The organism is Streptomyces sp. NPDC048191 (assembly GCF_040652655.1).
Classification (GTDB): Bacteria; Actinomycetota; Actinomycetes; order Streptomycetales; family Streptomycetaceae; genus Streptomyces.
In genome coordinates this window covers 1-114991 of record NZ_JBEZMO010000015.1, presented here as the reverse complement: position 1 = coordinate 114991, position 114991 = coordinate 1, and the positions used below count along the sequence as shown (strand labels likewise).

Below are 114991 nucleotides of genomic sequence, written 5' to 3'. Positions count from 1 at the left end.
CATCTGCCGCTCGATGGGCGCCGAGTCGATCATCGACCGCAACGCCGAGGGCTACAAGTTCTGGAAGGACGAGAACACCCAGGACCCGAAGGAGTGGAAGCGCTTCGGCAAGCGCATCCGCGAACTCACCGGCGGCGAGGACATCGACATCGTCTTCGAGCACCCGGGCCGCGAGACCTTCGGCGCGAGTGTCTACGTCACCCGCAAGGGCGGCACCATCACCACCTGCGCCTCCACCTCGGGCTACATGCACGAGTACGACAACCGCTACCTGTGGATGTCGCTGAAGCGGATCATCGGCTCCCACTTCGCCAACTACCGCGAGGCCTGGGAGGCCAACCGCCTCATCGCCAAGGGCAAGATCCACCCGACCCTGTCGAAGGTGTACTCGCTCCAGGACACCGGGCAGGCCGCCTACGACGTCCACCGCAACCTGCACCAGGGCAAGGTCGGCGTGCTGTGCCTCGCCCCCGAGGAAGGCCTGGGCGTGCGCGACGAGGAGATGCGCGCCAAGCACATCGACGCCATCAACCGCTTCCGTAACGTCTGAGAGCCATAGATGACAGAGCGTCAGAAGGACCGTCCGTGGCTCATGCGGACGTACGCCGGCCACTCGACGGCGGAGGCGTCCAACGAGCTGTACCGGCGCAACCTCGCCAAGGGGCAGACCGGTCTGTCGGTGGCGTTCGACCTGCCGACGCAGACCGGTTACGACTCCGACCACATCCTCGCCCGCGGCGAGGTGGGCCGGGTGGGCGTGCCCGTGGCCCATCTCGGTGACATGCGCAGGCTGTTCCAGGACATCCCCCTGGAGCAGATGAACACCTCGATGACGATCAACGCCACCGCGATGTGGCTGCTGGCGCTCTACCAGGTCGTCGCCGAGGAGCAGGGCGCGGACATCACCAAGCTCCAGGGCACGACCCAGAACGACATCGTCAAGGAGTACCTGTCCCGGGGCACCCATGTGTTCCCGCCGGGACCGTCGCTCCGCCTGACGACGGACATGATCGCGTACACGGTTTCCCACATCCCGAAGTGGAACCCGATCAACATCTGCAGCTACCACCTGCAGGAGGCCGGGGCCACGCCGGTGCAGGAGATCGCGTACGCGATGTCCACCGCCATCGCCGTTCTCGACGCCGTGCGCGACTCCGGCCAGGTGCCGCAGGAGCGCATGGGTGACGTGGTCGCCCGCATCTCCTTCTTCGTGAACGCGGGTGTCCGCTTCATCGAGGAGATGTGCAAGATGCGGGCGTTCGGCCGCATCTGGGACAAGGTCACCCGTGAGCGGTACGGCATCGAGAACCCCAAGCACCGGCGGTTCCGGTACGGCGTCCAGGTCAACTCGCTCGGTCTGACCGAGGCGCAGCCGGAGAACAACGTCCAGCGGATCGTGCTGGAGATGCTCGCCGTGACGCTGTCGAAGGACGCACGCGCGCGTGCCGTGCAGCTGCCGGCCTGGAACGAGGCGCTGGGCCTCCCCCGGCCCTGGGACCAGCAGTGGAGCCTGCGCATCCAGCAGGTGCTGGCGTACGAGAGCGACCTGCTGGAGTACGACGACATCTTCGAGGGCTCGAAGGTGATCGAGGCGAAGGTGGAGCAACTGGTCGCCGACTCCCTCGCGGAGATCGACCGCATCCAGGAGATGGGCGGCGCCATGGCCGCCGTGGAGTCCGGCTACCTGAAGTCCCAGCTGGTCTCCTCGCACGCCGAGCGCCGGGCCCGGATCGAGTCCGGCGAGGAGAAGATCATCGGTGTCAACGCCTTCGAGGGCACCGAGCCGAACCCGCTGACGGCCGACCTGGACACCGCGATCATGACGGTGGACCCGGCGGTCGAGGCCCGGGTCATCGCCGGGCTGCAGAACTGGCGCGACACCCGCTACCAGCCGCCCTTCAACCACCCTCGGCCCTGCAAGGCGCTGGAGCGGCTGAAGGAGGCCGCCAAGGGCACCGACAACCTGATGGAGGCCACGCTGGAGTGCGCCCGCGCCGGGGTCACGACCGGCGAGTGGGCGGGCGCGCTGCGCGAGGTGTTCGGCGAGTTCCGGGCGCCCACCGGGGTCTCGTCCGCACCGGTGGCCGTCGCCGCCGAGCCGGGCTCCGCCCTCGCCGAGGTGCGCGGCAAGGTCGACGCCACCGCCCGCGACCTCGGTGTCGGCAAGCTGCGCTTCCTGGTCGGCAAGCCGGGCCTGGACGGGCACTCCAACGGCGCCGAACAGATCGCCGTACGCGCGCGTGACGCCGGCTTCGAGGTGGTCTACCAGGGCATCCGGCTGACGCCGGAGCAGATCGTGGACGCCGCCCTCGCCGAGGACGTGCACGCGGTCGGCCTGTCGATCCTGTCCGGCTCGCACGCCCAGCTGGTGCCGGACGTGCTCCAACGCCTCCGTGTGGCCGGTGCCACAGATATACCGGTGATCGCCGGTGGCATCATCCCGAATGGTGACGCCGCGCAGCTGAAGGAAGCCGGAGTGGCCGCCGTCTTCACCCCGAAGGACTTCGACATCACCGGAATCATCGGCCGAATCGTCGACGAGATCCGGAAAGCGAACAAGCTCGACCCCCTGGAGGTCCCCGCATGACGACCGTCAACCGCCTTCGCCCGCGGCGCTCCTGCCTGGCCGTGCCGGGCTCGAACCCGCGCTTCCTGGAGAAGGCGCAGGGCCTCCCGGCGGACCAGGTCTTCCTGGACCTGGAGGACGCCTGCGCGCCGCTCGCCAAGCCCGAGGCGCGGCACACCATCGTCAAGTTCCTCAACGAGGGCGACTGGACGGGCAAGACGCGCGTCGTGCGTGTCAACGACTGGACGACCGAGTGGACGTACCGTGACGTCGTGACCGTCGTCGAGGGCGCCGGCCAGAACCTCGACTGCATCATGCTGCCGAAGGTGCAGACGGCCGAGCAGGTCGTCGCGCTCGACCTCCTGCTCACCCAGATCGAGAAGACCATGGGCTTCGAGGTCGGCAAGATCGGCATCGAGGCGCAGATCGAGAACGCGCAGGGCCTGAACAACGTCAACGCGATCGCGCAGGCCTCCCCGCGCGTCGAGACGATCATCTTCGGCCCGGCCGACTTCATGGCCTCCATCAACATGAAGTCGCTGGTCGTGGGCGAGCAGCCGCCCGGCTACCCGGCGGACGCCTACCACTACATCCTGATGAAGATCCTGATGGCCGCCCGCGCCAACAACCTCCAGGCGATCGACGGCCCCTACCTGCAGATCCGCAACATCGACGGCTACCGCGCGGTCGCCCAGCGCGCCGCCGCGCTCGGCTTCGACGGCAAGTGGGTGCTGCACCCGGGCCAGGTCGAGGCGTCCAACGAGATCTTCTCGCCCTCGCAGGAGGACTACGACCACGCCGAGCTGATCCTGGACGCGTACGACTACTACACGTCCGAGGCGGGCGGCAAGAAGGGCTCCGCGATGCTCGGCGACGAGATGATCGACGAGGCCAGCCGCAAGATGGCCCTGGTCATCTCCGGCAAGGGCCGGGCCGCCGGCATGCAGCGCACGTCGAAGTTCGAGATCCCGGAGGCCTGAGCGCGATGCAGTTCGGACGCACCTACGAGGAGTTCGAGGTCGGGGCGACGTACAAGCACTGGCCGGGCAAGACGGTCACGGAGTACGACGACCACCTGTTCTGTCTCCTCACCATGAACCACCACCCGCTCCACATGGACACGAACTATGCGGAGAAGACGACGGACTTCGGCAAGAACGTCGTCGTCGGCAACTACATCTACTCCCTGCTGCTCGGCATGAGCGTGCCGGACATCTCCGGCAAGGCGATCGCCAACCTGGAGATCGAGTCGCTCAAGCACGTGGCGCCGACCTTCCACGGCGACACGATCTACGGCGAGACGACGGTGCTGGACAAGTGGCCGTCGAAGTCGAAGAACGACCGCGGGATCGTCTACGTCGAGACCAAGGGCTACAAGCAGGACGGCACCCTGGTCTGCGTGTTCCGCCGCAAGGTCATGGTGCCGACCGAGACGTACATCAAGGAGCGCGGCGGCGAGCAGCCCGGCCGCCCGGAACTGAAGCAGCAGGAGAAGTAGGCCATGGCCCGTCTCGCCCAGACCGCCGGTCTGACCGACGTCCAGCAGGAGATCCTCTCCACCGTCCGGGACTTTGTCGACAAGGAGATCATTCCTGTCGCGACCGAGCTGGAGCACCGCGACGAGTACCCGCAGCAGATCGTGGACGGCCTGAAGGAACTCGGCCTGTTCGGTCTGATGATCCCCGAGGAGTACGGGGGCCTGGGCGAGTCACTGCTCACCTACGCGCTGTGCGTGGAGGAGATCGCCCGCGGCTGGATGTCGGTGTCCGGCATCATCAACACGCACTTCATCGTCGCGTACATGCTCAAGCAGCACGGCACGCAGGAGCAGAAGGACCACTTCCTGCCGAGGATGGCGGCCGGTGACATCCGGGGCGCCTTCTCGATGTCGGAGCCGGCCCTGGGCTCGGACGTGTCGGCGATCACCTCGAAGGCGGTCAAGGACGGCGACGAGTACGTCCTGAACGGCCAGAAGATGTGGCTGACGAACGGCGGCACCTCGTCCCTGGTGGCGGTTCTCGTCCGGAGTGACGAGGGTCACCCCGAGGGCACGGCGCCCCACAAGTCGATGACGACCTTCCTGATCGAGAAGGAGCCGGGCTTCGGCGAGGTCCGCCCGGGCCTCACCATCCCCGGCAAGATCGAGAAGATGGGCTACAAGGGCGTCGACACCACCGAGCTGATCATGGACGGCCTGCGCCTTCCGGCCGATCGGGTGCTCGGCGGCGTCACCGGCCGAGGTTTTTACCAAATGATGGACGGGGTCGAGGTCGGCCGGGTCAACGTAGCGGCCCGTGGCTGTGGCGTCGCCCAGCGCGCCTTCGAGCTCGGCGTCCAGTACGCCCAGCAGCGGCACACGTTCGGCAAGCCGATCGCCCAGCACCAGGCCATCCAGTTCAAGCTGGCGGAGATGGGCACCAAGGTCGAGGCCGCGCATGCGATGATGGTCAACGCGGCACGTAAGAAGGACTCCGGCGAGCGAAACGACCTCGAGGCCGGGATGGCGAAGTACCTCGCCTCCGAGTACTGCAAGGAGGTCGTGGAGGACGCCTTCCGGATCCACGGCGGCTACGGCTTCTCCAAGGAGTACGAGATCGAGCGCCTCTACCGCGAGGCCCCGATGCTGCTCATCGGTGAAGGTACCGCCGAGATCCAGAAAATGATCATCGGGCGCAGACTGCTCGAAGAGTATCGGTTCCAGGGCTGATTGTCCGGATACGGGGTGTTTTCTTCGAGAAGAAGATCACACCCCGTAGACGCTCTTCGGCCGCCGACTCGGCTGCCTGGCTTGCCCAGTTGCAGCCCGCGACCGGTACGATCCCGGAAAGCCGCCGTCCCCCGTCTTGCGCGGCATCATCCGCTACGAAGGTCATCCATGCCCCACAGCCAAACCTCTGCACCTCGCGACAGCCGAGCCGGCGTACGCCTCGCGCGCGGAGCATCGCCGTGGCTTCTCCCGACCGTCGCCACCGCAGCCCTCAGCCTGGCCCGCGCCCGCCGCTCCGGCGCGGCGAAGGCCGTGGCCGTGCCCGCCACCGCGCTCGCCGCGGGCATGCTGTGGTTCTTCCGCGACCCCGAGCGCGAGATCGGCTCCGGCCGGGTGATCTCGCCCGCCGACGGCGTGGTGCAGAGCATCATGCCGTGGAAGGACGGTCGCACCCGCGTCGCGATCTTCATGAGCCCGCTGAACGTCCACGTCAACCGCGCGCCCCTCGCGGGCACGGTGACGTCCGTCGAGCACATCCCCGGCGGCTTTGTTCCGGCTTTCAACAAGGAGAGCGAGAACAACGAGCGCGTAGTCTGGCATTTCGACACCGAACTCGGCGACATCGAGATGATCCAGATCGCCGGCGCGGTGGCCCGCCGCATCGTGCCCTACATCCCTGAGGGCACGAAGGTCGAGCAGGGCGACCGTATCGGTCTGATCCGCTTCGGCTCGCGTGTCGACCTCTACCTGCCCGAGGGCGTGGAGGTCGCGGTCGAGGTCGGACAGAAGACCGTGGCTGGGGTGACTCGCATTGACCGTGATTGATCCGGAGACCCAGGCCGGCTGGGTGCCCGAGGCCGACGAAGTGGACGACGAGGAGGAGATGCCCCTCTCTCTCCGCCTGTCGATAGCGGACACCCTCACCCTGGGCAATGCCACGTGCGGCTTCATGGCGGTGTACTTCACCACCACCGGCATCCTGATCCCGCACCTGACAGGGAACGACGAGTCCACGGGCATGGCGCGGCACAGCGCCGCCACGGCCGTCATCCTGATGCTCTGCGCGGCCGTCTTCGACCTGTTCGACGGACTGGTGGCGCGCAAGCTGCGCTCCTCGCCCATGGGTGCGGAGCTGGACAACCTGTCCGACCTGATCAGCTTCGGGCTCGCACCGGCGTACTTCGTGCTCGTCTACGGCATGGTCGCGGACGACGCGCACCAGAGAATGGCGGCGCTGGGGGCAATCGTGGTGCTCCTCGCGGTCGTCCTCCGGCTGGCGCGCTTCTCCTGCGTGACGATGAAGGACGGCATGTTCCAGGGCATGCCCTCGCCGTTCGGCGCGCTGACGGTGGTCTCCATCGTCCTGCTGGAGCTGCCCTTCGTGGCGACGCTGCTGGCCATTCTCGGTACGGCGTGGCTGATGGTGAGCCGGGTCGAGTACCCGAAGCCCAGGGGGCGGCTGGCCGGCGCGATGCTGTCCTGGATCGTCCTGTCCATGGGTCTGCTGGCGGCGTGGGCCTTCGACGCCCCGAGCGGCCAGCTGCTCCTGCAGACGGGCTGTGCGCTCCAGCTGGTCATGGGCGCGGTGATCCCGTTGTTCGCCACGGCTCGGAGGGTGAACAACTTCCGCGACAACCGGCGGGAGTCGCGGGCGGCGCAACTGCCGTAGCGGCGCTTGTACGAGGGGCCCCGGACCAGGCAATGGTCCGGGGCCCCTCGCTCGTGCGGCCCACCTGGAGGCTCCGCCCCCAGGGACCTCAGCCCGCGTAGTCCTCGCCCAGGTAGTCCTCGGCGATGCGCACGGCGACCCGCTCCAGGATCGGCCCCGCGTCCGCGATGCACTTGGCCACGTCGGGCTCGACGGACGTCAGCGGGTACGCCCGCTCGATTCCCGCCCGCCCCAACGCCTCCGGCGACAGAGCCAGCCGTCCGCACACCGCCACCACCGTCCTTCCCGCGGAGCGGGCCGCGGCGGCCACCCCCGCCGGCGCCTTCCCGTGCAGCGTCTGCTCGTCCAGCGACCCCTCACCGGTGATCACCAGAGTGGCCCGTCCCAGCGCGGGCGCGAAGCCGAGGACGTCCAGCATGACCTCGATGCCGGGGCGGAAGCGGGCGCCCAGGAGGAGGGCGCCGTAGCCGATGCCGCCCGCGGCCCCCGCGCCCGGGGACGCCGCGTACTCCGCCGCCCGCGGCCCGGCCTCGGCCTCCAGCACCTTGGCGAAGTGGGCCAGCGCCGCGTCCAGGGTCTCCACGTCGTCCGGGGAGGCGCCCTTCTGCGGGCCGTACACCGCCGGCGCGCCCTTCGGCCCGGTCAGCGGGTTGTCGACGTCGCTGGCCAGCACCAGCTCCACCGAGGACAGCCGCGGGTCCAGGCCGGACAGGTCGGCGCGGGCGAGGTCCGCCAGCCCACCGCCGCCCGGCGTCACCGGCTCGCCGCCCTCGGTCAGGAAGCGCGCGCCCAGCGCGGACAGCATGCCCGCGCCGCCGTCCGTCGTGGCGCTGCCGCCGACGCCGAACACGATCGTCCGGGCGCCCGCGTCCAGCGCGGCCCGCAGCAGCTCGCCGGAGCCGTACGTGGAGGCCGTCAGGGGCGCGAAGACGCCGGCCGGGAGACGCTGCAGGCCGCTCGCCTCGGCCATCTCCACGACCGCGGTGTCGCCGCGCAGCGCGAACGCGGCGGTCACCTCCTGGCCCAGCGGCCCGGCGACCCGGACCTCCCGCCGTTCGAAACCGGCCGCGACCGCCGCGTCCACGGTCCCGTCGCCGCCGTCGGCCACGGGCAGCGCCTCGACCGTCAGATCCGGCACGACCCGGCGCAGCCCGGCCGTCACCCGCTCGGCGACCTGCACGGCCGTCAGCGAGCCCTTGAACTTGTCCGCGGCGATGAGCACCCGACGGGTCTCGTTCACTGCAGCGTCCGCCACCTTGCTTTCCCCTTGCTCTCCGGGCCCCGCGCACGTCAGGGCCAGTCGCGCCGCTGCGACCTTAACCGGAGGAGAGCCCCCTCGTCATGCCATGACCGAAGGCTGGGAAGCCGCTGAGAACACCCTGGGAAAAACGGGTAGACCCCAGCCATGACCCGAACCGGAGCGGCTCTCGCCGACCGCGTCCACGGCGGCTGGCTCGGCCGGATCGCGGGCAACATGCTCGGCAAGCCCGTCGAGCAGGGCGAGGTGTGGACGCGCGAGCGCATCGACCGCTATCTGCGCAAGGCCGAGGCGCTGCCGCTCACCGACTATCTGCCCGGACCCGCCGACCCGGCCGACGGCGCCGTACTGCGCCCGGAGTGGCGGGCCTGTGTGCGCGGCCGGATCCACGGCAGCGTGCGCGACGACGACGTCGACTACGCGATCCTCGGGCTGCACCTGCTGGAGACGTACGGCTTCGGGTTCAGCACCGAGCAGGTCGGCGAGCTGTGGCTGCTGCGGCTGCCGTACCTGCAGACCTTCACCGCGGAACGGGCGGCGTACCGCAATCTCGCGAACGGGCTGAAGCCGCCGCTGACGGCGACGTACGACAACCCGTACCAGGAGTGGATCGGCGCCCTCATCCGCGCCGACGTGCACGGCTGGACCCGCCCCGGCGACCCGGTGGGCGCCGCCGGCCTCGCCCGCCGGGACGCGGTGCTCTCGCACACCGGGAACGGCGTGTACGGCGCGATGTGGGCGGCGGCGCTGATCTCGGCGGCGTTCACCGCGCCGACCGTGCGGGACGCGCTGGAGAGCGCGCTCGGCGTGATCCCGGCGAGTAGCCGACTGGCCCGTGCGGTACGGCGGGTCATCAGCCTGTACGAGACGCGGCTGCCCTGGGAGGAGACCCTGGCGACACTGGCCGCGGAGACCGCCGGGCTCGGCTGGATCCACACCGTCCCGAACGCCGCCGTCCTCACGGCGGGGCTGCTGTACGGCGAGGGCGACTTCACCCGGACCATCGCCCTGACCGTGCGCGGCGGCCTGGACACCGACTCCAACGGGGCCACGGCCGGCTCCGTGGTCGGCGTACTCACCGGCGCGGACGCGATTCCCGCCCAGTGGAAGGACCCGCTTCAGGACACGGTACGGAGCGCGGTGTTCGGCTTCGACGGCGTACGGATCAGTGCGCTGGCGGAACGCACCCTGCGCCTGGCGACCACCGGGCCGTAGCCGGTGCGCGCCTGGTTACCCTTCACCAATGACCACGACTGGTGACTTCGCCGCGTACATCGCGAGCCTGCCCCGTGTCCTCGCCGGTGCGGCCGCGCTCTTCCGGGACGCCGAGGGGCGGGTGCTGCTGGTCGAGCCCAACTACCGCGAGGGCTGGGCGCTTCCGGGCGGCACGATCGAGTCGGACGACGGGGAGACCCCGCGCCAGGGGGCCCGCCGGGAGACGCTGGAGGAGATCGGGCTCGACCGGGAGCTCGGGCGGCTGCTCGCCGTCGACTGGGTGCACGGCGCCGGCCGGCCGCCGCTGGTGGCGTACCTCTACGACGGCGGAGTAGTCACGGACGCCGACCTGAAGGCGATCCGGCTGCAGGAGGAGGAACTGCTGTCCTGGCGCCTGGTCCCGCGCGAGGAGATCACCACCCGTCTGCCCGGCGCCCTCGGCCGCCGCGTCCTGACCGCGCTGGACGTCCTCGCGGACGGCTCCGGCACCGCGGAACTGGAGAACGGCCACCGGGTGGCATGACCGGCCCCGCCGGCAACTGACCGCGCCCGCGCCGGCCCTGCTCACCCTCGTTACCGGTCACTGCCGCCGGCCGACGGGCCGACACCCCGGCCCCCGAGCCCACGCCGCGCACCTCGGCGCGGTCCGGGACCGGACCTGGACAGAACCCGGGCCAGGCCCGGCCTGATCTCGGGACGGATGTGGACGGGGCCGGCTCAGGCCCGGGGAGGTTCTCGCCGGTCTGGGCGGATGCGAGACAAGTCGGGTGATGCCGGCTCCGCTCAGCACTGCGCGGTCCTGCTCGCGGCAGCGCACGTGTCGGGGTGCGCTCGGGTTTGGGGACCGGGGCGATATCCGTTCGCGGGGGCGCGGCCGCCCCGCCTACCCTCGACGACATGACCAAGCCCCTCGTCGCCGTGCTGAGCGGCGCAGGCATCTCGACCGACTCCGGCATCCCGGACTACCGCGGGCCGAACGGGCTGTGGCGGCGGGACCCCGAGGCCGAGAAGCTCGTGACGTACGAGTACTACATGAGCGACCCGGAGATCCGGCGGCGGTCCTGGCAGATGCGGCGGAAGAACCGCACGCTCGACGCGGAGCCGAACGCCGCGCACCGGGCCGTCGCCGAACTGGAGAAGTCCGGCGTCCCGGTGCGGGTCATCACCCAGAACGTGGACGGACTGCACCAGCTCGCCGGCATGCCCGCCCGCAAGGTCCTCGAACTGCACGGCAGCGCACGCGGGGTCGTGTGCACCCGGTGCCATGCGCGCGGGCCGATGGAGGACGCCCTCGCCCGCGTCGAGGCCGGCGAGGACGACCCCGCGTGCCTGGAATGCGGAGGCATCCTGAAGTCGGCGACCGTCATGTTCGGCGAGCGACTCGACCCGGTCGTCCTCGGCGAGGCGGTGTCCATCAGCAAGGCCTGCACCGTCTTCCTCGCCGTAGGCAGCAGCCTGCAAGTCCAGCCCGCCGCCGGGCTCGTCGGGATCGCCGCCGACCACGGCGCCCGCCTGATCATCATCAACGCCGAACCGACGCCGTACGACGAACTCGCCGACGAGGTCGTACGCGAGCCGATCGGCACCGCACTGCCCGCATTCTTGCGCACGTTGCGTACCGGGGCTGATCGCTAGCGAGACGCGCACCACGAGGTCGGGTGGAGTGATGCGACGCCTCACTTCACCAAGAGATGGTTCGGCTTCCGTAAAGCACTCCCCAACGAGATGATCGACTGACTGTTCGAAGCAGTGCTCAAGGCGGAGAGCGAGTTCGCCGATGTGCCGGCCGAGGAAATGACGCCGGCCCAGTACCGGGAGCTCGCCTCGCGTTACAACGGCGGCCCGTACTGGCAGAGCGGCGACGCCCAGGCCTACGGGCGTGGCTTCATGAACAACCTGAACGACGCGAGGGGTGCGCTGCGCTGATGACCGATCCTGCCCGTGTGGACGACGACCGGGGCTGCCTCCTCCTGGTGCTCGCCGTGCCTCTGGCCCTTCTCACCCTCATCGCCGGGTACTTCTGCTGGACGGCTCTCACGATCCGCCCTTCCGGTCCGTGGGACGACGACGCCTCTGCGGGCATCGTCCTGTCGTGCGTCCTGACCATCGGGGCGGCCGCGGCAGCGGTGGCCGTGTGGGCACTGCCGCCGGTGCGTCGGGTCATGCGCTGGTGGTGGGTGGGACCGGCTCTGCTGCTCGGCGTGGTCGCCTCGGTGCGCTGGGCGACGGGCGGCTGAGCCGGCCGCGCCACCCGTCCCGCACTTGCGCCGACGACTGTTTCAGCGCTGGTCCCGACTGGTTCCGGCGCGGTGGTCGCGGTGTGCGCGGACGGCGTTCAGCCAGTCGTCGGCCCCCGTCCCCGGGGGGCTCAGCTCGGTACCGCTCACCTGGGTGCCCCAGACGTCGGGGTGGAACACGCCGTCCTCGACGTCCGTCTCGGGCGCGACGAGCAGCGGCAGCCCCAGGGCCACTGCCATCCCGGCCTCGATGTGCAGCCAGGGAGTGGTCCACCAACCCGCCGAGGCGTCTTCCTCCTTGGTGTCCGGCCGCCAGACGGCGTTACGGGCGTCGAGCTGCCGGAACCCGAGCAGCACGACACCGTCGACCTCCCGCAACAGCCGGGTCAGCGCGCGCCAGGGATCCTCGCCGTAGGCGTCCCGGCTCAGCCGGACGACCTCGCTCCCCTGCTGTTCGATCCAGGCCACCCAGCGTTCCAGTTCCGGCTCCTGTTCCGCGGTGAGCACCGACGGTGCTCCGAGGAAGACCCGGCAGGGTGCGGCTGTGCTCATGTTCATACGGGTTCTTCGCTGACTACTCTGCCGTCGGAATCCAACAGGGCCATTATGTTCGCGGGAACGTCGAGGGCCCCGGAGAACTGTGCTCCCCCGAGCCGCGCCCCCGCGAAATGGGCACCGGTCAGCCGAGCTTCCCGGAAGTCCGCGCCGGACAGCACCGCGCCGGACAGAACGGCGCCCTCGAGCTTCGCCCGGTAGAAGACGGCTCCCGGGGCGACGACTTCCTTCAAGGACGCGCCCGTGAGATCGGCCTCGAAGAGATCGGCCTGGGTGAGATCGACGGTCCTCCGGTCGCCCTCCTTGCGGCCGAGGTAGGCGCGCGTCAGGTTGCAGCCCTGCAGGTCTGCCCGGGCGAGGGAGGGGGCGTACCGGAGCCCGTCGGCGAGGACCTTCTGTATGGGGCCCGTCCCGGCTTCCCGTAGCAGTCCGGTGATCACGGCGACCGCCTCGTTGGCGTACGGTGTGCGGCCCGCCCCCTGTTCCGCGTTGGTGTCGAAGAACCGGCGCATGAGGATCGCGGCGGCCATCTGCTGGGTCGAGTTGTCCGAGGCCAGCGCCTCCATGACGTCCCTGAACGCCGTTCCGACCGCCGCTGACCTGTCGCGTCTGCGCTGGAAGTTGAGGACTCCCAGCACGCTGACGCCGACGGTGGCGAAGGTTCCGACGATGCCCGTCCAGACCTGAACGTCGCTGGCTGCCATCTCACCCCTGACGCCGAGAGCCCGCCCCCCACCCGACGCGACCATACAAGACGGCGAACGGAAGTGGCGTACGCCGAGGGCGGGTTCAGAAGAGCGCGCCGGCTCGCTCGAAGTCCAGCAGCCGCCGCTTGCGGTCCAGTCCGCCGCCGTAGCCGGTGAGGCCGCCGCCCGCGCCGATGACGCGGTGGCAGGGGACGATGATGCCGACGGGGTTCCTGCCGTTGGCGAGGCCGACCGCGCGCGAGGCCCGGGGATTGCCGAGGGAGTCGGCGAGTTGGCCGTAGGTGCGGGTCTCGCCGTAGGGGATGCGGGTGAGCTCGTGCCAGACGCTGCGCTGGAAGGGGGTTCCGCGCAGGGTGAGTTCGAGGGTGAACTGCTTCAACTCGCCCGCGAAGTAGGCCGCCAGCTGCTCCCTCGCCGCGGCGAAGCAGGGCAGGTCGTCGTCGCGCTGGCCGAAGTCCTCCTCGGGCGGGCGGTGCCGCTGGCCGGTCATGTACAGGCCGCACAGGGCGCCGTCGTGGGCGACCAGGGTCAGCGGGCCGTACGGGCTGTCGATCTCGGTGTGGAACGTCACGGGGAATCCTTCTTACACAATCCTTCTTACACGGGCAGGAAGTTGATCGGGTGACCGTCGGTCGCCCACAGGTACTGCACGGCGTACGCCCGCCACGGCCGCCACGCCTCCGCGCGGGCGGTCAGCGCGGCCGGGGTGGCGGGCAGGCCCAGCTCTCCCGCCGCGCGCCGGATGCCGAGGTCGGTGGGGAGGAAGGCGTCCGGATCGCCGAGGGCGCGCATGGCGATGACGTCGACCGTCCAGGGGCCGAAGCCGGGCAGGGAGAGGAGCCGGGCGCGGGCTTCGGGCCAGTCGGATTCGACGCCCAAGTGAAGTGTTCCTTCGGCGAGTTGGCGGACCAGCGTGGTGAAGGTGGTACGCCGGGTGCGGGGCATCGCCAGGTGCTCGGGGTCGGTCTCCGCCAGCGCTTCGGGGGACGGGAAGAGATGGGTGAGCCCCCCTTCGGGGTCGTCCAGCGGCTTGCCGTGCGCCCTGACCAGCCGGGCCGCGTGGGTACGGGCGGCGGCCGTGGACACCTGCTGCCCGAGCACGGCGCGGACGGCGAACTCGGCCTCGTCGACCGTGCGCGGCACCCGGCGGCCGGGAGCCCGGTCGACCAGCGGGGCGAGCAGTGGGTCGGCGCGCAGCCGGTCGTCGACGGCGACGGGGTCGGCGTCCAGGTCGAGCAGGCGGCGGCAGCGGCTGATCGCCACGGTCAGGTCGCGCAGGTCGCTGAGGGTGAGGCGGCAGGCGATGTGGTCGGGGCGAGGGGCCAGGGAGACGATCCCGTGGCCGTACGGCAGGCGCAGGGTGCGCCGGTAGGCGCCGTCGCACCACTCCTCCACGCCGGGTACGGCCGTGGCGGCGAGGTGACCGAAGAGGTTGGAGGGGTTGAGCGGGGCGCGGAACGGCAGCCGCAGGCTGAGCGCGCCGGGCGTGCCGGCCCCGGACCGCGGCGCCCGGGCCCGCAGCTCGCTCGGGGTCAGGGCGAACACCTCGCGGACGGTGTCGTTGAAGGTGCGGATGGAGGAGAAACCGGCCGCGAAGGCGATCTCCGCCATGGGCAGCGAGGTGGTCTCGATGAGCAGCCGCGCGGTCTGGGCGCGCTGGGCGCGGGCGAGCGCGAGGGGGCCGGCGCCGAGTTCGGCGAGGAGCTGCCGCTCCACCTGGCGGGTGCTGTAGCCGAGCCGGGCGGCGAGTCCGGGCACGCCGTCGCGGTCCACGACGCCGTCGGCGATGAGCCGCATGGCGCGGGCGACGAGGTCGGCGCGCTGGTTCCACTCCGGGGAACCGGGGCTGGTGTCCGGGCGGCAGCGCTTGCAGGCCCGGAACCCGGCCTGCTGGCAGGCGGCCGCGCTCGGGTAGAAGGTCATGTTCTCCGGCTTGGGCGGCACGACGGGGCAGCTGGGCCGGCAGTAGATTCGGGTGGTCAGGACAGCCGTGAAGAACCACCCGTCGAACCGCGCGTCCTTGGACTGCACGGCGCGTACGCAGTGCTCCCGGTCGAGGTGCGTCGCTGTCTGCATGCCTCCAGCATCGGCCAACGCGGGCGGCGATCGCTGGCGGAAATCCGACACCAGCGTTCGTGGGCCTGGCGGGATTCCGATCCGGCAGGCCGGGTGGTGGCGGTCCGGGGACGGGGGCGTCGGTCGGTGCCGTGGGCGGGCCGCCGGGGGCCGGTCGAGCCCGGCCGGGAGGTGCCGTCGAGGTGCATGACCGAGCCGGCCGGCGCCGAGCTCACGGCGCGGTAGGTGTCCTGGGGGCGGTCTGCCGGAACCGGGCGACCCACTCGGCGGTGGGGCGCAGCCCGCCGAAGGTGTAGAAGTGCACCTTCACCACGCCGTGCCGTTCGGGGTCGTAGCGGCGGGCGAGGGCGTGCAGGAAGCGGTCCGGGCCGGTCGTACCCATGAGGTTCGTCAGCGAGAAGCCGTACTTGCGGGCCACGGAGGCGCTGGTCGCGACGCCGAACCGGGTGGCGTGGCCGAGCAGCCGGCGTACGCCCGCCGGCCCGGGCACGCCGATCCGTACGGGCAGGTGTACGCCCCGGGAGCGGGCGGCTTCCAGCCAGCTGAGGACGGGGTCGACGTCGAAGCCGAACTGGGTGATGACGTCGCCGCCGAGCCGGTGCGCGCCGATGGCGGCCGCCTTGTCGATGAGCGCCGACCACAGGGTGCCGTCGGTGATCGCGGGGTGGCCCTCCGGGTAGCCGCTGATGCCGATGTGGCGGACACCGTGGCGCTGGAGCAGGCCGGTGCGCAGGACGGTGAGGGCGTCCTCGTAGGGGCCCTCGGGACGGGCCGGGTCGCCGCCCACGACGAACACGTTCTCGGCGGTGCCGTCCTCGGCCAGCCCGGACAGGAACTCCTCCAGGGCGGCGCGGGAGGGCAGGCGGCGTGCGGAGATGTGCGGTACGGGGACGAAGCCGAGCCGCTTGACCGCGCGGGCGGCGGTGAGCCGCATGCCGAGGTCCTCGCCGGCGAGGAAGGTGATGTTGATCCGGGTGCCCGGCGGGATGCTGCCCTGCGCCTCCTCCAGCCGGGACACGTCCTTGCCGGTCATCTCCAGGGAGAAGTCGTCCAGCAGCGCGGCCCCGAGCGCCGGGGTGACGGTGAGAGCGGGGTTCATCGTGTTCCTCGTACGACGGCGTTCCTGACCTCGGCCGATGATGCCACGCGGCACACCGGCACCTGGGCCCAGGGCCGGGCGGCGGGCGTGGAGGGGCCGCGGCACCCGGCGCCTGCCGGCCTCCGGGAAGCGGGGCGGGGAGTGGTGCTGGCGATGCTTCGGCGCCGGGCCAGGTCGGCCCCGGGCCGGCGAGGGCGACGGCGCCCGGCGCGTGCCGGCCTACGGGGAGCGGGGGCGGGGAGTGGTGCTGGCGGTGCTTTACGGCACGGCGGCGGGAAGGTCGGCCCCGGCCGAGCGACGGCTACGGCGCCCGGCGCGTGCCGGCCTCCGGGAAGCCGACCGGGGGCCTGATGCTGGCGGTGCGTTACGGTGCCGGGTTCAAGGGGTCGTCGACCACGCCCGCCAGGCGGCCCGCCTCCTCGGACGGGTCCAGACCTGGATCCAGCTCGCCGGCCGCGGTCGTCAGAGCGGTGAGCGCCGGGACCAGGCCGGCGCGCTCCCGCGCGGGCAAACGTTCCACCAGAGCCCGGATCTCCGCACGGCGGTGGCTGAGCACCCGGTCCACCAGCTCCTCACCGGCGGCGGTGAGGCGGAGGACGACCTCACGGCGGTTGTCCGGGTTCACCCGCCGGTCGGTGAGTCCCAGAGCCTCCAGGCGCTCGGCCATGCGCAGTGCGGTGGACGGCGTGACGCCCAACGTGGCGGCCATGGCGGCGAGTTTGATCGGCCCGCAGGTGTGCAGGGCGACCAGTGAGCGCAGTTGGGGCAGGGTCAGGGGCGCTTCCACCGAGGCGAGGGCGCGGGCGGAGAGGGCGACGACCAGCCGGGAGGCCGCCATCACCGCGAGGGTGACCGCCTCGGCCTCCCGGTCCAGCTCGGCCTCGGACGGCGCCGCACCGTCCGCCGCGACACCACCCGCCGCCTCGCCGTCCCCCAGCACACCATCGGCCGCCGCCGCACGACCCGCAGCCCGTCCAACCGCCGACGCATCGTTCGTCGCCCCGCAGCCCGCGGCCCCGCCGGCCCCCGACGCACCGCGGTACGCCTCAGCCTCGTGACCGCCTGCGGCGCGGGCCGGGGGCTGCTCCGGCGCTCTCGTGCGCCCCCGCGCCTGCTTCGGGCCGCCGTCGTGCTGGGCCATGGGCTACTCGCTCCCCTCTCCGCTGTCCACGATCCGAACGCTCCCCGTCACCCAAGGTGACCATTGCAGACTGCAATGATAAGCTGCCGACAACCGGACCGAGCGGGCGCGACGGCTCCGGTGCCAAGGGTGATGACGATGAGATCCGAGTCGATACACGAAGCCTATTCCTTCGTGTGCCTGCGCTGCGGGCACGCATGGGAGGGCGTCTACGACATCCGGCACGTCCGGGATGCCCGTGGGCGCCTGCGCGCGGAGTACCACGTCCCGGGGGGCCTTCGGGTCCCCTCACCACTCACGGCCAACACCTGCAGAGTGTGCGGCGGGCACAGGATGCGCATCCTGCGCCCCGGGCGGGTCGACTCCGCACGCGCCGTGCCCAGCTGAGGGCACCGGCCGCACCCGTTCCGACGGACGCGCGACGAGGCGCGTCCGTCCGCCATGCCCGATGCCCGCCCCTCGATCTCCCCACGCTCCCACGCTCCCGCACTCCCACGCTCCCGCACTCCCACGCTCCCGCACTCCCGCACTCCCGCACTCCCGCACTCCCGCACGGGCAGCGTCGCCCGGACCGGCCGGCGTCCCGGCCCGGTCACCCCTGCCCGGGCCCGGGACCGGCACCGCCCGGCCCCGCCCCGCCCCGCCCAGTCCATCCCAGCCGCCGTACCCCTATGGAGCCGCCATGCCGCCGCAGTCACCGACGTCCGCCCGGCCCCACTCCCCCGTCCGCCATCTGCCCGCCCTCAAGATCCCGCACCTGGGCGACTTCCACGTACCCCCGCGCGTCGTCGTCATCACCGCGCTCGCCGTTCCCGTCGGCGCCGTCGCCACGCTGGTGGCCGCCGCTCTGCTGAAGCTGATCGCGCTGATCACCAATCTGGCCTTCCTCGGCCGCCTCGGTTTCGGCTCCGCCGTGCCCGCGGCCTCCCCGCACCGCTGGCTGCTGGCCGTGATGCCCGTGGTCGGCGGACTCGTCATCGGGGTCATGGCCCGCTACGGCTCGGAGAAGATCCGGGGCCACGGCATGCCCGAGGCGATCGAGTCGATCCTGGTGGGCGGCAGCCGGGTGCAGCCGCGCGTCGCCGTGCTGAAGCCCGCCTCGGCGGCGATATCCATAGGCACCGGCGGGCCGTTCGGCGCGGAGGGCCCCATCATCATGACCGGCGGGGCCGTCGGCTCCCTGCTGGCCCAGTTCCTCAAGGTCACCACCGACGAGCGCAAGGCCCTCCTGGTGGCGGGTTCCGCCGCCGGCATGGCCGCGACCTTCAACGCGCCGCTCGCCTCCATCCTCCTCGCGGTCGAGCTGCTGCTCTTCGAGTGGCGGCCCCGCTCCTACCTCCCGGTGTCCGTCGCCGCCGTGACCGCCACCCTGGTGCGCGGGCCGCTCCTCGGCACCGACCCGCTCTTCGGCGGTGCGCACGTGCCCGCGCGGATCGGACTGCCGTCCTACGGCCTGTGCGTGGTCGCGGGGGCCCTGGCCGGTCTGCTCGCCCTGGGCGCCACCGCCCTCGTGTACCTGTCCGAGGACCTGTTCTCCCGACTACGCATCCACTGGATGTGGTGGCCCGCGATCGGTGGCGCGGTCATCGGCCTGGGCGGCCTCGTGGAACCGCGCGCCCTCGGGGTCGGCTACGACGTCATCGGCGCGCTGCTGACCGGGCACGCCACCGTCGGCCTGATCGTCGGCATTCTCGTGGTGAAAACCCTGATCTGGGGCCTGTCACTGGGCTCGGGCACCTCCGGCGGTGTCCTCGCGCCCATGTTCATGGTCGGCGGTGCGCTGGGCGCGGCCGAGGCCCTGGTCTTCCCGCACGTCAGCCCGGGCTTCTGGGCGCTGGTGTCGCTGGCCGGAGTGCTCGGCGGCGTCATGCGCTCCCCGCTCACCGGCATCGTCTTCTGCCTGGAGCTCACCCATGAGGTCAACGCGCTGATCCCCATGGTCATCACGGCGTCGGCCGCCTATCTCCTCTCGGTGGTGCTGCTCAAGCGGTCGGTGCTCACCGAGAAGCTGGCCCGGCGCGGCCTGCACCTCACCCGCGAGTACTCCGTGGACCCCCTGGAGGTGCACCTCGTACGGCAGTTGGAGACGCCCTTCGGGGTCGCCTTCGCCGCCGACCGGGCCGCCGGCGAGGTCACCGCCCTGCTGCGGGCCGCGCACGAGGCGGGCGACCCCGAGAAGCTGCTGGCCCAGCGCCTGTACCCGGTGCTGGACGCGGACGGCGCACTGGCCGGTGTCGTCACCCGCGGGGCGCTGATCCACGCTGATCCCGCCGACGCCACCCCGCTCGGCGAGCTGGCCGGGCCGGCGGTGATCGCGCATCCCGACGAAACCCTGCGCACCCTCGCCAACCGCATGGCCCGGCACGAGATCACCCGGCTGCTCGTCGTCACCCGCGATCCGCAGCCCCGCGTCGAAGGCATCGTCAGCCTGCGGCACCTGCTGACCGCACGCCGCATCGACCTGCACGAGGAGCATCACGCCGAACGCGTGCTGACCCTGCGGGCCCGGCGCGCCCCGGAGCCGCTGCCGGCCCACGCCGCCGGCTGAAGATGGCATGGACAACTATTGGAAAGGGCAATAAGGCCCCGTCAATCCTGGTACACCTACACGTCGTCGACCGCTCGCGGGGCGGCACCGGCACCCGCGACGCGGTTATGGACCGGTGAACCGTACCGGGTTTGGCTCTGGTGACCGGACCATCGCCCCGGGCAAGGTGGTGATCCCGAACCCGAGGAGAACCCGAGCATGCGATTCCGGCACGCGGCGAGCATCTGGTCCACGTACCCCGAACTGACCTGTGGCGCGCTGTACGCCACCGGTGTCGACGCCCGGGTGGACACCGGGCCGCGCGCCGCCGAGTACACCGCCCGCGCCCTGGACCGGCTGGCCGGAGCCACCGAGGGCGAGTTCCCCGAAGTGCTGGCCTGGCGACGGACGTTCAGCCGTATGGGCCTGAAGCCGACCCAGTACCGCTGCGCCTCGGAGTCGCTGCTGCGGCGGCTGCGGAAGGAGGGGTCGCTGCCGCGCATCCACCCGCTCGTCGACCTGTGCAACGCGCTCTCGGCGGCGTACGCGATCCCGGTCGCGGTCCTCGACGTCGACCGTGTCGCCTGGCCACTGCTGGAGGTGCGCCCGGCCGGCGGCGACGAGACGTACACGGCGTTCGGCGGGGGTGTGGAGCATCCCGTGCCCGGCGAGGTGACCTTCGTCGACGCGGCGGGGCGGGCGCACGCCCGGCGCTGGACCCACCGGCAGAGCGGCCACTCGGCGGTCGGTGAGCACACCCGCCGGGTGCTGGTGGTGGCGGAGGCCATGCACGAGGGCGGGACGACGACCGTGCCCGAGGTGCTGAAGACGGTGGAGGCGGAGGTGGCGGCGCACTGGGCGGCCGGGACGGAGACGGCCGTGCTCACCCGGAGCGCTCCGGAATTCGCCTTCGGCGACTGAGCGCGGACCATGACAGCATGAGCACGGTGGACGTGGAACGAGGGGTGCCGGCCGTCGCGGGTGAACTCCCTGGCCGCGGCTCGGACTTCCTGCAGCTGGCGGCCGGTGACGTGCCCGCCGGCGGGAAGGCCGAGTGGCTGGCGGGCCGGCTGCGGCAGGCGATAGCGGACGGCAGCCTGGCCGTGGGCAGCAGGCTCCCGCCCACCCGGGTGCTGGCCGCCGAACTCCGCGTCTCCCGCGGGGTGATCACCGAGGCCTACCGCCGCCTCGCCGAGGACGGCCACCTTCAGGGGCGCCGGCGTGGGGGCACGGTGGTGGTGGCGGCACCGGTGGGTCCGCCGCGCGCCGGGTCCGGGCGCGGGGCCGCGGCAGCCGGCGGGTCGCCGAAGCCCCCCGGGCACGCTGCTCTCGGCAGGTCTTCGGCACGGCCCGCCGGCGCGGCCGGAACGCCGGGTACCGGACCGTACGGCCCGTCCGTGGCCGTGTCCCCGGCACCGTCCTCGCGCGCGCCTCGTACACCGCCCTCCCGTACGCGGATCCCGCCAAGCCCTCGCGCACCCCTCCCACCGCGCTCCACCGCATCCGCGACGCCGTTCTCCGACGCCCCCGGTGCCGATGTCTTCGACGCGTTGCGGGAGGCCCCGGCCGTCGTCGACTTCACTCCCGGGCGGCCGGACCTCGCCACCTTCCCGCGTACCGCCTGGCTGCGTGCCGAGCGTGCCGTCCTCGCGGAGCTGTCCGCCGAGCAGCTCGGCTACGGCGATCCGCGTGGCGCCCCCGCCCTGCGGCGGGCCGTGGCCGACTGGCTGGCCCGGATGCGGGGCGTGCGGGTGGATCCGGACGAGGTGCTGATCGTCGCGGGCACCGCCCAGGCGCTCACGCTGCTCCACCAGGTGCTGCGGGCCGACGGCATCGACGCCGTCGCGGTGGAGGACCCCGGCTCGCTCGGGGGCCGTCAGCATCTGCGGAACGGGGGCCTGGCCACCCCGCCGGTGCCGGTGGACGAGGACGGGGTGCGGGTGGACGCGCTGCGCGCGAGCGGCGCCCGCGCGGTGCTGCTGACGCCGGCCCACCAGTTCCCGACCGGCGTGGTGACCAGCGGCGAGCGCCGACGGGAGCTGCTGGCCTGGGCCCGCGAGGGCGGCCTGATCCTGGAGGACGACTACGACGCCGAGCACCGCTACGACCGGCCGCCGGTTCCCGCGCTGCGGGCCCTGCTGGCCGACCGGGTGTGCTACATGGGCAGCGTGTCGAAGCTGCTGGCTCCGGCGCTGCGCACCGGCTGGCTGGTGGCCCCGAAGCGGTATCGCACCGCCCTGGTCGACGCCAAACGGTTCAACGACCTGGGCAACGCCGTGCTGCCGCAGCTGGTGCTGGCCCGGCTGATGGAGTCCGGTGGACTGGAGCGCCAGCTACGGCTGCTGCGGCGCCGGCACCGCGACCGCCGCGACGCGATGATCGCCGCCCTCGCCGAGCAGCTGCCGGGCGGGACGGTGCACGGCGCCGCGGCGGGCCTGCATCTGACGGTCACCTACGCGGCGGACGTGCCCGACACCGCGTTGCCGCCGCCGCGCTGACGCGGGGCGTGAAGTGCCAGCCGCTGTCCTGGCACCGGCAGGTGCCCGGCCGGCCCGGACTCGTCCTCGGCTATGCGGCCACCGCGCCGGGAGCCATCGCCGAGGGCGTGGCACTGCTCGGTGAGACCCTGCGCGAACTGGCCTGACCCCACCGAAGTATCGGCACGGCCGGAGTCCGAGGGGGGCTGCTCCCCTTCGGCCACTGGTGCTGCCCCCGGACAGAGCCGCCTGCCCGCCGGAGTTCGGGGGCCCGGAGGCTGCCTGACGTGCTGTCACATGGCCACGTCCACATGGCCACGTCCCACGTGACTTCCGCGCTCGGCAGACGTAGCGGCCTCGCGGCCGAGACGGCGTCCCTCGTCCTGGCCGCCGCACCCGTGCCCTCCGCCCGTACCCGACCGGCAGCGCCTCGATCGTGTGTCACGCACGGCGCCCTGCGCCGGTCCGTGCACCGACGAGAGCTTCACGTTCAGCGGGGGCCGGTCCGTGAAGGCCGACCGTTCGGACGATGGGCCGGGCTGCTCGGCACCGCCGGGGTCCCATGTGCGAGCCTCAGGGTCCCAGCGCAGGTCAGCCGGGCGGTGCGTAGGGGTCGTCGGGGGGCAGCCAGGCGTCCGGGGTGTGGATCCCGAGCTCGCCGACGCCGCTGGTCAGGGCCTCGACGACCGCGAGGACCCCGGGGCGGTCCTCGCTCTCGCGCCAGACCAGCGACCAGGTCCAGTACACCTTCGGCGCGACGATCTCCCGGCGGACCAGATCGGGCGGGAGCGGGGTGGTCTGCCCCTTGGGCGAGTTGAGGACGGGTCGGGTGCAGCGCCGCACGTGGTCGAAGAAGGCGGGGCCGGTGACGGCGCCGTCGGAGATGCGCACGGCACGGGCACCGGTGGCCCGCGCCAGTTCCTCGGCGTACGCGTTCCAGGCGGCCCAGGCGGTGACGTCGTCGTCGATGAGGACGTCGATGTCCCGGGCCGCGACGGGGCCGGCGTCCGCACCCTTCGCCACGGCGTAGAGCCGGTCGGCGCCGATCAGCCGGGCCCGCAGCCCCAGCCGTCCGAGGTCCTCGGTCCGCACCCGGCACACGGCGACGTCCAGGCTGCCGTCCCCGACCCGGGCGGCCTGGGTGTGGGAGGGGGCGACCCAGGCGTCGATGTGCACCTGTGCCACCGCGGCCGTGCGCGAAATCAGGTCCGGGGGCAGCCAGTTGACGTAGCCCAGCCGTACCGGCTGCGAGCCGGACAGCCGGCCGGCCCGGCTCTTGAGGTCGTCGGCGCGCTCCAGCAGGGCACGGGTGTGCGGGAGGAGGGCGGCACCGGCCGGGGTGAGGGAGACGGAGCGGCGGTCGCGGTCGAACAGCCGCACACCCAGGTCCCGTTCGAGCGCCTTGATCTGCTGCGAGAGCGAGGGGCCCGCGATGAGCAGCCGCTCGGCCGCCCGGCCGAAGTTCAGCTCCTCGGCGACCGCGACGAAATACCGCAGCTGGCGCAGTTCCACGCGCGCCATGCTACGCGCACTGGGAGGCTGCGCCTATCAGGAGCGAGGAAGCCGGTCGTGGCATCGTCGCTGGTGGCGGCGCACCATGAGGCTGCACCGTACGTGCGAGCGCCGTGGAGCAGCGGCCGCGGAGTGGCGCAGGGCACCGGCTTGCGCGTGCCGGGGAACGACAGGTTGCGCGTGCCGCGGAACGACGGCTTGCGCGTGCCGTGGAACGACGGAGAGAGATCATGCGAGAGTTTCTGGTCGAGATCACCACCACTGTCCCCGAGGGCACCAGCCAGGACGAGGCCGACCGGCGGCGGGCCACCGAGGCCGTCCGCGCGAAGGAACTCGCCGCGACCGGCCATCTGGCCCGGCTGTGGCGCCCGCTGGGCGAGTTGCGCAGTATCGGCATCTGGCGGGCCACCGACGAGGCGGACCTCCAGGAGAAGGTCCTCGGCACCCTGCCGCTGCGGCCGTGGATGACGCTCACGGTCACGCCGCTGGAGTCCCACCCCAACGATCCGGGCCGGGGCCAGGCCGCCCGGTGAACGCTCCGCCCCCGTGATCCCCGGGCGGGTCCTGGGCGCGGGCGGCGCCGAGCAGGGCCGGGCAGGTCTGGAACGCCACACCAGGGAGGCCGCACCGGGAGCCCCGACCGTCACCCCGTCAGCGCAGCTGCGCGGCGAACGCCTCGTACGCCGGCTCGTCGAAGAGGACGAAACGGACCTCCTCCACCGCCGTCGCCGCGCCGCGCACCGCCTCCACGGCGATCCGCGCCGCGTCCCGCATCGGCCACCGGTACACCCCGGTCGAGATCGCCGGGAAGGCGACCGTCCGGGCGCCCAGTTCGTCGGCGACGCGCAGGGACTCACGGTGGCAGGAGGCGAGCAGCTCCGAGCGGTCCTCGGTGGCGGACCAGACCGGACCCACCGTGTGGATGACCCAGCGGGCGTCGAGTGCGCCCGCCGTCGTGGCGACCGCCTGGCCGGTGGGCAGGCCCTTGCCGTACCGGGAGGCGCGCAGGGCCCGGCACTCCTGAAGGATGGCGGAGCCGCCGCGCCGGTGGATCGCGCCGTCGACGCCTCCGCCGCCGAGGAGGGAGGAGTTGGCGGCGTTGACGATCGCGTCGACGCTCTCCCGCGTGATGTCGCCCTGGACCAGGGTGATGGTGGTCATGTCTGCCTCAGTCTTCGCCAGACCGCCTTGGCGGCGTTGTGCCCCGACATGCCGTGCACACCGGGTCCCGGCGGGGTGGCCGAGGAGCAGATGAAGACGGCCGGGTGGGGGGTGTGGTACGGGAACGCGGACAGTCTGGGGCGCAGCAGCAGCTGGAGTCCGGACGCCGCGCCGCAGGCGATGTCGCCGCCCACGTAGTTGGCGTTGTGGGCGGCCAGCTCGGCGGGGCCGGCGACGGCGCGGGCCAGCACACGGTCGCGGAAGCCGGGGGCGAAGCGCTCCAGTTGGCGTTCCATGGCGTCGGTGAGGTCGCCCGACCAGCCGTTGGGGACATGGCCGTACGCCCAGAAGACCTGCTTGCCCTCGGGGGCGCGGGTGGGGTCGACGATGCTGGGCTGCACGGTGATCAGGAACGGCCGCCCGGGGGCACGGCCCTCGCGGGAGGCGGCGCGCAGGGCGGTGGAGATCTCGTCCTTGCTCGCGCCGATCTGCACGGTGGTGGCCGCGCGGGCCTCGGGCGCGGTCCAGGGCACGGGGCCGTCCAGCGCGTAGTCGATCTTGAAGACGCTCGGGCCGTAGCGGTAGTGCGCGTAGTGGTCGCCGAAGCCGGCGATACGGGCGAGGGCGGTGGGCGAGGTGTCGAAGACGTACGCCCGCGCGGGTGGCAGGTCGTCCAGGCGCTTGACCTCGTAGTCGGTGTGCACGGCACCGCCGAGGTCCTTCAGGTGGGCGGCGAGGGCGTCGGAGATGGCCTGGGAGCCGCCGCGGGGCACCGGCCAGCCACGGGCGTGGGCGGACAGGGCGAAGACCAGGCCGATGGCACCGGTGGCCAGGCCGCCGAGCGGCGCGATCACATGGGCGACCAGGCCGGCGAAGAGGGCCTTGGCCCGCTCGTCCTTGAAACGGCGCAGCAGCCAGGTGGACGGCGGCAGCCCGGCCAGGCCGAAGCGGGCCAGGGTGACGGGATCGCGCGGTAGCGCGGTGAGCGGCAGGGACATGAAGTCCCTTACGAGCGTGTCCCAGTGCGGGAGGAACGGCTCGACCAGTCGGCGGTACGCGCCCGCGTCGCGTGGCCCGAAGGAGGCGGCGGTCTCGGCCACCGAACGGGACAGCACGGCCGCGGTGCCGTCGAGGAAGGGATGCGCCATCGGCAGCTCCGAGTGGAGCCACTCGAGGCCGTAGCGGTCGAGGGGGAGGGCGCGGAACGCCGGTGAGTTGATGCCGAGGGGGTGGGCGGCCGAGCACGGGTCGTGCAGGAAGCCGGGCAGGGTCAGTTCCTCGGTGCGGGCACCGCCGCCCACGGTGGACTTCGCCTCGAAAACCGCGACGGAGAAGCCGCGACGGGCCAGCTCCACGGCAGCGGTCAGTCCGTTCGGCCCCGCACCCACCACGACCGCATCGAGCATCGACGGCACCTTCGGACCCCTTCGTCAGCCGATGGTCACTCGGGGTCAGGATATGCCGCAGCACCGACATTCTTCCGGGCCGGGTGGCCCCGGGTGGTACGGATACCGCGCGGGCGGATACGGCGCAGGGAACCGGCCGTGCGCCCACCGCCGTCCGCGGCCGGTGCAGGCGCGGGGCCACGGGCGCGCCCGGAACGCGGGCCGGTACCACCGAGGGCATGACCGGCCGGCGCCCGGAAGATCAGGGCGTGCGCGGGACCCGGCCCGGCGCCATGGCATGCGCGGGACACGGCCCGGCGGCCACGGGCGCGCGCGGGATACGGCCCGGGAGCCACGAGCGGGCGCAGGATACGGCCCGGCGGACCGGGTGTACGCGGGCATGGCTCGGCGGACCGGGTCTGCGCGGGCATGGCTCGGTGGTCCAGACACGCGCGGACTCGGCCCGCGGGATCCGGGCGAGCACTCACGCGGTCGGCGGCCATGCGCCGTGTACGGAAACAGCCCGGCGCACCAGGCACAAGCTGGCAGCGCTCGGGATCCCGGACGCGGGGAGGGGCTCGCGATCCCGGGCGCGCGGACGGGGCTCGGGAATCCCGGACGCGCGAGGACGAGGCGCGGGGAATCCGGTGCGCGCGGGCGGGGCTCGCGGGATCCGCGCGGGACGCGGCCCAGCGGCAACAGGCGTGCACGGGAAACGACCCGGCGCACCAGGCACAAGCGGGCACCGCTAGGGATCCCGGGCGCGCGAGGACGGGCTCACGATCCCGGGCGCGCGGACGGGGCTCGCGGCATCCGCGCGAGCACGGACCGCGGTCCGGCGGCAACAGGCGTGCGCGGGAGGGGCGGGCCGGGGTTTCAGGGGGCCGTGCGTAGGAGTTCGGTGATTCTGTGGGCGGTCGCCGTGTCCCGGGCCGCAGTGAACGGCAGGGTGTTGCCGCCGGTCACGCGGAACGGCTCGCCGTCACGGGTGAGGTGCGTGCCGCCGGCCTCCTCGACCAGGAGCAGCCCGGCCGCGTGGTCCCAGGCCGCCTCCCAGGAGAACGCCACGGCGTCCAACTCGCCGCGGGCGATGGCGAGATACTCCAGGCCCGCCGAACCGCAGGGCCGGGGGGCGAGGCCGTCGGTCCACAGGGCGCGCAGCGCGCGCTTCTGCTCGTCCGTGGTGTAGTCCGGGTGGGACGTGGCGACGACGAGGTCCCGGCCGGGCACCGGCTGACCCGCCGACAGCCGCTCGCCGTCGAGGAAGGCGCCCTGGCCGCGGACCGCGGTGGCGAACTGCTCGCGCGCCGCGGCATAGGTCCAGGAGGCGAGGACGACGCCCCGGTGGGCGAGCGCGACCAGGGTGCAGAAGCCGTCGTCGCCGTGGACGAACTGGCGGGTGCCGTCGACCGGGTCGACTATCCAGACCGGTGCGTCGCCCTGGAGCGCCGCGTAGGTCGCCGGATCGGCGTGCACGGCCTCCTCACCGACCACGACCGAGCCGGGCAGCAGGGCGCCGAGGTCGGCGGTGAGCCGCACCTCGGCGAGCCGGTCGGCGTCCGTCACCAGGTCGTGGGGGCCGCTCTTCTGGTCCACCTCGTCCGCGGCGAGGCGGCGGAAGCGGGGCAGGATCTCGGCCGCGGCGGCCTTGCGGACCGCATCCTCCACGTCGGCCGAGCAGCGGGCGAGAAACTCGTCGATGGTTTCCGTCATTGCTTCGATCATGCCTTCCATGAGAGCACGTCCCACTGACAATCCCCGCCCGCCCCGTGGACAGCGGGTGGAATCGGGATGAACAACAGGTGCCGGATGATCGCTCAGCGGCCGACCGCGTACCCCTGCATCCCGCGCGGGTTCGCCGCCGCCGACAGCACGCCGGTCTCCGGGTCCCGGGCCACCGCGCACAGGCGCCCCTCCGACCAGGCGGGGCCGACGGTGACGTCGTGGCCGCGCCGCCGCAGTTCCTCGACCACCCCCGGGTCCGTGCGGGACTCCACGGTCACGCTGCCGGGGCGGCGGCCGCGCGGGTAGAAGGAACTGGGGAAGCTGTCGTTGTGCCAGTTCGGGGCGTCGATCGCGCCCTGGAGGTCGAGGGCGCCGCGGACCGGGGCGCGCAGGGCGGCGGCGAGGAAGAAGTGCAGCTGCCACTGGTCCTGCTGGTCGCCGCCGGGCGTGCCGAACGCGAGGACCGGCACACCGCCCCGCAGGGCGAGGGACGGGGTGAGGGTGGTGCGCGGGCGGCGGCCCGGGGTGAGGGAGTTCGGCAGGCCTTCCTCCAGCCAGGTCATCTGCAGCCGCGTGCCCAGCGGGAAGCCCAGTTCGGGCACGACCGGGTTGGACTGCAGCCAGCCGCCGCTGGGCGTGGCGGCGATCATGTTGCCCCAGCGGTCGACGACGTCCAGGTGGCAGGTGTCGCCACGGGTCGTGCCGTCGACGGCCACGTGCGGCTCGCCGGGGATCTCCGCGACCGTCGGTTCACCGGCGCCCATCGGGTCGAAGTCGCGGTCGACGCCGCTCTCCACGCGCGCGTACGCCTGCGCCGGCAGCCGCGGGGTGCGTCCGCCGGGGCTGCCGGGCCGCAGTTCCCAGGAGGCCTTGGCGCCGACCAGGGCCCGCCGGCCCGCGTTGTAGTCGTCCGAGAGCAGTTCGGCGACCGGCACCTCGGCGGCGTCCCCGTACCAGGCCTCGCGGTCGGCCATGGCGAGCTTGCAGCCCTCGATCAGCAGGTGGACGTACTCGGCGGAGCCGTAGGCGGGCAGTTCCCCCGGCAGCAGGGCGAGTTGCTGGAGGAGGGCGGGGCCCTGGCTCCAGGGGCCGGCCTTGCACACGGTCCAGCCGTTCCAGTCGTAGGTCACCGGCGACTCGTAGCTCGCCGACCAGCCCGCGAGGTCGGCCCCGGTGAGCGTTGCGGTGTGCCGTTCGCCGGTGGTGTCCATGGTGGGCCGCCGGGACTGCCGTACCAGGGCCTCGGCGATGAAGCCGGAGCGCCACACCTCGCGCGCGGCGTCGATCCGGGCCTCCCGGTCCCCGGCGCCGGCGGTGTCGGCCAGCAGCCGCTTCCAGGTGGCGGCGAGGGCGGGGTTGCGAAAGCGCTCACCGGGGCGGGGCGCCCGGCCGCCGGGCAGGTAGACCCGCGCCGACGACGTCCACTCGGTCTCGAACAGCTCGCGGACGGTCTCCACGGTCGCGCCGAGCTTCTCCACGGGCGCATGCCCGTCTTCGGCGTATCCGATGGCGTACTTCAGGACGCCTTCCAGGGACTTGGTGCCGTGGTCGCGCAGGAGCAGCAGCCAGGCGTCGAACGCGCCGGGCACGGCGGCCGCGAGCGGCCCGGTGCCGGGCACGAGGTCGAGCCCGAGCCCCCGGTAGTGGGCGACGGTCGCTCCGGCCGGGGCGACGCCCTGCCCGCACAGCACCTGCACCGCGCCGCCCGCGGGGGCGAGCAGGACGGGCACCTCGCCGGCCGGCCCGTTGAGGTGCGGCTCCACCACGTGCAGCACGAACGCGCCGGCCACGGCCGCGTCGAAGGCGTTGCCGCCGTCCTCCAGCACCGCCATCGCCGACTGGGAGGCCAGCCAGTGGGTGGAGGACACCATGCCGAAGGTGCCTTGAAGTGTGGGCCGGGTGCTGAACTGCATCTCTCACCTCACTGTTGGCACGCACCGGTCCGTCCTGCGTGCGCCGGGGACACATCTCGGGGAGGATCTCGGGAGTCCGGGCTTCGCGGTACGTCCGAGATCGCCGGGCACTTCACATGGTGCGTCATCGAAAACGCGCACATCCACAGACGCGCTCCGTCCGTTCGCCGGCGGACGACCAGCTCGCCTCCTACGGTGCCGCGCACCGGGAGGGGATGCCCTCGGTGGAGCACCGCTCGCACAAGGGGCTGAACAACCGGGCGGAGAACTCCCACCAGCCGACCAGGCAGCGCGAACGTGAGGCGCCCATCGTCTGGTGGGGTGATTCCTTGTGGGCGGAGTGGTTCGAGGACTTCTTCGCCTCGCTCGCGAGTTTGTTCTACCGGCCGGAGGCTAGTCGCAGTAGGGGATCAGTTCGTCCTGAATCCCCCACGCCGAAGGTTCCCGGCACTGGCATGCTGACAGGCTCCGACTTTCGGACCGCACCGCAGTGGGTCAGCGTGAGCGAACCGGCGTATCGCCAGCGAACAGCCTGATGAGCCCGACGAGCTAGCTAACTTGTTTTGACTCAGAGGCCCAACGGACCCATGCGTCGAGGAGGTTTCCAAGTGTTGCTGGACTGGCGTTGTTGTTCTCGAGATGGTCGGTATACGCGTGGAGGCGGCGTGCGCCATTTGGCCAGTTGGGGTCAGTCACGGCCACGCGGGCTATGGCGCCGGTCGGGGTATCTGTGTCTTGGAATTGCTGAAGCCAGGTGGTGAAGTCGGTGGCGGGCCGGCGGTGATTTTCACCGTTCATAGCCAGTCGTCCCGGCGGCATTGCCTTGCTCGAGGGTTGTCTTGGCCCGCCGTTCTATCAGGATGGGTACGTAGGCGCTGACGCGGGCGTCTTTAAGGTCTTGGTGGGCGTCCTGGACGGCTTGCAGGATCGCTGAGGGGTCTACTGACGGGTATGCGACCCTAAGCCGTTCCGCGATGGCGATTGCCGTGCACTGTTCCTCGTTCACCCCGACGCCTCCTGAATTTTGGCTTCCGTTTCTCTACAGTTGTCCAGGAGTGGCGGCGGTCTTCGGCCAGAGCGCAGTCCCAGCGGGATGACCGTCCGGCCCTGCGCTGGTGGGCCGGAGGATGGCTGGTGCGGATGTCGGTGGCGTCCAAGGGCTTTACCGCATGGGCCGGCGCGAACACCTCATCCGGTCCGGCGTAGGCGCCACTGCGGCTTGCAGAACCGCCCCCACCGGCGCTGCGCCCGGCCCAACTCCTTTGCCAAAGCGTCGACGTCCAGGAACCTCTCTCCTTGATCAGCAGGTAGGCCCTACTGATTAGCCTCGATCTCCCAATTCTGGTTGATGTCCGCTTCCTTGAGGGCAACCTGCACACAACTTACTGACCACTCACTCAGGGAGTGATGCGATCCCGCCATGTCAGAGTGGAAGAATCGAGCGTCCTTTCTTACATACTGTAAGAAAAGGGCGTATGCGCCCGGAGGGCTTACAAGGGGCCCCGTTTCCGGCACGGGTGCCGGCGCCCGCGTCCGCCGGAGGAACCTCGTGCACAGGCACACGATCGAGCAGCGCTGAGCTTCATCGCTCGCTCGATAGCGGTGACCTTGCCGAACACCCTTGCAGTGTGACGAAGCGCTGCCTGGTATGGCCAAAAGCAATCCTCCAGGCGTTTGCAGTGGCGACACCCCAGAGACGTCCTGGCGAGCTCTGCATCCTGTCCTGGTCGGATGAAATAGGCTGGCCAGATGGGGCGATGCCGGGAAGTTCTCGAGCATCTAGCCTCGATCGTTCATGAGGGCCCGTCAGCCTGACGGGCCCTTTGTGTGAGTGTTGATGGGGATTTTCGGCGTCGGGGCAGGCTGATGGCCCGGTTGTCGCGTCGGGCGTGCGCCGGGTTCCACGGCTCCGGTGGGCTGGTGCTGTTCACAGGGACGGAACGCTGCTGGTCAGCCGTGGCTCGGGAGGGCGTGGAGCCGGTCCAGGGCATCGGTGATCACGTCGGTCCAGGGCCAGTGCCTGGCGAGGCGGAGGTAGCGGCGGCGGCCGGTGGTGACGAGCCGAGCAGCGGTGGAGAACAGCCGAAGCCGCAGGCGGCGGGGCTCCCCCAGGCGAGCTTGGCCGGTCAGGGCGAGCAGGGGCATCCAGGCCAGCAAGTCAAGGGCGATCTGGACGATCTCCAGCCAGATCTGGTTCTGCGCGGCATCGTGGAGGGGGAGGTTGCGCAGGCCGGTCGCGCGGGCAGCGCGGATGCGGTCCTCGGCCCGCGCCCGCTGCCGGTGGCGCAGTTCGAGGGCGGCGATGCCTCGCCCGCCGTGTTGGTGGCGAAGCACGTCAGTCGCATGCCGTCGGCGTCGGTGAAGCGCAACTGGGCGCCGGGGTACGGCCGTTCCTTGCGCACGATCAGCCGTAGTCCTTTGGGCCAGCCGGTCAGGCAGTTGCCGGCGAGTTCGGTGACCCAGGTGCCGTCGCGGATATCGCCGTCAGGTTCCACGGCCGGCGTCCAGGCCGAGCCCGGGATCTTCAGGACGGCCTGGTGGAGGGCATCGGTGATGGTCATGCCGACCGAGTACGACAGCCCCCTTCCGGGCTTCGCCAGCCAGGCGACGAACTCGTGGGTGCCGCCACCGGAATCGGTGCGGATCAGCGTCTGCCGGCCGCGCCGGAACCGTTTGGGCAACTGGGCCAAGGCCAGCCTGGTGGCCTCGACGTGGTCCCTGGCTCGGAGCGGCCCGTCCAGCGCTTGCGGGCTCCGCACGGGGGTTGCGGGCAACTGCATTCGAACCCGGGACCTACGCATTGCGAGTTGTCCGATCCCGTTCCGAGACCGTCCGGGCCGGTCCGTCACGACCCCGTCTTCGCTGGAGATCTGCGTCTGCAGACTCATCTACACCGGCGGCGGATGCCAACGGATTCGGTGGCGAGTGAGACCAGAACTGAGACCTGCGCAATGGGCAGGATGAGCCGTTCCGGGAGACCTCCTGATCACTGCACTCGACGTCTGTTTCGGGTTTTGTCCGGGTCACAGGGACGGTGGGGTAGAGAGAAGGCGTAGAGCTTGTTGTTGGCGGTACCGGGAAAGTAGTAGCCGGACCCCCAGTAGACCGAACCGTTGACGATGGCGGCGCCGCCGGCTACGGGCCCGCCGCTGGCGAAGCTCCACTTGAGCGTGCCGGTGGCGCCATCCAACGCGTACATGTCGCCGGACATGGAGCCGACGTAGGCGATGCCGTTGGCACTGGAGACGGGGGCCAAGTCCAAAGTGGAATCGTCCTTGGGGTCCGCGGTCTGCCAGAGGATCTTCCCGGTGGCCGCGTCGAGCCCGGCCCAGAACCCGCTGGTGACGGTCGACTTCTGGCCGGTGGCAGAGGTGATGGTGGTGGGCACATGCATGGAGTTGGTGACTGCCACGTAGACGCGCTTGCCGTCCGCCGCGGTGCCCCACTCGATGCCGCCGAGGGTGCCGCCCGGACCGACCTGCGTCTGCCACACGACCCTTCCGGTGGCCGGATTCACAGCCCAGTACACGCCGCTCTTCTGCCCGGCGCCGAGCAGCCGGGTGCGCTTGCCCTTGACTTCCGTGGTATAGAGATTTGGTCCCGAGCCGAAATCATAGTCCGGCCCTTCCGGCCGCGGGATCGTCCAGGAGTCAGCACTCAGGGTGGAGCGGGACCAGGCGATGTGGCCAGTCCTCAGGCGCAGGGCCAAAATCGAGTCGATATGGTCGTCCGGCGACAGCTGGGTGCAGCCGGTCTGAAACGGCTTTGTGCAGACGCCGGGCGGCACGGAGTAGTTGTTGCCGGTGTCCACGTACAGCAGTCCAGTGTCGTGGTCCACCACCGGGGTGCTGGACCACACCGCACCACCCGTGTAGCCGCGCGGAACTGTGTAGGTCTTCCACAGCACTTTTCCGGTGGACACGCTGAGTGCGACAACGCTGCCGCGGAAGGTGGGCGGCGGCGTCGTCTGGACCTCGGAGTTGGAAGATACGCCGACGTAGGCGACGCCGCGGTCGATCACCGGCGAACCGGTGATGATCGCGTTTGGGTTGTCGTCCACCTTAGTCCGCCAGAGCGGCGCGCCGGTCGCGGCGTTGGCGCCCATGATGTAGGCACCCGTCCTGTCACCGAACACGAGCCTGCCGTCCGCGTACGCGGGGCTGGTCCGCGAGACGTCCCCGGGGACACCGCTGTACTTGCTGATCGGGTTCGACCACAATGCCTTCCCGGTGGCAGTGCCCACCGCCGACAGCCGTCCGCCCCAGTCCGGCACATACACCACCCCGTGGGCCACGGTCGGCGTCGCCGAAACGCTGCCCGCCGCGGTGTAGATCCAACGCGGCTTCAAGTTCTTCACATTCCGCGTGTTCAGAATGTGCTCGCCGGCGGCGTTCCGGGTGTCATGGATGTTCTGGCCCGCTGATGTCCAGTCGGTGTCCGCCACTAGGTGAGCCGAACCGGTAGCCGTCGCACTTGCGGCAGCGGGCAAACCCGCCGGACCCAGCACAGCGGTGACCACGCCCACCGCGACAGCAACCCGTCTGAGCCTGGAAAAGGCAGCCATAAAGCACATCTCCAATCGGGGAGGCAAACAAGCAGGCATGGGCGACGCAGCGACCAGCAGGCCGCAATTCTCGCCAGATAGTGGCGTACACACGGAAAATCAACGTCCAGCCACGCAGGAGGCAGCATCCGGATGGCGGAGTGTCCTCGGCTTGTGGCCCCTTCTGGCCCTGCGTGTTGTCGAAGCTGTCCTTTTGGCCTTCGCGTAGCTCCCGGTAGCCATGCCCGGCGACAGACGCGCTCGGTGGCCTTGCGGGAGGGGACCTGCACGCTCCAGCCGGCGCGGTGTAGCAGCAGATCCAGCCCGGCCAGGGTGTACTCGACGCCGAAGCGGCGGCGCACGATCTCAGCGATCCGGGCCAACGTCCAGCACTGGTCGGACCAGCCCGAAGCGGCCGGGCCGGTGCACCTTCCAGGCCGTGGACAGTGCCCACGCGTGCGTCGCGGACCAGTTCCGCGCTGCGGCCGTCAGGCAGACGAACGAGCATGACGTAGCGGGTGGTGCGTTCGACCAGGGTGCCGATCGCCGATGCGCCGTCTTTGCCGATGATCAGGTCGCCCTCCCAGTGGCCGGGCACGGCACGGTTCTCGGCTTCGGCGGGGCGCTCGCTGATCATGATCATCGGGTCGGTGAACCGCGGCGTGCGCTGCTGGGCCTGGCGGCGTGGTTTGCGGCGGACCCGGCACGTGCGCAGGGCGCGGTGGATCTCGCGGCGTACCTCGCCACGACTTTCACCCCACCTGTGGCCGCCTGGAGTTTCAAGACAGCCGACAGCAGTTGCGGGGATGGGACATGCGGCTGGAAGACCCCATGCGGCGGACGTGGTCGGCTTCGTGGTCGCCGGGCTGGTGCTCGCGCCGACGGCGAGCGCGGCGCCTTCGCCGACTCCGGCGCCGACGGCCGCCACGTCTCCCACGCCGAAGGCGACGAAAGAGCTGTGTGACCTGATCTAGGTCAGCCCACCGATGGACGTACTCCCCAGCGGGCCTCGAAGGTCTGGCCCGGGGCGAGGATCCGCAGCCCCAGCTTATTGTTGAAGGCATTCGACGCGCAGGTGTACGGCTCGATGGCCAGGCCCTTGCGGCGCCGCGCAACGACCGGCAGCGTGTCGCCGGTGTAGACCTGTAGGTAGTCGCAGGACTTGCTCAGCCATACGGAGATGCACACGGGGCTCTTGGGGGACGTCATGTGTACCCAGGCCCTGCCGTCCCGGCCGCGGCTCAGGTCGGTGAATCCGGTGTCCATGACGGTGTCGCCGACCGGCCGGGCGGAACGGAAGTCGTACGGGGTGTTCTGCACGGTGACCGGAGGCGGCTCCGGGATGCTCCGGTCGTTGGTCAGGAAGTATGCCCGGGCCGGCAGCGTCAGCACGATGTCGTCGATGAGCTCGGTGCCGAGCGTGAAGTAGGGGTGCTGGCCCATACCGTACGGGGTTCGGGTGTTGCCGAGGTTTACCACGGAGTTGGTGACGGTGAGGCCGTGCTCACTGAGCTCGTAGGTCTGCCGCAGCTTCAGTACGAACGGATACCCGGGCTGCGCGTGCGATGTGAGCCCCATGACCAGGCGCGAATGGCTCTGCTCGATGGGGAACCAGTTGACCCACCGGGTGAGCCCGTGGATGGCGTTCTGGGCCTGTGGTTCGCTCCAGGGCAGCTCCTGCGTGACACCGTCGAACACGTAGGTGCCGTGATCGATTCGGTTCGGCCAGGGGACCAGTAGCTGGCCGTAGGACGAGCCGGTCGGGTAGTCCCGGGGGCCGAACGTGTCCAGCAGCTCGGTGGCGCCGACGCGGTAGGACCGCAGGCCAGCCCCCAGTTCGGTGACCACGACTCGCTGGTCTCCATAGGAGATCTCGTACTGCCTACCCGACAGGGAGGAGTCCGCCCTGGGGCCCGAGCCCGCGACGGCCCCGCGGGTGGCGCCGAACGCGGGACTCGCGGTCGTCGCCAGACCGGTGCCTACCGCAGCCGTCAGAAGAGTACGTCGCCCGAACGACGTCACGGGCACCCCTTTCAGAATCAGCCGTGCCACGCACAACCGGGCCACACCGGCGGCATGTGAAGGACTCACGACCGCCCAGAGCAACATGGCCGCCCGACGAACCGCGATAGCCATGGAATATCAGTCCAGCTCTGGCGATCAGCACGCCACTCCGCCCTATTCATCCGATCGCCTCAGTTCACCCGCAGCAGCCGTCAGTGACACGTCCCGTAATCGATGGCGATTCTAGAAAACGACCACCGCCGCTCTTCGCCTCACTTTGCTCGTCATTCAAGGATGTGGGGAAAGTGGGGAGCGAGGAGCACGTGCGCGGGATCAGTGACGGTCAGTGGACGACGGTCACGGGATCCTTCGCAGCGGAACGATGTCGGGACTGGTGATGGGGACGGAAGGGCGAGCGGCTTCCGGGGTCGCACGCAGCGCGACGATAGGTACCGGCTGGTTGAAGTGGGGCAGTTGCGGGTTGCCGTCGGTTCCAGCGGGTCACGTTCTGAAGGTCCCCTCGTAGCGTGGAGTCCCTGATACCAGGAAGTTGAGGTTCACGGGGTCCAAGCGACAGAGGTACGACGCGGAGTTCCGTGAGGGGGCTGTACGCATCGTGATCGAGACAGGCAAGCCGATCCCGGAGGTCGCGGAGGACCTCGGGGTGCATCCGGGGACGCTGCATAACTGGGTCTCGCGCTGGAGGAGGAACGGTTCGGCTTCCTCTGACCGGCCCGCGCCCGCTGTCTCGGGCGGCCGGCTACACGAGGGTGAACGCGCGGAGCTGGAGGGCTGCGGCGAGAGATGAGCGCGAAGAACAAGCGCATCCGTGAGCTGGAGATGGAACGTGATGTCTTCAAACGCTGCACGGCCTTGTGGGTGAAGTAGCTGCCGCGGACCCGGCCCGGCTGGCCGGGCTGATCGGCGACTGCAAGGCCGTCACCAGCCGTACCAGCCGTTTAGGAGACATGGGTCCGAAAGCCGGACCAGCACGCCCCCGCATCCCGGGCCGCTTCCCGCCGAGTAGGCCGCCGTTGTGGGAGGCGGCAGCAGCATGGACGGCCGCTGTGGCCGTCACCCGCCTGACCGTCGTGCGTGCACACTCCCACATGGTCGAGGCGCCCCCCGTCTTGTCACGTGCACACCCGGGTGTCCTTGCGATAAGCGCAAAGATTTCTTCCACATGTGTCACTTGTGTGTCGTAGGTCCTGGCCTGCTGTCACTCTCTCGTCATCCCTCGACGGCAGTCGCTTCCTGCGTCACTCCGGACGCTGACGGCCGACCGCCATTCAGGAGAGGAGGGGATCGCCCATGATCAAGTATCTGCGATGGACGCCGTTCAGGCGAAGCTTGGCGGCAGCGATGGCGCTGACGACTGTCGGGACGGGGATGGTGACGCTGGCAGCGACACCGTCGACGGCGGCCGACGCGGTGACCAACGACCAAGTCATCAATGACTGCCTCAAGGACGAGCGCGTCAGCTGCACGTGGAGAATCTCGTACGTAAGTCCCGCGTACCTCGGCAACGCCGAAATGGTCAGCGTTAATTCTGACTTCTACTACAACTGCACCCAGAGAGACGAAAGCCTCCGGCCGCTCGACTTCTCGCAGATGACCGGCACGGAGAACTCCACCGGTGTCGAGGTAGGCGCGGAGACGCCGGGCGGTTTCCTCGGCGGGCTACTCCAGGGCATCAAGCTCCGTACGAACGCCACCTACCAGGAGACGAAGGGAACCTACCCTGTCACTGTCAAGAAGGGCGAGGTCGCCTGGCTCGAGCGCGCTCAAGTCATGAAGAACGTGGTGACCACCTACACCATCACCTACCCCGAACCGATCAACGGCCAGAGGACGTACACCGCCGACGACACCTGGAGCGTCCCCGTCGCGGACGGCATGGACGCCGAAAGCCAACTCGTCGGCAGGACCAGGCCGATGAACGCCTGGGAGCTCCAAAGCATGTGCGGGTGGGACGTGCCACTCCCACCCTCACCCGCCTCCCCGCCCACGCCGCAGATCCGCGCCTCGCCGAAAGCCTTCGGTGTCCGCACCCTCCCGCCGGGCTGGTGGACGGAGGGAACGCTGACCCGGCTGGTCATGCAGTATGACGGGAACCTGGTGATGTACCGCAAGCGTGACGGCGCCGCCATCTGGTCCACCGGCACCCACGGACACGACGGCGCGTACGCCGTGATGCAGACGGACGGCAACCTCGTCGTCTACACGGCCTCCGGCAAATACCCCGTCTACCCCTGGGGAGTACGCCCCTACGAGACCCCCACCAGGGCCCTGTGGTCCAGCCACACGTACGGCAACGCCGACGCCTGGGCGATGATGCAGAACGACGGCAACTTCGTCATCTACAACAGCACCGGAGGTCCCAGCAAGGGTGGAGCCCTGTGGTCCACTGGCACCAACACGAAGGCGCGGTGACGACCTCGAGCACCTGACTCCGCCCGATCCCGGGCGGAGTCACCGACCGGACGTGGTCCACCACCCGCTCGCCATCCCACGACCTGGCCGCCCCAAAGAGCAGGGCGCATCACCTCGTCCGCGCCATGGCGCACGCAGTGTCGACCTTGACGTCAGCCAAGCGGCAGACGGCCCGCGCTCGCCTGCTATTCCGCCCACGCCAGCCCGAGGTGGGCGAGGGCCGTGAGTTGCTCGGAGGTGAGTCGGTCACACCGGGTCTTCTGGTTCATCAGAAACACCCCGATTGCGAGGCCGGTGTGCCCGCCTTCCCGGCTCGCCGCGGGCTCCCTCGCCTTCAGGCACCGACTCCTACACCGCAGCCATCAGATCGCGCACCGGGCCAGCATCCGGGTGGCCCGCGCCGCCGGCTGCGCCTCTCGAACCGTGGGCAGCGAAGCAGGGGCCGTGACGGGCGTGCGGCAGGGCAGACGGCGACGCTCAGGCCGTACGGGGTTCGGAATGCGCTCGTGTGTACCTGCGGGGGGCTTCGCTCCCGGCGACGCCCTTGGTTGCCGGCGGGACGGAGCCAGCAGCCCGGAGGCGGAGGCCCGGCCGTCCTCGACGTGTGGGTGGGTGTGCTCGTGTGTGCCGGGGTGGGCCCGCGCAGCGCCATGGACGGGCCACCCCGGCGGCCGGCCTGCCCGGACACAAAGGCCGGTCGGTGCGGGGGCGACGTCGGACGGTATAACCAAATGCCGCACCCAAGCCGCCCCACCGACAGGAGACATCGTTGAGAGCCACCCTCGCCGTCATCGCGATCACCGCGCTCGCCGTAACCGGCTGCGCTAGCGACCAGCCTGACGCGGCCCAACTCGCCGCACAGGCCTGCGGATCAAGAGACGTCAGCCCCTACGACACCACGCTTTGAAGGCCGTCCTCAAGATCCCGGCCTCGGCCTGGACGCCGGCCGTGGAACCCGACGGCGACATCCGCGACGGCGCCTGGGTCGCCGAACTCGCCGGCAACTGCCTGACCGGCTGGCCCAAAGGACTACGGCTGATCGTGCGCAAGGAAAGGCCGCACCCCGGCGCCCAGTTGCGCTTCACCGACGCCGACGGCATGCGACTGACGTGCTTCGCCACCAACACGGCGGGCGAGGCGATCGCCGCCCTCGAACTGCGCCACCGGCAGCGGGCCCGGGCCGAGGACCGCATCCGCGCCGCCCGCGCGACCGGCCTGCGCAACCTCCCCCTCCACGATGCCGCGCAGAACCAGATCTGGATCCGTGCACACCACCAGCCGCGGGAAGAAGGTGGTCAGCAAGCGGGAGGCCGAAGTGGACGGCGTCCCGCCCGGCAGTATCCGCCTGGCCTCCCCCTACGACGCGGACGCACGCTGGGCGGCCAAGGGCGAGGAGCTGTTCTGGCTGGGATACAAGGTCCACCTGACGGAGACCTGCCATGCTCCCGCCGAAGCCGAAGCCGAAGCCGGCGACGCGGACACGACGGCGCACGCAGTGGTGCCGAACCTGATCACGGATGTGATGACCACGCACGCCGCGGTGCCGGATGTGAAGGCCACCGCCGCCATCCAGCAACGGCTGACGGGCCACCAGGTCAAGCCCGGCGAGCATTACCTGGACTCCGGCTATCCCTCCGCCGACCTGATCCACGAGGCCGCCGGGCAGGGCATCACCATGGTCACTCCCGCCCTGCTCGACCACTCGCCGCAGGCCAAGGCGGAGGCCGGCTTCGCCAAGAGCGCCTTCACGGTCGACTGGAACACCCGGCAGATCCGCTGCCCGACCGGGCAGATGAGCAACGGCTGGTTCCCAGTCACCCAGCACAGCAAGGACGCCATCGTCGTCCAATTCTCCCGCGCCTGCTGCCACGCTTGCCCGGTCCAGCAACAGTGCACCGCATCCCGGCGCGGCGTCCGCATGCTCACCCTGCGCCCCCGCGAACTCCACGAGACTCTCGAGAGAGCCCGCGCCGCGCAGAAGAGCGACGACTTCAAGGAGCGGTACAAGCTACGAGCCGGGGTGGAGGGCACGATCAATCAGGCCCTCGATGTCGCTGGAATCCGCTGGGCCCGCTACCGCGGCCTGCCCAAGGTCCGCCTCCAGCACGCCTTCTCCGCCACCGCGATCAACATCGTCCGGCTCGACGCCTACTGGAGCGGCCACCCGCTCGACCGCAACCGAACCAGCCGCCTCACCCGGCTCAGCTACCAACTCGCAGGATGACAACCGAATTACGCACCAGAGTCGATGAACTTGGCGGGGACCGAGTAGTAGCACTGCCGGACGGTGATCCGGGAGTTGCGCGCGACGGTCGGAGTCAGGTCGATCCCGCAGTCGTAGTCGTCCGCCGGCAGCGGCCGCAGCCTCTCCCGCTCGGCCTCGAAGTCGAACCCGATCGAGGTGGGCCGGCCGTGGATGTGCCGGGCGTCCTCCGATGTCGATCGCGGCCAGCCGCTCGTTCAGCTCCGCCAGCGAGTCGACCGCGGGCGGCGGGACCAGGTGCTTGCGGCGGAACCGGCCGCCCTCGTGCTCGACCCCGCCCTTCTCATGGGCGCCGTCCTCGCCGGGAGCGCAGTAGAACGCGGAGAACTGGTACCAGGACTTGAACGACGCCCACCGCGCCGACTCCAGCCTCGAGCGGCCGAACAGCACCTGCTTGACCGCGGGCTTCAAGTTGTCGTACCGGATGTGCACTGACGGCACGCCGCCCAGCGCCGTGAACGCCTCCAGATGCCCTTCCAGGAACGCCTCCTGCGAGGCGGTCGCGTAAACCCTGTGGACCGCCTTGCCCGAATACGACAGCCGCAGCGTGAACAGCACACACTTGCGGCGTTGCCCGGCCAGGTCCAGCCAGAAGTCCGCGAAATCGACCTCCGCCTCCTCACCAGGCCTCTTCGCCTGAGGGAGCATGCCCTCCAGATGCCGGCGACCCTCCAGAGCCACCGCGCGGATCTCCGGACGCCGCTTGCGCACGTACTCCCAGACCGTGGTCGCACCGGCCAGCTCAAAATCGTGCTCCGCCGCCAGACGCTCCATGCCCCGCGGGATCGTGTGCCTCTGCTTCGCCGGCGCGTCCAGGTCCTCGCGCAGCATCGCGTCGATGAACCCCTTCACCGGCTCCAGCACGCTCTGGCGCGGCGGCGGGGCCTTGCGTTTCGGCGGCACCGGCGACTCCAACGCCTTCCGCACCGTGTTCCGCGACACCTTGAACCGCGCGGCAAGCTCCCGCCCCGACAGCCCCTGCTCACGCCGGGCCCGGCGGATCCTCTCGAACAGCCACTCCCGTGACCTGTGCACCAGCGGTCTCCCTGACCTGGACCGTGATCAACAGGCACAGCGTGAAGCCAGATGGCCCAAGCCAGGCCAATTACTCCGAAAGCGGCATGTTCCACACCATCACACCAGCTGGCTCCCAAACTCACCGGAGAACAACCGGCTCCCAAACAGACCGTACCCGCGGCTCTACTTCACCCCGGCGAAAACACCAGAGTCCTTATTCTGTCAGCATTCCAGCGAGATGATGCGCGGCCTCCTGCAGGCGAAGTCGAATCGCCCCAGAAGCGCTCGAAAGACTCTCGGAAACCTCGGACCTCCTGGCGCTGATCGCGCGATACGATGGGATCAGCGAGGATCGGTCCGTCTCCATATCCCTGAAGCAGGAGCGCATGTCCCGGCCACCTATCTGAAGTAACAGGTGCTCAAGATCCTGCGACTTTGAAGTGGTCTGCAGATATATGAAAGGAATTCCGCGACAAGCAGCCAGGATGGCCGCATGGAGCCTCTCAGTGACAACGAAGTCGCAAGCATTCATGCATCAGTGAAGTCGTCGGCCGATGAAATGCGGCGGTGTTCGTCAAAACTTCCCATCATGGGAATCTTTGCATCGCTCCACCATGTGTGAATGACACTTTTCTCTTCCGTCAGGACGGAACAGAGGTCCGCATACAGCATTGCGACGTGTTCGAGGCTGGAAGAAACTCGAGAGCCCGGCAGTTCATCCTCAATGAGGAAGAATCCAACTTTCCTCCCCTCGTTTCCAGTCTCGCCGACCTTGGCCTTGTCGGCGAATGCGAATGCGAGGTCACCGATGAACGGGACGCGCTTGTTGAAAAGATGAGAGTAGTTCTCGGCACTCAGGGGACCGCGGACGCCTATGACCGTCGCCCGGTTGAAGGAATGCCGATGAATGTCCTCAACCCCGAGGAGTCGGAGCTCGCCCGGGCTGAGACATCCGGATCCGAAAACGAAAATCCTGCGAGCGTGCTTCAGGCCTGGAGCACGGCGGGAGTCAAAGAGGGTCGGCAATACCGTTCCCCCGCCAATGACAAGATCTTCGGACCAGGGGTAGGTGGCCGGGCGGAAACTGCCCCGCGCCGCCGTCAGCCCACCAATTCCCTGGCTTTCCAGGAGATTCAAGGCAGCGCGGTGGCACAGTTCGTCCCCAGGATTCCTCGCGAGCGGATTGGGACCCCACCCGCTATAGAGGGCGGCGGCCCCTCTGGCGAGCTCTCGACGTACGTGATCTTCGATTGGGTCAAACGCAGTCTCAGTCATGGAAGAACTCACGGCTTGGTAATCTCCTACGTGTATTCTCTAGAGGTGATGTAGTGTTGGTTCACTCAGATAAGGAAGTGTAAAGTCCGGTGGACGCGGACACCGGCCTGACCGTCCTGGCCGCACTCCGACCACCCCCAGATGGCCCAGCTTGGTATTGCCACCCTGCTGCTCGAATAAGTCGCAGGTCTAAGCGGCAGGACACGGGTAACGACCAGACCCTCTTCCTCCCAGACTTGGGCAACAAGCAGGTTGTCATCCCAAGCAGCGATTGGATGGTACTGACGACGAATGCACGTGAGAATGTCCCGCTTTACTTCGTGATCGGGCCTGACATCGCCGTCATTCCGCATCCACAGCCCCTCCACTGGCACATGATTGCGGCTGAGCCACGCAGCTGTCTGCGAGCGATACTTGTCAGGCCGCGCAGTCACCACGAGGACGGCTCGGCCTGCGGCGCTCTCCGCGTGCGCTGCAGCAATAACCTCAGAAATTGGCGGGCATTCCATAGATGCCTCGAAGAACGCCGGATATCCTCCCGGTCCGCTGATCAGAGGCCGGATGCCCTGCACATGGCACAGAGTGTCATCCATGTCGAAAATTGCTGCGGTAGGCAGGCCGTCCAAGGATCGTTCGGGCCGGCGGTTTCGCCGGGGGCCCTGCAGTGCGGTGTCCGACATGGCTGGTCTCCTTCGAGGCGCCTGACGATGCCGGGCGCGTTCTCTTCCGTTGGGGTTGTCGCGGGCTGGCTGAGCCGTGGCCCCGATGTCGGCGTGGTGCTGCGGGTCGATCCGGCAGGGCCGCCGCCGGAGGCCCTGCCGGATCCGAGGGCACTCGACCACCAGGCGTCCGGCTGCTCGCGGATCGGGCAGGGTTTCCACTGTGGGGCGGCTGACGCCCGGGCCGTGTCGCCCGATCGACCGATACGGCGGGTGACTGTCGCGGTGGCGTGGACGCCCGCGCCCTTCCCTTCCCACCCAGTTCCACCGTGAGGGCCCTCGTCCAGGTCGAACACGGACAGCTGGGCGCCGGGGTGAGCGCGCTTCGCGGGGGACGAGGATCCTCGGGTGCCCTTAGGCAAAGGCCGGGCAGGCCTGGCAGGATCTCGAACACGCCACGTCTCTCGCCCACCCCGTCACCGCAGCACGGCAGGTGCCGCAGACGGACGGACGTTTCGCCCGTCAACTGGCGTGCTCCGGCGCACCGCTCGTCGCCATCGACGGCGATATCAACCAGCACCTCGCCTACGCCCTCGGCTCGGCGAGGACGCGCTGTTCACCGCCCCGCCGCTCAGCGCGCGGACCGGCGAGATCAAGGGCTACCTGCGCGGCACCAACCCGCGCATCCCCTCCCGCGACGCCATGGTCAAGACGACCCCGCCCGGCCGCGGCTCCCGGCTGCTGCGTCTGCTCGGGGACGACGACATCCACACCCCGCACGTCCGGAAGGTCGCCGGCGTCCCGCTCATGGTCACCGGTGCCTTCGACAAGAACGACCTCGGTGTGGCCTGCTATCACTCCAAGCTCGGGGCGGTCGAGCTCTACCTCAACCACCTCGTCGACGGACCGGGCGAGTACGTCGTCGTCGACATGACCGCCGGCGCCGACGCCTTCGCCTCCGGCCTGTTCACCCGCTTCGAAATGACGTTCCTGGTGGTCGAGCCGACCCGCAAGAGCGTGTCCGTGTACCGCCAGTACCGCGACCACGCCGCCGAGTTCGGCATCCCGGTCGCCGTGGTCGGCAACAAGGTCACCGGCGCGGACGATCTCGACTTCCTGCGCGCCCACGTGGGTGAGGACCTGCTCGCCCACTGCGAGCAGTTCTTCTACGTCCGCGCCCAGGAACAGGGCCGCGACCACGACGAGTTGGAGCCGCACAACGCCCGCACCCTGGATCGGCTGCGGGCGGCCGTGGACGCCCGCCCCAAGGACTGGACGGCCTTCCAGAAGCACGCCGTCGACTTCCACCTGCGCAAGCCTGGGCCAACGCGGCTACCGGCCTGGACCTCGCCACCCAGGTCGACCCCGACTTCCGGCACGGCCCCGAGGCACTAGCCGCACTCGTCTGACCCGCACACCCTCAACGACAGCACTACAGAACAGGACAGCCCTTCATGTCGCTCGACGTCTCCCCGCAGCTGCTCGCCGAAGCCGAGAACGGCCAGGTGCAGGAGCAGGACTTCGTGGAAACGGTCCGCACGTCCCTGCCGTACGCCTACGACCTCATCCCGAGGCCGTATTTCCAGTCGATGGCGCGGACCGCCATCGCCGCGGCCTGCCGATCGGTCAGGTTCTCGGCGAACTGCAGCACCGTCACCAGCGCAAGGGCGCCCGGCGAGATTCCCGGTGCCCCGCGCACCCCGAACGCCTCAGCAAACGGCTCGTCGACGAAGACCTCAGCGAGCCGGTCCCGTGCCCGTATCGCCAGACTGCCTTTCGGGAACGCGGCGCGGGCCACCGCCGCGGTCTGTTCGGGAACCGGCGGCAAGCCCTTGAGCTGCATCGACACCTGCATCCTCCCCGACAGCCGCACGGAGCGAGGAAGCGACTGCCGAGACGATCATCTCGCATCCGGCAGATGTCACGTCAGGAATTGCGCACCAGAGTCCCGGCTCACCGCAGCCCGCGCCGCTTGGGCCGCGCGGACCGACACGACGGCCAACGCCGAAGGACGCGTAATCCCACCGCCTCAAGAATCACCCCCAGTCTCCTGCGGCCTGGACGGCAGTCGCAAACGCCCAGCCCAGACGCCCAGCCCGCACCTCCGCTCCAGGGACTTTTCAGGGACTTTCAGCCCTGTCTGAGAGACTTCCGAGGGACTTTCTGCCGTCTAACGCGGCAAGCCCCCGAAAGATCGGAAAGGGCCTCCGACGCAGGTCAGAGGCCCTTTCTCAGGCAAAGCCGCAGGTGGCGGCAGACGAGCCGGGCTGTACGCCGGGTTCTATTCCCCCGCAAGGAGACAGCCAGGACAACGGGTCGACATCCCTTCCGCCCCTCCAGTGCCCTCGGGGCTGCGATCCGCGCGCCACGGGCGAGCCATAGGCTGCAATCCAGAAGATGTGTGCATGTGTCCGAACGTCAGAGCGACAGGCTCAGGACACATGCCGCGCACTGGAAGGAATGAAGCCGTGCATGGCGAGTACAAGGTGCCCGGCGGCAAGCTGGTCGTCGTGGATCTGGATGTCGAGGAAGGCGTCCTGCGCAACGTGCGAGTCGCCGGGGACTTCTTCCTGGAACCGGACGAAGCGATCCTCTCGATCAACGCAGCCCTTGAGGGTTCACCCTCCTCCACGGACGCCGCAGGACTGGCCGCCCGGATCACGGCGGCACTGCCGGAGTCGACCATGATGCTCGGGCTGACCGCGGAGGGCGTCGGCATCGCCGTCCGGCGTGCTCTGGCCCACGCGACCGAGTGGAGCGACTACGGGTGGCAGCTGGTGCACATGGAGCCACAGACACCGGCCCTGCACATGGCGCTGGACGAGGTGCTCACCACCGAGGTGGCCGCCGGGCGGCGAGCCCCGACCCTGCGGGTATGGGAGTGGGCCTCGCCTTCCGTGGTGATCGGCAGCTTCCAGTCCCTGCGCAACGAGGTGGACCCCGAAGGGGCCGCGAAGCACGGGATGACCGTGGTCCGCCGTGTTTCCGGAGGTGGGGCCATGTTCGTAGAGCCCATGAGTACGATCACGTACTCCCTGTCCGTGCCGGAGTCCCTGGTCTCGGGCCTCTCCTTCGCAGACAGCTACGCCTACCTCGACGACTGGGTGCTGGGCGCACTCGGCGACATGGGCATCAAGGCTTGGTACCAGCCCCTGAACGACATCGCCACCGAGGCCGGCAAGATCGCCGGTGCGGCCCAGAAGCGCATGGTCGGCCCGGACGGTGGCCCCGGAGCGGTCCTCCACCACGTGACCATGTCCTACGACATCGACGCCGACAAGATGCTGGAAGTGCTCCGCATCGGCAAGGAGAAGCTGTCCGACAAGGGGACCAGGAGCGCCAAGAAGCGAGTCGACCCGCTCCGCCGGCAGACAGGCCTCGCGCGGGAACAGGTCATCGAGAACATGATCGCCTCCTTCCGCAACCGCTACGGGCTGACCACCGGCGAAGTCACGGCGGATGAGATGGCACGCGCGGAGGAACTGGTGCGGACGAAGTTTGCCACCGAGGAGTGGACCGCACGCGTGCCGTAGGCGCCGAGCCCCGCCCTGTGCCGCGTGGCACCCAACAGGGCGTGTAGGCCCTTGCCGTGATCACGCCGGCTCGTAGTGCCTCCCCCGTCCGACCTTCGTGGAGCCCGGCAACACGATCACCTACTCCCTGTCCGTGCCCGAGTCCCTCGTGCAGGGCCTGTCCTTCCAGGACAGCTACGCCTATCTGGACGACTGGGTGCTGGGCGCGCTCGGTGACATGGGCATCCGGGCCTGGTACCAGCCGCTGAACGACATCGCGACCGACCAGGGCAAGATCGCGGGCGCGGCGCAGAAGCGGATCGTCGGACCCGGCGGGGGCCCGGGCGCCGTCCTGCACCACGTGACCATGTCGTACGACATCGCCGCCGACAAGATGGTCGAGGTGCTGCGCATCGGGCGGGAGAAGCTGTCCGACAAGGGGACGAGCAGCGCGAAGAAGCGGGTCGATCCGCTGCGGCGGCAGACCGGGCTGCCCCGCGAGGCGGTCATCGACCGGATGATCGAGTCGTTCGGCGCGCGGTACGGTCTGACGCCGGGCAGGATCACTGACGCGGAGCAGGCGCGCGCTGAGGAACTGGCGCGGACGAAGTTCACGTCGGCGGAGTGGACGGCCCGGGTGCCGTAGCGGAAGGACCGGCCGGACGCCCCGGTTCAGCAACGAGTCAAGGACAGCCCTACCGTCGGCCAAGCCGTCGTATCAGTTCCGTCTGCGCCCCGGCGTTCACTCCCACATGGCCGGATTTGCCCCCTTGACCGCTGGCTACGGTGGTCGGGCCGGATCGGCCACGCAACCACGGGGAAGAGGTGACGGCGATGGGGGCGCCGATACGTTCACGCCTGCTCGATTTCGCGGAGCCGGAGGATCCGTCCGGGACGGACCTCGCGCAGCGGACTCCGCAGTCGCTCCGCTCGGCTCTGCAGGACCTCGCCGAGGCCGCGCCACCACCGCGCGCGGCCACGGACGGCCGGCCCGGCCCGCGGCCGGGCGTACCCGCGTACCACACTCCGGTGTGCGTGCCGGCGCATCCGCGGTCCGTCGCCGGCACGGGCACGGACGGCCGCCCCGCGCGCGTGCCTTTCATCGTCCTCGAACTTTTCCAGCACCCCGCACACGGCACCGTGGCGTTCGCCTTCACCTCGCCGGCCAGGCTGGTGGAGGCGCTCGGCGAGTCGCAGCCGTGGGTCGCCGCCTCCCTCGGCCCGTTGGCGGAGGGCGTGCGTGAGCAGGGTGTCACGGTCCTGCTGGATCCCCGGGTCACGCCCGGGGAACCCAGCTGGCGGACGGACGACCTGGCCGCCTTCGCACGGGAGGTACGCCGGTGAGCGACTTCAAGGCCGTCTACGACGACCTCGCCACCATGGCGAAGACCTTCCACCAGCAGGCCGACGACTACCGCAAGCTGCACCCCGACGTGGCACCACCCGTGGTCAGCGGCGGTGACGCCGGGCTGGACTCGGCCGTCAAGGAGGTCGCCGACCTCATCATCGCCCTGCACACCGGCATGGCCGACCGGCTGGACGACCACGGCGACAAGGTCGCCTACGCGCGGGACTCCTTCCACCGCCACGACGTGGACGTCCACGGCGTCTTCGAAGACCTGATGGGGTGAGAGCCGATGAGTGACAGCTGGGTCGGCGGTGACATCGGCGGACTGCGCACGATGGCCGAGACGTACAAGAACGCCAAGGACAAGCTCGACGAGGTGGTCGCGCCGCTCAGCCGGACCGTGGACAAGCTGGTCGGCGACGCCGGCTGGCAGGGCGAGGCGGCCGAGAGCTTCCGCGCCAAGTGGAGCGAGGACGCGCTGGCGGCCGGCGGCTTCGCGGAACTGGTGCACGCGGCGGGCGAGATCCTCGAGACGCTGGCCAACGCGCTGTCCACGTGCGAGAAGTCGCTGCAGAACGCGCAGCACATCGCGGCCGGCAAGGGCGTGGCGACGGACGCCAAGGGCGCGCCGCTGCCCGTCATGACGGCGAGTCCGCCGAGCGCGGACGACCAGAAGACCATCTCCGCGATGAACGACTACGCCACCGCCCGCAACGAGATCCTGCACACCGCCCAGCACGCGCGGCTGGTGGCGGCACAGCAGTTGCAGGGGCTGTACGACAAGGTGACGTCGAAGGACGGCTCGGTCTCCCCCGGCGACAAGATCACCCTGTACGACGCGCTGCGCGGCCTGTACGCGTACGACGCGGAGGACGCCCGTGCCGGGGGCATCGAGGCCCGCAAGCACATCGACGCGGCCAAGGCCGAGGCGCAGGCCGCCAAGAAGGAACTCCGCGCGGAGCGCAAGGCGTTCCAGAAGGCCGGCAAGGCGCTGCCCAAGGACCTGCCCGCCAAGAGCGCCTACCGCGACGCGGTCACCAAGGTCGACGGGCTGGAGGAGGACATCGCCCGCGCCGACAACGGCAGCACCAAGCTGCCGTACGACCGTGCCCTGAACGTCAAGCTGGCGGACGCCGCGGACGCGCTGCGCCTGGGCAAGGGCCTGGAGGCGCTGCCCGACGCCCTGAGGGAGATTCCGGTGCTGGACGTCGCCGCGGCGGCGGCCTGCGGTCTGATCGAGGCGAAGGACGACCACGACAAGGGCTGGTCGTGGCAGCACTCCGTCGTCGTCGACGGTGGGGCCGCCCTCGGTGGCCTGGCCGCCGGGGCGGCGATCACGGCGGCCCTGCCCGTCGAGGGTGCGGTCGCCGTCGCCGCGGTCGGCGTCGGTACGGTGGTCGTCGCGACCTCCGTCCTCGACCACGCCTTCCACGAGCACTGGAGCGAGGACATCCACGACCACGGGGTGGTCGGTGGTGTGTGGACGGGAACCAAGCATGTCGCCTCGGAGACCGTCGACGACGGAAAGCGACTGGCAAAGGATGTCTGGCATGGCGTCACAAGCATCTTCTGAGGCACCGGCGCCCGGGTTCTCCGTCCCGGTCCCCGCCCTGCCGAAGCTGGGACGCACCTGGTACCGGCGCGGTGCGCTCTACTGGCTGTGCCGCACACGGACCACGGTCTTCATCCTGATCGTCATGGCCATGTTCGGTCTCTTCGCGGTGAGTCTGTACATGGGGTTCCGCGACCTGCTGCCGTCCACGGTGCGTGTCGTGTTCGACGGCGTGCAGGTGGCCGCGTCCGTCGTGACCCTGGTGTGGGGCTGGGTCGCACAGCGCAGGAGCCACCGCGAGGCGATGCTGAATCCTCCCACCCCGGACCAGACCCGCCAGGCGAAACGCGACCGGGCGAGGCGCGTCCCGGGCCGGATCGCGCTGGGGCGCGGGCTCGTCCTGATCGCCGCTCCTGTCATGCCGGCGTTCGCGGCATGGATCGTCGGCTGGCTGCTCGCCTGGACCACCGTCCGCGAATACCCCAGTGAAGTCGGCGCCCGCCGCTGGCTGGAGGAGCACCGGTCCGGAGCATGACGACGACCTCGACGCCGGCCGGCGTCCCGTCCCTGCCGGGGCTCGGCACCACGTGGTACGAGCGCGGTCCGCGCTACTGGCTGCGCCGCGCCCTCGGTGCCGCCGTCTGGCTCGCGGTGCTGGCCTTCTGCGTCTACATCGCGCTCGTCCTCTACGGGAGCTTCCGCGGGGTCCTGCCGGCGGCGGTCCGCCCGGTGTGGGACGGGGCGCAGGTGGCGGCATCCGTCGTGGCCCTGGTGTGGGGGTGGCTGGTGCAGCGGCGGGACCACCGGGGGAAGCTCCTCGACCCGCCCTCCCCCGACGAGGCCCGGGCCGCCGCGCGGGACGCGCGCCGCCGCTCCACCGGTCTGGCCGTCGCCGGTCGTGCCCTCTGGCTGATCGCCGCCCCCGTCCTGCCCGCGCTGGCCGCCTGGGCCGTCGGTTGGTCGGTCGCCGCCTTCACCGTCCGCGAGTACCCCGGCGAAGTCGGCGCGCGCCGCCGACTCGAGGCACAAAAAGGGCGGAACGGTACGCCGTGAGTACACCGCCGTGACCGCCCGGGCACAGTGCGGAGTTCCTACTTCCGCCCCACAGGGAGTCGTGTGACACTGGCGTCCCACGTCCACCATGCGGACCCCTTCCGTACCCCCTCCCCCACGAGAAGTGTGCCGTGCGTTCCCTTCCTCTGCCGCTCGCCCTCACTGCGCGGATCTCGCCGGTCGCGGTCCTCGCCTGTGCCGGCTGGGCGCTGACGTCCGGCCCGGCCGCCCCGCCGGCGGCCGCCGAACACCGGACGGCCCAGCAGACGTCCACCCAGTCGTCCTCGTCCTCTTCCTCCTCCGACCCGTCGTCCGGCGCGACGGCGAAGGCGTACGCCACCGCCCCCGCCCCCTGTCCCAGCGTGCCGGCGGCGACCGTCAAGTCCCTCGTGCCGGGGGCGAAGACGGCCGGCAAGGAGATCCCGTCGACGGACACCAAGCTGCGCCGCACCTGTTCCTGGAACGCCCTGCAGGGCTACGACTACCGCTGGCTCGACGTGTCGTTCGAGATCAGCGGGTCGGACCAGGAGGCGCAGCAGGAGTACCAGCAGCGGGTGAAGGAGAAGAGCGGCGGCGGGGCCGTACCCGGACTCGGCGACAGCGCCTACTCGGTGGTGAACCTGACCACCGAGGACAAGCAGCAGACCCGGGAGGGCGTGGTCATGGCCCGCGTCTCCAATGCCCTGGTGATCGTCACCTACAACGGCAGTGACTTCGAGACGAAGAAGGCGCCCGGCACGGACGTGATCAACAAGGGGGCCATCCAGGCGGCCCGGGCCGCGGTCTCCGCGCTCGGGGGCGGGCGGTCCCAGTCCGGCTGACCGCCCGCCCCGGCCGCGTCACGCGGTGGCCGTCCTGCGACCGGTCAGCAGCGTGAGCGTGAGGTACAGCACCAGCGAGGTGCCGAGGCCCACCGCCCAGCCGTAGTCGGCGAGGGGGGACAGGGCGGGGACGGGACGGCCGTCGATCAGCGGTTTGAAGCTGGCGCCGCCGATCGCGAGGACACCGCCCGCGAGGAACGCGACGACCGCCCGCCAGTTCCAGCCGCCCGCGTACCAGTACCGGCCCCCCGTGCGGTACAGGTCGGCGAGGTCCAGGCGGGTGCGGCGCAGCGGCCAGTAGTCGGCTACGAGGATGCCCGCCACCGTGCCGAGCAGGCCGCCGACCAGGCCGAGCCAGGTGAAGATGTAGCCCTGCGGGTCGGAGTACAGCTTCCAGGGGAAGATCAGCACGGCGAGGACCGCGGTGATCAGGGCCCCGGTGCGGAAATTCACCTTCCGCGGCGCCACGTTGGAGAAGTCGAAGGCCGGGGAGACCAGGTTGGCCGCGATGTTCACCGAGAGGGTGGCCACCAGCACCGTCGCCAGGGCGTAGAGCAGGCCGGCCACGTTGTCCGTCTTCGCCGCCAGCTGCACCGGGTCCCAGACCGGCTTGCCGTACACCGCCTCGGAGCCGGAGGTGACCAGGACGGACAGGAACGCGAAGAGGGTCATGGTGGTCGGCAGGCCGAGCGCCTGCCCCCAGGTCTGGGCCTTCTGGCTGCGCCCGTAACGCGTGAAGTCCGGGATGTTCAGCGACAGGGTGGACCAGAAGCCGATCATGCCCATCAACGAGGGCCAGAACAGCTTCCAGAAGTCCCCGCCCCAGCCGAGCTTCGACGGCTGGTCGAACAGCGGGCCGACGCCGCCGGCCTTGCTGCTCATCCACCACAGCATCACGAACGCGCCGACGAGCACGAAGGGCGCGGCCCAGTTCTCGAAGCGGCGGATGGTCTCCATGCCCCGGTAGATGATCGCGACCTGGATCGCCCAGAAGATCGCGAACGACAGCCACATGGTCCAGGCGTAGCCGCCGACGTGGGCCGCGTTCGACCAGCTGTCACCGATCAGTTTCCCGGCGAGGAAGTAGATCGCCTCGCCGCCGATCCAGGTCTGGATGCCGAACCAGCCGCACGCCACCAACGCCCGTACGACGGCGGGCAGGTTGGCGCCGCGCACACCGAAGGAGGCGCGGGCGAAGACCGGGAAGGGGATGCCGTACTTGGGGCCGGCGTGCCCGGTCAGCAGCATCGGCACCAGCACGATCAGATTGGCCAGGGCGATGGTGAAAACGGCCTGCTTCCAGTCCATGCCGACGGCGATCAGGCCGGAGGCCAGGGTCCAGGAGGCCGTGTTGTGGGCCATGCCGACCCACAGCGCGGAGAAGTTGTACGTGGTCCAGGTCCGCTTCTCGGCCGGGACCGGGAGCAGGTCCTCGTTGGCGTACGGACCGCTGGGCGGCGGGGTGCCAGGAGCGAGTTCCACGCGCCCGTCGGGGAGGGTGACTTGGCCGGACAGGGGTATGGCCGTGGGAGCGGTGTCGGTCATGGGCTGGCCAATCGGGTGAGGTGGGTCGGGAGTGGCCGTGCGGGCACCAGCCCCCTCCCCGGACGGCGGGGAGGGGAGACCAAGGGGGGCGTGGGGGGTTCGGACTACTGGCTCCGGATCAGGTGTTGACGGCCGGGATCACCTTCGTGCCGTAGGCGTCGATGGTGGCTTCCTGCGCGTCGTGCATGTCGTACACCGCGAACTGGTCGACGCCCAGCGCGCGGAGTGCGGTCAGTTTCTCGATGTGCTTCTCGGCCGGGCCGATGACGCAGAACCGGTCGACGATCTCGTCGGGCACGAACGCGGTGTCCGGGTTGCCGCTGCGCCCGTGGTGGGCGTAGTCGTAGCCCTGCCGCGCCTTGATGTAGTCGGTGAGTGCGTCGGGGACCTGGGCGGAGTGCTCGCCGTACTTGGCGACGAGGTCGGCGACGTGGTTGCCGACCATGCCGCCGAACCAGCGGCACTGTTCGCGGGCGTGGGCGAGGGCCTCGGGCGAGTCGTCGGCGGTGACGTACGCGGGAGCGGCCACGCAGATGGTGACGTCGCCGGGGTCGCGGCCGGCGGCAGCGGCCGCGTCCTTGACGGCCTTCACCATGTACTCGGTCAGATAGAGGTCGGAGAGCTGGAGGATGAACCCGTCGGCCTCCTCGCCGGTCATCTTCAGCGCCTTGGGACCGTACGCGGCCATCCAGACGGGGAGTTCGGCGCCCTCCTTGATCCAGGGGATGCGGATCTTCGTGCCGCCGAGGTCGGCCTCCTCGCCGCGGCCGAGGGCGCGGATGACCTTCATCGCCTCGCTGATGCGCGCGAGGGTGTTGGGTTTGCGGCCCGCGACCCGCATCGCGGAGTCGCCGCGGCCGATGCCGCAGACCGTGCGGTTGCCGAACATGTCGTTGAGGGTGGCGAAGGTGGAGGCGGTGACCTCCCAGGTGCGGGTGCCCGGGTTGGTGACCATCGGCCCGACCGTCAGCTTCGTGGTGTTGGCGAGGATCTGGCTGTAGATCACGAACGGCTCCTGCCAGAGCACGGCGGAGTCGAACGTCCAGCCGTACCTGAACCCGTTGCGCTCGGCCCGTTTCATCAGGCTGACGACGCGGGAGGCCGGCGGGTCGGTCTGCAGGACGAGTCCGAAGTCCATGGGCGCCACTCCTAGTTGAGGTACTGACAGGTGGAGCGTGGGGTGAAGACGCCGTGGCCGGCGTGTCCGGTGTACTCCCGCTCGGTGATGACGGGTTCGCCGCGCGACAGCACGGTCTCGACCCGGCCGGTGGTGCGCTTGCCCTCGTAGGCCGAGTAGTCGACGTTCATGTGGTGGGTCCGCGCCGAGATGACCTGCTCGGCGTGCGGGTCGTAGATCACGATGTCGGCGTCGGCGCCCGGGGCGATGGTGCCCTTCTTCGGGTACAGGCCGAACATGCGGGCCGGGGTGGCGCAGGCGATCTCGATCCAGCGGCGGCGGGAGATGTGCCCGTCGACGACGGCCTGGTGGAGCAGGTCCATGCGGTTCTCGACGCCCGGCAGGCCGTTGGGGATCTTGGAGAAGTCGCCGCGGCCCAGCTCCTTCTGGCCGGCGAAGCAGAACGGGCAGTGGTCGGTGGAGACCACCTGGAGGTCGTTGGTGCGCAGGCCCTTCCACAGGGCGGCCTGGTGCTCCTTGGGCCGCAGGGGCGTGCTGCAGACGTACTTGGCGCCCTCGAAGTCCGGTTCGGCGAGGTTGTCGGTGGACAGGAACAGGTACTGCGGGCACGTCTCGCCGAAGACGTTCAGCCCCTCGTCCCGGGCCCGCGTCAGCTCGGCCACCGCCTCCGCGGCCGAGACGTGCACGACGTACAGCGGGGCGCCCGCGACCTGGGCGAGCCGGATGGCGCGGTGGGTGGCCTCGGCCTCCAGCAGGGCCTTGCGGACCTCGCCGTGGTAGCGGGGGTCGGTCTCGCCGCGGGCGAGGGCCTGCTGGACCAGGACGTCGATGGCGATGCCGTTCTCGGCGTGCATCATGATCAGCCCGCCGTTCTCGGCGGAGCGCTGCATGGCGCGCAGGATCTGGCCGTCGTCGCTGTAGAAGACGCCGGGGTAGGCCATGAACTGCTTGAAGGAGGTGACGCCCTCCTCCACCAGCAGGTCCATCTCCTTCAGCGTCTCGTCGTGGACGTCGGAGACGATCATGTGGAAGGCGTAGTCGATCGCGCAGTTGCCCTCGGCCTTGGCGTGCCAGGTGTCCAGGCCCTCGCGCAGGGTGTGGCCGACGCTCTGCACCGCGAAGTCGACGATCGTCGTCGTACCGCCCCAGGCGGCGGCCCGGGTGCCGGTCTCGAAGGTGTCGGAGGCGAAGGTGCCGCCGAACGGCAGCTCCATGTGGGTGTGCGCGTCGACGCCGCCCGGGATGACGTACTTGCCGGTGGCGTCGATGACCCTCTCGGCCGTGAACGCCTCCGCGGCGGGGGTGCCGGAGGCGGCGAGGGCCGCGATACGGCCGTCCTCGATCAGGACGTCGGCGTGGATCTCGTCCGAGGCGGTGACGACGAGACCACCACGGATGACGGTACGGCTGCTCATGCTGCTCCCTCGGTCGAGTCGGCTGCGGTCAGGGCGCGGTCAGCGGTGTGTACGCCCCCGGCGCCCGGTCGCGGTAGAACTGCCAGCGGTCGCGGACCTCGCGGAGTTTGGCCAGGTCGAGGTCGCGGACGACGAGCTCGGTCTCCTTGTCGCTCGCCACCTCGCCGACGAACTGGGCCTCGGGATCCACGAAGTAGGTCGTGCCGTAGAAGTCGTTCTCGCCCAGGTCCTCCACGCCGACCCGGTTGATCGCGCCGACGAAGTACTCGTTGGCGACGGCCGCCGCCGGCTGCTCCAGCTGCCAGAGGTAGCGGGACAGGCCGCGCGAGGTGGCCGAGGGGTTGAAGACGATCTCGGCTCCGGCGAGGCCCAACGCCCGCCAGCCCTCCGGGAAGTGACGGTCGTAGCAGATGTAGACGCCGATCCTCCCGGCGGCGGTGTCGAAGACGGGCCAGCCGCTGTTGCCCGGGCGGAAGTAGAACTTCTCCCAGAATCCCTGTACTTGGGGGATGTGGGTCTTGCGGTACTTGCCGAGGTAGGAGCCGTCCGCGTCGATCACCGCGGCGGTGTTGTACAGGACGCCGGGCTGTTCCTCCTCGTACATGGGCAGGACCAGGACGATGCCCAGCTCCCGCGCGAGGGCCTGGAAGCGCCGGACGGTCGGGCCCTCGGGAATCCGTTCGGCGTACTCGTAGAAGGCCTTGTCCTGCACCTGGCAGAAGTAGGGGCCGTAGAACAACTCCTGGAAGCAGAGGACTTGGGCGCCCTGCGCGGCCGCGTCCCGGGCCGCCTGCTCGTGGACCTGGATCATGGATTCCTTGTCGCCGGTCCACGCGGTCTGGAACAGGGCGGCACGGATCACTCGGCTCATCGGGACCTCCGGTAGCTCGGTGTGCCCTGAGCGTAGAAAGCACGTGGAGCCCCTTTGAGTGGCAGCGTGTCACGTCTGCGGGCCGTGGGCGTGCCACCGTGTCACGTGTTCGCAAGCCCATGTTTCACCGCCGTTTTCCCAGGTCGTCGCATGTTTCACCCCTGTTGCGCGTCATGCGCGAGGAGCGCGATGTGCACGGAGGCCGCCTGTTCGAAGTCGTCCAGGTCGGCACCGAGGAGGGTCTGTATCGCCTCCAGGCGGCGGTAGAGGGCGGGCCGGGAGACATGGTGGAGCTGCGCGGTCCGGGACTTGTTGCGGCCGGTCGCGAGGTACGTCCGCAGCACGTTCAGCAGCTCCGGTCCGGCGTCCCCCAGCAGCCCGCCCAGCTCCCGCTCGGCGAAGGACTGCACCTGCGGGTCGTCGCGCAGCAGCCGGATCAGGCCGCGCAGGTGTACGTCCTTCAGGCGGACGACGGCCGGGAGGTCGAGGGCGGCCGAGGAGCCGGCGACGGCATCGGCGACGTGCCGGGCCTCGCGCAGCCCGGCGGGCACGTCGTCCCAGCTGGTACGGGGATCGCTGGCCGCGACCACGGTCCCTGACCCGGCGCGCAGCCGGGCCGCGAAGTGGGCGGTCAGCACCTCGGCGTCCTGGTCGCGGGCGAGGCTGAGCAGCACGGCGGCCACGTCGGCGGCGAGTTCGGCGACCAGCCCGGGCAGCCCCAACAGGCGCAGCACACGGTCGAGTTCGTCCGTGGCACGGCCGAGGACGACGAGCGGGACGAAGGTGCGCCGGTTGACCGGCAGCCCGGCCGCACGCGCCCGGGGCAGCAGCCGGCCGGCCGGTACGACACCGGAGACCAGGTCGGTCAGCAGGCTCTGCGCGGACTCCTCCTCCCAGGAGTGCGCGGAACCTGCGCCGAGCATGCGGTGCAGGACCAGCGCCTCGGCGGCCCGGTCCGCGAGCAGCCGCCCGGTGGCCGCGTCGCCCCGGTAGCCGCACAGCAGCAGCCGGCCCCAGCGCTCCCCGCGCCCGCCGAGCTCGGTGCCGATCCAGCCGCCGTCCGCGCAGGCGGAGGCCTGCCGGGCGACCCGCTCCCAGTCGCGTAGCACGTCGTCCACCGCGGAACGCTCCCCCGCCGTGGCGAGGACGCGGTGGGCGAGGTTGGTGACCACGACCGGGCAGCCGCTGTGCCGGGCGACCTCGTCGAGCAGGCGCTGCAGCGGCGCACCGGCCGTGATCAGGGCTGTGAGTTCGGTCCGTACGGTCTCCGAGAGGCTGACGGCGGCGAACTTCCGCCGCACCAGCCGGGACTGGACCTCCTCGGTCAGCTCGGCGAAGGGGAAGGGGCGGTGCAGCACGACCATGGGAAGTCCGCACCGCTCGGCGGCCCGGCGCATCACCTCGGGCGGCGCCGGAAAGGCCCGCCCGAGGCCGAGCACCACGGCGGAGGCCTCGGCCCGGTGCAGCGACTGGATGTACTCGGCCTGCTTGGCCTCGTCGCCCGCCAGCAGGACACCGGTGGTGAGGACCATCTCGCCGCCGCTGAGCATCACCCCGACGTCGGCGGCCTCGGCGACATGGACCCAGCGCACCGGCCGGTCGAGCTGTCCGGCGCCGGCGACCACCTCGGGCTCCCCGGCGAGGACCCGCTCCAGGGTGAGCACCTGGCGGACGGAGAGGGCGGGTTCCCAGCTGAGCGGGGTCTCCGAGGTGGTGGTCATGGCCGTGTCCCCTTGGTGCTAGTACGTGCTCCTCAGTGCCCGTTCCAGGATCGCCGCGCCCTCCTCGGCCTCCGCGACGGTGAGCGACAGCGGTGGGGCGATGCGCAGGGCGCTGGTGTTGTGGCCGCCGCCCTTCCCGATGAGCAGTCCGCCCTCGCGGGCCGCCTCCAGCACGGCGGAGGCCGCCTGCGGATCGGCCTCGTCGGTGCCGGGCCGCACCAGCTCGACGCCGATCATCAGGCCGCGCCCGCGCACCTCACGCACGCCGGGCAGCTGGGCGGCGATGGCCCGGAGCCGCTCGATGAGCAGCCCGCCGACGCGGCGGGCGTTGCCCTGGAGGTCGTGCTCCAGCAGGTAGTTCAGGTTGGCGAGGCCGGCGGCCATGGTGAGCTGGGTGCCGCCGAACGTCGAGATGCTGTTGGCGTCCAGGCAGTTCATGATCTCGGCGCGGGCGATCACGCCGCCGATCGAGGTGCCGTTGCCGATGCCCTTGGCGAAGGTGACGAGGTCCGGCGGCCCGCTGCGGGCATGGGCCTGCCAGCCCCAGAAGTGCTCGCCGGTGCGGCCCCAGCCGGTCTGCACCTCGTCGGCGATCCACAGGATGCCGTGCTCCTCGAGGACTTCGCGGAACGCGGCGTAGAGCCCGTCGGGCGGCGAGGTGAAGCCGCCGACGCCCTGGATGGGCTCGGCGATCAGCGCTGCGGGCGGGCGGGTGTGGCCGAGGACGTCCCGGAGGTCGGCGACACACGCGTCGATGAAGGCGCGGTCGTCCAGCTCGGCGAACGGGCCGCGGGTGCGTACGCCGCCGTGGACGTACAGGGTCTGCAGCGGGGACAGCGAGGTCGGGGACCAGCTGCGGTTGCCGGTGATGCCGACCGTGCTGAAGGAACGGCCGTGGTAGCTGTTGCGCATCGCCAGGATCGTGTTGCTGCGCCGGTGGGCGGTGGCGAGCAGCAGGGCGGTGTCGTTGGCCTCGGTGCCGGAGGTGGTGAAGAAGACCCGGGCGTCCGGGATGCCGCTCACCTTCGCGATGCGCTCGGCGAGTTCGACCATCGGCCGGTTGAGGTAGAGCGTCGAGGAGTGGATGATCCGCCCGGCCTGCTCGCCGACCGCCTTCGTCACTTCGGGCAGGGCGTGCGCGGTCATCGTCGTCAGGATGCCGCCGAAGAAGTCCAGGTACCTGTTGCCGGCGGAGTCCCAGACGTGGCGGCCCTCGCCGTGGGTGATCTCGATCGGCTCGTCGTAGTAGAGGGCGAGCCAGTCGGGCATGACCTGGCGGTGGCGGGAGTAGAGGTCGTTCACGGCTGCACCAGCCCTTCGTAGGCGTCGGGGCGGCGGTCGCGGTAGAAGGCCCACTGCTGCCGCACTTCCTCGATCAGGTCGAAGTCGAGGTCACGGACGAGGAGTTCCTCGGACTTGTCGCTCGCGACCTCGCCGACGAACTGCCCGCGCGGATCGACGAAGTAACTGGTCCCGTAGAAGTCGTTGTCGCCGTACTCCTCCTGCCCCACCCGGTTGATGGCGGCGATGAAGTACTCGTTGGCCACGGCCGCCGCGGGCTGCTCCAGCTGCCACAGGTGGGCCGACAGGCCGCGGTGGGTGGCGGAGGGGTTGTAGACCAGCTGGGCTCCGGCCAGCCCGAGTTGCCGCCAGCCCTCCGGGAAGTGCCGGTCGTAGCAGATGTACACGCCGACCTTGCCCACGGCCGTGTCGAAGATGGGCCAGCCCAGGTTGCCCGGCTTGAAGTAGTACTTCTCCCAGAAGCCCTTGACCTGGGGGATGTGGTGCTTGCGGTACTTGCCGAGATAGGTGCCGTCGGCGTCGATCACGGCGGCGGTGTTGTAGTAGAAACCGGACTGCTCGATCTCGAAGACCGGGACCACGACGACCATGCCGGTCTCGCGCGCGAGTTCCTGCATCCGGCGCACCGTCGGCCCGTCGGGCACGGGCTCGGCCCAGCGGTAGTGCTCCGGTTCCTGGACCTGGCAGAAGTAGGGCGAGTTGAAGACTTCCTGGAACCCGATGATCCTGGCACCCTGGTGGGCCGCCTCGCGGGCGTGCTCCTCGTGTTTCGCCACCATGGACTCGGTGTCGCCGGTCCAGGTGGCCTGGACCAGGGCGGCTCGTACGACGTTGGCCATGAGCTGCTCCTTCGACGGGACCGTCAGGGCCTCTACGCCCGTAGAGCACGGCGTAGAGGGACGAAAGTAAGCCTCCGGGAGGCCCTTGCCAAGACCATCGTCGTCAACCCGCGGAGTCGATCACGTTTCACACCCCCGTGGGTGAGCGAAGGGACCGCTCGAAGGGGTGAACCGGAGCATACCGGGACGATGCGCCGCCACGTCGGTCACGTCGCGTGTCCGGCCACCCGCAGCGCGTGGACGAGGTCCCAGTGGCGCTCGTCGGAGACGGCCCGCGCGGCCCGGAGCAGCAGCGGCACGAGCCGGCGCGGGTCGGGCGCGACACTCCGGGCGGCCTCCTCCGCCGTACGAACCCGCACGCAGGCGTCGAGCAGCGCGGCCGCCTCCCGGCCGTGGCCCGCGCCCTCCAGCCGCAGCACGGCCGCGCCGATCTGCTCCGCCGGGCGGGCCACGCCCTGCCGCAACAACTGCTGCCCGTCGGCGTCCCGTCCGGCGGCGGCCAGCGCGGCGGCGACGGCGACCAGCCGCTCCGCGGGCAGCGAGGCGGCCTCCCACAGCAGCGTCGCCCAGTCGGCGCCGAGCCCGGCGCGGTGCAGCGCGTCCGCGAGCGCCGGGAAACGCCCGGCGGGCCACTGCACGACCTCGACGAGCAGGACGTGGGCCTCCCCGCTGCGCCCCTCCCCCCGGAGCCGCGCGAGCTGCTCCACGGCCTCCTCGGCCGCGGTCCCCGCCTCGGCGTCCGCCACCTCGGCCGGGGCCGCCGCGGGTTCGGCGGCCTCCGCCGCCCCGGCGAACCGCGCCCCCCGCGGTGTACGCCGCGCCGGAGCCTCGGGCACAGCCGGTGGCGCGCCGAGGGAGGGACCGGCCACGTCGTCCACCATCCCGGCGAACCGGGCGCTCCCACGACGCCGCTTACGGGGCTTGGCGGGCGGGGCGGGCTCAGGGGGCGAGGTGAGCGGGGCCGAGGCCTGGTGCTCGCCCGGCAGGGTGCGGGAGCCGGGGGGTGCGGTGGCCTGTGGGACGTGCGGTGCGCGGAGGGGAGGCGAGCCGGCCTCCGCACCCCGACCGGCGTCGCGTGGGGACGCGGGGGCGTGGGCATCCGGGACGCCGTCAGGAGAGGGCGGGGCGGCTTGGGCGGCCGGGGTGCCGCCGGAAGCCGACGGAAACGCTTGCACAGCCCCATCGGCACCCGGAGACGCCGAGCCGACCTGGAAGTCCCGGGAGCCACGAAAAGCCGACGGAAACGCTTGCGCAGCCCCATCGACACCCGGAGACGCCGAGCCGGCTTGAGACGCCCCAGTGGCGCCGGAAGCCGACGGAAACGCTTGTGCAGCCGGGTCGGCGCCCGGGGGAGGCGCGGGGGCAGGGGTGGGTGTCACCGGATGTGGAGCCCGAGCGTGAGGCGCTTCGGAGACGGGGCCGGCAGGCCGGCGCTTCGGGTCGGCCTGCCGGCGGCTCGTGGGCTCGCCGCGCGGAACGGTGCGGTGGGGCGCGGACTCCGGCGGGAGCTGGGCGCGATCGCGGCCCGTGTGCCGCGAGGCCGCCGACGCCTCGGCGAACACCCCGTACCCCGGCCCCGACGCCTCGGCGAACGCCCCGTACCCCCGCCCCGACGCCTCCAGAACCTCACCCCCGGCACCCTGCGACGCGGGTTCACCCCCGGGCCGCAGCCCGTCCGCACGCGCCGCCCCACTGCGGTCCAACTCCGTCAAACGGGCCCGGAGTTCGGCGCACCTCGCGGTGGCGCGGTCGTGGTCGTCCTGGGCCCAGGCGAGGTCGAGGTGGAGGGACCCGGCCTCTTCGGCGGAGGACGGCGTGGACAGCAGGCGGGTCAGTTCGGCCTGGCGCTCGGCGGCGTAACGCTGTTCGCGGAGCATGACGTCGAGGCGGTCGAGCAGGGTGTCCCGCGCGCCGGGCCGGGCGTCGTAGGCCGTGAGCGCGGCGCGGTACAGGGCACGGGCCCGTTCCCGCTCGGCCCCGGCGGCGGCGGGGCCGTATGCCGCGGCGAGATCCTCCAGCAGCGCCTGCACCACGTCCCACGGCGGCACCTCACGACCGTCCAGACAAGCGCGCATGCCGTCGGGGTCACGCTGCCAGAAGACCCCGCTCCAGCCTCCGCCCTGGTCCAGGCGGCCCAGCAGACCGTCCAGGTAGTTGGCGAACCTCCGCACCCCGTCAGGGAGTTGATCCACCGCCATCGCTCAGCTCCCGCCCGGCCGCCGGCACTCTCGCCGGTAGGCAACACCAGTCGTGTTACGGCGCTGCTACGCAGAGTTTTCCGGCAGTGCGCGGACAGCTCAGCGCGGGCTCCCGCCCGCTGCGCGGACCCGGACCCTCACACGGTCACGAGCGCACATCGCGCGACCAGCTCGTCCATCGACAGCCCGAGGACCCCGGCCAGTGCGGCCACGGTGAAGAACGCGGGGGTCGGCGCCCGCCCCGTCTCGATCTTGCGGAGCGTCTCGGCGGAGATGCCCGCCCGCGCCGCGACCTCGGTCATGCTCCGGCCGCCGCGCGCCTCGCGCAGCAGCCGTCCGAGCCGCTCGCCGCGTTCACGCTCTTCGGGGGTGAGAGGGGTGCGCACCATTCCCCCATTCTAATACCGGCCTCCCGCTCCCGCCCCCATTAAAATACCGGTATAGTAATTGGCATGGTGGAACTGAAGACGGACACTTCGATCGACGCGATGCACGCCGCCGGCCAGGTCGTCGCACAAGCCCTGACGGCCGTACGCCGGGCCGCCGACGTCGGCGTCTCCCTGCTGGAGCTGGACGAGGTGGCACGGCAGGTGCTGCGCGAGGCCGGGGCCTCCTCGCCGTTCCTCGGCTACCGCCCCTCCTTCGCCCCGACCCCCTTCCCCGCGGTGATCTGCGCCTCCGTGAACGACGCGATCGTGCACGGCATCCCCACCCGGTACCGCCTGCGCGACGGTGACCTGGTCTCGATCGACTGCGGGGCCACCCTGGACGGCTGGGCCGGCGACTCGGCGATCAGCTTCACCGTGGGCCGCCCGCGCACGGAGGACCTGCGCCTGATCGAGGCGGCCGAGCGGGCGCTGGCGGCGGGCATCGCGGCGGCCGTCGTCGGCAACCGCATCGGCGACATCGCGCACGCCGTCGGCCGGGTCTGCCGTACGGCCGGCTACGGCGTTCCCCAGGGCTTCGGCGGTCACGGCGTGGGCCGCCGGATGCACGAGGACCCCGACGTCCCGAACGAAGGCCGCCCCGGCCGGGGACTCCCGCTGCGCCCCGGCATGGTCCTGGCCATCGAGCCCATGCTCATCGCGAGCGGCAAGGACGCGTACCACGAGGCGGGCGACGGCTGGACCCTGCGCACGTCCGACGGCTCCCGCGCGGCCCACGTCGAACACACCGTGGCGATCACGGAGAACGGCCCCCGGATCCTGACGGCACGAGTGCCCGCCTGAAGGATCCGCGAGGCCGTACTGACATGCGGCCGGGCCGCGTGGGCGCGAGCAACCACGGGCGGCCCGCACGCGCCGACGGACAGCGGGCCCCGGCTCCTCGGGCGAACATGCCACCCCCACGGGTTCGTGTCATCGTGGGCATGAACAGCCGCCACCCGGTTACCCGGCGGAGCCAGTCGTCAGCGAAGGATGCGCATCGCCATGACCAACGGCTACCCTCCTGACCCCTTCGGCGAGTTCATGGCCCGCTTTTTCGGCGGCCCCCCGAGCGGAGGTCAAGGGCCTCGCCACATCGACATCGGCCGCCTGCTCAGTCAGCCGGCCCGTGAGCTGGTCAGAGGGGCCGCCCTGTACGCCGCGGAGCACGGCAGCCGGGATCTGGACACCCAGCACCTGCTGCGCGCCGCGGTGGCGGCCGAGCCCACCCGGAGCCTGCTGACCCGGGCGGGCGCGGACCCCGACTCGCTCGCCTCGGAGATCGACGACCGGGCCGGCCCGGTCCAGCACGCGCCGGGCGAGGCGCCGCCGCCGACCTCGCTGTCGCTCACCCCGGCCGTCAAGCGCGCCCTGCTGGACGCGCACGACATGGCGCGGTCGAGCGGGGCCGGGTACATCGGCCCGGAGCACGTGCTGAGCGCGTTGGCCGCCAACCCGGACTCGGCGGCGGGCCACATCCTGCACGCGGCCCGGTTCTCGGCCGGCTCCCTGCCGCCGGAGGCTCCGGAGAGCACCCAGACCCGCCAGGAACGGCCGCGCGCCACCGGCACGCCCACGCTGGACAAGTACGGCCGTGACCTGACCGAGCTGGCCCGGCAGGGCCGGATCGACCCGGTCATCGGCCGGGACACCGAGATCGAGCAGACCATCGAGGTGCTGTCCCGGCGGGGCAAGAACAACCCCGTTCTCATCGGGGACGCGGGCGTCGGCAAGACGGCCATCGTCGAGGGCCTCGCCCAGCGCATCGCCGACGGCGACGTGCCCGACGTGCTGGCGTGCCGCCGCGTCGTGGCCCTGGACCTGACGGGCGTCGTCGCCGGCACCCGCTACCGGGGCGACTTCGAGGAGCGGCTGAACAACATCGTGGAGGAGATCCGCGCCCACTCCGATCGGCTGATCGTGTTCATCGACGAGCTGCACACCGTGGTGGGCGCGGGCTCCGGCGGCGAGGGCGGCGCGATGGACGCCGGCAACATCCTCAAGCCCGCCCTGGCCCGCGGCGAGCTGCACATCGTGGGCGCGACCACGCTGGAGGAGTTCCGCCGGATCGAGAAGGACGCGGCGCTGGCCCGCCGGTTCCAGCCGATCCTGGTGCCCGAGCCGACGGTCGAGGACACCATCGAGATCCTGCGCGGCCTGCGGGACCGGTACGAGGCCCACCACCAGGTCCGCTACACCGACGAGGCGCTGGTCGCGGCCGTGGAGCTGTCCGACCGGTATCTCACCGACCGGCGGCTGCCGGACAAGGCCATCGACCTGATCGACCAGGCCGGGGCTCGGGTACGGCTCGGCGCGCGGACCAAGGGCACGGACGTGCGCGCGATGGAGCGCGAGAGCGAGCAGCTGGTCCGGGACAAGGACCAGGCGGTCGCCGCCGAGGACTACGACAAGGCCAAGGAGCTGCGCGACCGGATCGGCGAGCTGAAGCAGCGGATCGCCGAGGCGAGCGGCGACGACAAGGCCGACGAGGGCCTGGACCTGGAGGTGACGGCGGAGGCCGTCGCCGAGGTGGTCTCCCGGCAGACCGGCATCCCGGTCAGCCGGCTGACCCAGGAGGAGAAGGAACGGCTGCTCGGCCTGGAGGAACACCTGCACGAGCGGGTCGTCGGCCAGGAGGAGGCCGTCGCCGTGGTCTCGGAGGCCGTGCTGCGGTCCCGCGCGGGGCTCGCGAGCCCGCACCGGCCGATCGGCAGCTTCCTGTTCCTCGGCCCGACCGGCGTCGGCAAGACCGAGCTGGCCCGGGCGCTCGCCGAGGCGCTGTTCGGCAGCGAGGACCGGATGGTCCGGCTGGACATGAGCGAGTACCAGGAGCGGCACACCGTCTCCCGGCTGGTCGGCGCCCCGCCCGGGTACGTGGGCCACGAGGAGGCCGGGCAGCTCACCGAGGTAGTGCGCCGGCACCCGTACTCGCTGCTGCTGCTCGACGAGGTGGAGAAGGCGCACCCGGACGTCTTCAACATCCTGCTCCAGGTCCTGGACGACGGCCGGCTGACCGACTCCCAGGGCCGGACGGTGGACTTCACCAACACGGTCATCGTGATGACCAGCAACCTGGGCTCCGAGGCGATCACCCGGCGCGGCGCCGGGATCGGGTTCGGGCCGGGCGGCGCGGAGGCCGACGAGGAGGCGCGGCGCGAGCAGATCCTCAGGCCGCTGCGCGAGCACTTCCGCCCGGAGTTCCTCAACCGCATCGACGAGATCGTGGTCTTCCGCCAGCTGACGAGCGAGCAACTGCGGCAGATCACCGACCTGTTGCTGGAGGGCACCCGGCGGCTGGTGGACGGGCAGGGCGTCACGGTCGCTTTCACGGACGCGGCCGTGGACTGGCTCGCCGAGCGCGGCTACCAGCCGGAGTACGGTGCCCGGCCACTGCGCCGCACGATTCAGCGGGAGGTGGACAACCAGCTGTCCCGGCTGCTGCTGAACGGCACCATCTCCGAGGGCAGCCGGGTGACGGTGGACGTGCGGGACGGACGACTGGACTTCCGCACCGGGGAGACCCAGCCGCCCGTACCGGAGTTGTGACCTCTACGGCGCCGGGTCCACGACCATCGCCGAGCCGCCGCCGCGCCGTACCTTCTCGGCGGCGGCCAGCCACTTGCCGCCCGGCAGCCGCTGCACGCCGGTCGCCGCGCCGATCTCGGGGTTGAGCGAGAAGGAGTGCCCGATGGCCTCCAGCTGTTTCCTCAGGTCGCCGTTGTAGAGGGCGGGTTCGAGTTCGGTTCTGGCCGCGTTGCGCTGGCTGGCGCGCGGTGCGGCGATGGCGTCGACCAGGGGCAGGTGCCGGTCGAGGAACTCGGTGAGGGTCTGCAGCACGGTGGTGATGATGGTCGCGCCGCCCGGCGAACCGAGCGCCACGACCGGCCGGTTGTGCCGGTCCAGGACGATCATCGGGGAGATCGAGGAGCGGGGCCGCTTGCCCGGACCGGGCAGGTTCGGGTCGTGCACGGCCGGGTTGGCGGGGCTGAAGGAGAAGTCGGTCAGCTCGTTGTTGAGCAGGAAACCCCGGCCGGGCACGGTCATGCCGCTGCCGCCGGTCTGCTCGATGGTGAGCGTGTAGGAGACGACGTTGCCCCACTTGTCGGCCACGGTCAGATGCGTGGTGTTCTCGCCCTCGTACGTGGTCGGGGCCGCCGTACCGCCCTTGCCGCAGGCGGCGGGGTGGCGCGGGTCGCCGGGGGCGAGCGGGCTGGTGAGGACCGCGTCGTCCTTGATCAGGCACGCGCGCGAGTCGGCGTACTCCTGCGACAGCAACTGCTTGGTCGGTACGTCCTCGAAGGCCGGGTCGCCGACCCAGCGCCCGCGGTCGGCGAAGGCGATCCGGCTCGCCTCGATGAAGTGGTGCAGGTACTGCGCCTCGCTCGCCTGCGAAAGGTCGGTGTTCTCCAGGATGTTGAGCGCCTCGCCGACGGTGGTGCCGCCGGAGGAGGAGGGCGCGATGGAGTACACGTCCAGCCCGCGGTACGACGTCCTGGTGGGCGCCTGGAGCTTGGCCCGGTAGACGGCGAGGTCCTTCTCGGCCAGCTTGCCGGGGCGGGCGTTCCAGCCGGAGGCGGGGTTCACGGGCGGGTGTTCGACCGTGTTCACGATGTCGTCGCCGATGTCCCCGCGGTAGACGGCGTCGATGCCCTTGCGGCCCAGCTCCTCGTAGGTGCGGGCCAGTTCGGGGTTCTTGAGCCGGGAGCCGACGACGGGCAGCTGTCCGTTCGGCAGGAACAGCTTCGCGGTGTCGGGGAAGTAGCGGAACCGGGTTTCGTTGGAGGCGGTCTGCGAACGGAAGGTGTCGTCGACCGTGAACCCGTCGCGGGCGATCCGCTCAGCCGGCTTCAGGACGCTGCCGAGCCGTTCGCTGCCCCACTCGTCCAGCGCCTTCTGCCAGGTCGCGGGCGTGCCCGGGGTGCCGACGCTCAGGCCGCTGCTGACGGCGTCGGCGAAGGCGAGGGGCTTGCCGTTTTCGACGAACAGGTCGGAGTCGGCGCTGAGCGGCGCCGTCTCGCGGCCGTCGATGGTGTGCACCGTGCGCGTCCTGGCGTCGTAGTAGACGAAGTAGCCGCCTCCGCCGATGCCGGCCGAGTAGGGCTCGGTGACGCCGAGCGCGGCGGCGGTGGCGACGGCCGCGTCGACCGCGTTGCCGCCGTGTCTGAGGACGTCGATGCCGGCGGCGGAGGCGTCCGCGTCGACGCTGGAGACGGCACCGCCGTATCCGACGGCCACCGGAACCTTCGTGGGAGTCTCGTTCGTTGTCGCGGCGGGTGGCGCTGCCGCCCCCACCGACACCATGGCGGCCGAGACCGCCAGAACCGCCAGTTTCCGCGTGCCAGGACGACCCATCCGAACCTCCCGTCGGGACAGTCCGCGCAGCGTAACCAGATCGTCGTAGTACCGACAGTACGCCTCGGTGCACCGCCACACGAACGTCACGCGTCGAACACGGGTACGTAGCCGTCGCCCGGGCCCGCTACCATGCGCGGCCATGAACGACGACGTGCGCAACATCGTCCTGGGCCTGGTGGCCACCGGGATATCCGCCTCGCTGGGCTGGATGGCCCGTACGTATCTGTGGCGCCGCAAGCTGCGGCGCAAGCAGGCGTTCTTCGGGCTGCCGGACAACTCGGAGTCGCTGTTGGTGGTCAACCGCAACGCGGGCGGCCCGGACCTGTCGGTGATGCGGTACGACGTGTTCGCCCTGCTGGAACTCTCCGCCCTCATCAAGGACTGCAACGCGCACGCCCAGGTCGTGGCGCACGACGCCACCCAGCAGGGGTTCGGCGAGCGGACGGAGTTCTGCGTCGGCGGCCCCTACTCGAACCGCCGCATGGCGGCCCACCTCTCCTCGCTGCTGCCGGGGGTGTGGATGAACGTCGAGACCGACGCCGGCCCGGAGACCGGCGCCTTCCGGATCGGCGGCGAGCACTACCGCATGGAGGGCGGCCGCAGCGAGTACGTCCTGCTGGCCCGGCTCACCGCGGACGGGCACGACGCCGGCCGCCCGGTGTTCCTGTTCTGCGGCCAGCGGGCGATCACCAACCAGGCCGCCACCCGCTACCTCGCCCGCCATCACGAGCGGCTGCACCGCAAGTACGGCACCGGTTCCTTCGTCCTGCTGCTGAAGGTGGTCAACTCACAGGCGTACGGCCCGGATGTGGTCGAGCTGGTGGCGGACGTGACGCGGGCCGCGCGGACGCCCCTGCCCGAGGCGGCCTCCGCCGACACAGCCGCCTAGCGCGTCAACAACCTTTACTGGTACGTAACTTACCGACGGGTTACTTGCGGTAAGGGCGTCCGGTTACCGTCGGGTTACTTTTCACTGGAACAGTTGAAGGAGTGACCCATGGGACACGGTCGCGCCACCCTGCGCACCGCAGCCGCCGGAACCGTCTCGGCGGCACTCGTCGCCGGCACCGTCGTCGGCCTGGCGCCCGCCGCCCAGGCCACCGCCCCGTCCGTCCGGTTCGTCGACATCACCGGCGACGGCGGCACCCCGCTGAAGGCGAACGTCGTCACACCCGCGGGCGCCGACGGCACGCACCGCTACCCGCTCGTCGTGCTGCCCACGAGCTGGTCGCTGCCCCAGGTGGAGTACCTCGCCCAGGCCCAGAAGTTCGCGGACGCCGGCTATGTGGTGCTCACCTACAACGTGCGCGGCTTCTGGCAGTCGGGCGGCCAGATAGAAGTGGCCGGTCCGCCGGACATAGCGGACGCCTCCAAGGTCATCGACTGGGCCCTCGCGAACACTCCGGCCGATCCGGCGCACGTCGGCATGGCCGGGGTGTCGTACGGCGCGGGCATCAGCCTGCTCGCCGCCGCGCACGACAAGCGCATCAAGGCGGTCGCCGCGCTCAGCGGCTGGGCGGACCTGATCGACTCGATCTACTCGGGCCGCACCCAGCACGTGCAGGCGGCGGCCGTGCTCGACGGCGCGGCGACCCTGACCGGCCGGGAGAGCCCCGAACTCCGGGAGATCTTCGACAACCTGTACTCCTCGAACCTGTCGAAGGAACAGGAGATGATCGACTGGGGAAGGAAACGCTCCGCCGCCACCTATCTCGACCAGCTGAACAGCAACGGCGCTGCCCTGATGCTCGCCAACGCCTGGGGCGACACGATCTTCCCGGTCAACCAGTACGCCGATTTCTACGAGAAGTTGAAAGTGCCCAAGCGGCTGGAGCTGCGCCCGGGCGACCACGCGACAGCCGAGCTCACCGGCCTGTTCGGGCTGCCCAACGACGTCTGGACGGACACCGAGCGCTGGTTCGACCACTACCTCAAGGGTGCCGACAACGGCATCGACCGCGAGCAGCCGGTCCAGCTGAAGTCCCGTAGCGCGGGGGGATACGAGGGCTACCCGGACTGGAAGTCGATCGCCGCGACCCGCAGGAAGATCGCGCTCGGCGGCTCCACGACCATCCACGCCAACGTCGACTCGGGCGCGGACGGCGGCGTCGTGTTCCTCTCCAGCATCCTGGACCAGGTGGCCCAGGTGCCGCCCATGGCCTCCATCCCGCTGCTGCCGCGCCGTTGGGCCGCCGTGTGGCAGTCGGAGCGGTACGGCACCGCCCAGCACGTGCGCGGCACGGCGTCCCTGCACACCACGCTGACCCCGACCGCGGAGAGCGGCACCCTCGTCGCCTACCTGTACGACGTGGGACCGCTCGGTATCGGCAAGCTGGTCACGCACGCGCCGTACACCTGGCACGGGCGGACACCCGGCGAGCCGTTCGACGTCGACCTGGACCTGTTCTCCACGGCCTACGACGTACCCGCCGGGCACCGCCTCGCGCTGGTGGTCGACACGGTCGACCCGCTGTACATCGAGCACAACCCGTCCGGCGCGCAGCTGACCTTCTCCTCGCCCCCGGACGACCCGTCGTACGTGTCCGTCCCGCTCGGCGAGCAGTGATCTCCGGCTGCCGCCGGACGAGCCTGGCCCGTTGACGACTGCCGCCCCCCTGGGGTTTCGGGGCTATCGGGGGCTCCCCACCCGGCAGCAGCGCCCCAGGACCGGCCGTGGCGGGAGCCGCGGCCCCGGTTCTGGGGCTGCATCCCGATGCCGATCGGCGAAGGCGCCGTCACCACAGGGATGAACGGCAAATCGTAGTCGAGGTTGGCGGTGTCGGCCCCGTCGGCCTGGAGGAAACGTCAACTGGCCGGTGGCGACGCGCAGATACTTAAGGGCCTAGGGGTACCGCCGACCGCAGGCCGCCGGAGAACTCGCTCTTCCTGCACTGGTTCACGTGGTGCGGCTCGATCAACGGATCGGCGGCCATACGCAGCCCTACTCGCTCTCAGCCGTGTCGTGGTCGCCGCAAACTATCCGGACGGCAGCCGAGTTCAGTGACGACACGCACTCACCCGCATTAGCCGTATTTACCGCACAGGTGTCGGGGAGGCTCAGGTCTCGGCGATCTCCGCGTACAGCTGGGAGAGCTCGGGGACACCGCTCGCGGCCCAGTCCTGCCCGGCGCCCGCGACCTCCACCTCACGGCCGGAGGCCAGCCGCACGACGGGCTCGCCGTCCGGGCGGATCAGCCAGGCGGCGCCGGGCACGGTGCGCACGACGACCGTGCCCAGATACAGCCCCGCGTCATGGCCCAGCCAGGGCAGGGTCTCGGCGTCGTCGCGCCAGCGCGGGACGAGCTGGTCCAGGGCCTCCAGGGAGGCCGGGGTGTCGTCGAGGCGGACGCCCGCCCCGGCCGCCTGCGAACGGAGCAGTTCGCACTCGGACAGCAGCGCGGCGACCGACTCCGGGTCCGACGGCGGTGCCGCTTCGCCGTCCTTCTTGTGCCGGTGGCCCAGGAACGGAAGGTTCATGGACTCAAGCGTGGCATCAGACCTCGAGGTCGACCACCACCGGAGCGTGATCGGAGGCGCCCTTGCCCTTGCGCTCCTCCCGGTCGACGTAGGCGTCCTTGACGGATTTGGCGAACGGGGCGTTGCCGTACACCAGGTCGATGCGCATGCCGCGGTTCTTCGGGAAGCAGAGCTGGCGGTAGTCCCAGTACGTGAACGGCTGGTCGTACTTCAGGGGGCGCGGCACCACGTCGTCCAGGCCGGCCTCGCGCAGGGAGGCGAGGGCGGCGCGCTCGGCGGGGGTGACGTGGGTGGAGCCCTCGAAGGCGGCCCGGTCGTAGACGTCGTCGTCGGTCGGCGCCACGTTGTAGTCCCCCATCACCGCGAACGGGCGGCTGCCGCCCGCGTCACCGGCGACGGCGGCCTTCAGGGCCTCGAACCACTGGAGCTTGTACGCGTAGTGCGGGTGCTCCACCTCGCGGCCGTTGGGGACGTACACCGACCAGACGCGAACCGGGCCGCAGGTCGCCGAGATGGCGCGCGGCTCGGTCACACCGTCGAACCCGGGGTCGGCGGGCAGGCCCTTGACGACGTCCTCGATGCCGACGCGGGAGAGCACCGCCACGCCGTTCCACCGGCCGGTCGCGTGGACCGCCGCCTCGTAGCCCAGCTCGCGCAGCTGGTCGAACGGAAACTGCTCCTCGGCGACCTTGGCCTCCTGCAGGCACAGCACGTCGGTGCCGCTGCTCTCCAGCCAGGCCAGCAGCCGCGGGAGGCGGGCGGTGATCGAGTTCACGTTCCAGGTGGCGATGCGCATGCCTCACAACCTACCCGGAGCCTCTGACAACCGGCTCAGACCTCCGTCGAGGCCCCCGGCGTCAGCCGCTGGTGGTCGGTGCCGCCCAGGGCGCCGATCTGGCGGTCGTAGATCGGGCGGGCCAGGTCGGTCAGCAGGGCGTCGTGGACGTCGTAGGCGCGCTGCGGCCGCACCTCGCGGACGTAGTCGATCACCTCGGAGATCTTGTTCCACGGGGCCATCACCGGCAGCATCAGCGTCTCCACCGGGTGGTCGGGGACGGTGAGGGCGTCGCCGGGGTGGAAGACCCTGCCGCCGTCGATCAGGTAGCCGACGTTGGTGATCCGCGGGATGTCCGGGTGGATCACCGCGTGCAGCTCGCCGTGGACCTGCACCTCGAAGCCGGCCGCGGTGAAGGTGTCGCCGTGGCCGACGGTGTGCACCCGGCCCGGGAAGGCCGCCGCGATCCGCTCGGCGACGGACTTCAGCGTCCAGATCCGGGCCGTCGGGTTGTTCTCCATGGCGGCCCGGAGCCGGAACTCGTCGAAGTGGTCCGGGTGCTCGTGCGTGATCAGGATGGCGTCCGCGCCGAGCGCGGCGTCCTCCTCGCTGAACCCACCGGGGTCGATGACGAGCGTCTGACCGTCCTTGTCGAGGCGGACGCAGGCGTGGGACTTCTTCGTGAGCTTCATGTCTCCCCATCCTGCCCTGGACGGGGAGGCCGGGCTCACTCGGCGGGCGTGGTCTCCTCCTGGATGACCTGCCGGGCCACCCGGAACGCGCTGTTCGCGGCCGGAACCCCGCAGTACACGGCCGTCTGGAGCAGCACCTCCTTGATCTCGTCCGGGGTGAGCCCGTTGCGCAGGGCGGCACGGGTGTGGAAGGCCAGCTCCTCCAGGTGGCCGCCCGCGACCAGCGCGGTCAGCGTGACGCAGCTGCGGGTACGGCGGTCCAGGCCCGGCCGGTCCCAGACCTCGCCCCAGGCGTAGCGGGTGACGAAGTCCTCGAACTCTCCGGAGAACCCGTCGGCCTGCGCCAGCGCCCGGTCCACGTGCGCGTCGCCGAGCACCTCCCGGCGGATCTTCAGCCCGGTCTCGTACCGGTCGGCCCGTGCGGCCGGCTGTGGGGGTACGGCGGCCGGGGCTATCTCGGCGATCGGCGTGGCGTGCGGCGCCGCGGCGATGGCCGGGTTGACCGGGGCGGCCGGCAGCGCGGTCTGGCCGGTGTCGTACGGCTGCTGCCAGGCGGTGGAGAAGTGGTGGACCAGCAGGTCGGTGACGGCCGCCGGCTGTTCGACCGGGACCAGGTGGGAGGCGCCGGGTACGACCGCGAGCCGGGCGTCCGGGATGCCCGCGACCAGGGTGCGGGCCTCGGCGGGCCCGGTGACCCGGTCGTCGGAGCCGACGAGCACGAGCGTCGGCGCGCCGACGCGGCCCAGCTCGGACCGTACGTCGAACGCGGCGAGCGCCTCGCAGGAGGCGATGTAGCAGCCCGGGTCGGTGGTGCGGACCATCTGCACCGCCCACTCGGTGATCGCCGGCTGGGCCGCGGCGAACCCGCCGGTGAACCAGCGCTCCGGCGAGGTCCGGGCGATCGGGTCGAGCCCGTTGGTGCGGACGATCACCCCGCGCTGGCGGAACTCGTCGGCGGTCCCGAACCGCGGCGAGGCCGCGACCAGCGCCAGCGAGGCGAGCCGCTCGGGGTGGCGCAGGGCCAGCTCGATACCGACCGCGCCGCCCAGCGCGCAGCCGGCGTAGCCGAAGCGCTGCACCCCGAGCGAGTCCAGCGTGGCCAGCAGCCGGGTGGCCAGCTCGGCAACGGAACCGGCCGGGTGGGCCGGCGCGCCGCCGTGGCCCGGCAGATCGAAGCGGAAGACGCGCCACTGCTTGGTCAGCTCCGGCACCTGGCGGTCCCACATGTGCCATGTGGTACCCAGTGAGGGACCCAAGATCAGGACCGGAGCGTCTTCTGGCCCGTCAAAGCGGTATTGCAGGGTGTTCGGTGGTGTCTCACTCACGCCCCAGACCCTCTCACGTCTCACGGACGCCCTTATAACGCGGGGGCGCGGGAAACCGGTCTGACCAGGTTGAAGACCTCGCGGGCGGCATACCGCTTGAGGCATCGGATGATCTCGAGTCGGGTCTTGCCCTCCTGAGTACGGCGCTCGTAGTACGCCTGAGTGCGCGGGTCGTGGCGCAGGCGGGTGAACACGATGCGGTGCAGGGCCGCGTTCGCCTGCCGGTCGCCGCCGTAATTGAGCCGACGCGTGCTCCGACGACCGGAGGAGTACTCGATGGGGCTGACTCCGCAAAGGGCAGCAAAGGACGCCTCGGTGTTCAGTCGCTCGGGGTTGTCTCCCATGGTGATCAGGAGAGTGACGGCGCTGTCCGGACCGATGCCCACCGGTTCGAGTAACTGCGGGGCGTGGCGTTCCACGAGCCGGGTCAGGCGCTGGTTCAGCTCGTCGATCTGAGCGGTGAGCTGTTCGATGCGCTCGGCGAGCATGCGCAACGTCAGGTGGGTGGCCTGGGCCACCGGGTCCTCGTCTACCCCACCGTCGGGTAGGCCGAGGCGCGCGCAGGTGCGGAACAGCTCGGCGTTGCCGAGGCTCGACAGCCGTTCCCGCAGGGCGGGATCGGCTATGACCAGGACGGCCTTGAGCTGGTTGATCGCCTGGGTGCGGGCCTTGACCGCGGAGTCCTTGGCGAGCTTGAATAACCGGGCACTATGCACCGGACCGTCGCCGGACTTGGCCCGGGCTCGGGCCCGGCCACTGAGCACGGCCCGCGCGGCGGCCTGTGCGTCGAGGGGGTCCGACTTCCCCAGCAGCCGGCGGGCCGAGCGGTCGGGCCGGTTCACCTCATATACCTCGACCTGCTGCGCCAGCAGGTAGCGGGACAGGCCCGCTCCGAAGGTGCCGGTGCCCTCCACCCCCGCTCGACGCACCGTCCCCCGCTTACGGGCCCACACCAGCAGCTGCCGGTAGCCGGCCGCCGTCGCCGGAAAGGACTCGGTCCCCAAGATCTTCCCGAGCGGGGAGACCACGGCGGCGACATGCACCTCGCCGTGCGTGTCCACGCCCAGGACGACCTCACGCCGAACCGGAGGATCCGTGCTCGAAGAGGTGCTGCGCTGTCGGCTCGGCATGATAATTCGCCTCCCAGGTGGTGACGTACTGCTGGATGGATGGCACCGGGCTGCTCGGGCGGTCTGAACCGTGATGGCGCCTGATCATCGGCAAGGCCCCTATGGGGACACGCCCTGTGGCTCGGCGGCAGGCAGCATCCCGCAACGGCAGTCGACAGGTCCGTGACTGGACACGTCGGTCATAGATCTCATGAGTCAGACCCCCGTCTAGGGACGGCTCGCGCAACCGTCCCATCGACCCCGGCGCCTCGGCCCCTCCCGACCACAGTCGGATGGCTTCGCCCGAACCAGTGCCCAACGCGGCCGGAGCAGACTGAGAACGAGTTGACTCCCCGCCCATTCGTGACCGGCAATGATGGACCGCCCGGTCCTTGCCGGATTCGGCATGGTTACTGACCTTGCTGGTGTGTTGATCTTCCCCAGCGATCTTGCGCTGCGGGGTATGGGCTGCAGCGGATACGACCAAGAGGCTCGCCCCCTTGCAGGCCAACGGCACCTCTCTGCTATCGGGGCATCGGATTGCCCACTGGCCCTGACCACCCAGGACCAGTGAGGACTACCCATTTTGTGCGTGGGAGCAGGTGCGTACCACACCGTTCTGCACCGCGCAGCCGATCAACAACCGGACCGCAGGTCCTGTCGCAGCTCCACCAGCATGAGCGCGACCGAAACACTCGTCGGATCGTGGTCGAGCGGCCTCGGCAGCATCGCGCGGGCCTTGGCGAGACGCCGGTCGATGGTGTTGCGGTGGGCGAACAACCGGTCGGCGGTGTTCGAAACGTTGTATCCCGCGGCGACGTAGGTGCGAACCGTGCGCTGCAGGACCCGGTCGGATGTCGCCAGATCGCCGAGAGTGCCGGCTACGAACCGCTCGGCCTGACCCAGATCGGCCGTGAGCAGGTCGACGAGGTGCACGTCCTCGTAGCGGACGACCTGCCACGGCGATCCGACCCGGGCCAGAAGGCGCTGTGCGGCGGCAGCATCCAGATGACTCTGCCGGAAACCCGGGAGACCGCCTCCGGGCCGGCCGAACGCCACGCGTACGCCAGGGGCCTTGTCCAAGACGTGCAGAACCGCGGCCGTCGACGGAGCCGTGTGCGCAGGGCCCAGAGCCAGAGCGCGGATGTGCTCGGCGGCAAGGTCAGACGGCGGGTCGCACCGCACATCCGCATGACGTACTCGGCGGCCCGTTCGAGCTTATGCACATCGGCGGGGGAATCGACCCACAAGATCGCCGCGACGTGATGCCCGGCCAGCGGATAACCGAGCTGCTCCTCCGCGCGGCGGCGGCTGATGCGCGCGCCCTGCAGCAGCAGTTGCACCGTCGTGTGCCGTTGCGCCTGGGCGCCGAGGCCCATCTCCCCGCGAACTTCGTCGACATAGGTTCCGACTGCGGCGATGGAGTCGTCGATGTAGGTCGTCAGCGAGTTGGCGGACACCTCGATCAGCTCGCGCAGCTCGTCGCGGTCCGCGGTGGCGGCGAAGCACTGCTCCACCCACAACCCCCACCCGACCCGCTGCGCGGCACGCCAGGACCCAAGCTCATTCACGTCCATCCCGCGCAGCACAAGGTCCCGGGCGAAGATCAGCATCTCGCTGCTCTTGGGCGGAGGTACCCGGCGCCCCGGTTCCCGCAGGTTGGACACCAGCCAGTGGGTCATGTTGGCCTTGTTGAGGCGCCGGTCCGCTTCCGACAGCACGGGATCGTCGACGTACTCGCGCTGCCGTGTCTCTCGTTGCGAGGCCCGCCACAGCTGGTCGGCGACCTCGTCCGGCACCGGCAGCTGGCTTTCGGCGATGTGTCGGATCAGCTCACACACCCGTTCGGACGGGTTCGGCCACAACATCTTTATGCACCGCCATCGTAGGCGCGGAACGGGACTCTGGGGCACATTGCCTCGCGCCATGCGGCTGCCGCGCAAGGTGCAGAGTGCACCGAGCCCGCCTCGATCCCGCACTGACGCGCCCTGGAAAGACGCGGTCCCAGCGGCCACTGTCGACGCGGAACAGGACGAGTTCGGTCCCCCGCCGGCCGATGTGCGACCGAGGAGCGCGATGACCAGCACCGGCGACCAAACACCGCATATCACCTCCGTGCAACCAGGACCCGCCGAATCCCACCGCCTCCGCGGGCGCATCGGCGTCGTGTAGCTGCTGTTTCAGTCGGATTCATCAAGATGTCGCGACACCTCGAGAATCCAGGCGGTTTGTGCGTGTTCATCGCAAAAGGGCAGCGTCTAGCTCGACCACCTCCAGCCGGACGAGACGGCCGTCTGGCGCCGGCTCGTGGCGCCCACACTCGCCACCTTCGGAGTCGTGGTGACTCTGGTGATGGCAACGACGAACATCGGCGTGCACTTCACCGGCGGTAACGCCGTCGTCGGCATGTTCGTGGCGTTGTACGGGGCGTTGGTGTACGCCCGCATCGGCCGGCAGTGACAAGCGACTTGGCAAGTCATCGAAAGGAATGGATTCATGGGCGGCGCGAAGAAGTACGACGTGGTGGTCATCGGCTGTGGGCTGATGGGAGCCGCACTCTCGAGAACCCTCGCAGGGCGGGGTCATTCGGTGGCCGCGTGGAACCGCTCGCCGGAGCGGGCTCTCGCGCTTGCCGACTCGGGGGTCTCTCCCGCGGTTTCCCTCGACGAAGCGGTGCAAGCATCGAGGATCGCCATCGCCTGCACCAACAGCTACGAGAGCACGCGAGCGGCTCTCCAGCCAGTCACCAGCTGGGACACCACCACGTTGGTCAATCTGGTCAGCGGATCGCCCGACGAAGCCGAGGAAATGGCGCGATGGGCCGGCGAGCGAGGCGCTGCCTACCTCGACGGGTTCATCGCCTGCTACCCCAGCGACATCGGCTCTCCCCGCGGCATGGTCGTCGTGTCCGGGCCGGCCGCACTCTGGGAGGAGCACAAGGACATCCTCGTGAACCTCGGCGGCGCGTCACAGCACGTTTCCGACGAGGTGCGCGGCGCCGGGGTCCTGGGGGCGGGCATGCTCGGCGCGTTCTTCATCGCTGCGCTGAGCGCCTACGTCGAGGCAGCGACCTATGCGATCGATCAGGGATTGCCCCCGAGGGCGTTGGCTTCGACTGCAGCGCAGGCAATCGCCCTTCTCGAGGCAGTGACGCCGGAGACGGCGACTGCGATCGCGCGCGACGCCCACGAGACCGATCAGGCGACAGTGAGGACCTTCGGCGAGGCCGCCCGGGCCACGCTGACCGCCCTGCGTGCCGCGGGACACCCTGGCCGGCTGATCGGGGCGGCCGTCGAGAATCTCGACCTCGCCGAGCGGGCCGGGCTCGCCGAACTCGCGTTTTCCGCGCAATGCCAGGTCTTGACCAGGCCAGACGCGCAGTGACGTGTCGACAGGCACGCGTCCGGACACAACCAGTAGCAGTTCAGCTACGCACAGATGTGGTGCACGGTGCACCGCGGCCACCCGCAAGTTGCGCCAGCCCTGTCCTAGCCGCGTTGAGGCCCTACCGCGCACCTTGAGACCCCCCTCACACGTCGGCGCGACCGGGCTCAGCCGGTGGCGACGGCGCCCCATCCCGAACGAGAGTGAATCACGATGGCAAGAACGAACGACACAGCGCTCAGCGCAGGAACAGGCGTTGCAGCCCAGGCTACGGGCAGGCGAGGCCCGCTGATCGGCGTCTCCGCGCTGCTGTGCACGGTGACCATCGCGGTCAACTTCATGCTGGGGCCTCTGCTGCCCCTGATGCAGAGCCACTTCGCCGTCGGCGTCTCGGCGGCGACCTGGGTCCTCACTGCGATGTTGCTGGGCAGCGGCGCCGGCTTCGTGCTCATACCTCGCCTGCAGGACGTCGTCGACGACCGCACGATGCTCCTGTGGTCCGGCGTCCTACTCACGGCGGGCGCGCTGATCCCCGCCATCGGCGACTCGTACCCGGCGCTGATCGTCGGGTCGGCCATGCTCGGCTTCGGCAGCGCGGCGCAGATGCTCCCGGTCGGCTTCCTGCGCCGCCATCTCTCCGGGTCCTCGGTAGCCACCGCGGTCAGCGTCCTGATCATGGCCACCGGAACCGGGGTCGTGGCCGGCATGGTGGGCGGCGGCATGTCGGTGAAGTATCTGTCGCTGTCGACCTTCTTCTACATACTGGCAGCGGCGTTCGCGGTGACCACGGCGGCACTTGTGGTGGTGGTTCCGCGCTCGCGCCCCGCCTCCTCGGCGCGGATCGGCGTGTGGGGAACGGTGTGGATGATCGCCTGGTTGACGCTGGTGCTGCTCGCGATGGCTCAGGTCAGTATCTGGGGCAACGTGTGCTACCTGCTCCTTGGCATCGGAGTCGTCGCCGGAGTCGCCTGGGTTCTGGCGCAGCGCCGGTCGACCGCCCCGGTCTTCGACCTCGCGATGCTGAAGCGGCCGTACGCCACGACGGCCTGCGTGGCCTCCTTCCTGTTCGGCGCCGTCGACGCGGCCTTCGTGCTGCTGGTCACCTACTACACCCAGACCCCGGCCGCGGTCGGATACGGCCTGGGCACCGACGCGCTCGGGACGAGCCTGCTCATGCTGCCGTTCGCGCTGACCATGTTCATCAGCGGCAAGGCGGCGGAACGCATGGTGCAGCAGGGACGCCCCGGCGTCATCCTGGCCGCGGGCGCGGCGCTGTGCGGCCTCGGACTCGTGTGGCTCGCGTTCGCCCACGACCACACGTGGCAGTACCTCGTCGGCTCGGCCGTCGTCGGCCTCGGGACCCGCGCCGGCTACAGCGGCTCGTTCGCGATTCCGCAGCTGGTGGTGTCCGAGGACCAGGCCGGGATGGCCGCCGGCATCCCGGCGACGGTGATGATGATCGGCGCCGCTTTCGGCGCCGCCGTCAACACGATCGTCCTGTCCCTCGCCTACATCCCCCAGGTCCCCGGAGTGCCGCAGCCCCACCTCTACACCGTGGGATACCTCGTCTCCGCCGTCTACATGGTCGGCATTCTCGCCGCGACATCCGTGTCCTCCGCCCGCCACCCGGGCGCGTTCAAAGCCCTGATGGCGCAGGCGGCGTAAGCCGCCCCGCCGACGCACGGAACATCGTGCTCGATCTCGCTTCGCTCGTCGAAGACAGCACCGCCGCTACCCGGACCGGGACGCACTGGTGCTGGGCGGAACCAGGCTCACCTAAGCCGAGGTGAACGCCAAGACGAACCAAGTCGCCGGACTGCTGGCCGACCGCGGCGTCGAGCCCGGCGACAAGGGCGCGCACGGGACAAGAGCGGCTCCAGGTGCAGGTGCTCGAAGGCCACGATCCCTCGAAACGTCCCCAATGGTCACCTTCAGCGAGCCCGACCGGGAACCGCGACGACATGACCGTGCGCGTATCCGTTTCTACGCCGGAGTGTTCGGTCCCCGCCATCGCATGGATCTCCAGGACACATACGACGTCGAGGCTGGTCTCGCTCAGCGGCTCGGAGGTACGTCCGAGCCGCCCCACGCAACGAGACATCCGCGAGCTCGAGTGGCTCGCTCCCAGTCCGCCTCGGCCGCGCGCCTCCCGACGACCGTCCGTCGCACCTTCCCTCGACAGAGAGGAAACGCACTGGTCTGACACCACAGGAACCAAGACGTACGACGTGGCCGTGCTCGGCTGCGGACTGATGGGCGCCGCGCTGGCCCGCAACTTCGCCGCGAAGAGCAGCAAGACGGCCGCGTGGAACCGCTCCCCGGCCAAGGCCGAGGCCCTCGCGCCCGACGGAGTGAGCCCGATCCAGGACATCGACGAGACCGTGCGGTCCTCGAAGCTGGTGGTCGCCTGCACCTCGACGTACGACACGACGCGTGAGGCGCTCGCGGGCGTCACCGACTGGACCGGCATCACGCTGGTCAACATCGGCACCGGCAGCCCGACAGAGGCCGAGGTGCTGCAGGCCTAGGCCGGCGAGCGCGGCGTTCCGTACCTCGACGGCGCGATTCTCTGCTACCCGCAGCAGATCGGCACCGAGGAGGGCCTGGTCCTCTACTCGGGCTCATCAAAGGCGTGGGTCGAGCACGAGCAGACCCTGATGGCGACGGGCCCTTACTCGGCACGGGTGTCAGGCGACGTCAAGGCCGCCAGCGTGCTCGATGCCACCATCATCGGCGCGTTCTTCTCGCCGGCGCTGAACGGTCGAGGCGGCGACCTACGCCCTGGACCAGGGCGTCGCCCCGGAGACCCTCAACGCGTTGAGCGAGATGGCCGGCCAGACCTTCGCCGCCATGGCGAAGGAGTCGGTCACCGCGATCGCGAGCGACCAGCACGAGACCGACACCGCCCATCTGAACGCATACGCCGTGGGCTGCCGCGCCGCGCTCGACGTCATACGGGCCGCGGGCTTCAAGGTCCGGCTGCTCGAGGCCGCCGGGGAGAACCTGAACGAGGCCGAGAGGGCCGGCCTCGGAGAACTCGGCTTCTTCGCCCTCACGAAGGTGGCGCGCACCGGCGGCTGAGCCTCTACGCCGGGGGCTACGCGGCCCATGGGAAATCCACTGATCCTCAGCGCCACCGACGACCTTGGCGGCCCGCCCGCCCGAGACCGGCGCCGCATACGCCCCCGACGAGCTGCGGTTCGCCACGAGGCGCGAGACGTCCGCGCCGCCTGGAACGCCGGTTCTCTCGCGCCGAGTCCGTGGTCCGCGACTGGAGCGACGAGGCCCGGCCTGGTCGAGGCCTCGGGTGGATGACTCGTCTGAGGCGCGACCCGCACCCCCTCATCAATAGAGTCCTCATGCGTCAGTGCAACGGTCGAATCGCCGTGATCACCGGAGCGGGATCAGGCATCGGGCGCGCGCTAGCAGTCGGCCTTGCCAAGCGTGGTGCGCGCCTGACCATCTGCGACGTGGACGAGCGCGGCCTGGCCGAGACCGCCGACCTCGCCGCGGCCCACGGGGTGCCGGTGCATACCGCACGCGTCGACGTTTCCGACCGAACGGCGATGGACGCCTACAGCAAGGAGGTCGTGGCCCACTACAAGACCGTGCATCTGCTCGTCAACAACGCAGGCATTGCTCCCGCCGTCGACGGCTTCGACGTCAGCTTGGCCGTCTACGATGCTGTTCTCGGCGTCAACCTGTGAGGCGTGATCAACGGGACGAAGGCCTTCCTCCTGCACCTCATCGAGTCCGGCGACGGCCACCTGGTGAACATCTCGAGTATCGACGGATTCCTCGCCCAACCGGCGAACAGCGCCTACGCCACAAGCAAGTTCGCCGTGCGCGGGTTCACCGAATCGGTACGCGCGGGCCTGCTCGCCGCTGGTCTCCCCGTCCGTGTCACGGTGGTCCATCCAGGAGGGGTGTCGACCGGCATCGCTACCAGCGCTCTTGAACGAGCTCGTTCGAGTGGCGTCGGCCTCACCGAGCGCCACGTCCAACGCCTCAATACCTTCAACGAGAAGTTGCTTCGTATGCCGCCCGACCAGGCAGCCAAGATCATCCTGAATGGCGTTGCCTCCGGCAGACCACGCATCTTGGTGGGAATGGACGCCCGGATGCTCGATTACCTAGCCCGCATTGCTCCCAAATCGGTGCCCAGGCTCACGGCCTGGATGGAGCACAAGCTGTTCCCCGTCGATGCCGCAGCGGGCCGAGCGCGAACCGAGGCCCCCGCTGCGAGCGGATCAGCCTAAGGCCCCGTTGCGGGACGACCAGCCGTTGTGCTCGCGACACGGCCACTCGAAGCCGAGCGAGGCACGCAACTCGTCCCTGCCGCACGGTGCCTCGGCAGCGCCGTGCGCGACATCGCGAGAGAAACCCATCCAAGCAGCGGACGCCTTCGCCCCGAGATCGGAGAACACATGATGGATCGACGAAGCAGGATCGCCTGCCTCGCGCTCAGCCTGGCCGCACTGGGCGTGGCCGGACCATCCGTTGCCGTCGCGACGGGCATGGAGAGCCATGCCACCGCAGCAGAGGCGCGCCCGAGCTGCAGGGGACCGCTCGATGTGCTCCTGACGAACGACGACGGTTGGTCGGCACCCGGAATCCAGGCCGTCTACACAGCGCTCAAGGCCGCCGGCAACCGGGTGACGATGGTCGCCCCGCTGAAGAACCAATCCGGCATGAGCTCCCGGATCGCGTACGGCGAGGTGCTCGAGGTGACCCACCCGGTGGCAACCGATGACGACATCCTCGCCGTCGACGGTTCCCCCACCGACGCTGTGGCGTTCGCGCTCTACACGCTCCCCGCCGACCGGTACCCGGATGTCGTCGTGTCGGGTACCAACTACGGACAGAACACCTCGCGCGTCACCAACCATTCCGACTGTCGGTGCGGCAACCACCGCCATGGACCGCGGGGTCTCGTCGATCGCTGTCAGCTCCGAGGCCCCTTGGGACTATGACTGGAACGACACGAATCCGCTGGACTTCGAGGGCACGGCGGCCTTCGTGGTCACGCTCCTGCGCACCCTGCAGGAGTCATCCGCGGACTGCCAGAGGCTCCTGCCCAAGGGCCTCGGCCTCAATGTCAATTACCCGTTCGACGAGTTCGAGGGAGTGAAGGCAGCGAAGCTGGACACCATGGACCCCTTCCCGACCACCTACACGCTTCGGGACTACGGCAACTACGAGATCTCCGCCAAGAACGCCGGCTCGGACAGGAGCGATGTCGACTACAAGCTACTGAAGGACGGCTACGCGACGATCACCCCGCTCGACGGCGATCTCTCGGCGACGCGTATCGGCCAGGACCTCTCCTTCGTCACGACGCTGGTGAAGGCTATGAACTGACAGGTGGAGGTTCCCGCCTGTCTGCGGCGCGAGCGCTCGTCCCACGAGTGTGTTCGGGGGCGAGCGCCTTCGGTCGCCCCCTCCCGTAACAACCCAAACGAGGGACCGACTTGGACTGGGGTCTCGTCAACGACGAGACCGAATTCGACTTGCGACGGAAGGACAATCGCGATGCACACGGCCACACAGCTGAAGCCTTCGAGCTTCCAGTACCTCATCGGCGGTGAGGACACGGACCTGGCAGGGCTCTTCCCCAGCTGGACACCGGACGACCGGTTCGGCATCCTCATCGACCGTCCGCTGGGCGCGCTCGGTGCCAGCCTGCTGATCCAGGCCGCCATCGCGGCGTTCTACGACGTGCGACCGGAAAGGCGGGGCAAGGCACCCGCGTACCCCGAGATCTACGCACTCCACGTCGGGGGTCCCCTCGGCGACCACAGCGCCTTCGACTTCTGGCCGCCCCGCAAGGAGGTGGTCATCCCGACACGGAACCCGGTCGACATCCTGACCGCGGTGAACACGCACGCCGTCACCCGGCTGGCCGTGCCCGACGTCTCGGTCGGCGACGTCGCCAGGCTCGAGGAAGGCCCCAGCACCTGGGCGGAGCAGCAGAGCGCCCATGACCGGATCGCCTCCTGCTTCGCGTACGACCCCAGCGGTTGCGTGACGGCCGCTGATGTCGTACTCCGCTCGCTCGACCCACGGGCCGAAGAGAACGCCGATTTCACGCTCAACCCTCTGGCCGGCGCGCAGCAGGTGCTGGCACTTGGCGTCGACGAGCTGGCTGGAATCAGGGTCGGCTTCGACCGCCCCGAGGACACCCACCGCTGGGTCGAGCGGGTCAAAACGCGCGCGGGCGAGGTGCCAGAGCAGAAGAGGGTCGAGCTTGCCCGCGCGCGTGCCCAGGCCGCACGCGCCGACGGCGCCGTACGCAGGGAGAGCTTCCGACGGCTGTCGGTGGACGAAGCGCTGGCGCGCATCGCGGGACTGGCCTGACCCGGCTCCACCAATACCCACGCGGGCATCGTGTTCTCGCTCACGCGCCGTGCGCGAGTGCGCGCAGCCCGGCGGCGGCCAGAGGGCCGGGCGCCTCGCCGACGGCGTCGAAACCGGCGCCTCGGGTCAGCCCCTGGAGGTGGCGGGCATGAATGCCCTCCGCGATGACCGCGATCTTGAAGTAGCCGAGTGCCAGGTAGAAGTCCAGGCGGTCCAGGTCGCGCCCGCTCGCCTTCGCGTAACGGCCCGCGAGTTCGGCCCTCGTCGGCAGGCGCTCACTGGTCGAGGCCGCGGCACCGGCCAGCACAGGGGCGAAAGCGGGATCGGTGTACACAAGGTGCAGACCGAGGTCGGCGAGCGGATCGCCGAGTGTGGCCATCTCCCAGTCCACCAGGGCGCGCACGTGCGACGGGTCGTGCGGGGCGAGGATGGCGTTGTCGATGCGGAAGTCGCCGTGGACGATGGACGCTCCGGCCTCGGGTGGGCAGGCGGCGGCGAGCCGTGCGTGCAAGGTGTCGATGTCGGCGAGGTCGCGGGTGCGGACCCGGGTCCACTGGTCGTACCAGCGCTCGATCTGCCGGGAGAGATAACCCTCGGGACGGCCGAAGCCCGTGAGCCCGATGGCAACGGGATCGACGGCGTGCAGGCCGGCGAGGACGTCCACCAGGGCGTAGGCACAGTCGGTGATCTGCTGGTCCGTCAGGGTGTGAAGCTGCTCGGGAGTGCGGATGACCCTGCCCCCCACGTACTCGACCAGAGAGAACGGCACACCCATGACAGACGCGTCGCCGCAGGCGACCGCACGGGGCACCGGAACACCGCTGCCGGCGAGCGCGGAAATGACCTTGTACTCGCGCCCCATGTCGTGTGCGGAGGGAGTGAGGCCGCCCAGGGGCGGGCGGCGCAGGACCCAGATGGCCTGGCCGTCCGTGACCCGATAGGTGAGGTTGGATCGACCGCCCTGGATCAAGGAAGCCGAGAGTTCGCCGCGAAAGCCGGGGACATGGTCGTGGAAGAACGGGATCAGGGCGGCCAGGTCGAGGCCGTCCACACTGCTCCGGGCGGCGGCGCTCATGACGCACCGCCCTTGCCGCCCCGGCTGCCGGCGCCGCTGTCGTACCGCCGTACGACCCGGCGGGCGATCGCCCATCGGTGCGTCTCGGAGGGGCCGTCGTAGATGCGGAACGGCCGCACCTCCCGCAGGAAGCGTCCGAGCAGCGCGTCCCCGGACACCCCGAGCGAACCGCAGATCTGCAGCGATCGGTCGACCACGCGCCAGATGGCCTCGGCGCTGAATGTCTTTGCGATCGAGGTCGACTGGGCGGCCGAGCGGCCCTGATCGAGTTCCCAGCACGCCTGCAGGATCAGACCGCGTGCGGCAGCGATGTCGATCTCGTTGTCGGCGATCATCTGCTGGACCATGCCGAGTTCGGCCAGCCGCGAACCGAACAGCTCCCGCTCCGCGGCACGAGCCACCGCGATGTCCTGGGCGTGGCGGGCGATTCCCAGCCACCGCATGCAGTGGGTCATCCGAGCGGGGCCCAGCCGGACCTGCGCGTACCGGAAGCCCTCGTCCACCTCTCCCAGGACAGCGTCGTCGGACACGAAGCAGCCGTCGAAGAGCAGCTCGATGTGACCGCCGAAGAGGCTCTCGTCGAGAGTCTCGATGTGCCGGACGGTCTTCATCCCCGGGTTGTCGCAGCCGACGAGAAACATGGTCGCGCCGCCGCGGTCGCCTGGTTCGCCGGACGTCCGTGCCATGACGATCGCGAAACCGGCGCCATCGGCACCGGTGATGAACCACTTGCGGCCGTCGATGCGCCAGCCGCCGGGTACCCTCTCGGCGCGTGTCGTCAGCGCGTTCGGGTCCGATCCGGCGCCGGGTGCCGGTTCGGTCATCGCGAAGCACGACCGGATCTCCCCGGCGGCGAGCGGCCGCAGATAGCGCTCGCGCTGCTCGGGGGTCGCGACGGCCTCCAGCAGATGCATGTTGCCCTCGTCGGGGGCTGCGATGTTCAGCGCCAGCGGGCCGAGAAGCGAGTATCCCGCTTCTTCGAACACCGCGGCTCTGCCGCGCATGTCCAGTCCGTGACCGCCGAGTCCAGCCGCGACATGGGGCGCGAAGACACCCGCCGCCTTCGCCCCGCGCTGCAGCTCCACCCGTAGGGCCTCCGTGCGGGCGACGCCCTTGTGTTGTTCCTCCAGGGGCAGCACGGTCTCTCGGATGAAGCGGGCGGTGCGCTGGGCGAGGTCCGCCACGCCGGGGTCGGGCGTGAGATCGACAGTCATGATCACCTCAGTGGCTTACGAATGTTGTGTCGAGTAAGTGGTGCCGGGAGACCATCCCGGGGGCGGCGCGGCCTGACGTAGCGCCGTGCCGTCCCCGGGTGGCTGATGGCCTTACCGGTCTCAGCGCATCCTGATGCGCGGATCAGAGGCCGTTCGGGTACTCGCGGTACCAGTCGGCGGGAGTGAGCGCGTAGAACCCGGTCGTCCCGGCTTCACCCTCGTAGATGACCTCGACACCCCTCGGGATGGTCACGACATCGCCGGGGCCGGCTTCGAGTACCTCGTCACCGAACGTGAGCCTCAGGGTTCCAGTGAGGACGCACATGACCTCCTCGTACGGCAGCTTCCAGGGCGCGGTCGCCCCACCCTTGTCGAAGCGGGCGATCCCGCCCCCGAGCTGGGACAGACCCGTCTTCTGCGTGCGCATCTCGACGGTCATGGGACCGTTCTCGATGACGTACTTCTCGACCCTCGGCGCGAGCTGGGGCTTCAGTTCCTCACTCATCTCGTTCTCCTTACTGTGCGATCGGGTGGCCTACTGGGCGGTCCAGCCGCCGTCGACGTACATCGACTGTCCGGTCATGAAGTCGGAGGCCCGGGACGCGAGGAACACGGCCGCGCCCACGAAGTCGGTGGTCTGCCCCCAGCGCCCCATCGGGGTGCGCTGGATGATCCAGCGGCTGGACGCCTCGTCGTTCACGGAGTGTGCGGTCATGTCCGTGACCAGGAAGCCTGGGCACAGGGCGTTCACCTGGACGCCCTTACGCGCCCACTCCAGGGCGAGAGCCTTCGTCAGGCCAACGACCGCGTGCTTGGACATGATGTACGCGGTGTTGTCCCGGAGGCCGACGCTGGCGAGGATCGAGGCGATGTTGATCACCTTGCCGTAGCCGCCGGAGTTCTGCAGGTGCGGCGCCGCGGCCTGACAGAGAAGGAACACCGACCGGTTGTTGAGGTCGATGACACGCTGCCAGGTCTCGCGGGACGTGTCCTCGATCGGGGAGTCGTGGTCGTCGGCAGCGTTGTTGACGAGGACGTCGATCCCGCCGAGGTCCTGCGCGACCGAAGCGACGGTCGCGGTGATGGACTCGGGGTCGGACAGATCCGTGGAATAGACGAAGGCGTTGCCGCCTGCGGCTTCGACCAGCGCCTTCGTCTCCTTCAACTTGTTCTCGCTCCGCGCGACACACGCGACCGTGGCGCCGAACGAAGCGCAGCCGACGGCGAGTTGCCGTCCGAGACCCTTGGAGGCTCCGGTCACGAGGATCCGTCGGCCGGTGAGGTCGAACATTCCGGGGCCGATCTCGTCGGGCTCCAGGGCGTTGCTGACTGGCATTGATCTCGCTCTTTCTCGTGGGGGAGTTTTGGTCAGGTGCGTGCGAAGGACTGCGCGCCGGATTCGGCGTCGGCACCCAGCTCGGCTTCGATCGCCGCCCCGATCTCCAGATCGATCGTGGCCTCGAAGCTCGCCTGCAAGCCTCGGTTGACCAGGTTCTTGGCGGCGCCGACCGCCCACCTGGACTGTTCGCCGAGCACCTGGATCGCACTGTTCACAGCGATCTCCAGGCCGGTTCCGGGAACTGCCTCCGTCACCAGCCCCCATGACGCGGCCTCTGTTCCGCTCAGGGGCCGTCCCATCAGCAGGAGGGACTTCGCGCGCACCGGTCCGACGGTCTTGGGCAGCAGGTTGGTGAAACCGTTGGTGACGACGCGCCCGACCGACGCCTCGGTGAACTGGAAGACACACTCCTCGGCGACGATCACGATGTCACCGCTGAGCGCGATCTCGGCCCCGCCGCCGATCGCGTAGCCGTGCACCTGCGTGATGATCGGCACGCTGCACTCACGCATCGCGTGTGCCACGCGCTGCATGCGCTGGGCCACGGCTCGGGCGCTGACGGTGTTGAGGCGCCCTTGAGCGGCGGCGTGCTTGAGGTCGTGCCCGCTGCAGAAGGCACGTCCGGCGCCACGGATGATGACGGCGACGGTGTACTGCTCGACCGTCCGAAGCTGCTCGACGAGCCCGTCGAGCATGTCGTCGCTGAGTGCGTTGAGCCGTTCCGGCCGGTTCAGCGTGAGGGTCAGCACGCCGTCGGCGCTCTCCGCTATCAGGTCACGTGCAGTCATGAGGTGGCTCCTGTCTTGAGGTGATCGACGAGGCGGGTCCCCCAGATCGAGTCGATGAGGCGGGCGGCGTTCCCGCGCGTGTACTTGTCGTACGACTCCTCGCTCAGCTGGAGGTAGTCGAGCTCCGGGATGAGCCGTTCGTGGCGCATCATGGGCCAGTCGCTGGCCATGAGGACCTGGTCGGAGACCATGGTGTTCATCCAGTGAGCGACCGGCTCCCAGCCGCCCTTCGGTCCCACCATCCGCTTGGGGGCCACTGCTCCGAAGTCGGCGTAGACATTGCGGTGCTTCCAGAGCACCGCCAGCGTCTCCGTGACCCACGGCCAGCCACCGTGGCTCGCGACGATCACGAGCCCCGGGTAGGCGCACGCGATCTCGCACAGGGCCGAGGGGTGACCGAACGAAATGGGCCCGGTCTCACTGAAGTTGATGCCGCTGTGCACGGTGACGGGGTGCCCGTTCTCCTGGCAGTACTTCAGCAGCGGCGCCGCGATCGGGTGGTTCGCGGCGACCTTGAGGAAGCCAGGCTGGAAGTTCCAGCCACGGAGACCGAGATCGTCGTGAGCGTGCTTCAGGATGTCGAGCGCGTTGGGAAGCCGGGGATCGGTGGTCGCGATGCCGGCCACCAGACGATCGGGGTACGCCGTGACGGCGCGGTGGACCTGTTCGTTGACGGCGACGGGGTCGCCTGCCTCCCACTCCGCCTGCATGACGCCGATGACGTCGTGCTTCTCCATTTCGGCGATCAGGTGGGTCAGGGACCGACCGCCCGTGAACTCTTTTCCGTAGACCCGGGTGTAACCCTCGCTGTCCGTGCCCTCGAAGTCGACGCTCGTCGCCTCGTCCGCGGGCCGGATTCGAAAGTCGATATAGCGTGCGTTCATGTCGTTTGAGCTCCTGATCTTGCATCCGTTTCGAAATAGGTGTTGAGGATTTCCCTCGGATCCATGTCACGCGCCTCACCGGAAATCCCGATACGGCCGTTGACGAGGACGTAGGCCCGTTTCGCCAGCGCCAGTGCGACGGCCGCGTCCTGTTCGACCAGGACGACGGTGAGACCGTCGGCGGCGATGCGGGCGATCATGTCTGCGACGATGCCCGCGATCCGCGGCGAGAGGCCGAGGGTCGGCTCGTCGAGCAGAAGGAGGTCGGGCTCACGCATCAGAGCGCGGCCGATCGCCACCATCTGCTGCTCGCCCCCGCTGAGGGTCCCGGCCGCTTGCCGGCGCCGTTCCGCGACCCGCGGAAACATGTCGAATATCTCGGCCATCTTGTCCTTGTTCGGCCGAGGATCACGCAGGCCATAGGCGCCGAGGAGCAAGTTCTCCTCGACAGTCATCTGCCCGAAGAGCTTCCGGCCCTCGGGGCTCATCGCCACCCCGGGCCGGATGATGCCGGTCCGGCCCTTGACCTCCGCTCCGGTGGAGTCGACGATCCGCCCCGCGGTCGGCTTGAGAATGCCCGCGATGACATTGAGTGCGGTCGTCTTCCCCGCGCCGTTCGCGCCGAGGACGGCTGTTGTCGCACCGGCGGCGATGTCGAGGTCGATGCCATCGAGGGCGGGACCCTGTCCGTAGGAGACCGTGACGCCGCGCAGGCTGATCGCGTTACTCGCCATGACCGGCCGCCTCCTTTCCCTGTCCGACGTACGCCTCGACGACGGCTGGGTTCGCCGCCACCTCGGCCGGGTCGCCTATGGCGATGACACGCCCGAAGTCGAGCGCCAGGAATCGGTCGCAGATCTCGAGCATCACGTTGATCCGGTGCTCGATCAGAATGACCGTGATGGGGAGCCGGGCCCGGACGGCCTCCAACGCCGCGATCATGTCCCCGACTTCGGCATCGGACAGACCCGCCAGCGGTTCGTCGAGGCACAGGACTTTCGGGTTGGTTGCCAGAGCGATGGCGACACCCAGGCGTCGGCGCGCTCCGTAAGGGAGCGATCCGGCCGGCGTGTTGTCCCACTGGCCGAGGCCGACGATGTGGGTGAGCGCACGGGCCCGGGTGAGGTCCGCCGTCGACGCCGCGATCGGCCGGAACGCGGTCGACAGCGCCGACTTCCTCTCGTTCCCGATTCCGACGACGACGTTCTCGATCACCGAGAGCGAGTCGAACGCGGCAGCACCCTGGAAGGTGCGGGTGAGCCCTTCGGCGACGCGCTTGTGCGGCGGCACCCCGGTGAGAGAGCGCCCGGAGAGGACGACCTCTCCCGACGTCGGCGGCCGGAAACCGCTCAGCACGTTGAACAAGGTGGTCTTTCCGGCGCCGTTCGGCCCGATGATGCCGAGGATCTCGCCCGCCTGCACGGTGAATTCCACGTCCGTGAGCGCCTTGACCCCGCCGAAGTCCTGGCTGACACCGGTGACCGTCGGAACAGGCCCGCTTGTCGCCGGCCGTGAGATGAGCGGGGGCAGATCAGCAGGCGCCGGCAGCTCATCGCTCACGTCGTTTCGCCGGGCGGCGGATCCGGCACCGAACCGCTCGATGACGGCGGTCACCACACCCCGCGGCAGCACCATGAGGATGCACAGCGTCACCGCGGCCACGACGATGCCGACGTAGGCATCGGACCAGCGCACGGCGACGGGAAGTGCGCCCAGGATCAGCGTTCCCACGACCGCGCCGGCCACGTACCGGCGCCCGCCGAGGATGACGTAGGTGAGCACGTAGATCGAGAGCCACATGCTGAAGGTGGCGGGGGCGATGAACGCCATGTAGGAGGCGAACAGCCCGCCTGCGACGCCCGCGACGAACGCTCCGAGCACGAACGCCGAGAGCTTGCGCCGGAACGTGGCGACACCGGCCGCCGCCGCGAGGTCCGCCGCATCACCGATGGCCCGCAGCTCCAACCCCCAACGGGAGCGGTCGAGAGCGGTGAACACCACGACGACCAAGAGGCCGAACGTGAGAGAGACGAAGTAGAAGTCGTCGACGGTGCTCACACCCTCCGGCTGAGGAATGCCGACGATCCCGCTGAATCCCCCCGTCAGTCCCTTGAGGTACTGGAGCAACGAGGTGATGACGATGAGGAAGCCGAAGGTCATCAGGAAGAAGTAGGAGCCGGTGGTCCTGAGACTCGGAATCCCGATGATCAAGGAACCGAGAGCGGCCACGAGTCCGGCTGCCGGCAGGGCCAGCCACACGTTCCAGCCGTGCTCGGTGGAGAGGATGGCGACGGTGTACGCACCGAGCGCATAGAAGCTTCCGTGGCAGAACGACGCCTCACCAGCGACGAGGAGGGGGCGGAGGGTCACGGCGAGCACGATCGACAGCGACGTGATCACGCCGACGTGGAGGTAGTAGCCGGACTGGGTGAGCCCGAAGAGCACCGCTGCGACGCTGAACACCGCCATGACCACCGTCGAGGGCCGCGCCCACGCGGATCTGGAACCGTAAAGGGAGGAGGGGGCGTTACTCATGGCCGAACAACCCCTTGGGCCGGAGGGTCAGGACGACGAGGACGAGCGCGAAGCTCATCCAGACGGACGCCTGCGGAGTCCAGTAGGTGGAGACGCCGCTCTGGACGATGCCGATGACCAGCGAGGCGACCAGCGCACCGCCGACACTGCCCATGCCGCCAAGGATGATCGCGACGAAGCCGAGCAGCAGGGGCGCCTCCCCCATGCTGGGGAGAAGGGCCTGTTCAGGTGCGACGAGGGCGCCCGCCGCTCCGGCGAGTGCACCACCCAGGCCGAAGGTGAGCGTGCTGATCCGGTTGGGCTCGATGCCGTGGAGTCGCGCGGCGGACGGGTACTGCTGCACGGCACGCATCGCTCGTCCGAACGAGGTCCGGTAGACGAGGAAGCCGAGCGCGAGGACGAGGACGACGGCCGCACCGATGACGAAGAGCCGCTGGCCCTGCATCGTCAGGCCGGCGAACGTGACGGTCACGTCGTCCAACGGTCCGCGGACGCCGCGGGACGCGCCTCCAAAGACCAGGAAGGCGAGGTTCTGGAGGAGAAGCGTCAGGGCGATCGCCGCGATCGCTCCTTCGAGACTCAGGCCATGGAACCTTTTGAACACCAGCAGGTCGAGTCCGATGGCCACCGCCGCGATGACGAGTGCGGCAAGAACGATGGCGACGAGGTAAGGAACAGACAGCCTTCCCGTGAACAGGTAGGTCGCGTAGGCGCCGAGCATGAACAGCACCCCGTGGGCGAAGTTCACGACGCGAAGGATTCCGAAGACCAGCGTCAGACCGACGGCGACAAGCGCGATCGCCGCGCCGGCCGAGACGCCGTTGAAGAGAACCTGTGCCACTTCCATACCTCGTCCGCCTTTCCCTCAGGAGCCCGAAGTGACCAGCTCGGCCTTGCCGGACCTGACCTCGGAAACGGCGTACGGCAGCTTCATGACGCGGTCGATGCCGTACTTGTCGGCGCCGCCGTAGGAGACTTCGCCGAGGATGCCGTGGACCTTCTGCTTCGGGAGCGCGTCCGCGACCTTGGCGGGGTCCAGGGTCTGGGCGTCGTTGACGGCTGCGGCGAGCAGCAGCAGGTTGTCGTAGACGACGGCTGTCCACCCGTCGATCTGCCCCGTCTTCTTCCGCACCGAGGCAGCCCACGCCTTGCCTTCGGGCGTCAGGGCGACCTGGGCCTCCAGCGCCGGCGCGGACAGGGAGCCCTCGATGTCGCGCGCGCTGACCGTCTTGAGCAGGGTGTCAAGGATGAGGGTGTCGGAGAAGACGAAGATGCCCTTGTACCCCAGTTGGCGTGCCTGCTTGATCGCGACTGCCTGCTGGCTCGGCGGCAGCGGGCCGAAGTCGATGATGTCGGTGGTCTTGGCGATCTTCGACATCACGGGAGCGAAGTCGGTGACATCGCGGCCGACGAGTTCGGTGTGCGCCGTGAAGCCCAGGTCTTCGCCGATCTTGGCGGCGTCAGGACTCAGGCTCTGGCCCAGGTCGTCGTCGGGGTACAGGAGGACGAGACGGCCCGCGAGCCCGCCCTCGGACCGGCGGTGCTCGAGAATGGCCTTCAGAGCCTCGCGCGTGTCGTAAAGGGGGCGGAACGTCTTCGACTGGTCCTTGCCGATGAAGTCGTCGCCTGCCGCCGTTGCGAAGAGGAGCGCGTTCTCCTTGTTCACCAGAGGCTGGACGGCGGGCACGATGCCGCCGCCGAGAACCTCCAGATAACGCACGCCGTCCAGGTCGAGTGCCTGACGGGTGACGGTAACGGCCTTCGTCGGGTCGTACGCCGAGTCGTACTCCTTGATCCTGAACGTGACCGGCTTGCCGTCGATCTTGGCGATCTGGTTCTTGTTCGCGTACGCGACGGCGGTCTGGAGAGAGGCCCGCTCGGCCTCGCCGTAGGAGGCGGCCGATCCCGAGAACGAGCTGACGAGACCTATCGTGAGTTCGTGGCTGCCGTCACGTCCGTTTCCGTTTCCGCTGCCGCTTCCGCAGGCGGTCAGCGCCAGCGCCGCGGCCAGACCGACGGCTGCCGCCTTCCACCTTTTCCCGGTGTTCCGCATCGCTTGGTGTTCCCTTCTTCTCGTACCGGCTGCGGCCTTAGCCGGGTTCTAGGAGCTGATCTGCTTGCGCAGTTCGAACTTCTGGATCTTTCCGGTGGGTGTGACGGGGAACTCGGTGACAAAGTGCACGTGGTCGGGCACCAGGAACTTTGGCGCGCGCTCGGCCACGTGCGCTCTGATCTCGTCCGCCGTGACCCGGTGTCCGGGAGCGGTCTGGACGAATGCCGCGATCTCCTGCTCGGAGAAATCGGAGGCGACACCGACCACGGCGCACTCCAGAACCGCGGGATGGGAACGGATTTCGCGCTCCACCTCGAAGGACGAGATGTTCTCACCACGCTTGCGCAGCGCGTCCTTGGTCCGGTCGACGAAATGGAGGTTCCCCCAGGCGTCCTGTCTGAGGACGTCCCCGGTGTGCAGCCAGCCGTCCCGCAGAGCGGCCTGTGTGGCTTCCGCGTTGCCGTGGTAGCGGCGCAGGAGCATGCCGTCCTCGTCGGTGGCTAGGAGCAGTTCGCCGGGTGCGCCCGGCCGGACGTCGTGCCCCTGGTCGTCGATGAGCCGGATCCGGTATCCGGGACGGAGTCTGCCGAGGCCGGTCCGCAGGCTCGCGTCCCAGGACGAAGCGATGGGGACGTTCGCCTCGGTCGACCCGAAGCAGGTGGTGACGCGCACGTCGAAGCGCGAGCGGAACTCGTCGACACCCTCGATCAGCGGCACCATCAGAACACGGTCGAGCGGGTTCGCCGCGTCGTCGGGCCGCGCGGGCTGGTTGAGCAAGAACTGGGCCATGGCACCGAGCAGGAACGTCGCGGTGACACTGTGCGCCCGGACATCGCTCCAGAAGGAGTTGATGCTGAAGCGCCTGACCAGAACGGTGCAGGCGCCCCGCTGCAAGGCGCTGTAGACGACCCCCCACCGGCCTGCGATGTGGAAGAGCGGCAGCGGAGCGTAGTAGACGTCCCCGGGGGTGAGGTCCAGCAGGTCGGCCACCGCCGACGCGTACTCGTAGGCGTGCCGTTCGGCGATGACCGCGCCCTTGGACAGCCCCGTTGTCCCGGACGTGTACATCACCGCCGTGTCGGCCAGTTCGTCCCGGCGGACCACTTCACCACGGCCGGCGGTGGGCGGCAGCGGGCGCACCGTGGCGCCCGCCGAGGCGTCATGATCGACCACCAGGATCGATGCCAGGACCTCGCTGCCGGCCGCGGCGAGCCGGTCCGTGTACTGGGACTCGGTGATGACGGTACGAGCGCCGGAGTCGCGCACGATGTGGGCGAGTGTCTCGCCGATGTAGGCCGTGTTCACGGGGACTTCCACGAAGCCGCCCAGAGCGAGCGCGAGCCAGGTGATGACCGACTGCTCGGAGTTGCCGAGCATCACCAGGACCGGTTCGCCTGCCGGGAGCCCCTCCTCCTGCAGCACACCCAGGCGGCTGAGCGCGGCGTTCCTGAGTTCCCAGAAGGTGAGGGTCGTGCCGTCAAAGACGAGTGCTGGCTCATCCGGCCAGGCCGCCACCGCGTGGTCAAGGGCGGCGTGGATTGTCCTGTGCGTTGCGCTTTTCAAGGGGTGCCTCACTTACCTGTGCCGGCAATGACCGGATGGATCGCGCTCTGCCCGCGTGAACGGCGGAAGCTAGAGCTCGACTGCGAGATCAAATGCCGCATGCACAGCTCCTTCGATGCGATGCGGGTGGAGAACGTCGCCGACCGCACGCACTTCGAGCGACTCGGGCAGGTCCTCGAAGAGTTCGGCGCGTGGTTCGGTCCAGGTGTGCACGACGTAGTCGGCGGCGATCGTGATGTCCTGGCGTGCCCGCTCGGTCGGCCGGCCATGTGCGTCCACATCGCGGTACGTCATGGTGGCGAGTCCGCCGACTCCACCGTGGAGGACGCCCTTGGCGACGTCGTAGGCGTGGACCTGCGTGGAGCAACGGATGGTGACCCCGGCGGCTTCGAGGCGCGTCAGGAAGTCGTGGCGGACCTCCGGTTCGACCAGTTCCCCGGGCCCGGGGCGTGCGGTCAGCAGTTGGACATCGCACCCCCGGGCCGCGGCCGAAAGTGCAGCGGACATGCCCGAGGTGCGATCGGACTCGTCGACCACCACGACCGTGCCCGAGAGCTTCGGCCGGCCCGAGACCACATCCGCAGCGGCGAGGAGCCGCGGATGGTCCCGTGGTGCCCACTGCGGCAACGTCTCGGACGCACCCGTGGCCAGGACCACGACGTCGGGCTCCAGGGCGACGACGTCCGAGGCCTCGGCGGTCCTGCGCAACCGCACGTCGACCCCGAGCCGGCGCACCTCGTTGCCCAGCCAGTCCACCGCGTCGACCAGTCCGTCACGTCCGTCGGTCTTCGCGGCGACTCGTACGACCCCGCCCAGCTCCGGACGCTCGTCGAAGAGGGTCACCCGATGCCCCCGCAAGGCGCTGACGCGTGCGGTCTCGAGCCCGGCCGGGCCACCGCCGACCACGACCACACGGCGGCTCGTCGGCGCCGGAGTGGTCTCCAGGTCGCGCACCAGGCGCTCCCGCCCCGTCACCGGGTTGTAGACGCACTTCACGTTGCGGTGCCGCTCCAGCTCGCCGAGACACATCTGTACGCACCCGATGCATGGCCGGATCTCGTCGGTCCGACCCTCCCGCACCTTGGTGACCAGGTGGGGGTCGGCGATGTGCGCGCGCGTCATCCCGACGAAGTCCGCGTCGCCGTCCTCGATGGCCTGCGCCGCCATCGACGGATCGGTGATCCTGCCGACCGCGCACACCGGCACCTCCACCCGCTCCCGCACCTTCCGCGCGTAGTGCAGATAACAGCCGCGCGGGGCAGCCATGGTGGGAACCACCGAGCCGTCGAAGTTGGCCGAGACGTTGATCGCGTCGACCAGTCCCGTCCCTGCGATGCGCTGGTCGATGTCCAGCCAGGCTTCCTGGTCAAGTGAACCGGGCACCTCGTCGGCGCCGTTGACGCGGACCACGAGGATCGCGTCCCCGATGGCCGCGCGCACCGTCTCCAGGATCTCCCTGCAGAACCGGAATCTGCGGTCGTCGTCACCGCCGTACTCGTCCTCGCGCCGGTTGGTCAGCGGGGAGAGGAACTGGTTGATCAGCAGGCCGTGCCCGGCCGAGATCTCGACGCCGTCCATGCCGGCACGCACAGATCTCCTGGCCGCCGCCCCGAACGCCTCGACGATCGTGCGCACTTCGGCACGGCTCATGGCGTGCGGCATGCTCCCCCACGAGTGGTGGGAGACCTGCGAGGGTGACCAGGCCGGCCCGGTGGCGCCGTCCGTGCGCGTCCCCATGTGCCCCAGCTGCGTCAGGATGAGGCCGCCGTGCTCGTGGACGGCGGCGCTGAGCCGCTCGTAGCGCGGCACGATCCGGTCGTCGAAGTTGTGGTAGATCCCGTAGGGCGTGGGCGAGCTGGGGTGGACCGCGGCCAGTCCCATGGTGACCATGGCGGCCCCGCCCCGGGCACGCTCGGCGTGATAGGCGACGTCATCGTCGTTCGGAAGGGATGCGGCGTCGATGTTGTGCGTCGCGTGCGCGGTCACCACGACCCGGTTGCGCAACGTTCGCTTGCCGAGTGTCAGGGGTCGTAGCAGCGCGGCGAGGCTGCCCCCCTCGCGGGTTTCGCGGATGCTCACTTGATCTCCATGGTTGAGGGGACCTGTCACCGGACCGGCGAAGGTGCGCGCTGCGCGCGGTGGTGTGTCTCACACGTCGCGCCGCACCTCGCCGGCCTCGGAACCCTCGGAACGGTGAAGTAGCGCGGGTCAGTAGGTGATGACGGTCCGGCCGCCCTCGCCTTTGCCCATCGCGGCGAAGGACTCGTTGATCTCATGGATCGACACGGTGCGGCCGACCAGCTGGTCCAGGTCGAGCTTGCCCTGCATGTACAGGTCCACCAGGCGCGGGAAGTCCAGTGCGGGGTGGCAGCTTCCGTAGTTGCTGCCGATCAGCGACTTCTCGCGGTCCGACATGACCATGGGGTCGATCTCGATCGTCACGCCCTCGGCCGCCTGCCCCACCACCACGGCGGTGCCGCCCGGCCGGATGAGCTCGTAGGCGGCCTCGATGGTCGGCTTCAGGCCGATGGCCTCGAAGGCCCAGTCGACGCCGGCCTCACCGACGAGTTGGCGGACCGCCTCGGCGAGGTCGGTCTGCCGGGGGTTGATCACTGCCGTGGCGCCCAGCGACCGGGCGCGCTCCAGCGAACCCTCGTTGACATCCACGGCGATGATCTGACCGGCCGAGACCAGGGTGGCGCCCATGATGACCGAGAGGCCGACGCCGCCGCAGCCGATGACGAGCACCGTGTCGCGCGGCTGGACGCCCGCGGTGTTGATGACGGCGCCGACGCCGGTGGCCACGGCGCAGCCGACCAGCGCCGCCTTGTCCAGCGGTGCGTCCTTGCGGACAGGGATGGCACTGGACTCCCGGACGACCACGTGGTCGGCGAACGCCCCCGTCGCGAGGTAGCTGGGCACGGGCTCGCCATTGCGGGACAGACGCGAGGTGCCGTCGAACATGACGTTCTGGTAGGCGGTCTCCACGACCTTCGGACACAGCGCCGGCCGACCGGAGTTGCAGTATGTGCAGACACCGCAGTACGGCACCCACGACAGCACGACATGGTCACCGACGACCACGTTGGTCACGCCCGGGCCCACCTTCTCGACGACCCCGGCGCCTTCGTGGCCGAGCACCACCGGTCCCTCGGACGACCACTCACCCTTGACCACGTGGTAATCGCTGTGACAGAGGCCGCTGGCGGCCAGCTTGACGAGTACCTCGCCCTCCTTCGGGTCGTCGAGGTCGAGTTCCTCGACCATCATCGGCTTTCCGACGGATTCGAACACTGCGGCGGTGACCTTCATGGCACGTCCTTTCATGAGAATCAGGTGAGTGGTGGTCGGCCGGTGAACGGCGGGAACCGGGTCAGTCGCGGGCAGCGCCCATGGCCAACGCCACGTGCTTGGTGCGGGTGTAGTCGTCGAGGGCGTAGGTGGCGTTGTCCCGGCCGTATCCGGAGTGGCCGAAACCCACCCAGGGCATCTCGGTGGCCACCGCGAGGTGGGAGTTCGCCCAGACAGTGCCGAAGCCGAGCTGCTCGACAGCGCGGAGCATGCGGCCCGGGTCGGCGGTCCACACGGAAGCGGCGAGCCCGTACACGACGTCGTTGGCCTTCGCGATCGCCTCGGACTCGGTGGCGAACGTCTCCACGGAGATGACCGGGCCGAACACCTCTTCCCGGGCCATCTCGGAGCCTGCGGCAACGTCGGTGATGACGGTCGGCGGGTAGAAGAACCCGGCGCGGTCCGGGACTTGGCCACCGGTGAGAACCTTGGCGCCGTCGCGCCGGGCCCGGTCGACCATGGCGGCGATACGGTCGCGCTGCGCGGCGCTGATCACCGGTCCGAGCTCGACGGCATCCCCTTCGGCGGGGTCACCCATGGTCAGGGCCTCCGCCGCGCGGACGAGCTTCTCGACGAACTCGTCGTGGACGTCCTCGTGACAGATGACCCGAGTGGCCGCGCCGCACTCCTGGCCGGCGTTGACGTAGCCCGCCACGGCCAGGGTCTCCACCGCGGCGTCGAGGTCGGCGTCGTTGAAGACGACGACCGGGGCCTTGCCGCCCAGCTCCAGGTGTACGCGCTTGACCGTGGCAGCCGCGGCCTCCGCGACGCTCTGGCCGGAGCGGACGCTTCCGGTGAGCGCCAGCATGTCGATGCCGGGGTGGTGGCTCATGGCATCGCCGACGATCGATCCGGTGCCCAGGACGACGTTGAGCACGCCGTGAGGGAGGATGTCGGCGGCCAGCTCCATCAGGACGAGGGTGGTCAGAGGCGTCAGCTGGGAAGGCTTCAGCACCATCGTGTTGCCTGCCGCCAGGACGGGGGCGATCTTCCAGGCGGCCATCATCAGCGGGTAGTTCCACGGGGTGATGGCACCGACGACGCCGACCGGTTCACGCCGGATGTACGAGAGGTGCCCCTCGGCGTACTGGCCGGCCGCCGGGGCCTGCGCCGTGCGGGCCGCGCCCGCCATGAAGCGCAGTGAGTCCGAGACGACCGGGATCTCGTCGCTCGCGGCGGCCAGCGGCTTGCCGCCGTTGATCGCTTCGATCCCGGCGAGCAGATCGATGTTGGCATCGACCACGTCGGCCAGCGCGTGGAGAACCTCCGCGCGGTCCGCGGGCGTACGGCCGGCCCAGCCGGGCAGAGCCCGTCGCGCCGCGGCCACCGCCGCATCGACGTGGGCGGGAGTGCCGCTGGGGATGGTGCCCAGCGAGGCCTCACTGGCCGGGTTGATCAGTGCGATGGTGCCGGCGTCGGGCGCGGCGAGGGTGAACGAGCCGTCGATGAAGTGGGCCCTCGGCACCCTTGCGATACGGTCAGCGGCCTCGGTCAGAGTGTCCTTGGTGATCACGATGTCCGGCTCCTAGCTGTCGACGGATGCAGGTTCGGTACGGGCGGTCGGTACGGAGTCCCGGGCGGCCCGGGCTCGTTCGGCGGCTTCGAGCGCGTCGCCGGAAGGGGCGGTCGAGCGTCGCCAGGGGCGCGCCACGGCCATGTAGAGCGCACCGCTGACCAGGACCACGCCGAGGCCGATCAGCACACTCCAGCGGTCGACGAAGGCCAGCGACGCGTCACCGGGCCGGATCAGGACGAGCATCGCGGAGACGCCGTAGACAAGGGCGGCGACATTGACGGCGATTCCTGCGCGGCCGAGGCTCCAGCTGCCGCCGGGCCGCCAGCCCTTGAGCCTCATCCGCAGTGCGGCGAACGCGACCATCTGGAAGCACATGTAGATACCGCAGACCGCGAAGGAGGTGACGCGCGGCAGGCTGTCGGGTTCCACGAGCACCCAGACACAGAGCAACGTCGGAGCCGCGCAGCCGACCAGCATGGCGGCACGCGGGGCACCCTGTGCGGACAACGTCGACAGCTTCCTGCTGCCGGGCAGCATGTCGTCCCGGGCGAAGGCGAAGATCAGCCGGCTGAGTGCGGCCTCCAGCGACAGCGTGCACGAGATGAACGCGGTCAGCGCCACCACCAGGAAGATCTTGGTGCCGACCGGTCCGACCGTGGCTTCCAGGATCGCCGAGACGGGGTCGGGGACCTTGCCGCTGACGATGTCCGGCAGGTTCGGGGCCGCCAGGATGAAGCCGATGAACGCCAGACCCGCCGAGAACAGCCCGGTCACGACGGTCAGGATCATCGCCTTCGGGATGGCGCGGCCCGGGTTCTTGACCTCTTCAGCGACGTCCCCGCAGGCCTCGAACCCGTAGAAGAGGTACAGACCGGTGAGCGCGGCCAGCAGGAAGGTCCGGTAGTACGGCGCGTCACCGCCGGCGCCCATCGTGTCGAAGAAGACGCTGGGGGAGTTGTGGCGCTGGAAGATCAGCAGGTAGAGGCCGCAGAAGATCACGCCCACGATCTCCGCGTAGAAGCCGATGCGGACGACCGTGCCGAGGGTCCGGGTGCCGCTGAGGTTGAACACCATCGCCAGCAGCAGCAGACCGACGGCGATCAGGAAGGTCTGGACGGTGGTCGGCGTGAAGCCGAAGAGGCGGCCGACGAAGGGGGCGGCGAAATACGACAGCGACGTGATGGTGACGATCAGCGCGCACAGGTAGATCCAGGCGGCCAGCCAGGCGTAGCGCGGCCCCCACAGCCGACGCGCCCACGGGTAGATGCCTCCGGTGATCGGATACTGGGAGACGACCTCACCGAACACGAGGGCCACGAGCATCTGGCCGGCGGCGGCGATGACCAGCCACCAGATCGACGGCGGCCCGGCCGTGGTCAGCCCCAGCGGCATCAGGGCGGCCACGGCGCCCAGGGGTGACAAGTAGGTGAAGCCCAGGGACAGCGTCTCCACAACACCCATCGAGCGTGTGAACTGCGCCGAATCGCCGCCGCCTTCGGGTGGATGGGGCGAGGCCTTGGATGGAATCATCGTGAGTCTCCTCAGAATGTTCGGGGCCGGCTCAGCCGTGCGCCCCGCGGTCACCGCCTGCGTAGTGACGGGGGCTTGCCCGTCGGACATGTGCGGGCAGGGGGGTCAGTGCCTGGTCACGGCAGACGTGCGCTCGCGTTCCACTCGTGGTCCGCCGACAGGCTCGACGGAAGCCCGAGCAGCGCCTGCGCTGCCTGCCGTCCGATGGCCGGCGCCAGCTGGATCCCGGAGGCGCCCGCGCCGACAGCGTTGACGACGTTCTCGGCCGCCGGATGACGACCGACCACGGGCAGCCCGTCCGCGGTCATCGCGCACACGCCGGACCAGGTCCTGCCGACCGTCGCCTCGTCGGCGCCCTTCACACGCTGCGCGAGCAGTTCGACGACCTGCGTCATGTCGTCCTCGTCGAGCGGCTTGGGGCGCAGACTGGGCGTCGCCTCCTTGAGGTTGCCGTCCTCGCTGTGCAGACCGGCGATGAGCTGGTGGGTTCCCTCCTGACGGAAGTACACCCCCGGCACGCCCGATCCCGGGATGTAGTCCATGACGAAGGGCAGCGAACGGGTGGGTGGCTCCTTCAAGTTGGCCACGACGACGCCGTAGAGCTGGTTCGACACCGCTACCGGGGCGTCGAGAAGAGCGGCGATGTCAGGTGCCCACGGCCCCGCCGCGTTCACGACCCAGTCCGCGTCCAGTCGATGGGTGGTCGTCACCAGGGTCCACCCGCCCGAGTCGGCCCGGTCGGCTACGACAAGAGGCGACGACGAGAGCACGCGCACGCCTGCGGCTCGTAGGCGCGCGGTCATCACCGCGCAGAACTCGTATGCGTCGATGTATCCGTCGGAGCGGCCGATGAGACCGCCGACAAGGTCATCGCCCGTCAACAGGTCCGGCCATGAGGAAGCGATCTGGTCCCGGTCCAGGATCTCGGCGTCGACGATCCCGAACGCCTGCTGGAGCGCGCGCGACGCACGGAAGCCGGCCATGTCATCTTCGGTCCGCGCCAGCCGGAGATATCCCGAGCGTGTGAAGGAAAGACCTGTCTCCTCACTCAAGGCATCGAAAAACCGGCGGCCGTATGCCCTGACCTCGATGGCGTCGGCGGTCGAGAACTGCGTCTCCACCATTCCGACGGAGAGACCCGAGGTGCCCTCGCCCGGGTGGGCCATGTCCAGCACCGTGATCTCGAGCGGCGACGAGGCGAGTTCCACGAGGTGCCATGCGGTGCTCAGGCCCAGGACCCCTGCACCGACGATGACGACTTTCTGGGAGATCGGCATTACGCGCCCTCGCGAACTGCCGTAAGTGCATGACGGTAAATCAACGTATGTTCCTTGCCGTTCGCCGTGCGAGGGCTCTCGCTGATACAGAATTCACGCAAGTGGACCTGGCTCGATCCCACGCCGTCGCGTCGGGGCGGAGTGCTCAGAGGCGGTACGTGCCCAACGTCGAGGCCAGCCCGTCCGGGGACACCGCCTCCGCGATCGCCGCGGCGATCCGCTCGGTGGCCGCACGGCTGGTCCGGCTGAGGGCCGTGAACTGGATGTAGCCGTGCACGAGCCCGCTTTCGCGGATAACTCGGGTCGGTACCCCGTTCTCGAGGAGCCCGGCGGCGTATTCGAGCGCCTCGTCCCGGAGCGAATCAAATCCGGCGACCGACACCACGGCAGGGGGCAAGCCGTCCAGGTTCCCGAGCAGCGGGTTGACCCGAGGGTCCGTCATATCGGTCCCGGCCGGCAGATAGTGGTTGCTGAACCACTTGATCTGCTTGGCGGTCAGGGCCGGGCAGTCGGCGAACTCGCGGTGTGAGGGACGCTGGACCGTCAGGGCGGAATCCACGACCGGGTACATCAGAACCTGCAGGAAAGGCTGGACCTCGCGGCCGCGCAGTTGCTGGCACAGCACAGCGGCGATGTTGGCCCCGGCGCTGTCGCCGGCGACGACGATGCGGTGCGGATCGAGACCCCACTGCGCGGCGTGCTCGACCGCGTAGTCCCACGCGGTCAACGCGTCGTCATGCGGGGCGGGGAACGGATGCTCCGGAGCGAGCCGGTACTCGACGGAGAGCACGTCGACGCCGGCCTTGAGAGCCAGGAGCTTCGCCGGAGAGTCGTAGTCGGCTCGGCTGTGGACAACGAACCCGCCCCCGTGGAAGAACAGGAGGAGACCACGCGACGCGGATCCCGCCCGGTATCGGGTGGCCTGCAGTCCGCCGGGCAGCCGGAGTTCTTCCTGGATCGCGAAGGGCGGCATCCGGTCGGCGAACGTCCGGCACTCCGCTGCGATCACCTCACGAGCGCGCACCGGGTCGAGATCGCTGTAGTCGTCGGCCTTTTCGGTCATCTGCATCAGGAGGGCGATCTCGGGCGCCATCTCCTCGCCGTCGGTGTTGACGGGCACGTTCGCCAACCGGCGAAGGATCGGCTGGGGAAGACGACAGGCGAGGATGCCCATCGCCCGCTGCATCCGCTCCGCCAGGGTGAGCTTGGCAGGCGAGGTCATCGTGTCCCTCCCCGCCGATGGGAAGCGGTGGTCTGCAGCTTCCCGTCCTCGGACCGCACCGGCGCCGAGGTCCTGGTGCTGAAGCGCAGATGCCTGTCGAACAGGGCGCCCTTGAGGAGCTTGGCATCCTGGCTGTACGAGGTCAGCATCCGCCAGGGCAGTCCGGGGCCCTGGCGCGGGAGCTTGTCCATCGCCCTCGTGACATAGCCGGCGGTGAGGTCGAGCAGCGGCCGCGTGGGCATGCCCGGATCCGGAACCGGGACGGCGATCTCGTGCCCGTGGGCGTCCATGTACTTAATCAGGTCGCAGATGTAGCGACTGGTGAGGCCCACCTTCAGGGTCCACGACGACGACTTCGTGTATCCGAGCGCCACGACCCAGTTGGGAACACCGGAGAGCAGCATCCCGCGGTACGTCACGGTGTCCGAGAGGACGACGGGCTTTCCGTCCACGCTCTGTTGGACTCCCCCGAAGAACCGCATATTGAGACCCGTCGCCGTCACGATGACGTCGGCCTTCAGCTCGCGTCCCGAGGACAGCAGAATTCCTTCCTTCGTGAAGCGGGCGACCCGGTCCGTGACCACGGATGCCTTCCCGTCGCTGATCGCCCTGAAGAAATCGCCGTCCGGGGTGGCGCACAGCCGTTGGTCCCACGGCTCGTACGGCGGATTGAAGTGGGTGTCGACGTCGAAGCCTTCCGGGAGAGCCTTCTTGGTGTAGTGACGGATCAAGGCACGCCCGGCTCGCGGAAACTTCTGCACAAACCAGACGAAGCTCTGGTCGCGCCAGATGTTCTTGCGCCTCGTCAGCGCGTATCCGCGCTCGGGGCCGAAGAGTTTCGTCAGCTGCAGCGCCAGCGAGTCGACGCGCGGCAACTCCATGATGTAACTCGGCGTCCGCTGGAGCATTGTGACGTGTGCCGCCGCGCCGGGGCCCGCAGTCATGGCTGGCAAGAGGGTGATGGCCGTGGCGCCACTGCCGATGACAACCACCTTCTTACCGGAGTAGTCGTAGTTCTCCGGCCAGTGCTGCGGATGAATGATGTCACCGGTGAACTCGTCGCGGCCCTCGAAGTGGGGCGTGTACCCCTCGTCGTAGCGGTAGTAGCCGGTGGCGCCGTACACCCAGCGGGTCTTCATGGCCAGCTCGGTGACCGCTCCGCGCCCGTCAGTGGTCCGCACCCTCAAGGTCCACAGAGCCTCCTCGCTCGACCAGTCCGCCGACACCACCTCGTGCCGGAGCCGGATGAGCCTTTCCAGGCCGTACTCCTCGACGGTCTCCCGCAGGTAGTCACGAATCAGGTGGCCGTCGGCAATGGCGGACTCGTGGCGCCACGGCTTGAACTCGTATCCATAAGTGTGCAGATCGGAATCCGACCGGATGCCGGGGTACCGGAAGAGGTCCCACGTGCCTCCGATGTTGTCGCGCCCTTCGAGCACCGCGATCTTCTTGCTCGGGAACTCCTTCGTCAGGTAGCAGGCGGCTCCGATTCCGGAAACACCCGCCCCGATGACGACGACGTCAAAACACTCTGCCGAAACGGTAGAGGTATCCATGCCACCACTCCCTTACATCTGTGGTTCAGCGGCTGGACACATGGTGCCTAGGATTGGTGTGGCGCTATACACACAGGACGCGCAAGTTCCGACGGATCATGGTGCACATTGCACACTTCCGGTGCCCGAGCGTCGAACGGCGGCGAACTCTGAGTCGGCGATGCCGAGCAGCGCAGCGGCCCCGCGGGCCGGTGCGTACGGGGCCTGTGAGGTCGGGGGCAGGGCCCTCGGGTCAGTCGCTCCGCTGCTGGTCCTGCCGGAGCTCAACGAGCATCAGGGCTGCGTCGACGCCGGTGGGATCCTGATCGAGAGGCCGCGGCAGCATGGCCCTTGCGCGGGCCAGCCGGCGGTCGACTGTGTTCCGGTGGGCAAACATCCGGTCCGCCGTGCTAGAGATATTGAATCCCTCGCTCACGTACATGCGGACCGTACGTTGAATGAGCGGGTCAGCCGTCGCGAGCTCACCCAGGGTGGTCGCCACGAACTGCTCCGCCTTGGCGAGATCGGCGGTCAGCAGATCAACAAGTTGAACATCCTCGTAGCGCACGACGACATGCGGAGACCGCAGGCGCGCGAGGAGCCGCTGCGCCGCGACGGCATCCAGATGACTCGTGCGGAATCCCTCGACGTCCGATGCCGGTCGTCCGAACGCCACCCTGATACCCGGGGTCTTCATGAGAATGTTCTGGATCCTCGCCACCGGCGGGACGACTCTGGCCGGCATCCACAGCCATTGGGCGGCGGTACTCACCACCAGCGTCAGACGACGAGTGGTACCGCATGCCCGCATGACGTGCTCGGCCGCTGCCTCCAGGTGGGGGGCGTCCTCTTCGGAATCGGCCCACACGATGGCCGCGACGTGATGCCCCGTCAAGGCGTAGCCGAGCTGCTCCTCCGCTCGTACGCGGCTGATGGGTGCGCCTTCCAGCAGGAGCTGCGCTGTGGCGAACCGCTGGGGGGTGTGGGCATCGCGCCCCAGCTCCGACCGGACGTCGTCCGCGTACGCCGCCACTGCGGCGATCGAGTCGTCGACGAACGTCGTCATCGAGTTGCCGGACACCTCGACCAGTTCACGCAACTCGTCATGATCCGTGGTGGCGGCGAAGCAGGCGTCGATCCACCACTGCCATCCGACCCGCTGCGCTGCCCTCCACGACCCGAGGTCGTCGATGTCCATGCCGCGCAGCACAAGGTCCCGGGCGTAGATGTACATCTCCCGGTCCCCGGACGGCGGCACTCGACGGCCCGGATGGTGCAGGTTCGACACGAGCCAGTGCGTCATGTTGGACTTGTTGAGGCGCCGGTCGGCTTCCGCCAGCACGGGATCGTCCACAAATTCCCGCTCACGTGTACCGGCCTGCGACGCGGCCCACAGCCTGTCCAGAAAGTCCTCTGACAGGGGCAGCTTCTGCTCGGCGATTGCCCGGATCAGCTCGGAGACTCGTGCGGACGGGGCTGGCCACAACTCTTCCATAGCATGCACAGCGTAGTCCCGGCGGCCTGGTGCGGAGAAGCGCCGGGCTGGGGCGAACCAGCGTGCAGGTGCTGCCTGCGGCTGTCCGCAGGTGCACACACCTGCGCCGCGCCCTGATCCTCGACGAGGGCTAGCCACGGCCTGCTCCTGGTCGCCTGGCTCACCCTCAGGAAACGGCCGTCCGGATAGGTCACCGCCATTTGACAGGCCGTAACAGGATCCGTGATCCTCCTGACCCACAGCATGGTGTTGCGGCCACAGCCGCTCTGGAGTGCACGCCGTTGCAAGGCCCAGTTCGGGCTCGCTGTCCGTGCCCGACCCTTTCACCCGCATTCACTCGCCCGGCACCTGGCGCATCACACCACGCCTCGAGTGGAGGCGAATGCGAGCGGCCGCCTTCGCACCAAGTGAGGAACGCCGCTCACGCCGATCCGCGGCAACGTTGCGGTGAGCACAGCAGTCTGCCCCTTTCGGACCTCGGCAGGGCGCGCCCAGCCGTCTTTCACGCGTCGTCTCCCGCCGTCAGCCCGGTCATCCGTCGTCCCTCCGGAACGTCCGTGCGGCGACAGGTCACCCGCTTCCACGCCCCAGTCACCCACCTCACCCTCCGGAGGTTTCCGTGCGCTTCTCCCACGCTCCTGCTCCGTCCGACCGACCACCGACGCCCCACCTCTCGGTCGATGCCCCGCAACAAGAACGCCTTTCCACACTCCGCGAGGCCGTGCACCGCGCCGACGGCGCATTCCTTGTCCTGAACGCGGTTCCTCTCGCGGCCGGTACCGTGCTGTCGTCGTTCACGGACGTGCCCTCGGTACCTGTGTACGGGCAGCTCACGCTGGGCGTGGTGTGGGGCTTCCTGCAATGCACCCTCCTCGTCGCCACTGCCTGGCTGTACGAGGACCGGTCCACGCGTTCGTGCGATCCCCTCGTCGAGCAGTCCCTGAGCTCATGCCTTCCTCAGGTCGAGACGCCCCTTACTCCTCCCGTCAACGAGCCCTGGCGGTGAAGCGGTGAACGGGCACATCCTCAGCTCCGGCCCGGTCGAACCGCTCGGTACGGACACCCAGGCCCCTGTGATCATTGCCTTTCTGGTCTTCATCGGGATTTCCCTCCTGTGGGTTCTGGCGCTCGCCACGCAGGAGGACAACCCGGAAAGGCTCTACACCGCGGACCGGTCGCTGTCACCGCTCTTCAACGGGATCGCCATGGCGGGCGAGCAGATCACCGTCATCAACCTGTTGGCGATCCCGGGAGGCATTGCCCTTTTCGGCTACGACGCGTTCACCGTCGCCGTCGACTACGTCGTAGCGCTGGGCGTACTGCTGCTCCTTGCCCAGAAGATCCGCAACAGCGGCCTGTACACCCTCGGCGATCTCTTCTCCGTGCGCGTCTCAGGCCCGGGACTGCGCATGGCCGGGGCCGTGGTGACACTGGTCATCGCCATTCCCCTTCTTGTTGTGCAACTGAGGGCGGCCGGCATCGTCACGGCTCTCCTGGTCGGCATGTCGAGCGACGGGGCTCAGGTCCTCTGCACGGTGGTGATGGGCTGCCTCGTCGCTGCCTTCGCCGGGGTGGCGGATCTGAGAGGCACCAGCTTTATGCAGGTCGTCAAGGTACCGTTCACCTTGGTGACACTCGCTGTGGTCACGTTGCTGGCGGCCAGCAAATTCGGGTGGAATCCCGGGAGTCTGCTCGACGCCGCGGTGGCCAACAGCCAGGCACCGGACGCATACATGAGCCCAGGGCTCTGGACGCAGCCAGGGAGCCTCGGACCTCTCAGCACGATCAGCGACCACATCGTGATGATTCTCGGTACGGCCGTGGCGCCTCACCTCATCCTGCGTGTCAGTACCTCCCTGACCGGGCGCACCGCACGCCGATCCATGGGCATCGCCGCGGGGCTGAACGGTGCGTTCTTCCTCCTCCTGACCACGACGGGTTTCGCGGCGGTGGCCGTGGTGGGCAGCAAGGACATCCGCGCCGTCGATGCCAATGGGCAGTCGTCCCCGATCCTGCTCGCTGCGGCCCTGCTGCACGACGGCTCGGCGGCGAAGGTCACGCTCATCACCATCATGGCTTGCGTCGCCTTTCTCGCGGCCCTCACGACCGTGACCAGCGTGACCTTCGCCGCCGCCGTCTCCATCGCCCACGATGTGTTCGCTCGAAGCAAGCGCCGGCACACCGACGTCGGAGAAGTGCGGACGCTGCGTCTGGCAGTGGTGCTTCTGTGCACGGGAGGCCTGTCACTCGCCGCTGCGACCCATCGATATCCGATCGAATTCCTGGTCGTCTTCTCGCTGGGCGTCGCCGCATCATGCGTCTTCCCCGCACTGATCTACTCCTTCTTCTGGTCCGGGTTCCGCCGACGAGGGCTTCTGTGGTCCGTATACGGGGGACTTCTGCTCTGCGCCGTCCTCACCTTCTTCTCCCCCGTCGTCTCCGGAACCCAATACGCACTGTTGCCGGAAGTGGATTTCCATTGGTTTCCGCTGAACAATCCGGGCGTGGTTTCCGTACCGGTCTCATTCATCCTCGGGTGGTACGGCAGCATCACCTCGCCAGAAAATGCTGAGATCGACTTCGAGTGTTTTGAGTACAAGATCCTGACGGGAAGGAATTCGGACTGAGAAGGTCGGCTGCGGCGTCGGGCTCCGGGCCTCCAGGACTCGTCGACGCACGTCGGGCGGGCATGGCCGGAGTGCCTCAGCTCGGCTCCGTCGCTGCTTTCAGCCATAACAACGGGGCGAAGAGATGCTCTGCGGCCCATCCCGTGTGCAGTGTGCACCACGATCTGTTCGAACTAGAGGTGAACTGATGTGGTACGGCGCGGCCCGCAGGACACACACTGGAGATCCAGGTCACAGGCGACGGACGCGCAAGCCCGGTTTCAGCCAACCGAGGGACTGCCTTCGACTGAGGTCGCGCCCGTGAGAGAGGCCCAGCGGTCCTCCCTGAATGCAGTCGTCCTGCGCCCCGACAACGAAAAGGTATGGCATGACCATCTCAGAGGTTTCCCTGCGCCGGATCCCGGCCTCCGCACCGGTCGATGAGATCCTGGCCGTCTTCCACGAGGACGGTGGCGTCATCATCGAAGGGCTCCTCAGCCCGGATCAGGTCGAGCGGTTCAACCGCGAGATCGAGCAGCCGCTGCGAGAACTGGCCGCCGGCTCCAAGCACGAGGACGAGTTCGTCGCCGAGTTCCACGGGAAGAACACCAAGCGGCTCACGAACCTGGTCACGCGCAGCGAGACGTTCCGGGGCGAGATCATCGACCACGACCTGGTGCACGCCCTCGCCGACGCCGTCTACCTGGAGGAGTCGGGCAGCTACTGGATGACCACCGCGCAGGTCATCGAGATCGGGCCCGGCAACGCGGCGCAGTTTCTCCACCGGGACCTGGAGAACTACTTCCCGTTCATCGGTATGGGGCCTGCAGGCCCCGAAGTGACCATCAACTTCCTGATCGCCCTGACCGACTTCTCCGAGGAGAACGGGGCCACCCGGGTCATCCCGCGAAGCAACCACTGGGAGGACTTCGAAGATCGCGGGACTCCCGAGCAGACGATCCCGGCTCTCCTGCGTGCGGGCGACGCGCTCTTCTTCAGCGGGAAGACGGTGCACGGCGGTGGTGCCAACGTCACGTCCGACGAGTACCGGCGGGCGGTAGGTTTCGCTCTCAATCCCGGTTACCTGGTCGGCGAGGAAGCTCATCCCTTCCTGATCGACCTCGACCTGGCCAAGACTCTCTCGCAGCGGGTGCAGCGCCTGATCGGATTCCGCTCGCAGTACCCGAAGGGCTCCCCGGGGCTGTGGCAGGTCGACTACAGCGAGCTTGCAGATCACCTCGGGCTGTGATGCCCGCTCTACCGAGACGCTGAATCGACGACGGCGACACGTAGGTGAGCCCGCCTGACGACGGACATCTCTGGCATCAGAGGCCCTGCGGAGTGCAACCTGTCGTGTCGCGTTGGAGCAACCCGGCTGTCCCCGCCTTCCGGCGCGGGCGGGGCCGGCCGACCTGCGCGAGGTCATGGTGCGTTGCGCACCGCCATCGACGTAACCGCGGGGTTTCTTCTCGTAGCTCGGTGCTGTCTGAAAAGGCACCGTAGGCGCCCTACGGTCCGCTGCCTCGTGTCCCCAAGGCGCCCCCGAGAACCCGGACCGGAGGCCAGGCCGCACGCCGTGCGACCTACTCCGCCAGGCCTTCCGGTGAATCGCGAGCATCGCGTTATAGGAGCAATTCGTGCAGTCAAGACCATCAAACAGCAAGTGGCGCATGCTTGCGGTCTCCTTCCTGATCATCGTGGGCATGTCTCTGCCGTACTACGGCTGGACGCCCAGCCTGACCGCGATCGCGGCGGACCTATCCCTCGACTACACGCAGGCCGCTTCGCTCATGTCCGTGACCGCCGCCATGGGCGGCATCGCGGTGCTTCTGGGTGGAGCGCTTGTCGTCAAAGTGGGGCCCAAGAGCGTCATCCTCGCGGCGCTGGCCCTCGCCATCGCGGGCCAGATCCTCTTCGCCTACGTGGACGGCTACACCGGTGCGCTGGTGGCACGCGCCATCAGCGGTGCGGCCGTCGGCCTCCTGATCGTGGCTCCCTACACGCTGGCCATCAGCTGGTTCCTCGAGTCGGGGCAGGCCGGCCGGGCGGCCGGCGTGATGCTGGCGGGTGACGGCATCGGGGTCCTCTTCGCACTCGTTGTGTTCGCCATGGTGCTCGGATCCGTGGACTGGCGCGGCGCGCTGCTGGCGCAGGCCGGCTATCTGGCGCTCCTCTTCCTCACGGCCCTCGTCTTCCTGAGGAATGCACCCGCACCGGAAACGGCAGAAGAGCAAGGACACGACGCCGAAGGCACTCGGACGAAGGCGTTCGGCGCGATTCTGCGCGCGGTCCGCACGCGGCCCGTGCTCTCCGCAATGGCGTTCTACACGGGAACCTGGGGGCTCTTCTCACTCGTCGTGAGCTGGATGCCCACCATTCTGATGAAGGCCGGCTGGCCGCAGGCCGTCGCGGGGCTGTTCTCGTCCTCGGCCAGCCTTGCCGGCATCATCACCGCTGTCGCCTTCGGCCTGTTGTCCTACAGGGTCACCGGCCGCCGCAAGCTCATCATCGTCCTCGCCGGATTCACGACGGCGGCGTTCGTCGGTCTGCTCTGCTTCTCGGTCGCCGTGGGAAGCTACACCCTGGCGGCGGTCTCCCTCCCGCTGATCGGCCTGGCCGCCTACGCGGGAGCCTCACTCTCGCTCACCGCCGCCAACGAGTCGGTCGACG

General features: G+C 69.8%; 97 protein-coding genes and 13 pseudogenes (1 of these 110 cut by a window edge). 49 read left to right on the top strand and 61 right to left on the bottom strand.

Annotated features, from left to right (window positions below; all coding sequences use genetic code 11):
* The 7 genes from ccrA to pssA all read left to right on the top strand — a co-directional run.
* A protein-coding gene (gene ccrA / locus AB0D93_RS24180) for a crotonyl-CoA carboxylase/reductase (protein WP_362122818.1) crosses the window boundary here: on the top strand, positions 1 to 550 show its 3' portion. The gene continues 788 nt to the left of window position 1, outside the view; 550 of the gene's 1338 nt are visible here — the last part of the coding sequence; the start codon falls outside the window, past its left edge; its stop codon occupies positions 548 to 550.
* A 9-nt stretch (positions 551 to 559) separates the two neighbouring features.
* A complete protein-coding gene (locus tag AB0D93_RS24175; protein WP_362122531.1) occupies positions 560 to 2587 on the top strand; it encodes a protein meaA in 2028 nt (675 codons plus the stop codon).
* The gene (locus AB0D93_RS24170) at positions 2584 to 3546 is read left to right on the top strand and encodes a CoA ester lyase (protein WP_362122529.1); all 963 of its coding nucleotides are present in this window, start codon (positions 2584 to 2586) and stop codon (positions 3544 to 3546) included. Before AB0D93_RS24175 ends, AB0D93_RS24170 begins: the two co-directional genes overlap by 4 nt.
* 5 nt (positions 3547 to 3551) lie before the next feature.
* The gene (locus AB0D93_RS24165; protein ID WP_019757884.1) at positions 3552 to 4064 is read left to right on the top strand and encodes a MaoC family dehydratase; all 513 of its coding nucleotides are present in this window, start codon (positions 3552 to 3554) and stop codon (positions 4062 to 4064) included.
* A 3-nt stretch (positions 4065 to 4067) separates the two neighbouring features.
* Positions 4068 to 5273 (top strand): acyl-CoA dehydrogenase family protein, encoded by a 1206-nt coding sequence (locus AB0D93_RS24160; protein ID WP_362122526.1) that lies wholly within the window; start codon positions 4068 to 4070, stop codon positions 5271 to 5273.
* Positions 5274 to 5441: 168 nt separating this feature from the next.
* Positions 5442 to 6098, top strand: a complete 657-nt coding sequence (locus AB0D93_RS24155; RefSeq protein WP_067127091.1) for a phosphatidylserine decarboxylase — start codon at positions 5442 to 5444, stop codon at positions 6096 to 6098.
* Between the two features lie 22 nt (positions 6099 to 6120).
* Positions 6121 to 6942 (top strand): CDP-diacylglycerol--serine O-phosphatidyltransferase, encoded by an 822-nt coding sequence (gene pssA / locus AB0D93_RS24150; protein ID WP_362122815.1) that lies wholly within the window; start codon positions 6121 to 6123, stop codon positions 6940 to 6942.
* Between the two features lie 88 nt (positions 6943 to 7030).
* Here the strand turns inward: pssA and AB0D93_RS24145 are convergent, their stop codons facing one another.
* The gene (locus tag AB0D93_RS24145) at positions 7031 to 8182 is read right to left on the bottom strand and encodes a glycerate kinase (RefSeq protein ID WP_362122524.1); all 1152 of its coding nucleotides are present in this window, start codon (positions 8180 to 8182) and stop codon (positions 7031 to 7033) included.
* A 165-nt stretch (positions 8183 to 8347) separates the two neighbouring features.
* Between AB0D93_RS24145 and AB0D93_RS24140 the strand changes: the two genes are divergently transcribed.
* The 5 genes from AB0D93_RS24140 to AB0D93_RS24120 all read left to right on the top strand — a co-directional run bounded on the left by AB0D93_RS24140 (position 8348) and on the right by AB0D93_RS24120 (position 11652).
* On the top strand, positions 8348 to 9415 hold the full coding sequence (locus AB0D93_RS24140; RefSeq protein WP_362122522.1) for an ADP-ribosylglycohydrolase family protein: 1068 nt from the start codon (positions 8348 to 8350) through the stop codon (positions 9413 to 9415).
* A 28-nt stretch (positions 9416 to 9443) separates the two neighbouring features.
* Positions 9444 to 9938 (top strand): NUDIX hydrolase, encoded by a 495-nt coding sequence (locus tag AB0D93_RS24135; RefSeq protein WP_362122520.1) that lies wholly within the window; start codon positions 9444 to 9446, stop codon positions 9936 to 9938.
* A gap of 374 nt (positions 9939 to 10312) precedes the next feature.
* A complete protein-coding gene (locus AB0D93_RS24130) occupies positions 10313 to 11050 on the top strand; it encodes a Sir2 family NAD-dependent protein deacetylase (RefSeq protein ID WP_362122518.1) in 738 nt (245 codons plus the stop codon).
* A gap of 114 nt (positions 11051 to 11164) precedes the next feature.
* Positions 11165 to 11341: a hypothetical protein gene (locus AB0D93_RS24125; RefSeq protein WP_362122516.1), complete on the top strand. Its 177-nt coding sequence runs from the start codon at positions 11165 to 11167 to the stop codon at positions 11339 to 11341.
* Positions 11341 to 11652 (top strand): hypothetical protein, encoded by a 312-nt coding sequence (locus tag AB0D93_RS24120; RefSeq protein ID WP_362122514.1) that lies wholly within the window; start codon positions 11341 to 11343, stop codon positions 11650 to 11652. Before AB0D93_RS24125 ends, AB0D93_RS24120 begins: the two co-directional genes overlap by 1 nt.
* A gap of 42 nt (positions 11653 to 11694) precedes the next feature.
* On the opposite strand, the gene AB0D93_RS24115 is transcribed toward AB0D93_RS24120, so the two are convergent.
* The 6 genes from AB0D93_RS24115 to AB0D93_RS24090 all read right to left on the bottom strand — a co-directional run bounded on the left by AB0D93_RS24115 (position 11695) and on the right by AB0D93_RS24090 (position 16927).
* Positions 11695 to 12204 (bottom strand): hypothetical protein, encoded by a 510-nt coding sequence (locus AB0D93_RS24115; protein ID WP_362122512.1) that lies wholly within the window; start codon positions 12202 to 12204, stop codon positions 11695 to 11697.
* Positions 12205 to 12206: 2 nt separating this feature from the next.
* Positions 12207 to 12911 carry a pentapeptide repeat-containing protein gene (locus tag AB0D93_RS24110; RefSeq protein WP_362122510.1) on the bottom strand — a complete coding sequence of 235 codons (705 nt, stop codon included), beginning with the start codon at positions 12909 to 12911 and terminating at the stop codon, positions 12207 to 12209.
* A gap of 85 nt (positions 12912 to 12996) precedes the next feature.
* Complete coding sequence (locus AB0D93_RS24105) at positions 12997 to 13485, bottom strand: methylated-DNA--[protein]-cysteine S-methyltransferase (RefSeq protein WP_362122508.1); 489 nt, start codon at positions 13483 to 13485, stop codon at positions 12997 to 12999.
* A 26-nt stretch (positions 13486 to 13511) separates the two neighbouring features.
* Positions 13512 to 14990, bottom strand: coding sequence for an AlkA N-terminal domain-containing protein (locus AB0D93_RS24100; protein ID WP_362122506.1), 1479 nt, complete (start codon positions 14988 to 14990; stop codon positions 13512 to 13514).
* Positions 14991 to 15201: 211 nt separating this feature from the next.
* Complete coding sequence (locus tag AB0D93_RS24095; RefSeq protein ID WP_362122504.1) at positions 15202 to 16089, bottom strand: methylenetetrahydrofolate reductase; 888 nt, start codon at positions 16087 to 16089, stop codon at positions 15202 to 15204.
* Positions 16090 to 16453: 364 nt separating this feature from the next.
* Positions 16454 to 16927: a MarR family transcriptional regulator gene (locus tag AB0D93_RS24090; protein WP_362122812.1), complete on the bottom strand. Its 474-nt coding sequence runs from the start codon at positions 16925 to 16927 to the stop codon at positions 16454 to 16456.
* 985 nt (positions 16928 to 17912) lie between these two features.
* On the opposite strand from AB0D93_RS24090, the gene AB0D93_RS24085 reads away from it, so the two are divergent.
* The 4 genes from AB0D93_RS24085 (at position 17913) to AB0D93_RS24070 (ending at position 22401) form a co-directional block, all read left to right on the top strand.
* Complete coding sequence (locus AB0D93_RS24085) at positions 17913 to 19778, top strand: chloride channel protein (RefSeq protein WP_362122502.1); 1866 nt, start codon at positions 17913 to 17915, stop codon at positions 19776 to 19778.
* A gap of 198 nt (positions 19779 to 19976) precedes the next feature.
* Entirely contained in the window at positions 19977 to 20678 is a 702-nt protein-coding gene (locus AB0D93_RS24080) for a phenylalanine--tRNA ligase beta subunit-related protein (RefSeq protein WP_362122500.1), read from the top strand.
* A gap of 17 nt (positions 20679 to 20695) precedes the next feature.
* On the top strand, positions 20696 to 22255 hold the full coding sequence (locus AB0D93_RS24075) for a PLP-dependent aminotransferase family protein (protein WP_362122498.1): 1560 nt from the start codon (positions 20696 to 20698) through the stop codon (positions 22253 to 22255).
* A gap of 8 nt (positions 22256 to 22263) precedes the next feature.
* A complete protein-coding gene (locus AB0D93_RS24070; protein WP_362122496.1) occupies positions 22264 to 22401 on the top strand; it encodes a hypothetical protein in 138 nt (45 codons plus the stop codon).
* Between the two features lie 424 nt (positions 22402 to 22825).
* On the opposite strand, the gene AB0D93_RS24065 is transcribed toward AB0D93_RS24070, so the two are convergent.
* Positions 22826 to 23755 carry a LysR family transcriptional regulator gene (locus tag AB0D93_RS24065; RefSeq protein WP_362122494.1) on the bottom strand — a complete coding sequence of 310 codons (930 nt, stop codon included), beginning with the start codon at positions 23753 to 23755 and terminating at the stop codon, positions 22826 to 22828.
* A gap of 221 nt (positions 23756 to 23976) precedes the next feature.
* Between AB0D93_RS24065 and AB0D93_RS24060 the strand changes: the two genes are divergently transcribed.
* A complete protein-coding gene (locus AB0D93_RS24060; protein WP_362122492.1) occupies positions 23977 to 24279 on the top strand; it encodes a muconolactone Delta-isomerase family protein in 303 nt (100 codons plus the stop codon).
* A gap of 118 nt (positions 24280 to 24397) precedes the next feature.
* Here AB0D93_RS24060 and AB0D93_RS24055 read toward each other — a convergent pair whose 3' ends face one another.
* From AB0D93_RS24055 to AB0D93_RS24040, 4 genes are all read right to left on the bottom strand, one after another.
* Entirely contained in the window at positions 24398 to 24907 is a 510-nt protein-coding gene (locus tag AB0D93_RS24055; RefSeq protein WP_362122490.1) for an O-acetyl-ADP-ribose deacetylase, read from the bottom strand.
* Positions 24904 to 26322: an NAD(P)/FAD-dependent oxidoreductase gene (locus AB0D93_RS24050; RefSeq protein ID WP_362122487.1), complete on the bottom strand. Its 1419-nt coding sequence runs from the start codon at positions 26320 to 26322 to the stop codon at positions 24904 to 24906. The genes AB0D93_RS24055 and AB0D93_RS24050 overlap by 4 nt, the downstream gene beginning before the upstream one ends.
* A gap of 846 nt (positions 26323 to 27168) precedes the next feature.
* Entirely contained in the window at positions 27169 to 28017 is an 849-nt protein-coding gene (locus AB0D93_RS24045; protein WP_362122485.1) for an inositol monophosphatase family protein, read from the bottom strand.
* A 92-nt stretch (positions 28018 to 28109) separates the two neighbouring features.
* Entirely contained in the window at positions 28110 to 29930 is a 1821-nt protein-coding gene (locus AB0D93_RS24040; protein WP_362122483.1) for a gamma-glutamyltransferase, read from the bottom strand.
* A gap of 176 nt (positions 29931 to 30106) precedes the next feature.
* On the opposite strand from AB0D93_RS24040, the pseudogene AB0D93_RS24035 reads away from it, so the two are divergent.
* Positions 30107 to 30229, top strand: a pseudogene (locus AB0D93_RS24035) (IS6 family transposase); the annotation flags it as partial.
* 250 nt (positions 30230 to 30479) lie between these two features.
* On the opposite strand, the gene AB0D93_RS24030 reads toward AB0D93_RS24035, so the two are convergent.
* From AB0D93_RS24030 to AB0D93_RS23995, 8 genes and pseudogenes are all read right to left on the bottom strand, one after another.
* Entirely contained in the window at positions 30480 to 30728 is a 249-nt protein-coding gene (locus AB0D93_RS24030) for a YozE family protein (RefSeq protein ID WP_362122481.1), read from the bottom strand.
* On the bottom strand, positions 30718 to 30936 hold the full coding sequence (locus AB0D93_RS24025; protein ID WP_362122479.1) for a three-helix bundle dimerization domain-containing protein: 219 nt from the start codon (positions 30934 to 30936) through the stop codon (positions 30718 to 30720). The genes AB0D93_RS24030 and AB0D93_RS24025 overlap by 11 nt, the downstream gene beginning before the upstream one ends.
* Before the next feature lie 944 nt (positions 30937 to 31880).
* Positions 31881 to 32629, bottom strand: a pseudogene (locus tag AB0D93_RS24020) (transposase); the annotation flags it as partial.
* A gap of 287 nt (positions 32630 to 32916) precedes the next feature.
* Positions 32917 to 34374, bottom strand: a complete 1458-nt coding sequence (locus AB0D93_RS24015; protein ID WP_362122477.1) for a PQQ-binding-like beta-propeller repeat protein — start codon at positions 34372 to 34374, stop codon at positions 32917 to 32919.
* Positions 34375 to 34624: 250 nt separating this feature from the next.
* Positions 34625 to 34732, bottom strand: a pseudogene (locus AB0D93_RS24010) (cold shock domain protein CspD); the annotation flags it as partial.
* Positions 34733 to 34790: 58 nt separating this feature from the next.
* A pseudogene (locus AB0D93_RS24005) lies at positions 34791 to 34835 on the bottom strand (hypothetical protein); the annotation flags it as partial.
* A 98-nt stretch (positions 34836 to 34933) separates the two neighbouring features.
* Positions 34934 to 35233: pseudogene (locus AB0D93_RS24000) on the bottom strand (IS30 family transposase); the annotation flags it as partial.
* A gap of 215 nt (positions 35234 to 35448) precedes the next feature.
* Positions 35449 to 36582, bottom strand: a complete 1134-nt coding sequence (locus AB0D93_RS23995) for an aldose 1-epimerase family protein (RefSeq protein WP_362122809.1) — start codon at positions 36580 to 36582, stop codon at positions 35449 to 35451.
* Positions 36583 to 37093: 511 nt separating this feature from the next.
* On the opposite strand from AB0D93_RS23995, the gene AB0D93_RS23990 reads away from it, so the two are divergent.
* The 5 genes and pseudogenes from AB0D93_RS23990 to AB0D93_RS23970 all read left to right on the top strand — a co-directional run bounded on the left by AB0D93_RS23990 (position 37094) and on the right by AB0D93_RS23970 (position 41134).
* Positions 37094 to 37285: a helix-turn-helix domain-containing protein gene (locus AB0D93_RS23990; protein ID WP_362122806.1), complete on the top strand. Its 192-nt coding sequence runs from the start codon at positions 37094 to 37096 to the stop codon at positions 37283 to 37285.
* Between the two features lie 503 nt (positions 37286 to 37788).
* Positions 37789 to 38910: a hypothetical protein gene (locus AB0D93_RS23985; RefSeq protein ID WP_362122475.1), complete on the top strand. Its 1122-nt coding sequence runs from the start codon at positions 37789 to 37791 to the stop codon at positions 38908 to 38910.
* A 769-nt stretch (positions 38911 to 39679) separates the two neighbouring features.
* Positions 39680 to 39817, top strand: a complete 138-nt coding sequence (locus AB0D93_RS23980; RefSeq protein WP_362122473.1) for a hypothetical protein — start codon at positions 39680 to 39682, stop codon at positions 39815 to 39817.
* A 17-nt stretch (positions 39818 to 39834) separates the two neighbouring features.
* A pseudogene (locus tag AB0D93_RS23975) lies at positions 39835 to 40173 on the top strand (transposase); the annotation flags it as partial.
* A 1-nt stretch (position 40174) separates the two neighbouring features.
* Entirely contained in the window at positions 40175 to 41134 is a 960-nt protein-coding gene (locus tag AB0D93_RS23970) for a transposase (RefSeq protein ID WP_362122471.1), read from the top strand.
* Between the two features lie 234 nt (positions 41135 to 41368).
* Here the strand turns inward: AB0D93_RS23970 and istA are convergent.
* From istA to AB0D93_RS23955, 3 genes and pseudogenes are all read right to left on the bottom strand, one after another.
* A pseudogene (gene istA / locus AB0D93_RS23965) lies at positions 41369 to 42208 on the bottom strand (IS21 family transposase); the annotation flags it as partial.
* Positions 42209 to 42404: 196 nt separating this feature from the next.
* Positions 42405 to 42722 carry a polysaccharide pyruvyl transferase family protein gene (locus AB0D93_RS23960; RefSeq protein WP_362122468.1) on the bottom strand — a complete coding sequence of 106 codons (318 nt, stop codon included), beginning with the start codon at positions 42720 to 42722 and terminating at the stop codon, positions 42405 to 42407.
* Positions 42719 to 43465, bottom strand: a complete 747-nt coding sequence (locus tag AB0D93_RS23955; protein ID WP_362122466.1) for a polysaccharide pyruvyl transferase family protein — start codon at positions 43463 to 43465, stop codon at positions 42719 to 42721. The genes AB0D93_RS23960 and AB0D93_RS23955 overlap by 4 nt, the downstream gene beginning before the upstream one ends.
* A 1152-nt stretch (positions 43466 to 44617) precedes the next feature.
* Here AB0D93_RS23955 and AB0D93_RS23950 point away from each other — a divergent pair.
* Together AB0D93_RS23950 and AB0D93_RS23945 are read left to right on the top strand one after the other, a co-directional pair.
* Positions 44618 to 45533 (top strand): annotated as a pseudogene (locus AB0D93_RS23950) (ATP-binding protein).
* A gap of 45 nt (positions 45534 to 45578) precedes the next feature.
* Positions 45579 to 45692: pseudogene (locus AB0D93_RS23945) on the top strand (hypothetical protein); the annotation flags it as partial.
* Here the strand turns inward: AB0D93_RS23945 and AB0D93_RS23940 are convergent.
* A pseudogene (locus AB0D93_RS23940) lies at positions 45689 to 45973 on the bottom strand (transposase); the annotation flags it as partial. The pseudogenes AB0D93_RS23945 and AB0D93_RS23940 sit on opposite strands and share 4 nt — an antisense overlap.
* Before the next feature lie 619 nt (positions 45974 to 46592).
* On the opposite strand from AB0D93_RS23940, the gene AB0D93_RS23935 reads away from it, so the two are divergent.
* The 8 genes and pseudogenes from AB0D93_RS23935 to AB0D93_RS23900 all read left to right on the top strand — a co-directional run bounded on the left by AB0D93_RS23935 (position 46593) and on the right by AB0D93_RS23900 (position 52410).
* Positions 46593 to 47657 (top strand): biotin/lipoate A/B protein ligase family protein, encoded by a 1065-nt coding sequence (locus AB0D93_RS23935; protein ID WP_362122464.1) that lies wholly within the window; start codon positions 46593 to 46595, stop codon positions 47655 to 47657.
* 94 nt (positions 47658 to 47751) lie between these two features.
* Positions 47752 to 48282 (top strand): annotated as a pseudogene (locus AB0D93_RS23930) (biotin/lipoate A/B protein ligase family protein); the annotation flags it as partial.
* A 188-nt stretch (positions 48283 to 48470) separates the two neighbouring features.
* Positions 48471 to 48980: an SAV_915 family protein gene (locus tag AB0D93_RS23925; RefSeq protein ID WP_362122462.1), complete on the top strand. Its 510-nt coding sequence runs from the start codon at positions 48471 to 48473 to the stop codon at positions 48978 to 48980.
* Entirely contained in the window at positions 48977 to 49267 is a 291-nt protein-coding gene (locus AB0D93_RS23920) for a DUF6317 family protein (RefSeq protein ID WP_362122460.1), read from the top strand. The genes AB0D93_RS23925 and AB0D93_RS23920 overlap by 4 nt, the downstream gene beginning before the upstream one ends.
* Positions 49268 to 49273: 6 nt before the next feature.
* Positions 49274 to 50557, top strand: a complete 1284-nt coding sequence (locus tag AB0D93_RS23915; RefSeq protein WP_362122458.1) for a WXG100 family type VII secretion target — start codon at positions 49274 to 49276, stop codon at positions 50555 to 50557.
* Entirely contained in the window at positions 50535 to 51071 is a 537-nt protein-coding gene (locus AB0D93_RS23910; protein WP_362122456.1) for a hypothetical protein, read from the top strand. Before AB0D93_RS23915 ends, AB0D93_RS23910 begins: the two co-directional genes overlap by 23 nt.
* The gene (locus tag AB0D93_RS23905; RefSeq protein ID WP_362122454.1) at positions 51068 to 51589 is read left to right on the top strand and encodes a hypothetical protein; all 522 of its coding nucleotides are present in this window, start codon (positions 51068 to 51070) and stop codon (positions 51587 to 51589) included. Before AB0D93_RS23910 ends, AB0D93_RS23905 begins: the two co-directional genes overlap by 4 nt.
* A 131-nt stretch (positions 51590 to 51720) precedes the next feature.
* Entirely contained in the window at positions 51721 to 52410 is a 690-nt protein-coding gene (locus AB0D93_RS23900; RefSeq protein WP_362122452.1) for a hypothetical protein, read from the top strand.
* A gap of 18 nt (positions 52411 to 52428) precedes the next feature.
* On the opposite strand, the gene AB0D93_RS23895 is transcribed toward AB0D93_RS23900, so the two are convergent.
* From AB0D93_RS23895 to AB0D93_RS23855, 9 genes are all read right to left on the bottom strand, one after another.
* Entirely contained in the window at positions 52429 to 53955 is a 1527-nt protein-coding gene (locus AB0D93_RS23895; protein WP_362122450.1) for an NCS1 family nucleobase:cation symporter-1, read from the bottom strand.
* A 118-nt stretch (positions 53956 to 54073) separates the two neighbouring features.
* The gene (locus tag AB0D93_RS23890; protein WP_362122448.1) at positions 54074 to 55093 is read right to left on the bottom strand and encodes a TIGR03842 family LLM class F420-dependent oxidoreductase; all 1020 of its coding nucleotides are present in this window, start codon (positions 55091 to 55093) and stop codon (positions 54074 to 54076) included.
* Positions 55094 to 55104: 11 nt separating this feature from the next.
* Complete coding sequence (gene hydA / locus AB0D93_RS23885) at positions 55105 to 56508, bottom strand: dihydropyrimidinase (protein ID WP_362122446.1); 1404 nt, start codon at positions 56506 to 56508, stop codon at positions 55105 to 55107.
* 28 nt (positions 56509 to 56536) lie between these two features.
* Entirely contained in the window at positions 56537 to 57379 is an 843-nt protein-coding gene (locus AB0D93_RS23880) for a nitrilase-related carbon-nitrogen hydrolase (RefSeq protein ID WP_362122444.1), read from the bottom strand.
* Positions 57380 to 57534: 155 nt separating this feature from the next.
* Positions 57535 to 59100 carry a PucR family transcriptional regulator ligand-binding domain-containing protein gene (locus AB0D93_RS23875; protein WP_362122442.1) on the bottom strand — a complete coding sequence of 522 codons (1566 nt, stop codon included), beginning with the start codon at positions 59098 to 59100 and terminating at the stop codon, positions 57535 to 57537.
* Positions 59101 to 59118: 18 nt separating this feature from the next.
* Complete coding sequence (locus AB0D93_RS23870) at positions 59119 to 60369, bottom strand: aspartate aminotransferase family protein (RefSeq protein ID WP_362122804.1); 1251 nt, start codon at positions 60367 to 60369, stop codon at positions 59119 to 59121.
* Between the two features lie 29 nt (positions 60370 to 60398).
* Complete coding sequence (locus AB0D93_RS23865; RefSeq protein ID WP_362122440.1) at positions 60399 to 61241, bottom strand: nitrilase-related carbon-nitrogen hydrolase; 843 nt, start codon at positions 61239 to 61241, stop codon at positions 60399 to 60401.
* A 206-nt stretch (positions 61242 to 61447) separates the two neighbouring features.
* Complete coding sequence (locus AB0D93_RS23860) at positions 61448 to 63439, bottom strand: hypothetical protein (protein WP_362122438.1); 1992 nt, start codon at positions 63437 to 63439, stop codon at positions 61448 to 61450.
* A gap of 137 nt (positions 63440 to 63576) precedes the next feature.
* A complete protein-coding gene (locus tag AB0D93_RS23855) occupies positions 63577 to 63828 on the bottom strand; it encodes a helix-turn-helix transcriptional regulator (RefSeq protein WP_362122437.1) in 252 nt (83 codons plus the stop codon).
* Between the two features lie 63 nt (positions 63829 to 63891).
* Here AB0D93_RS23855 and map point away from each other — a divergent pair, with 63 nt between their 5' ends.
* Together map and AB0D93_RS23845 are read left to right on the top strand one after the other, a co-directional pair.
* Positions 63892 to 64668 carry a type I methionyl aminopeptidase gene (gene map / locus AB0D93_RS23850; protein WP_362122435.1) on the top strand — a complete coding sequence of 259 codons (777 nt, stop codon included), beginning with the start codon at positions 63892 to 63894 and terminating at the stop codon, positions 64666 to 64668.
* A 201-nt stretch (positions 64669 to 64869) separates the two neighbouring features.
* Complete coding sequence (locus tag AB0D93_RS23845) at positions 64870 to 67410, top strand: ATP-dependent Clp protease ATP-binding subunit (protein ID WP_362122432.1); 2541 nt, start codon at positions 64870 to 64872, stop codon at positions 67408 to 67410.
* Between the two features lie 3 nt (positions 67411 to 67413).
* Here the strand turns inward: AB0D93_RS23845 and ggt are convergent, their stop codons facing one another.
* Positions 67414 to 69216: a gamma-glutamyltransferase gene (gene ggt, locus AB0D93_RS23840; RefSeq protein WP_362122430.1), complete on the bottom strand. Its 1803-nt coding sequence runs from the start codon at positions 69214 to 69216 to the stop codon at positions 67414 to 67416.
* Between the two features lie 142 nt (positions 69217 to 69358).
* Here ggt and AB0D93_RS23835 point away from each other — a divergent pair, with 142 nt between their 5' ends.
* Positions 69359 to 70108 (top strand): hypothetical protein, encoded by a 750-nt coding sequence (locus AB0D93_RS23835; protein WP_362122428.1) that lies wholly within the window; start codon positions 69359 to 69361, stop codon positions 70106 to 70108.
* Positions 70109 to 70216: 108 nt separating this feature from the next.
* Positions 70217 to 71785 (top strand): alpha/beta fold hydrolase, encoded by a 1569-nt coding sequence (locus AB0D93_RS23830; protein WP_362122426.1) that lies wholly within the window; start codon positions 70217 to 70219, stop codon positions 71783 to 71785.
* Positions 71786 to 71858: 73 nt separating this feature from the next.
* Here the strand turns inward: AB0D93_RS23830 and AB0D93_RS23825 are convergent.
* From AB0D93_RS23825 to AB0D93_RS23790, 8 genes and pseudogenes are all read right to left on the bottom strand, one after another.
* Positions 71859 to 71994: pseudogene (locus tag AB0D93_RS23825) on the bottom strand (amino acid ABC transporter permease); the annotation flags it as partial.
* 282 nt (positions 71995 to 72276) lie between these two features.
* A complete protein-coding gene (locus AB0D93_RS23820) occupies positions 72277 to 72696 on the bottom strand; it encodes a DUF6278 family protein (RefSeq protein ID WP_362122424.1) in 420 nt (139 codons plus the stop codon).
* 16 nt (positions 72697 to 72712) lie between these two features.
* Positions 72713 to 73492: an exodeoxyribonuclease III gene (locus AB0D93_RS23815; RefSeq protein ID WP_362122422.1), complete on the bottom strand. Its 780-nt coding sequence runs from the start codon at positions 73490 to 73492 to the stop codon at positions 72713 to 72715.
* 35 nt (positions 73493 to 73527) lie between these two features.
* Entirely contained in the window at positions 73528 to 74163 is a 636-nt protein-coding gene (locus AB0D93_RS23810; protein ID WP_362122420.1) for an MBL fold metallo-hydrolase, read from the bottom strand.
* Positions 74164 to 74198: 35 nt separating this feature from the next.
* The gene (gene pcaC / locus AB0D93_RS23805; RefSeq protein WP_362122418.1) at positions 74199 to 75488 is read right to left on the bottom strand and encodes a 4-carboxymuconolactone decarboxylase; all 1290 of its coding nucleotides are present in this window, start codon (positions 75486 to 75488) and stop codon (positions 74199 to 74201) included.
* A 32-nt stretch (positions 75489 to 75520) separates the two neighbouring features.
* Positions 75521 to 76618, bottom strand: a complete 1098-nt coding sequence (locus tag AB0D93_RS23800; RefSeq protein WP_362122416.1) for an IS110 family transposase — start codon at positions 76616 to 76618, stop codon at positions 75521 to 75523.
* A 615-nt stretch (positions 76619 to 77233) separates the two neighbouring features.
* Positions 77234 to 77533 (bottom strand): helix-turn-helix domain-containing protein, encoded by a 300-nt coding sequence (locus AB0D93_RS23795; protein WP_362122414.1) that lies wholly within the window; start codon positions 77531 to 77533, stop codon positions 77234 to 77236.
* Complete coding sequence (locus tag AB0D93_RS23790; protein WP_362122412.1) at positions 77479 to 78465, bottom strand: hypothetical protein; 987 nt, start codon at positions 78463 to 78465, stop codon at positions 77479 to 77481. Before AB0D93_RS23790 ends, AB0D93_RS23795 begins: the two co-directional genes overlap by 55 nt.
* Positions 78466 to 79093: 628 nt before the next feature.
* On the opposite strand from AB0D93_RS23790, the gene AB0D93_RS23785 reads away from it, so the two are divergent.
* From AB0D93_RS23785 to AB0D93_RS23750, 8 genes and pseudogenes are all read left to right on the top strand, one after another.
* On the top strand, positions 79094 to 79981 hold the full coding sequence (locus AB0D93_RS23785; protein WP_362122410.1) for an NAD(P)-binding domain-containing protein: 888 nt from the start codon (positions 79094 to 79096) through the stop codon (positions 79979 to 79981).
* A 213-nt stretch (positions 79982 to 80194) separates the two neighbouring features.
* Positions 80195 to 81646 (top strand): MFS transporter, encoded by a 1452-nt coding sequence (locus tag AB0D93_RS23780; RefSeq protein ID WP_362122408.1) that lies wholly within the window; start codon positions 80195 to 80197, stop codon positions 81644 to 81646.
* Positions 81647 to 81942: 296 nt separating this feature from the next.
* Positions 81943 to 82509 carry an NAD(P)-binding domain-containing protein gene (locus AB0D93_RS23775; RefSeq protein ID WP_362122801.1) on the top strand — a complete coding sequence of 189 codons (567 nt, stop codon included), beginning with the start codon at positions 81943 to 81945 and terminating at the stop codon, positions 82507 to 82509.
* 289 nt (positions 82510 to 82798) lie between these two features.
* Positions 82799 to 83062 (top strand): hypothetical protein, encoded by a 264-nt coding sequence (locus AB0D93_RS23770; protein ID WP_362122406.1) that lies wholly within the window; start codon positions 82799 to 82801, stop codon positions 83060 to 83062.
* A gap of 230 nt (positions 83063 to 83292) precedes the next feature.
* A pseudogene (locus AB0D93_RS23765) lies at positions 83293 to 84240 on the top strand (SDR family NAD(P)-dependent oxidoreductase).
* 102 nt (positions 84241 to 84342) lie between these two features.
* Positions 84343 to 84954 carry a 5'/3'-nucleotidase SurE gene (locus AB0D93_RS23760; RefSeq protein ID WP_362122404.1) on the top strand — a complete coding sequence of 204 codons (612 nt, stop codon included), beginning with the start codon at positions 84343 to 84345 and terminating at the stop codon, positions 84952 to 84954.
* Positions 84899 to 85342, top strand: a complete 444-nt coding sequence (locus AB0D93_RS23755; RefSeq protein WP_362122403.1) for a hypothetical protein — start codon at positions 84899 to 84901, stop codon at positions 85340 to 85342. The genes AB0D93_RS23760 and AB0D93_RS23755 overlap by 56 nt, the downstream gene beginning before the upstream one ends.
* Positions 85343 to 85513: 171 nt before the next feature.
* On the top strand, positions 85514 to 86338 hold the full coding sequence (locus tag AB0D93_RS23750; protein ID WP_362122401.1) for a hypothetical protein: 825 nt from the start codon (positions 85514 to 85516) through the stop codon (positions 86336 to 86338).
* Positions 86339 to 86378: 40 nt separating this feature from the next.
* Here AB0D93_RS23750 and AB0D93_RS23745 read toward each other — a convergent pair whose 3' ends face one another.
* The 19 genes from AB0D93_RS23745 to AB0D93_RS23655 all read right to left on the bottom strand — a co-directional run bounded on the left by AB0D93_RS23745 (position 86379) and on the right by AB0D93_RS23655 (position 109715).
* Positions 86379 to 87413, bottom strand: a complete 1035-nt coding sequence (locus AB0D93_RS23745; protein ID WP_362122399.1) for a phosphotransferase family protein — start codon at positions 87411 to 87413, stop codon at positions 86379 to 86381.
* Positions 87410 to 88627 (bottom strand): acyl-CoA dehydrogenase family protein, encoded by a 1218-nt coding sequence (locus AB0D93_RS23740; RefSeq protein ID WP_362122398.1) that lies wholly within the window; start codon positions 88625 to 88627, stop codon positions 87410 to 87412. Before AB0D93_RS23740 ends, AB0D93_RS23745 begins: the two co-directional genes overlap by 4 nt.
* A 142-nt stretch (positions 88628 to 88769) precedes the next feature.
* Positions 88770 to 89132, bottom strand: a complete 363-nt coding sequence (locus AB0D93_RS23735) for a cupin domain-containing protein (RefSeq protein ID WP_362122396.1) — start codon at positions 89130 to 89132, stop codon at positions 88770 to 88772.
* Between the two features lie 30 nt (positions 89133 to 89162).
* On the bottom strand, positions 89163 to 89963 hold the full coding sequence (locus tag AB0D93_RS23730; protein ID WP_362122394.1) for an SDR family oxidoreductase: 801 nt from the start codon (positions 89961 to 89963) through the stop codon (positions 89163 to 89165).
* A gap of 32 nt (positions 89964 to 89995) precedes the next feature.
* Positions 89996 to 90754 (bottom strand): enoyl-CoA hydratase/isomerase family protein, encoded by a 759-nt coding sequence (locus AB0D93_RS23725; RefSeq protein ID WP_362122392.1) that lies wholly within the window; start codon positions 90752 to 90754, stop codon positions 89996 to 89998.
* Positions 90751 to 91638, bottom strand: a complete 888-nt coding sequence (locus AB0D93_RS23720; protein WP_362122390.1) for an amidohydrolase family protein — start codon at positions 91636 to 91638, stop codon at positions 90751 to 90753. The genes AB0D93_RS23725 and AB0D93_RS23720 overlap by 4 nt, the downstream gene beginning before the upstream one ends.
* Positions 91635 to 92372, bottom strand: coding sequence for an ABC transporter ATP-binding protein (locus AB0D93_RS23715; RefSeq protein ID WP_362122388.1), 738 nt, complete (start codon positions 92370 to 92372; stop codon positions 91635 to 91637). The genes AB0D93_RS23720 and AB0D93_RS23715 overlap by 4 nt, the downstream gene beginning before the upstream one ends.
* A complete protein-coding gene (locus AB0D93_RS23710; protein ID WP_362122386.1) occupies positions 92362 to 94107 on the bottom strand; it encodes a branched-chain amino acid ABC transporter ATP-binding protein/permease in 1746 nt (581 codons plus the stop codon). The genes AB0D93_RS23715 and AB0D93_RS23710 overlap by 11 nt, the downstream gene beginning before the upstream one ends.
* A 58-nt stretch (positions 94108 to 94165) precedes the next feature.
* Positions 94166 to 95014 carry a branched-chain amino acid ABC transporter permease gene (locus tag AB0D93_RS23705; RefSeq protein WP_362122384.1) on the bottom strand — a complete coding sequence of 283 codons (849 nt, stop codon included), beginning with the start codon at positions 95012 to 95014 and terminating at the stop codon, positions 94166 to 94168.
* A 24-nt stretch (positions 95015 to 95038) separates the two neighbouring features.
* Entirely contained in the window at positions 95039 to 96226 is a 1188-nt protein-coding gene (locus AB0D93_RS23700; protein ID WP_362122382.1) for an ABC transporter substrate-binding protein, read from the bottom strand.
* 48 nt (positions 96227 to 96274) lie between these two features.
* The gene (locus AB0D93_RS23695; protein WP_362122380.1) at positions 96275 to 97789 is read right to left on the bottom strand and encodes an AMP-binding protein; all 1515 of its coding nucleotides are present in this window, start codon (positions 97787 to 97789) and stop codon (positions 96275 to 96277) included.
* A gap of 69 nt (positions 97790 to 97858) precedes the next feature.
* On the bottom strand, positions 97859 to 99868 hold the full coding sequence (locus AB0D93_RS23690; protein ID WP_362122378.1) for an FAD-dependent oxidoreductase: 2010 nt from the start codon (positions 99866 to 99868) through the stop codon (positions 97859 to 97861).
* A 129-nt stretch (positions 99869 to 99997) separates the two neighbouring features.
* Complete coding sequence (locus AB0D93_RS23685) at positions 99998 to 101101, bottom strand: Zn-dependent alcohol dehydrogenase (RefSeq protein WP_362122376.1); 1104 nt, start codon at positions 101099 to 101101, stop codon at positions 99998 to 100000.
* 61 nt (positions 101102 to 101162) lie between these two features.
* On the bottom strand, positions 101163 to 102653 hold the full coding sequence (locus AB0D93_RS23680) for an aldehyde dehydrogenase family protein (RefSeq protein ID WP_362122374.1): 1491 nt from the start codon (positions 102651 to 102653) through the stop codon (positions 101163 to 101165).
* A 12-nt stretch (positions 102654 to 102665) separates the two neighbouring features.
* Positions 102666 to 104186, bottom strand: coding sequence for an APC family permease (locus tag AB0D93_RS23675; protein ID WP_362122372.1), 1521 nt, complete (start codon positions 104184 to 104186; stop codon positions 102666 to 102668).
* 116 nt (positions 104187 to 104302) lie between these two features.
* Positions 104303 to 105463, bottom strand: coding sequence for an FAD-dependent oxidoreductase (locus AB0D93_RS23670; protein ID WP_362122370.1), 1161 nt, complete (start codon positions 105461 to 105463; stop codon positions 104303 to 104305).
* Positions 105464 to 105608: 145 nt separating this feature from the next.
* Positions 105609 to 106637 carry an alpha/beta hydrolase gene (locus tag AB0D93_RS23665; RefSeq protein WP_362122368.1) on the bottom strand — a complete coding sequence of 343 codons (1029 nt, stop codon included), beginning with the start codon at positions 106635 to 106637 and terminating at the stop codon, positions 105609 to 105611.
* 44 nt (positions 106638 to 106681) lie between these two features.
* The gene (locus AB0D93_RS23660) at positions 106682 to 108241 is read right to left on the bottom strand and encodes an NAD(P)/FAD-dependent oxidoreductase (RefSeq protein WP_362122366.1); all 1560 of its coding nucleotides are present in this window, start codon (positions 108239 to 108241) and stop codon (positions 106682 to 106684) included.
* 232 nt (positions 108242 to 108473) lie between these two features.
* Positions 108474 to 109715, bottom strand: a complete 1242-nt coding sequence (locus tag AB0D93_RS23655; protein ID WP_362122364.1) for a helix-turn-helix domain-containing protein — start codon at positions 109713 to 109715, stop codon at positions 108474 to 108476.
* 619 nt (positions 109716 to 110334) lie between these two features.
* On the opposite strand from AB0D93_RS23655, the gene AB0D93_RS23650 reads away from it, so the two are divergent.
* The 4 genes from AB0D93_RS23650 to AB0D93_RS23635 all read left to right on the top strand — a co-directional run.
* Complete coding sequence (locus AB0D93_RS23650; RefSeq protein ID WP_362122362.1) at positions 110335 to 110721, top strand: hypothetical protein; 387 nt, start codon at positions 110335 to 110337, stop codon at positions 110719 to 110721.
* Between the two features lie 4 nt (positions 110722 to 110725).
* Positions 110726 to 112342: a cation acetate symporter gene (locus AB0D93_RS23645; protein ID WP_362122361.1), complete on the top strand. Its 1617-nt coding sequence runs from the start codon at positions 110726 to 110728 to the stop codon at positions 112340 to 112342.
* Positions 112343 to 112709: 367 nt separating this feature from the next.
* The gene (locus AB0D93_RS23640) at positions 112710 to 113570 is read left to right on the top strand and encodes a phytanoyl-CoA dioxygenase family protein (RefSeq protein ID WP_362122360.1); all 861 of its coding nucleotides are present in this window, start codon (positions 112710 to 112712) and stop codon (positions 113568 to 113570) included.
* Between the two features lie 454 nt (positions 113571 to 114024).
* Positions 114025 to 114991: MFS transporter (locus AB0D93_RS23635; RefSeq protein WP_362122358.1), on the top strand; the 967-nt coding region annotated here is incomplete at its 3' end.

Bases quoted from the DNA above. Each gene is read 5' to 3' on its own strand.
- AB0D93_RS24175 (WP_362122531.1), top strand. From the start codon at position 560: ATGACAGAGCGTCAGAAGGACCGTCCGTGGCTCATGCGGACGTACGCC.
- AB0D93_RS24170 (WP_362122529.1), top strand. From the start codon at position 2,584: ATGACGACCGTCAACCGCCTTCGCCCGCGGCGCTCCTGCCTGGCCGTG.
- AB0D93_RS24165 (WP_019757884.1), top strand. From the start codon at position 3,552: ATGCAGTTCGGACGCACCTACGAGGAGTTCGAGGTCGGGGCGACGTAC.
- AB0D93_RS24160 (WP_362122526.1), top strand. From the start codon at position 4,068: ATGGCCCGTCTCGCCCAGACCGCCGGTCTGACCGACGTCCAGCAGGAG.
- AB0D93_RS24155 (WP_067127091.1), top strand. From the start codon at position 5,442: ATGCCCCACAGCCAAACCTCTGCACCTCGCGACAGCCGAGCCGGCGTA.
- AB0D93_RS24140 (WP_362122522.1), top strand. From the start codon at position 8,348: ATGACCCGAACCGGAGCGGCTCTCGCCGACCGCGTCCACGGCGGCTGG.
- AB0D93_RS24135 (WP_362122520.1), top strand. From the start codon at position 9,444: ATGACCACGACTGGTGACTTCGCCGCGTACATCGCGAGCCTGCCCCGT.
- AB0D93_RS24130 (WP_362122518.1), top strand. From the start codon at position 10,313: ATGACCAAGCCCCTCGTCGCCGTGCTGAGCGGCGCAGGCATCTCGACC.
- AB0D93_RS24120 (WP_362122514.1), top strand. From the start codon at position 11,341: ATGACCGATCCTGCCCGTGTGGACGACGACCGGGGCTGCCTCCTCCTG.
- AB0D93_RS24115 (WP_362122512.1), bottom strand. From the start codon at position 12,204: ATGAGCACAGCCGCACCCTGCCGGGTCTTCCTCGGAGCACCGTCGGTG.
- AB0D93_RS24110 (WP_362122510.1), bottom strand. From the start codon at position 12,911: ATGGCAGCCAGCGACGTTCAGGTCTGGACGGGCATCGTCGGAACCTTC.
- AB0D93_RS24100 (WP_362122506.1), bottom strand. From the start codon at position 14,990: ATGCAGACAGCGACGCACCTCGACCGGGAGCACTGCGTACGCGCCGTG.
- AB0D93_RS24095 (WP_362122504.1), bottom strand. From the start codon at position 16,089: ATGAACCCCGCTCTCACCGTCACCCCGGCGCTCGGGGCCGCGCTGCTG.
- AB0D93_RS24090 (WP_362122812.1), bottom strand. From the start codon at position 16,927: ATGGCGGCCTCCCGGCTGGTCGTCGCCCTCTCCGCCCGCGCCCTCGCC.
- AB0D93_RS24085 (WP_362122502.1), top strand. From the start codon at position 17,913: ATGCCGCCGCAGTCACCGACGTCCGCCCGGCCCCACTCCCCCGTCCGC.
- AB0D93_RS24080 (WP_362122500.1), top strand. From the start codon at position 19,977: ATGCGATTCCGGCACGCGGCGAGCATCTGGTCCACGTACCCCGAACTG.
- AB0D93_RS24075 (WP_362122498.1), top strand. From the start codon at position 20,696: ATGAGCACGGTGGACGTGGAACGAGGGGTGCCGGCCGTCGCGGGTGAA.
- AB0D93_RS24065 (WP_362122494.1), bottom strand. From the start codon at position 23,755: ATGGCGCGCGTGGAACTGCGCCAGCTGCGGTATTTCGTCGCGGTCGCC.
- AB0D93_RS24060 (WP_362122492.1), top strand. From the start codon at position 23,977: ATGCGAGAGTTTCTGGTCGAGATCACCACCACTGTCCCCGAGGGCACC.
- AB0D93_RS24055 (WP_362122490.1), bottom strand. From the start codon at position 24,907: ATGACCACCATCACCCTGGTCCAGGGCGACATCACGCGGGAGAGCGTC.
- AB0D93_RS24045 (WP_362122485.1), bottom strand. From the start codon at position 28,017: ATGATCGAAGCAATGACGGAAACCATCGACGAGTTTCTCGCCCGCTGC.
- AB0D93_RS24040 (WP_362122483.1), bottom strand. From the start codon at position 29,930: ATGCAGTTCAGCACCCGGCCCACACTTCAAGGCACCTTCGGCATGGTG.
- AB0D93_RS24030 (WP_362122481.1), bottom strand. From the start codon at position 30,728: ATGAACGGTGAAAATCACCGCCGGCCCGCCACCGACTTCACCACCTGG.
- AB0D93_RS23995 (WP_362122809.1), bottom strand. From the start codon at position 36,582: ATGTTGCTCTGGGCGGTCGTGAGTCCTTCACATGCCGCCGGTGTGGCC.
- AB0D93_RS23985 (WP_362122475.1), top strand. From the start codon at position 37,789: ATGATCAAGTATCTGCGATGGACGCCGTTCAGGCGAAGCTTGGCGGCA.
- AB0D93_RS23960 (WP_362122468.1), bottom strand. From the start codon at position 42,722: ATGAATGCTTGCGACTTCGTTGTCACTGAGAGGCTCCATGCGGCCATC.
- AB0D93_RS23955 (WP_362122466.1), bottom strand. From the start codon at position 43,465: ATGACTGAGACTGCGTTTGACCCAATCGAAGATCACGTACGTCGAGAG.
- AB0D93_RS23925 (WP_362122462.1), top strand. From the start codon at position 48,471: ATGGGGGCGCCGATACGTTCACGCCTGCTCGATTTCGCGGAGCCGGAG.
- AB0D93_RS23915 (WP_362122458.1), top strand. From the start codon at position 49,274: ATGAGTGACAGCTGGGTCGGCGGTGACATCGGCGGACTGCGCACGATG.
- AB0D93_RS23910 (WP_362122456.1), top strand. From the start codon at position 50,535: ATGGCGTCACAAGCATCTTCTGAGGCACCGGCGCCCGGGTTCTCCGTC.
- AB0D93_RS23905 (WP_362122454.1), top strand. From the start codon at position 51,068: ATGACGACGACCTCGACGCCGGCCGGCGTCCCGTCCCTGCCGGGGCTC.
- AB0D93_RS23895 (WP_362122450.1), bottom strand. From the start codon at position 53,955: ATGACCGACACCGCTCCCACGGCCATACCCCTGTCCGGCCAAGTCACC.
- AB0D93_RS23890 (WP_362122448.1), bottom strand. From the start codon at position 55,093: ATGGACTTCGGACTCGTCCTGCAGACCGACCCGCCGGCCTCCCGCGTC.
- hydA (WP_362122446.1), bottom strand. From the start codon at position 56,508: ATGAGCAGCCGTACCGTCATCCGTGGTGGTCTCGTCGTCACCGCCTCG.
- AB0D93_RS23880 (WP_362122444.1), bottom strand. From the start codon at position 57,379: ATGAGCCGAGTGATCCGTGCCGCCCTGTTCCAGACCGCGTGGACCGGC.
- AB0D93_RS23875 (WP_362122442.1), bottom strand. From the start codon at position 59,100: ATGACCACCACCTCGGAGACCCCGCTCAGCTGGGAACCCGCCCTCTCC.
- AB0D93_RS23870 (WP_362122804.1), bottom strand. From the start codon at position 60,369: ATGCCCGACTGGCTCGCCCTCTACTACGACGAGCCGATCGAGATCACC.
- AB0D93_RS23865 (WP_362122440.1), bottom strand. From the start codon at position 61,241: ATGGCCAACGTCGTACGAGCCGCCCTGGTCCAGGCCACCTGGACCGGC.
- AB0D93_RS23860 (WP_362122438.1), bottom strand. From the start codon at position 63,439: ATGGCGGTGGATCAACTCCCTGACGGGGTGCGGAGGTTCGCCAACTAC.
- AB0D93_RS23855 (WP_362122437.1), bottom strand. From the start codon at position 63,828: ATGGTGCGCACCCCTCTCACCCCCGAAGAGCGTGAACGCGGCGAGCGG.
- map (WP_362122435.1), top strand. From the start codon at position 63,892: ATGGTGGAACTGAAGACGGACACTTCGATCGACGCGATGCACGCCGCC.
- AB0D93_RS23845 (WP_362122432.1), top strand. From the start codon at position 64,870: ATGACCAACGGCTACCCTCCTGACCCCTTCGGCGAGTTCATGGCCCGC.
- ggt (WP_362122430.1), bottom strand. From the start codon at position 69,216: ATGGGTCGTCCTGGCACGCGGAAACTGGCGGTTCTGGCGGTCTCGGCC.
- AB0D93_RS23835 (WP_362122428.1), top strand. From the start codon at position 69,359: ATGAACGACGACGTGCGCAACATCGTCCTGGGCCTGGTGGCCACCGGG.
- AB0D93_RS23830 (WP_362122426.1), top strand. From the start codon at position 70,217: ATGGGACACGGTCGCGCCACCCTGCGCACCGCAGCCGCCGGAACCGTC.
- AB0D93_RS23820 (WP_362122424.1), bottom strand. From the start codon at position 72,696: ATGAACCTTCCGTTCCTGGGCCACCGGCACAAGAAGGACGGCGAAGCG.
- AB0D93_RS23815 (WP_362122422.1), bottom strand. From the start codon at position 73,492: ATGCGCATCGCCACCTGGAACGTGAACTCGATCACCGCCCGCCTCCCG.
- AB0D93_RS23810 (WP_362122420.1), bottom strand. From the start codon at position 74,163: ATGAAGCTCACGAAGAAGTCCCACGCCTGCGTCCGCCTCGACAAGGAC.
- AB0D93_RS23800 (WP_362122416.1), bottom strand. From the start codon at position 76,618: ATGCCGAGCCGACAGCGCAGCACCTCTTCGAGCACGGATCCTCCGGTT.
- AB0D93_RS23790 (WP_362122412.1), bottom strand. From the start codon at position 78,465: ATGTTGTGGCCGAACCCGTCCGAACGGGTGTGTGAGCTGATCCGACAC.
- AB0D93_RS23785 (WP_362122410.1), top strand. From the start codon at position 79,094: ATGGGCGGCGCGAAGAAGTACGACGTGGTGGTCATCGGCTGTGGGCTG.
- AB0D93_RS23780 (WP_362122408.1), top strand. From the start codon at position 80,195: ATGGCAAGAACGAACGACACAGCGCTCAGCGCAGGAACAGGCGTTGCA.
- AB0D93_RS23775 (WP_362122801.1), top strand. From the start codon at position 81,943: ATGACCGTGCGCGTATCCGTTTCTACGCCGGAGTGTTCGGTCCCCGCC.
- AB0D93_RS23755 (WP_362122403.1), top strand. From the start codon at position 84,899: ATGGACCGCGGGGTCTCGTCGATCGCTGTCAGCTCCGAGGCCCCTTGG.
- AB0D93_RS23750 (WP_362122401.1), top strand. From the start codon at position 85,514: ATGCACACGGCCACACAGCTGAAGCCTTCGAGCTTCCAGTACCTCATC.
- AB0D93_RS23745 (WP_362122399.1), bottom strand. From the start codon at position 87,413: ATGAGCGCCGCCGCCCGGAGCAGTGTGGACGGCCTCGACCTGGCCGCC.
- AB0D93_RS23740 (WP_362122398.1), bottom strand. From the start codon at position 88,627: ATGACTGTCGATCTCACGCCCGACCCCGGCGTGGCGGACCTCGCCCAG.
- AB0D93_RS23735 (WP_362122396.1), bottom strand. From the start codon at position 89,132: ATGAGTGAGGAACTGAAGCCCCAGCTCGCGCCGAGGGTCGAGAAGTAC.
- AB0D93_RS23730 (WP_362122394.1), bottom strand. From the start codon at position 89,963: ATGCCAGTCAGCAACGCCCTGGAGCCCGACGAGATCGGCCCCGGAATG.
- AB0D93_RS23725 (WP_362122392.1), bottom strand. From the start codon at position 90,754: ATGACTGCACGTGACCTGATAGCGGAGAGCGCCGACGGCGTGCTGACC.
- AB0D93_RS23720 (WP_362122390.1), bottom strand. From the start codon at position 91,638: ATGAACGCACGCTATATCGACTTTCGAATCCGGCCCGCGGACGAGGCG.
- AB0D93_RS23715 (WP_362122388.1), bottom strand. From the start codon at position 92,372: ATGGCGAGTAACGCGATCAGCCTGCGCGGCGTCACGGTCTCCTACGGA.
- AB0D93_RS23710 (WP_362122386.1), bottom strand. From the start codon at position 94,107: ATGGCGGTGTTCAGCGTCGCAGCGGTGCTCTTCGGGCTCACCCAGTCC.
- AB0D93_RS23700 (WP_362122382.1), bottom strand. From the start codon at position 96,226: ATGCGGAACACCGGGAAAAGGTGGAAGGCGGCAGCCGTCGGTCTGGCC.
- AB0D93_RS23685 (WP_362122376.1), bottom strand. From the start codon at position 101,101: ATGAAGGTCACCGCCGCAGTGTTCGAATCCGTCGGAAAGCCGATGATG.
- AB0D93_RS23675 (WP_362122372.1), bottom strand. From the start codon at position 104,186: ATGATTCCATCCAAGGCCTCGCCCCATCCACCCGAAGGCGGCGGCGAT.
- AB0D93_RS23670 (WP_362122370.1), bottom strand. From the start codon at position 105,463: ATGCCGATCTCCCAGAAAGTCGTCATCGTCGGTGCAGGGGTCCTGGGC.
- AB0D93_RS23665 (WP_362122368.1), bottom strand. From the start codon at position 106,637: ATGGGCATCCTCGCCTGTCGTCTTCCCCAGCCGATCCTTCGCCGGTTG.
- AB0D93_RS23660 (WP_362122366.1), bottom strand. From the start codon at position 108,241: ATGGATACCTCTACCGTTTCGGCAGAGTGTTTTGACGTCGTCGTCATC.
- AB0D93_RS23655 (WP_362122364.1), bottom strand. From the start codon at position 109,715: ATGGAAGAGTTGTGGCCAGCCCCGTCCGCACGAGTCTCCGAGCTGATC.
- AB0D93_RS23640 (WP_362122360.1), top strand. From the start codon at position 112,710: ATGACCATCTCAGAGGTTTCCCTGCGCCGGATCCCGGCCTCCGCACCG.